Consider the following 113,111-nt stretch of genomic DNA (forward strand, 5'->3'; position numbering starts at 1 on the left):
TGGTGCAACGACTGCATCTCGCCGTGCCCCACCGGCTCCATCGACAACTACCGCACCATGCCGCGCATCAAGGCCTATTCGCTGGCCGAGCAGTTCAGCTGGGACAGCCTGCCGGCCGAACTCACGGCGGCCGAGCGCGCCGCACTCGTGGGTGATGCAGTGGCCGATGTGGCCGAACCCGCCACCACCGAGACCGAAGCCGCCGCCGAAACACCCTCCACCGACCCCAGCGGCCAGGAAAGCTTCAAGTCCGCCGCCTACGGATCGATCATCCCGCCCTGGAGCGCCGCCCACGCCTACACCAACCTCTACGGCCCCAAGGCCGCGCAGAAGACCGTCACGGCCACCGTCACCGGCAACGTGCGCGTGACCGAAGTGGGCAAACAGGCCGGCCACGACTACGACACCCACCACATCGTGCTCGACTTCGGCGCCATGCCCTTCCCCGTGCTCGAAGGCCAGTCCATCGGCATCGTGCCGCCCGGCACCGACGCCCAGGGCAGGCCGCACCACCCGCGCCAATACTCCATCGCCAGCCCGCGCAACGGCGAGCGCCCGGGCTACAACAACCTGTCGCTCACCATCAAGCGCGTGCTCGAAGACCACCAGGGCCAGCCCGTGCGCGGTGTGGCCAGCAACTTCATGTGCGACCTGCAGGTGGGGGACACGGTCGAGGTGATCGGGCCCTTCGGCACCAGCTTCCTGATGCCCAATCACCCCAAATCCAACATCGTGATGATCTGCACCGGCACGGGCAGCGCGCCCATGCGGGCGATGACGGAGTGGCGCCGGCGCCTGCGGCAAAGCGGCAAGTTCGAGGGCGGGAAATTGATGCTGTTCTTCGGTGCGCGCACGAAAGAAGAACTGCCGTACTTCGGCCCCTTGCAGAACCTGCCCAAGGACTTCATCGACACCCACTTCGCCTTCTCGCGCGAGAAGAACAAACCCAAACGCTACGTGCAGGACGCGATGCGCGAGCGCGCGGCCGACCTGGCCGTGCTGCTGCAGGACCCGAACACGTATTTCTACGTGTGTGGCTTGAAGAGCATGGAAGAGGGTGTGGTGCTGGCGCTGCGCGATGTGGCGACCCAGGCCGGGTTGAGCTGGGAGCAGATCGGCGCGGCGCTCAGGCGCGAGGGGCGGCTGCACCTGGAAACCTATTGATGAACGGACCCACGGACATGAGCATTTTTGATACCTTGGTCGTTTCGCGGCGCGCCCCTGGCGTGGCCCAGGTCACCATGTCGCGCCCGGCGGTGTTCAACGCTTTCGACGAGACCATGATCGGCGAACTCGACGCTGCGTTCACCGAGCTGGAGGCCGATCCTTCCGTGCGCGTGATCGTGCTGGCGGGCGATGGCAAACATTTCAGCGCGGGGGCCGACCTGCAGTGGATGCAGCGCGCCAGCGCCGCGAGCCATGAATGGAATCTGGCGGACGCACGCCGTTTTGCCGGCATGCTGGCGCGCATCGAAGCCTGCGCCAAGCCCACGGTGGCGCGGGTGCAGGGCGCGGCGCTCGGCGGGGGCGTCGGCCTGACCTGCGCCTGTGATGTCGCGGTGGCCGCCGACAACGCCAGTTTCTCCGTCAGCGAAGCGAAGTTCGGCATCCTGCCGGCCGTGATCGGCCCCTATGTGACCAACGCGGTGGGCAAGCGCCAGGCGAAGTGGCTGGCCCTCACCACCACACGCATCGGTGCCGCGAAAGCGCTGGCCATCGGTCTGGTGCAGCAGGTGGTGCCGCCGGAGGCGCTGGACGCTGCGGTGGATGCGACCGTCCAGGAGCTGCTCGCCGGTGGCCCCAACGCCCAGCGCGAGATCAAGCAGCTGTTTGCTCAGCTGCAGGTCGGACCGATCACGCCCGAAGCGCGCGAGCTGACCGCACAGACCATCGGCCGCGTGCGCGGCACCGACGAGGCGCGCGAGGGCTTCGCCGCCTTCCTCGCCAAACGGCCCGCCACCTGGATTCCGAGCGCCACATGACCCCTCTCCACAACGCGCCGGTGCTGGTTGTCGGCGCCGGCATTATGGGCGCGGGCATCGCGCAGGTAGCGGCCCAGGCGGGCCACCCGGTGTTTCTGTTCGACATGCGCGAGGGTGCCGCGGCGCAGGCCAAGTCGAAGCTCGCGGCGACGCTCGACGGCCTGGTGGCCAAGAGCAGGATCACCGCCGAGGCCGCGGTGGCCACACTGGCGCGCATCGAGCCCATCGGCTCGCTGGACGCGGCCGCGGGCGCCGCACTGGTGGTCGAGGCCATCGTCGAAAACCTCGATGCCAAGCGCAGCCTGTTCCGGCAACTGGAGTCGGTGGTCGGCGAGACCGCCATCCTGGCGTCCAACACCTCGTCGATTTCCGTCACCGCCATCGCCAACGGCCTGCAGCGGCCCGAGCGTTTCGTGGGCATGCATTTCTTCAACCCCGTGCCGCAAATGAAGCTGGTGGAGGTGGTGTCCGGCCTGCAGACCGATGCCGCGGTGGCACAGGCCATCGAAGCCCTGAGCGTGGCCTGGGGCAAGGTGCCGGTGCACGCGCGGAGCACGCCGGGCTTCATCGTCAACCGCATCGCGCGACCGTATTACGCCGAGACCCTGGCCCTGCTGCAGGAGCAGGTGGCCACGCCGCAGCGCCTGGACGCCTGCTTGAAGGCGGCGGGCTTTCGCATGGGGCCCTGTGAGCTGATGGACCTGATCGGCCACGACACCAACTTCGCCGTCACGAACTCGGTCTTCGAGGCCAACTTTGGCGACAAGCGCTACGTGCCTTCGCTGGTGCAGCGCGAGCTGGTGGACGGTGGCCTGCTGGGCCGCAAGAGCGGGCGCGGCTTCTACACCTACCCCGAGGGCGTGCCGGCGTTGCCCGCAACCGCGCCCGAGGTGCCGCTGGCGATGGGACCCGTCACCGTGCACGGCGACGGCGAGATCGCCGACCGGCTGGAACAGCTCGTCGCCGAGGGCCGCTTGTCCGGCGACGCAGCGCCCTCGCGCCAGCGACAGAGCGCCTGGGTGGGCCTGGCCATCGGCGCCGCCCGGCTCGTGCTGACGGATGGACGCACCGCGGGTGAGATCGCGGCGCGTGAAGGGGTTGCCGATGTGGCGGTGTTCGACCGCCCGCTGTTGTGGCCAGCGGCTCCCGGCGGCGCGCTCGCCTATGCGGTGGCACCGCAGGCCAGGGCCGACTGGCGCGAGCAGGCCCCGGCGTGGCTTACCGCACTCGGCTTTGTGCCCGTGCCCATGGCCGATGCCCCCGGGCTGGTGGTGGCGCGCACGATCGCCATGCTGATCAACGAAGCCGCAGACGCCGTGCTGCAAGGCGTGTGCACCCCCGAAGGCGCCGACGCCGCGATGAAGCTCGGCGTCAACTACCCGGCCGGGCCGTTCGAGTGGCTGGCGCGCTGGAGCGTGGCTGGCGTCACGCAGGTGCTGGAGGCGCTCGACGCGCATTACCGCGGTGAGCGCTACCGTGTCAGCCCCTGGCTCAGAAGGAAACACACATGAAGTTCGTCGAATTCCATGCGGGGCAGGTCATCGAGGCGGGGCCCTACGAGCTGGGTGAAGCCGAGCTGATCGACTTTGCGCAACGGTACGACCCCCAGTGGTTTCACACCGATCCGCAAGCGGCCGTTGCCGGCATCCACAGCGGGCTGATCGCCAGCGGGTGGCAGACCTGCGGCATCGCCATGCGGCTGGTCGCCGACGCGGCCTTGCAGGGCTCGGAGTCGTTTGCCTCGCCAGGGCTGGCCTACGTGAAATGGCCACACCCGGTGCGCGCCGGGGACCGGCTGAGCCTGCGCGCGACGGTGATCGACACACGCCGGGCCAGCAGCAAGCCCACGCTCGGCATCCTGCGCTGGCGCTGGCAACTCTTCAACGCGGCCGGCCACGAGGTGCTGGACCTCGAAGCGACCAGCCTGTTCCACCTTCCCCAACAGGACACCCCATGACCCAGGCCTACATCTGCGACGCGATCCGCACCCCCTTCGGCCGCTACGGCGGCGCCCTCAGCAGCGTGCGCACCGACGACCTCGGCGCCATCCCGCTGCGCGCCCTGATGGCGCGCAACCCGAGCGTGGACTGGGCCGCCATCACCGACGTGCTCTACGGCTGCGCCAATCAGGCCGGTGAGGACAACCGCAACGTCGCCCGCATGAGCAGCCTGCTCGCCGGCCTGCCGCTGGAGGTGCCCGGCGCCACCATCAACCGCCTGTGCGGCTCCGGCCTGGACGCCGTGGGCACGGCCGCCCGCGCCATCAAGGCCGGTGAGGCCGGCCTCATGATCGCCGGCGGCGTGGAAAGCATGAGCCGCGCCCCCTTCGTCATGCCCAAAGCCGAGAGCGCCTTCAGCCGCAACAACGCCGTCTACGACACCACCATCGGCTGGCGCTTCGTTAACAAACTCATGAAAGCCCAGTACGGCGTCGATTCCATGCCCGAAACCGCCGAAAACGTGGCGACCGAGTTCAAGATCGAGCGCGAAGCCCAGGACCGCATGGCCCTGGCCAGCCAGATGAAAGCCGTGGCCGCGATCCAGGCCGGTCACCTGGCGCGCGAGATCTGCCCGGTGAGCATCCCGCAGAAAAAGGGCGACGCCCTCGTCGTGGACACCGACGAACACCCGCGCGAAACCAGCCTCGAAGCCCTGGCCAAGCTCAAGGGCGTGGTCAAACCGGACGGCAGCGTGACGGCCGGCAACGCCAGCGGCGTGAACGACGGCGCCTGCGCGCTGCTGCTGGCCGACGAGGCCACGGCGGCGAAGAACGGCCTCACACCCAAGGCCCGCATCGTCGGCATGGCCACGGCCGGTGTGGCCCCGCGCATCATGGGCATGGGGCCGGCCCCGGCCACGCAGAAGGTGCTGGCCCTCACCGGCCTCACGCTGGACCAGCTCGACGTGATCGAACTCAACGAAGCCTTCGCCGCGCAAGGCCTGGCCGTGCTGCGCACCCTGGGTCTGAAAGACGACGATGAACGCGTGAACGCCTGGGGCGGCGCCATCGCCCTGGGCCACCCGCTGGGTGCCAGCGGCGCACGCCTGGCCACCACGGCGGTGAACCGCCTGCACGCCACGGGCGGGCGCTACGCGCTGTGCACCATGTGCATTGGCGTGGGGCAGGGGATCGCGTTGGTCATCGAACGGGTCTGAAGTCCAGGGCCGCGGCGCGGGGCAGCGCCAGGTTGAGTGGCAGGCCCACCAGCAGGTGCAGCCCGGCCCAGGCCAGGCAGGCGCCGCGCCAGCCGACCTGGGCTTCGAGCAGACCGCTCAAGGGCCAGCCCACGGTGCTGGCGAAGCCGGCCAGCAGCGTGATGCCGGTGATGGATGTCCGTGCCTGGGTGCCCTGCAGCCGGACCAGGGCGGAAAAAGCCGCTTCGTAGAGCCCGCCCCCATGGCGATGCCCAGCACCAGTCAGGCCAGCATCAGGCCCACCGTGCCCTGCGCCTGGGACAGGCCCGCCAGTCCGGCGGCGAACAGCAGGCTGCTGCCGGTGAGCACCGGGCGGGCGGCCCAGCGGTCGATGGCGCGACCGGTCAAGCCCATCGGTGCGAACGCCATGGGCTCAGCCGCTGCGCTCAGGCGATGTCGAAGGCGTGAAAACCGAAACGGCCCGCGCGCCGGTCGGCGAAATAGTGTTCCAGCGTTTCCTTGACGGTGCGAAAGGCGATCTCGTCCCAGGGAATCTGGTCTTCGGTGAACAGCCGGGCTTCGATGGTTTCGGTGCCGGGGTTGAACTGCGTGCTGAGCAGGCGCGCGCGGTAGTACATGTGGACCTGGCCCACGCGCGCGACGTTCATGAGGGTGAAGATGTCGCCCATCTCGAACTGTGCGCCGGCTTCTTCGTCGGTCTCGCGGGCCGCGCCCTGCGCGGTGGTTTCGCCCAGCTCCATGAAGCCCGCGGGCAGTGTCCACTTGCCCCGGCGGGGTTCGATGTTGCGCAGGCAGAGCAGCACGTATTCGCCGGTCTCGCCCCACACGGGCACGGTGCCGACCACGTTGAGCGGGTTTTCGTAGTGGATGGTGTGGCAGGCGGGGCAGACCGCGCGGGGCTTGGTGTCGCCGTCGTCGGGGATGCGGTAGCTGACGGCGGCGCCGCATTGTCTGCAGTGCTGGATGGGGCTGCGGTGCATGCCGCAAAGTGTAGGGGGAAATGAAAAAGGGCCCCTTGCGGAGCCCTTCAAGACGCGTGGGGCGCGGGCCCCGGCGCGGGTGGCGCTCAGCCTTTGGTGGTCTTGCCGTGCTTTTCGATCAGGGCCTTGGCGGTGTCGAGCAGCTGCTTGCCGTTGAAGCCGCGCTTGTCCATGTCCTGCACCCACTCCACCTCCACCAGGCGGGCCTTGCGCTTGAATTCCTGCGCCTCGGCCGCGGGGATGGTGTGGATCGTGTTGCCGAGTTTCACGGCGGACTCGCGGCCCGGCTTGTCGCCGCTTTGCTGCACCTTGCCCAGCCAGGCCGAGGTTTCCAGGCCCGAGTTCTTGTCGATGACGGCCTTGAGGTCGGGCGGCAGCGAGAAGTACTTGGCCTTGTTCATCGCCAGGATGAAGGTGGTGGTGTAGAGCGCGCCGCCCGAGGGGTCGAACTCGCTGTGGAACTTGGCCAGTTCCTGGACCTTCACCGCGGGCACCACTTCCCAGGGGATCACGCAGCCGTCGATCACGCCCTTGGAGAGCGCGTCGGGGATCTGCGGCAGCGGCATGCCCACGGGCGTGGCGCCCAGGTAGCCGAGCATCTTGGTGATCTGGCGGGTCGGGCCGCGCACCTTGGAGCCCTTGAGGTCTTCGGCGGTCTTGACCTGCTTGTTGCGCATGTGGAACATGCCCGGGCCATGCACCTGCAGGGCGATCGGCTGCACTTCCTTGAACTCGTCCTTGGCGACGGTCTGCACGTATTCCCAGTAGGCCTTGGAGGTGGCTTCGGCGTTGTTCATCATGAACGGCAGCTCGAACACCTCGATGCGCGGGAAGCGACCCGGGGTGTTGCCCGGCAGGGTCCAGACGATGTCCACCACGCCGTCCTTGGCCTGGTCGTAGAGCTGCACCGGCGAGCCACCCAGCTGCATGGCGGGATAGGCCTCGAACTTGATGCGGCCGTCGGAGTCCTTGGTGACCTTGTCCATCCAGGCCTTGTGCATGTTGAGCCACACGTTGGACTGCGGCGACATGAAGGTGTGGAACTTGAGGGTGACGGTCTGCTGGGCGAAGCCGACGAGGGCGGGCGCGCCAAAGGCCACGGCGGCACCGGATTGAAGCAGGGTTCTGCGCTGGATCATGGGGAGGTCTCCTGGGGTCGGTCGAAAAATGAGGGAAGGCAAGACCCGGCAACGGTAAGGGTTTCGCACCGCGTCGGGCAGGGGTCAAACCCGCAAACGGGATCGCGGGTGAGGTTTGCGTGATTTATTTTTGTAAAACCAATTCACCCCTGCGGAATTATAGGAAGGAGCCCCCGGGGGTAAACCCGGGGCCGGCGGGCCGGGGTTCAGGCCACCTGGACGGTGATGCCGCTCAACCCGTCGATGCCGCCGGTCATGGTGTCGCCGCGCACCACCGCGCCCACGCCCGCGGGGGTGCCGGTGTAGATCAGGTCACCGGCCTGCAGCTCCCAGGCGTTGGAGAGGTGCTCGATGGTTTCGGCGACGTTCCAGATGAGTTGGCTGACCGCGCTGCGCTGGCGGTCGCTGCCGTTGACCTGCAGCCAGATGGCCGCGTGGTGGATGTCGCCCGCGTCCGCCGCGGGGGTGATCGGGCCGATGGGGGCGGACTGGTCGTAGCCCTTGCCGATGCACCACGGCCGGCCCTGCTTCTTCATCTCGGTCTGCAGGTCGCGGCGCGTCATGTCCAGGCCGACCGCGTAGCCGTAGATGTGGCTGGCGGCGTCTTCGGCCTTGATGCCGCGCCCGCCCCGGCCGATCGCCACGACCAGTTCAATCTCGTGGTGCAGGTTGGCCGTGAGGCTGGGATAAGGGATGGTGGCCACGTGGCCCGGCTCGGCGACAACGATGGCGTCGGCCGGCTTGAGAAAGAAGAACGGCGGCTCGCGGCCGGTGAAGCCCATCTCTTTGGCGTGTTCTTCGTAATTGCGGCCCACGCAGTAGATGCGGTGGACCGGAAAGCGCTCGGCACGGCCGACCACGGGCACGGACACGACGGGGGGCGGGGTGAAGGTGTAGGAGGTCATAAGAGGGAGGGAAAGAGGTTAAAGAAAACTCGCGGCAGCACAGTGTGCCTCCGGCGCACGTGCCTGTGCCCAGGATGCCGCGGAACTGGCTTTGCCAGGCCGCAGGGCATCGCCCCCTGGGGGGTGGCGCGAAGCGCCGCGGGGGGGGGGGTCAATGCTGCTTCGCCGGCAACCGCACCACCAGGCCGTCGAGCTCGGGCGTGAGCACGATCTGGCAGCTCAGGCGGCTGTCGGGCTGGGCCGGGCAGGCGGCGAAGTCCAGCATGTCGCCCTCGTCGGCCACCGGGGGCGGCAGCTGGTGAATCCAGGGCGCGTTGACCATGACGTGGCAGGTGGCGCAGGTCAGGGTACCGCCGCAGTCGGCTTCGATGCCGCGCACGTTGGCGTCCACGGCGGCCTTCATGAGGCTCTGGCCGGGTTCGGCCTGGATGTCTTGCACCGACTGGTCGGCGGCGATGAATCGGATGTGGATCATGGTGGTGGAAGGGTTCAGATGCGGCTGAAGTATTCGCGCCGTTCGAAATCGGCCTTGTCGTCGGCCTGGGCGTGGCGGTCGATTTCGCTGCGCTTGATGCGGCGGAAATAGCGCACGACGTCGGAGCCCAGGCCCTGGCTGAGCGCGGCGTCGTCGCGCAGGGCGTCCAGCGCATCGCCCAGTGTGCCGGGGATTTTCTCGAAACCGTCGGCGTAGGGGGTTTCGCAGGCGGGCGGGGGCGTGAGGCCGCGCTCCAGGCCGTCGAGCCCGGCGTGGATCTGCGCGGCGATGTAGAGGTAGGGGTTGGCCGCCGGTTCGCCCACGCGGTTTTCGATGCGGGTGGCGGCGTCGCCCGCCGCCCCCACCACGCGCAGCATGGCGCCGCGGTTGTCCTGGCCCCAGATCACGCTCTGAGGTGCCAGCGCGTTGGGGCGGAAGCGGGCAAAGCCGTTGATGGTGGGCGTGCACAGCGCCGTCATGCCGGGGGCGTGGGCCAGCAGGCCGGCGAGCCAGTGGGCGCCGGCGTCCGACAGCGTGTGGCGCGCGTCGGCGCGGCTGCTGCCCGCTGCGGGCGCTTCGCGCACGCAGGCGTTGGCCCCGGTTTTCAGGTCCACCAGCGACTGGTGCAGGTGCCAGCCGCTGGACATGATGTTCGGAAACGGCGGGCGGCACATGAAGGTGGCGTGGTAGCCCGCGCGGCGCAGCGCCTGGCGCACGCCGTTGCGAAACAGCACCATCTGGTCGGCCGCGGTGAGGGCGTCGGTGGCGTCGAACACGGCTTCGACCTGGCTCGGGCCGAGCTCGATTTCCAGCGACTGCAGCGGCAGGCCCAGCGCCTGCGCGGTGCGCATGACGATGGCCAGCGGCTCATCGGCCAGGTCGATCAGGGCCTCGGACTGCAGGTTGTAGCCGGGGTGGATCATTTCCACCTGCGGCGGCAGGCCGGGCCAGGCGGCGCGCTCGGGGTCGAGCTGGGGCGCGGTGTCGGTGATGCGGTAGATGTGGAATTCCACTTCGAGCCCGGTCTTGAGCCCATAGCCCGCCTGGGCCAGCCGCGCCAGCGCCCGCTGCAGCACGCGCCGCGTGTCCAGCGGCACGGGCGTGCCGTCGGGAAACCAGGGCTGGCAGCGCAGCCAGCCGGTGTGGGCCTGCCAGGGCAGGGGGGTGAAGCTGGCCGGGTCGGGCAGCAGCATCAGGTTGGCCGCGCCGGCAAACCCGGGCAGGTCGTCCGCGCCACCGGGCTCGAACACCTTCCACGCGGTGCGGTCGGCCGTGTCCTTGAGCATCAGCGTGCCGACCATGCCCACGCCGTCGCGCAGCGCCTTGATCGCGGCGTGCGCCATCAACGTCTTGCCGCGCAGCATGCCGTGCGCGTCGCACCAGCCCAGGCGCACGCGCTGGACGCCGCTGGCTTCGATGAGCTGGGCGGTCTGCAGGCAGGCGGCTTCGCGGGCCGCGTCGTGGATGCCGCAGCGTTGGGCGAAAGGGCTCATTTCGCGCCGGCCGTTTCGGTGGCGGGCTGCGCGGCGGCGTTCTGCCAGGGCGCGCCCGCGCGCTTGGCGCGCACGGCGTCTTGCCACCAGGCCTGCCAACCCTCGGCGGGGGCGATGCCGTCCACCGTGTCGGGGCCGTGGATGCTGGCGTGTTGTGCCGGGTCGGCGATGCCGGGCGGTGTGCCCCCTGCGGCCACGGTGTCCATGGCCTGCAACAACATGCGCCGGTTCGCCATGATCACTTTGTCGGTGGTGCCCAGGTGTTCGCGCGTGCGGTCCTGGATGGCGCCCATGCTCTCGCAGGCCCACTGGTCGTGCACGTTGATGTCGTCCTCGCCCATGCCGAGGTAGGTGCGGTTCTGCTGCTCTTCGGCGTTGAAGCCCCACTGGTTGTGGCGGCCGGACTTCGGGATGTAGTCGGGCAGGGTGACGGCGTCCAGGCGCTGGTTGCGCATGGTGTTCTTGTCCACGGGATCGGCGAAGCTGGTGAAGAAGGCGAACCAGTAGTTGTGCGTGTCGTCCACCGGCACGTGCATCTGCGTGATCGTCATGGTTTCGGACAGCGGGATCACGAAGGTCTGCGGGAACACCGCGTTGGTGATGCGCACGTGGGTGAGCGCCTCGGTCATGGGGCGCAGGGCGGTCAGCTGGATGCCGTAGGGCTGCTGCGTGAAGCTGATCTGTGGCTGGCCGAATTCGCGCATCACCTTGGTCATGGGCCAGCGCTCGCCGCCCACCTCGCCCACGCTGGCGCCGCGGAACTGCTTGCCGTAGCTGTCTTCGAGCGAAGCGTCGTTGAAGAAGCGGTGCAGGTACGAGGCGTGCGCCGGGTCGATGCCGACCTCGAAGGCCTGCAGCCAGTTGCAGTGCCACAGGCCCTTGAACACGAAGCTGTGCGTGGCGGGCGCCTCGAAGCAGTCCAGCGCGGGGAAGGGCGGTGGCGTGCTGCCCTCGGGGCCGAACCAGCCGAACAGCGCGCCCGCTTTTTCCACCAGCGGGTAGCTGCGCTGCCGGATGCGGGTGCACAGCGTGCTGCCGGCGGGCTCGGCCGGGGTTTCGGTGCACTGGCCTGACACGTCGAACTTCCAGCCGTGGAAGGGGCAGCGCAGGCCGTCGCCCTCGTTGCGGCCGTAGGCCAGGTCGGCGCCGCGGTGCGGGCAGTCGCGGTCGAGCAGGCCGAAGGCGCTTTGTGCGTTCCTGAACAGCACGAAGTCCTGCCCCAGCACCCGCACCGCCTTCACCGGGCGCACGCCCATGGCCGGGTCCAGCGCCGGGTTGAACTCGTCGAGCAGGGCCACCGGCTGCCAGTAGCGGCGCAGCAGCTCACCGCCCGGTGTGCCGGGCCCGACCTGGGTGATGCGCTGGTTCAGTTCGGCTTTCATGCGGGGGCTCCTGTAGGCGGGCGAGAGAGGGTTGTTAAACGGTATCCCATTTTGTCGATTCAGTGTACAGTTTGCGGCATGAGCCTGCAAGAAACCGTTTTGATGCAACTGCGCGACCTGATCCTGAGCGGCGAGTTCGCGCCCGGCCAGCGGCTGGCCGAGCAGCAACTGGCCGAGCGGCTGGGGGCCTCGCGCACGCCGGTGCGCGCCGCGCTGGTCACGCTGGAGCAGGAGGGGCTGGTCGAGGCCAACGACACCGGCAAATACCTGGTGCGCCAGTTCACTGCCCAGGAGGTGACCGACGCGATCGCGGTGCGCGGCCATCTGGAAGGCATGGCTGCGCGGCTGGTGGCCGAACACGGCGTGTCGCGCCAGCTCCAGGGTGGTCTGCGGGCCTGTCTGGACGAGGGCGACCGCCTGCTCCAGGCCCAGCCGCTGACGATGGAGAGCTACGCCGCCTACGCGGCCATGAACGACCGCTTCCATGCGCTGATCCTGGAGGCCTGCGGCAACCGGGCGCTGCAGCGCGCTGTGGCGCTCAACGACAAGCTGCCGTTCGCTCCCGCCTCGGCCATGTTGCCCATGCAGGGCACGGTGGCGCTGGACCGCGACTGGATGCTCTACGCCCATCGCCAGCACCACATGCTGTGCGACGCGTTGCAGCGCGGCGAGGGCGCGCGTGCACAGGCCCTCGCGGTGGAGCACACCGAGGTGGCGCAGATGAACATGCGGCTGGCGCTGGAGCGGCGCGCGGAGTCCGAGCGCTTCATGCCGGGGATGCGGCTGGTCGTGGGCTGAGGACGGGGCCCCCCTGCGCCGGCCCTGCGGGCCGTCACCCCCCAGGGGGCGATGCGAGTGGCCCGGCGAAGCCGGTTCCACCGCATCCTGGGTGGAAGACATGTCGCGCCGGAGAGGGAGTGGGTCCCAGGGCACGGTTTCGTGCCTCGGGGTGGTGCTGCGGGGCCATGGAAAACCGAAGTGGGCGTGCCTTGCCGGTCGCTCGGGTCTTTCGGGGGTGTATCGTGCCGACATGAGCGCCCAACCGGAACAAGACACCCCCTGCCGTGGCAGCCTCGTGCTGCGCCGCGTGGCCATCGACACCTACCACGAGAACGTGGCCTACCTGCACCGCGATTGCGCGGTCTACCGGGCCGAGGGTTTCCAGGCCCTGTCCAAGGTGGAGGTGCGCGCCAACGGCAAACGCATCCTGGCCACGCTCAACGTGGTGGACGACGCCAGCATCGTCGGGCGCCACCAGCTGGGCGTATCGGAAGACGCCTTCAGGCAGCTCGAAGTGCTCGACGGCCACCCGGCTTCGGTCTCGCAGGCCGAGCCGCCCGAGTCCATTCCCGCGCTGTTTCGCAAGATCAACGGCGAGCGCCTGGGCCGAGACGACTTTCACGCCATCGTGCGCGACATCGCCGAGCTGCGCTACTCCAAGATCGAACTGACCGCCTTCGTGGTCGCCAGCAACCGCAGCGAGCTCGACCGCGAGGAGGTGTACTTCCTCTCCGAAGCCATGGTGGCCGCGGGCCGCCGGCTCGACTGGCACGAGCCGCTGGTGGTGGACAAGCACTGCATCGGCGGCATCCCGGGCAACCGCACCTCCATGCTGGTGGTGCCCATCGTCGCGGCCTACGGCCTGGTGTTCCCCAAGACCTCGTCGCGCGCCATCACCTCGCCCGCGGGCACGGCCGACACCATGGAAGTGCTGGCCAATGTGCAGTTGCCGTTCGACCGCCTCACCGAGATCGTGCGCGCGCACAAAGGCTGCCTGGCCTGGGGCGGCACGGCCCACCTCTCGCCAGCCGACGACGTGCTGATCTCGGTCGAGCGGCCGCTGTCCATCGATTCGCCGGGGCAGATGGTGGCCTCCATCCTGTCAAAGAAGATCGCCGCCGGCGCCACCCACCTGGTGCTCGACATTCCCATCGGCCCCACGGCCAAGGTGCGCTCCATGCCCGAGGCGCAGCGCCTGCGCCGCCTGTTCGAGTATGTGGCGCAGCGCCTGCACCTCTCGCTGGACGTGGTGATCACCGACGGCCGGCAGCCCGTGGGCCGTGGTGTGGGACCGGTGCTGGAGGCGCGCGATGTGATGCAGGTGCTGGAAAACGACCCGCAGGCCCCGAACGACCTGCGGCAGAAGTCGCTGCGGCTGGCGGGCCGCATCATCGAATGCAGCCCCGACGTGCGCGGTGGCGACGGCTTTCGCATCGCACGGGACATCCTCGACTCGGGCCGCGCGCTGGCGCAGATGCGCGCCATCATCGAGGCCCAGGGCTCGCACGGTTTCGACCACCACCACCCGCCGCTGGGGACGCTCACGCTGGACGTCGTGGCGCCCGAGTCGGGCCTGGTGGCGGGCATCGACAACCTGCAGATCGCGCTCATCGCACGGCTGGCCGGCGCGCCCAAGGTGCAGGGCGCGGGCGTGGACCTGCTGCGCAAGCTGGGCGAGCCGGTGGTCGCGGGCGAGGTGCTCTACCGCGTGTACGCCAGCTACGCCGCTGACCTCGAATTCGCGCGCCAGGCCAGCGCGCGCGCCAGCGGCTACAGCATCGGCAGCGCGGAGCAGCTGCCCCACGTGTTTGTGGAGTTCTGATGAGCACACCCCTGAACGATCTGGCCGGCTGCCTGTTGTGTTTTGAGAACGAGCGGGTCATCGCGGCCAGCGCCGCCCACGCGGCCGGGCTGAAGCTGGCCGTGATTGCGCGCCACCGCTTTCCCGACGGCGAGCTGCGCCTGCGCCTGCCCGAAGCCCTGCCGGCCCGCGTGGTGCTCTGGCGCGGCCTGCACCAGCCAAACGAAAAACTGGTCGAGCTGTTGCTGGCCGCGCAGACGGCGCGCCAGCTCGGCGCGCAGCACCTCACGCTGGTGGCGCCCTACCTGGCCTACATGCGCCAGGACATCGCCTTCAACCCCGGCGAGGTGGTCAGCCAGCGCGTGATCGGCGGTTTTCTCGCCAGCCTGTTCGACGCGGTCATCACCGTGGACCCGCACCTGCACCGCGTGACCATGCTGAGCGAGGCCGTGCCGGTGCGCGACGCCATCGTGCTCAGCGGCGCGCCGCTGCTGGCCGACCACATCGCGCGCAACCGGGTGCGGCCGGTGCTGATCGGGCCCGACGAGGAGTCGCTGCAATGGGTGTCCAGCGCCGCGCAGCGCTTTGGCTGGGACCACGCGGTGTGTCGCAAGACCCGCCACGGCGACCACGAGGTGGAGATCGAGCTGCCCGCCATGCCCGTGGCCGGGCGCCAGGTGGTGCTGATGGACGACGTGGCCAGCTCGGGCCACACGGTGGCGCAGGCCACGCGGCTGCTGTGCGCGGCGGGCGCGGCCTCGGTGGACGTGGCCGTGACGCACGCGCTGTTCGCCGCCGACGCGGTGCGGCTCATCCGCGAAGCGGGCGCGGGCCAGATCTGGAGCACCGACTGCATCCCCCACCCGAGCAACACGGTGAGCATCGTGCCGGTGGTGGCCGAGGTGTTGCGCGAGCTCGTTGCGGTCGGCCGCTCCGCGGCTTGAACGCCTCGCGGCGGGGCGTGGGGCACGCCGGGTAGGGCGGTGACGCCGCCACCCCGGCGGCGATGAAGCATGCCCGCCATGCCAGCGCCGTCCCCGGGCGGTTGGCTTGCAGGATGCCCCTCAGGCTCTTACAGTGGGCTCGTTGTCCTTCCTGCAGGAGGTGCGATGCGGTTCGATCGGGTCGTGCATGCCGCGGTGTCTGGCGGGCGAGCCTTCGGCGCTGCGGGGCGCTGTGCACTGCTGGCGCTGCTGCTGGGCCTGGCGGGGTTCGCCGCGCATGCCGCTGCTCCGGCCACCGTGCTCACGGTGCACGACGCCATCGGGCCGGCCAGCGCCGACTACATCGTTCGCGGCCTGCAGCGCGCCCAGCGGCAGGGCGCCCCCCTGGTGGTGCTGGAGCTCGACACCCCGGGCGGGCTGGACAGCTCCATGCGCCAGATCATCCAGGCCGTGCTGGCTTCGCCGGTGCCCGTGGTCACCTATGTGAGCCCGCCGGGCTCGCGCGCGGCCAGCGCCGGCACCTACATCCTCTACGCCAGCCACGTCGCCGCCATGGCGCCGGCCACCACATTGGGCGCGGCCACGCCTGTGGCCATTGGCATGCCCGGCGCGCCGCAGCCCCCCAGGGAGCGGCCCGACGCCGACCCGGCTCCCAAAGGGGAGCCCGGCAAACCCGGCGCACCCGCCCCCGCGTCGCCGGCGGACGCCATGACCGCCAAGCAGGTCAACGACGCGGCCGCCTTCATCCGCGGCCTGGCCATCCGGCACGGGCGCAACGTGGCGTGGGCCGAGCGCGCGGTGCGCGAAGCGGTGAGCCTGAGCGCGACCGAGGCCCTGCGCGAGAAGGTGGTCGACGTGGTGGCCAGCGACCTCCCGGACCTGCTGCGCCAGATCGACGGGCGCACCGTGCGCATGGCCAGTGGCGAACTGCGCCTGCAGACCCGTGGCCTGGGCACCGTCGCCCAGCCCCCCGACTGGCGCCACCGCCTGCTGGGCGTGATCGCCAACCCCAGCCTGGCGCTGATCCTGCTGATGATCGGGGTCTACGGCCTGATGTTCGAGTTTTCCTCGCCCAGCTTCGGCCTGGCCGGCACGGTGGGCGCGGTCTGCCTGCTGCTCGCGATGTTCGCGCTGCAGTTGCTGCCCGTGAACTACGCGGCCCTGGCCCTGATCCTGCTCGGTTTTGCGCTGCTCGCCGCCGAGCTGCTGTCGCCGTCGTTTGGCGTGCTGGGCGTGGGCGGTGTCGTGGCGTTCATCACCGGCGGCCTGCTGCTGTTCGACCGCGACGTGCCCGGCATGGGCGTGCCGCTGCCGCTGCTCTTCGGCATCGCCGTCACCGCCGGGGCCGCGGTGCTGCTGGGTGGTGGCATGGCGCTGCGGGCGCGCCGCGCCCCCGTGGTCAGCGGAGGCGAAGACATGATCGGCGCCCTGGGCGAGGTGGTCCAGGTGCAGGACGGTCAGGCCTGGGCCGAGGTCCGTGGCGAGCGCTGGCAGGTGCGCGCTGACACTGCGCTGCGACCCGGGCAGCGCGTGCGCGTGGAGGCCCTGCACGACCTGTCGCTGCAGGTGCGGCCGGAGGCCGCCACACCGCCCCCATCTCCCCACCCATCGGAAGGAGGCACCCACGATGTTTGATTTCAACCTGGGGCTGGGCACGGTTCTCGTGCCCGTCGTGCTGATCCTGCTGGCGTCGTCGTTTCGCATCCTGCGCGAGTACGAGCGCGGCGTGGTGTTCCAGCTGGGCCGGTTCTGGAGGGTCAAGGGCCCGGGCCTGGTGCTCGTGATTCCCGGCCTGCAGCAGATGGTGCGGGTCGATCTGCGCGTGGTGACCATGGACGTGGAGCCGCAGGACGTGATCTCGCGCGATAACGTGTCGGTCAAGGTCAACGCGGTGGTGTTCTTTCGCGTGGTGGCGGCCGACAAGGCCATCATCCAGGTGGAAAACTACCTCATGGCCACCAGCCAGCTCGCGCAGACCACCTTGCGTGTGGTGCTGGGCAAACACGAGCTTGACGAAATGTTGGCCGAGCGCGAGCGGCTGAACCTCGACGTGCAGCAGATCCTGGACGCGCAGACCGGCGCCTGGGGCATCAAGGTGACCAACGTCGAGATCAAGCACATCGACCTGAACGAGTCCATGGTGCGCGCCATTGCGCGCCAGGCCGAGGCCGAGCGCGAACGGCGCGCCAAGGTGATCCACGCCGAAGGCGAAAAACAGGCGGCGGTTTCCCTGCTGGAAGCGGCGCGGATGCTCGCGCAACAGCCCGAGGCCATGCAGCTGCGCTACCTGCAGACCATGACCCAGGTGGCCGGCGACCGCGCCTCGACCATCGTATTCCCGCTCCCGATGGACCTGCTGGGGCGTATGCTGCAGACACCCCAGCCGACGTCGCCGCCGGCCCAACGCGAGTGAATCCAGGAGACCGTCCATGGCACATGCACCCATTCACAAGCCCGAGGTTCATGCGTCACCGCCCAACCTGACCGACTACGACGCCACGGTCGCCCGGTTCAGCTGGCCCGAGGCACTGGGGCAGCTTGATGGTCTGCCCGGTGGCGGCGGGCTGAACATCGCCCACGAGGCGGTGGACCGCCACGTGCTGCACGGCCGGGGCCACAAGACCGCGATCCGCTGGCTGGGCAAGAACGGCGAGCGGCGCGAGTTCAGTTACGCGGACCTGGCGCGGGCCACCAACCAGTTCGCCAATGCGCTCGAACACCTGGGAGTACAGCCCGGCGAGCGCGTGTTCATCCTGATGGGGCGCCTGCCCGAGTTGTACGTGGCGCTGCTGGGCGCGCTCAAGGCGCGCTGTGTCGTGACGCCGCTGTTTTCGGCGTTCGGGCCCGAGCCCATCGTCACGCGGGCCGAATTGGGCGACGCGCGCGTGCTGGTCACGACGCCGGAGCTGTACCAACGCAAGGTGCAGGATCTGCGCGAGCGCCTGCCCGGCCTGCGGCACGTGATCGTGGTGGGTGCGGTGCCGTCGGACGAGGGTGGGGTGCACCCTTGGGGAGCGCTGGTGTCACCCGCCCCCACCGCCTACACCATCGCCCCGACCGATCCGGAGTCCATGGCCCTGCTGCATTTCACCAGCGGCACCACCGGCCGGCCCAAGGGGGCGGTGCACGTGCACGCCGCCGTGCTGGCGCACATGGTCACCGGCCGCTACGCGCTCGATCTGCACGACGACGATGTGTTCTGGTGCACGGCGGACCCGGGCTGGGTCACGGGCACGAGCTATGGCGTCATCGCGCCGCTGGTCTGCGGCGTGACCAATGTGGTGGTCGAGGCCGAGTTCGATGCGCAGACCTGGTACGGCGTGCTCGAGCGCGAGCGCGTGAGCGTCTGGTACACCGCGCCCACCGCCATCCGCATGATGATGAAGCTCGGCGCCGAGGCCTTGAAGGGTGTCGATCTGTCGGCGTTGCGATTCATGGCCAGTGTGGGTGAGCCGCTGAATCCGGAGGCCGTGGTCTGGGGGCTGGAGGCGTTTGGCCTGCCGTTCCACGACAACTGGTGGCAGACCGAAACGGGCGGCATCATGGTGTCGAACTACGCGGCGATGGACATCCGCCCCGGCTCCATGGGCAAGCCCTTGCCGGGCATCGTCGCCGCGGTCGTGCGCCGGACCGAGGGCGGGCATGTCGAACCGATCGCGACGCCCGACGTGGATGGCGAACTGGCACTGCGAACGCCCTGGCCGTCCATGATGCGCGGCTACCTGCACGAGGACGAGCGCTACCGCAAGTGCTTCGTGGACGGCTGGTACCTCACGGGCGATCTGGTGCGCCGGGACGCCGATGGCTACTACTGGTTCGTCGGCCGTGCCGACGACGTGATCAAGTCGTCCGGCCACCTGATCGGGCCCTTCGAGGTGGAGAGCGCCTTGATGGAACATCCGGCCGTGGCCGAGGCTGGCGTCATCGGCATTCCCGACCCGATGGCGGGCGAGGTGGTGAAGGCCTTCGTGGCCCTCAAGCCGGGCCACGAGGCGAGCGAGGCGCTGCGGCGCGAGCTGCTGGGCCATGCCCGCAAGCGCCTGGGCGCGGCGGTGGCGCCCAAGCAGATCGATTTCCGCGACAACCTGCCCAAGACGCGCAGCGGCAAGATCATGCGCCGCCTGCTCAAGGCGCGCGAGCTCGGTCTGCCCGAGGGCGATCTGTCCACGCTGGAAAGCGACGAAAAGAAATGAGAGCCCCCACGCTCCGCCGCTCCGCGGGTCGCTGCCCCCCCCCCGGGGGGCTGGTCCTGCCTTGGGGCGGCCCGGCGGCAGGCCCGCTGATGACTGAGGCCACGACATGACCGACAAGCTCCATCTGGACCGCGCGCACCTGCACCACCTGTACCGGGAGATGTTGCGCATCCGCCGCTTCGAGGCCAAGTGCGTCGAGCTCTACCAGGCGCAGAAGATCCGGGGTTTCCTGCACCTGTACGACGGCGAGGAGCCGGTGGCCGTGGGCGTGATGGCCGCGCTGGAGGCGCGCGACGCGGTGGTGGCCACCTACCGTGAACACGGCCAGGCGCTGGCGCGCGGCGTGCCCATGCGGGCGCTGATGGCCGAAATGCTGGGCAAGCTCGAAGGCTGTTGCCGCGGGCGTGGTGGCTCCATGCACATCTTCGACCGCGAACGGCGGTTCTTCGGCGGCAACGCCATCGTGGGTGGTAGCCTGCCGCTGGCCGTGGGCATCGCCATGGCCGACAAGCAGCTGCGCCCCGGCGCGCTCACCGCCTGCTTCTTCGGCGAAGGGGCGGTGGCCGAGGGGGCGTTTCACGAAAGCATGAACCTGGCCGCCCTCTGGCAACTGCCGGTGCTGTTCGTCTGCGAAAACAACTTGTACGCCATGGGCGTGCCCCTGAAGGACGCGGAGTCGCAGACCGACGTGTACCGCAAGGCCGAGGCCTACCGCATGGCCAGCGCGCAGGTCGACGCCATGGAACCGGTGCAGATGGCCGCGGCTGCCCGCCGGGCGGTGGATCACGTCCGCGCCGGCCTGGGGCCTTTCTTTCTGGAATGCCGCACCTACCGCTACCGCGCGCATTCGATGTTCGATACCCAGGCCTATCGCACGCGCGAGGAGGTTGAGGGCTGGAAACGCCGCGACCCGATCGAGCGCCTGCGCCGCTGGATGGAGGACAACCACTTGCTGAGCCCCGACGAGGCGGCCGCGATCGACGCAGGCATCGCCGCCGAGATCGACACCGCCGTGGCTTTTGCCGAGGCGGGCACGCTGGAGCCGGTGGCCGAACTGGAACGCTTCGTCCTGATGGACAGCGTCGTGCAGGAGCAGGCGGCATGACCCACCGCGCTTGCATCCCTTGGGTGGCGACTCGGCAGGAGGTGCGATGAACACGACCCCCATGAAGATGACCTACCGCGAAGCCTGTCGGCAGGCGATCCGCGAGGCACTGTTGTCGGACCCCCGCTGTTTCGTGATGGGCGAGGACGTGGGCAAGTACGGCGGTTGTTATGCGGTGACCAAGGGCTTGCTGGAGGAATTCGGCCCCGCCCGCATTCGCGACACGCCACTGGCGGAGAACGGCTTTGTGGGCGCGGGCATCGGCGCGGCGCTCACCGGTCTGCGGCCCATCGTGGAGATCATGACCTGCAATTTCAGCATGCTCGCGCTGGACCAGATCATGAACAACGCGGCCACCTTGTCGCACATGTCGGGCGGGCAGTTTGCCGTGCCCGTGGTCATCCGCATGGCCACGGGCGGCGGTCGGCAGCTGGCGGCCCAGCACTCGCACAGCCTGGAGGGCTGGTATGCGCACATACCGGGGCTCAAGGTGCTGGCGCCCGCCACGGTGGAAGACGCCCGCCACATGCTGGCGGCGGCGCTGGCCGACCCCAACCCGGTGCTGCTGTTCGAGCACGTGGTGCTCTACAACGCCGAAGACGAGATCGATCCGGCCGTCACGGCGGTGGACATCGCGCACGCCAGACGGCGGCGCTCCGGTTCGGACGTGAGCCTGATCACCTATGGCAACAGCCTGCCGAAGTGCCTGGCCGCGGCCGACGCGCTGGCGGGCGAGGGCATCAGCGCCGACGTGATCGACCTGCGCGTGCTGCGTCCGCTGGACATTGCCGCGGTCATCGAATCCGTGGCCCGCACCCACCGCTGCGTGATCGTGGACGAGGGCTGGAAAAGCGGCTCGATCTCGGCGGAGATCTCCGCCCGACTGGCCGAAGACGCGCTGCACGAGCTCGATGCCCCGGTGCGCCGCGTCTGCAGCCGCGAGGTGCCGGTGCCCTATGCGGCACAGATGGAAGAGGCCTCGCTGCCACAGGTGAGCGACATCGTGGCGGCCGCACGCGGCCTGGTGAACCCGGGGTAGCACAGCGTGGCCGATTTCCTCATGCCCTCGCTGGGCGCCGACATGGAAACGGGCAAGGTGGTCCAGTGGCTGGTGAAGCCGGGCGACCGCGTGAAATCGGGCGACGTCGTGGCCGTGGTGGAAACCCACAAGGGCGCGATCGACGTGGAAGTCTTTCTCGACGGCGTGATCGATCAACTGGCGGCGCTGGATCAGGACATGCCGGTGGGCGCGGTGCTGGCGCAGGTGAGGCCACAGGGTGCGCCAGGGGCTCCCGCGCCGGCCGGCAGGCTTGTGACACAGCGGCCTGGACCCACGTCACCCAGGGCCGACGCGGGCGGGCGGGATGCCGCTGTGGCGCCACCGGCGTTCGCGGCGCCACCGCCACCGCCGGTCGGGCCCACGGCGCGCGCGCGGGTCAGTCCGGCGGCGCGGCAGCGTGCGCGGGCGCTGGGCCTGAACCCCGATGCCTTGCCAGGCAGTGGGGTGGGCGGCATGGTCACGCTGTCCGACGTGGCCCGAGCAGCGGCCCAGGCGCCGTCTGCGCCCGATCAGGCGCCCGGCGCGGCGGCTGCACCACACACGCGTGCCAGCGGGTTCGACGCCGTCCAGATGCGCCAGGCCATCGCGGCCGCCATGAGCCGTTCCAAGCGCGAGATTCCGCACTACTACCTCAGCGACAACATCGACTTCATGGCCGCCTCGGACTGGCTGGAAGCCTGGAACCGCGAGCGCCCGCCCGAGCAGCGCCTGCTCGGCGCGGTGCTGCTGCTCAAGGCCACGGCGCGGGCGCTGCGCGAGGTGCCCCAACTCAACGGTTTCTACGAAAACGGCGCCTTCCGGGCCGCTACGGGCATTCACGTCGGCTGGGCGATTGCCCTGCGCGGCGGGGGGCTGGTGGCCCCCGCCATCCACGACGCCGACCGGGCCTCCCTGACCGAGCTGATGGCGGCCCTGAGCGACCTGGTGCAGCGCGCCCGCAGCGGTCGCCTGCGCAGCTCCGAGCTGACCGACCCCACCATCACCGTCACCAGCCTGGGCGAGCGTGGCGCGCAGAGTGTGCTGGGCGTGATCTACCCGCCGCAGGTCGCCATCGTCGGTTTCGGCCGCGTGGTGCCGTGCCCCTGGGTGGTCGATGGCCAGGTGCAGGTGCGCCCGGTGGTGAACGTCACGCTCGCCGCGGACCACCGCGCCAGCGACGGGCACCTGGGGGGCCGGTTGCTCGCGGCCATTGAGCGGGCCCTGCAATCTCCCCAAGACCTTTGAAACCGCATGGGAGCCTCGATGAACGCATCCGACATTCGACGACTTGCCGCCGACGTGCTGGCCGGCATCGCACCCGAAGCCGACCTGTCCGGCGTGGGGGACAGCGAAGACCTGCGCGAGGCGCTGGACCTCGATTCGATGGACTTTCTCAACTTCATCATCGGCCTGAGCCAGGGCAGTGACGTCGCCATACCCGAGGCCGACTACCCGCGGCTCTTCACCCTGCGGGGGCTGGTGGCCTACCTGGCGAAGTAGGCCCTGCGTGCGTGGGGCTGGCTACGCGCAAGGGGGGATGCTTCTCGGGCGGAGGGGCTATGCGCGCCAGCGTACCGACTGCACCGCGTCATCTGCCTAAGCTTGGTCGAGACGGATGCGCGGGCCCACACGCCGCGCTTCCGCTCAAACCGTGCGATGGCCTGATCTGCCGAAGCTCAACCTCCGTGCCAGAAGCTGATCAACTCTGCAGGGCCTCTCTTCATGTGGGGGCGGTCCTTGTAAGCGACCAAGGAACCACCATGCACTCCATCAAACTCATCGCCGTTGCCGCGACCACGCTGGCGTTGACCGCCTGCTTCTCGTTGCCCGCGGGCCCGACCGGCGCCACCGGAGCGACCGGCGCCACCGGTGCAACGGGTTATACCGGTGCCACAGGCGACACGGGGGGCACGGGCGCCACCGGTGCCAAGGGAACCACCGGCTACACCGGCGCCACGGGCGGCGCGGGTGCCACCGGTGCCACAGGCGATACGGGTGCGACCGGTTATACCGGCGCCACGGGCAGCACCGGAGCAACCGGCTATACCGGTGCAACGGGCGCCACCGGCAGCACAGGCAGCACCGGTGCCCGGGGCGCGACCACGCAGGGCGATACGCTGGTCATCGTTCCGGCGCGCTGAGTCACGGGAAGAACACCAACCCGCTCTGAAAACGGGTGGGTTGGTGTGTCGGGACAGGGCACGCCAACCGGTTTATCCTTGGCGGCCATGAAGCTCTACAACTACTTCCGATCCTCGGCCTCGTTCCGTGTGCGCATCGCGCTCGCGCTCAAGGGTCTGGCCTACGAATACGTGCCGGTGCACCTGGCCAAGGGCGAGCACAAGCAGCCCGCGTTCGGCGACATCGCCGTCGAAGGCCTGGTGCCGGTGCTGGAGCTGGACGACGGCACGCGCCTGTCGCAGTCGATGGCGATCATCGAATACCTCGACGAGGTGCATCCCGTGCCCGCGCTGGTGCCGGCGGACCCGCTTGCCCGGGCCCGCGTGCGCGCGCTGGCGCAGGTGATCGCCTGCGAGATCCATCCCGTGAACAACCTGCGGGTGCTCAAGTACCTCAGCCGTGAGCTCAAGGTGGACGAGCAGGCCAAGAACACCTGGTACCGGCACTGGGTGCGCACCGGGCTGGAGGTCTTCGAGCGACAGCTGGCGCAGGGTCCTGCGTCTCCATTTTGTTTCGGTGACACGCCCACGCTGGCCGACTGCTGCCTGGTGCCGCAGATCTTCAACGCCCGGCGCTTCGACACACCGCTCGATGGCCTGCCCCGCACCATGGCGGCGTTCGACGCCTGCATGGCTTTGCCCGCGTTCCAGCAGGCACAGCCCTCGGCCTGCCCGGACAACGAAGCTTGATGCCCCTGCGCGCAGAAGACGGGATCGTCCCCGACTGGCCCGCGCCGCCGGGGGTGCGGGCCTTGTTCACCACCCGCTCGGGTGGCGTGTCCGCACCACCGTTTGACAGCTTCAACCTCGGCGACCATGTGCGCGACGCGCCCGAATGCGTGGCGACCAACCGCGCGCGGCTGGGCGGGCGCATCGCGGCACGGCCCGTGTTTCTCCAGCAGGTGCACGGGACCACCGTGGTGGTGCTCGACACGCAGACGCCCGACGGCACGGTGGCCGACGCCAGTCTGAGCACCCGCAGCGGCGTGGCCTGCACCATCATGGTCGCGGACTGTCTGCCGGTGCTGTTCACGAACAGCGCGGGCACGGTGGTGGCGGCGGCGCATGCGGGCTGGCGCGGCCTGGCCGGTGTGGATGCACAACCCGCGGGGCAGGGCGTGCTGGAGACCACCGTTGCCGCCTTTGTGAGGGCGGTTCAGCAGATGGATCCGTCGGCCGATCGGGACCGAATCGCTGCCGACATGCTCGTCTGGCTGGGGCCGTGCATCGGGCCCCAGGCGTTCGAGGTGGGGCCGGAGGTGCGTGCCGCGTTCGTGCAGAGCGATCCGGCGGCCGAGTGCGCTTTCGTGGCGCAGACAGCAGGGGGCGGGAAGTTCCTGGCGGACCTGTCGGCACTGGCTCGGCTGCGGCTGCGGGCCATGGGCATCACCCGCATCCACGGCAACGACGGCACCGAGGCCTGGTGCACCGCGACACAGTCCTTACGTTTCTTTTCGCATCGTCGGGACGCTGTCCGTCTGGGCAGCACCGGGCGCATGGCCGTCTGCATCTGGAGAGTCTGATACCGGCGCTGCGCCCGATGGGGCGAGCGTCTTGCGCGCCAGGTCTTCGGTCGCTTCACGCGCCTTCAGTTCCTTTCGGCGTTGCGGGGTGCGCATCAGGTAAACCACCAATGCCACCGGCAGCAAACCGTAAAGAAAGAAGGTCACAATGGCTCCGAGGACGGTGCCCGTCGTGTTGGATGCTTCGGCCACCGCCATCATGAGCACCACGTAAATCCAACCAATGACCACCAGATACACAACACGCCTTGCAGCCCGGGAGGGTTTGTCAAGCTGCACAAAGCAGTCCGACAAAACCTAGGGAAAACCCGGAAATCTCCCCCAGAGAATTCGATAATAAACCGCTGCCAAAAACCATTGGACCATTGGAGACCTGCATGACATCTGGGAATAACGCCCAACCACCCTGGCTGGAGGCTGCGCAGCAGTTTCAGCAAAACCTCATCTCCCAATGGACGCAGGTGGCTCAGGCTTTTCCTGGCGCGGCCACACAGCAGGCACCTGAGGCCGCCGCCGACCCGTTTGCCGCATTCAAGGCCTTCATGCCGCAAAGCGGCGCGGCCAACCCCTTCGGCATGGCCATGCCGGGTATGGGCGGCGGGCTGCCGGGCGTGAGCGACCTGTTCAACCAGGCCGCCGGTCAGAAGGTCTGCTTCGAGCCGGCCAAGCTGATGGAGATCCAGGCCAGCTACCTCAAGGACGTGGCCGGTCTGTGGAACCAGGGCCTGGATGCCAAGCCGGTGGGCGACCGCCGTTTTGCTTCCGAGGCCTGGAGCAGCAACCCCGTGGCCGCCTTCTCGGCCGCCGCCTATCTGCTCAACGCCCGCACCCTGATGGCCCTGGCCGACGCGGTGCAGGGCGACGCCAAGACCCGCACGCGCGTGCGTTTCGCGGTGCAGCAGTGGATCGCCGCCAGCGCGCCGAGCAACTTTCTGGCCTTCAACGCCGAAGCGCAGAAGAAAGCGCTCGACACCCAGGGCGAGAGCATCGCCAAAGGCATGGCCAACCTGCTGCACGATATGAAGCAGGGCCATGTGTCCATGACGGACGAAAGCGTGTTCGAGGTGGGCAAGAACGTGGCCACCACCGAAGGCGCGGTGGTGTTCGAGAACGAGCTGTTCCAGCTGATCGAATACAAATCCCTCACGGCCAAGGTGTACGAGCGGCCGTTCCTGCTGGTGCCGCCCTGCATCAACAAGTTCTACATCCTCGACCTGCAGCCCGAGAACTCGCTGATCCGCTACTGCGTGGAGCAGGGCCACCGCACCTTCGTGGTGAGCTGGCGCAATCCGGACGAGTCGCTTTCGCACAAGACCTGGGACGACTACATCGAAGACGCGGTGATCAAGGCCATTGGCGTCACGCAGGACATCACCGGCGCCGAGACCATCAACGCGCTGGGTTTCTGCGTCGGCGGCACCATGCTGGGCACGGCGCTGGCCGTGCTGGCCGCGCGCGGTGAAGAGCCGGTGAACTGCGCCACCTTCCTCACCACGCTGATCGACTTCACCGACACCGGCATCCTCGACGTGTTCATCGACGAGCCCTTCGTGAAGATGCGCGAGATGCAGTTTGCCCAGGGTGGCCTCATGCCCGGGCGCGACCTGGCCACCACCTTCAGCTTCCTGCGGCCGAACGATCTGGTGTGGAACTACGTGGTGGGCAACTACCTCAAGGGCGAGACGCCGCCGCCGTTCGACCTGCTGTACTGGAACTCCGACAGCACCAACCTTCCCGGCCCGTACTACGCCTGGTACCTGCGCCAGATGTACCTGGAAAACAACCTGGTCAAACCCGGCAAGGCCACGGTCTGCGGCGAGAAGATCGACCTGGGCCAGGTCAAGCTGCCGGTCTACATCTATGGCTCGCGCGAAGATCACATCGTGCCCATCGGCGGCGCCTATGCCAGCACGCAGGTGTTCCCCGGCAAGAAGCGCTTCGTGATGGGGGCCTCGGGCCACATCGCCGGTGTGATCAACCCGGCGAGCAAGAACAAGCGCAGCCACTGGACCGGCCCGGCGGGCAAGTTCCCGGCCGACGTCAACGACTGGATCGCCAGCGCCACCGAGCACACTGGCAGCTGGTGGGGCGACTGGGCCGCCTGGCTCAAGCCACAGGCTGGCAAGCAAATTGCTGCTCCCAAAACCTATGGCAGGGGCAAGACCTATGCCGCCATCGAACCGGCGCCGGGCCGTTACGTCAAGGCGAAAACATGAACATGGCCCCGGGTTCTCGATGAGGACTCTTCGCGCCGGACAGGATTTGATTTTTTTAGCTCACTTAGGAGACACACATGGAAGACATCGTCATCGTTTCAGCCGCCCGCACCGCCGTGGGCAAGTTCGGCGGCTCGCTCGCCAAGACACCCGCCACCGAGCTGGGCAGCATCGTCATCAAGGAACTGCTGGCTCGCACCGGCCTGCCGGTGGATGCCGTGGGTGAAGTGATCATGGGCCAGGTGCTGGCCGCTGGTTGTGGCCAGAACCCGGCCCGCCAGGCCATGATGAAGGCCGGTGTGGCCAAGGAAACGCCGGCGCTGACCATCAACGCCGTCTGCGGCTCGGGCCTCAAGGCCGTGATGCTGGCCGCGCAGGCCGTGGCCTGGGGCGACAGCGAGATCGTGATCGCCGGTGGCCAGGAGAACATGAGCGCCAGCCCGCACGTGCTCAATGGCAGCCGCGATGGCCAGCGCATGGGCGACTGGAAAATGACCGACACCATGATCGTGGACGGCCTGTGGGACGTGTACAACCAGTACCACATGGGTATCACGGCCGAGAACGTGGCCAAGGCCCACGGCATCACCCGCGAAATGCAGGACGCCCTGGCCGCTGGCAGCCAGCAGAAAGCCGCCGCCGCCCAGGCCGCTGGCAAGTTCAAGGACGAGATCGTTGGCGTGAGCATTCCGCAGCGCAAGGGCGACCCCGTCGTGTTCAACAGCGACGAATTCATCAACGCCAAGACCACCGCCGAAGTGCTGGCCGGCCTGCGTCCCGCCTTTGACAAGGCCGGCTCGGTGACCGCCGGCAATGCCTCGGGCATCAACGATGGCGCCGCCGCCGTGATGGTGATGACGGCGAAGAAGGCCGCCGCCCTGGGCCTCACGCCGCTGGCTCGCATCGCCGCCTTTGGCACCAGCGGTCTGGACCCGGCCACCATGGGCATGGGCCCGGTGCCTGCCTCGCAGAAGGCCCTGGCCCGCGCGGGCTGGAAAGCGTCCGACGTGGACGTTTTCGAACTCAACGAAGCCTTTGCCGCCCAGGCCTGCGCCGTCAACCTGGCGCTGGACATCGATCCGGCCAAGGTCAACGTCAACGGCGGCGCGATCGCCATCGGCCACCCCATCGGTGCGTCGGGTTGCCGCATCCTGGTGACGCTGCTGCACGAAATGCAGCGCAGCGGCGCCAAGAAGGGGCTGGCCGCGCTGTGCATTGGCGGCGGCATGGGCGTCTCGCTGGCGGTGGAGAGATGACCCACCCCCGCGCCGCCTGCGGCGTCACCCCCTCAAGGGGGCGCCAGCAGCGGCCCGGCAAAGCCGGTTCCGCGCTGGCCTGAGCTGGCGCCTCCCTTGTTCGATATGGCTTGGGTTTCAATCGTTTTTTAATGCCATAACGGCAACACCTAGAGGAGCAGACAAAATGAGTCAAAAAGTAGCGTACGTCACCGGCGGCATGGGCGGCATTGGTACAGCCATCTGCCAACGCTTGCACAAGGAGGGCTTCAAGGTCATCGCTGGTTGCGGCCCCACGCGCGACTTCACCAAATGGCTGGACGAACAGAAAGCCCTGGGCTACACCTTCTACGCCTCGGTGGGCAACGTGGGTGACTGGGACTCCACGGTGGAGGCCTTCACCAAGACCAAGGCCGAGCACGGCAGCATCGACGTGCTGGTCAACAACGCCGGCATCACCAAGGACCGCATGTTCCTGAAGATGTCGCGCGAAGACTGGTCGGCTGTGATCGAAACCAACCTGAACTCCATGTTCAACGTGACCAAGCAAGTCGTGCCCGACATGGTGGAAAAGGGCTGGGGCCGCATCATCAACATCTCGTCGGTCAACGGTGAAAAAGGCCAGGCCGGCCAGACCAACTACTCGGCCGCCAAGGCCGGCATGCACGGTTTTTCGATGGCGCTTGCGCAGGAACTGGCCACCAAGGGCGTGACGGTCAATACCGTGAGCCCGGGTTACATCGGTACCGACATGGTCAACGCCATCCGTCCGGACGTGCTGGAAAAGATCGTGGCCACGGTGCCGGTCAAGCGCCTGGGCAAGCCCAGCGAGATCGCCTCCATCATCGCCTGGCTGGCCAGCGACGAGGGCGGCTACGCCACGGGCGCGGACTTCTCGGTCAACGGTGGTTTGCACATGGGCTGACCCGGCCCACCCCTGCGACGCGCTCGCACTGGCGAGCGCGTCACCCCCTCAAGGGGGCAACACCTGCGGCCCGGCGAAGCCGGTTCCGCGGTGTTCTGGGTTCAAGGCATCTCGCGCATCGACCCCGCTTCGGCGGGGTTTTTTATGGGCGCTGGGATAATTGGCGCATGTCTGTTTCTTCCCTCGCTCCCTCGCCTTGGCGTTTGTCCGTCGCCCCCATGATGGGCTGGACGGATCGCCATTGCCGTTTTTTTCACCGGCTGCTGACCCGCAACACCTTGCTGTACACCGAAATGGTGACGACCGGCGCGCTGATCCATGGCAACGCGGCGCAGCATCTGGATTTCAATGAAGAAGAGCACCCGGTGGCGCTGCAGCTGGGCGGCAGCGAGCCGGCCGACCTGGCGCGGTGCGCGAAGCTGGGGGAGGAGCGCGGTTACGACGAGATCAATCTCAACTGCGGATGCCCCAGCGAGCGTGTGTTGCGCGGTGCCTTTGGCGCCTGCCTGATGGCCGACGCGGCGCTGGTGGCCGACGGCGTCAAGGCCATGGTGGACGCGGTGGATATTCCCGTGACGGTGAAACACCGCATCGGCATCGACCGGATCGAAAGCTACGACTTCGTTCGTGATTTTGTGGGCACGGTGGCCGACGCGGGTTGCCGTGTTTTCATCGTGCACGCGCGCAACGCCTGGCTCCAGGGCCTGTCGCCCAAAGAGAACCGCGAGATTCCTCCGCTGCGCTACGAGCTGGTGTACCAGCTCAAGCGTGACTTTCCGCACATGACCATCGCAGTCAACGGTGGCATTACCACCAACGAACAGATCGCCAGCCACCTGACACAGCTCGACGGCGTGATGATCGGCCGTGAGGCTTATCACAACCCCTGGGTGATGACCGAATGGGATGCCCGGTTCTACGGCCAGGCATCCCGCGGACCGGCCTTGACGCGTGAAGCGGTCGAGTTGGCCATGGTGGACTACATGGAACGCGCTGCGGCGCAAGACGGCGCGCCCTGGTATTCGATCGCCAGCCACATGTTGGGCCTGCGCCACGGCCTGCACGGTGCCCGCAAGTGGCGCCAGGTGTGGAGCGACCACCGCCTCAAACCCTTGCCCGCGCGCGATGTCTGGGCGATGGCGCAGGCCCATGTGGTGAAAGAGATCACACCCGCGCACATGGTTGCGTGATTACGCGCGTGACGCCTGAACTTTTGAGCGCTACTATCGTCACAAGCACAGGGTCTGCCCAGCGCACCAGTTTCGGACGGAGCAGACCCGGGTCGGGCGGATAAAAATTCCGACTGGCGCCGACGTCGGTGGGGAGCGGGCCTTGACGTTGGTGACGCATCGATAGCGACCGCTTCAATAGGAGGTCGTATGGATGTTGTCCGTCATTTCCTGTCACGCTACGAACAGACGCGTGAAGACGAGCTGTCGATCGAGGAGTACCTCGATGCCTGCAAGAAAGATCCGCTCGTTTACGCCACGGCGGCCGAGCGCATGCTCGTGGCCATCGGCGAGCCGGAGTTGCTGGACACCCGGCACGACCAGCGCCTCTCGCGCATCTTCGGCAACAAGGTCATCAAGATCTACCCGGCCTTCCGGGACTTCTATGGCCTGGAGGAACCGATCGAACAGGTGGTGTCCTACTTCCGCCATGCCGCGCAGGGCCTGGAGGAAAAGAAACAGATTCTTTACCTGCTGGGGCCGGTGGGCGGGGGCAAGTCCTCCATCGCCGAGCGCCTCAAGCAGCTCATGCAGCAGGTGCCGTTCTATGCGTTGAAGGACTCACCGGTCAACGAGTCTCCGCTGGGGCTGTTCAACGCGACCGAAGATGGGCAGGTGCTCGAATCGCAGTACGGCATTGCGCCGCGTTATCTGGAGCGCGTCATGTCGCCCTGGGCCGTCAAGCGGCTCGAAGAGTACGGGGGGGACATCCGGCGCTTCCGCGTGGTCCGGCGTTTTCCTTCGGTGCTCAAACAGTGCGCCATCGCCAAGACCGAACCCGGCGACGAAAACAACCAGGACATTTCTTCGCTGGTGGGCAAGATCGACATCCGCAAGCTCGAGACCTTTGCCCAGGACGACCCGGACGCCTACAGCTACTCGGGTGGCCTGTGCCTGGCCAACCAGGGCCTGCTGGAGTTCGTGGAAATGTTCAAGGCGCCGATCAAGGTGCTGCACCCGCTGCTCACCGCCACCCAGGAAAGCAACTTCAAGGGCACCGAAGGCTTCGGCGCCATACCGTTCGACGGCATCGTGATGGCGCACTCCAACGAGAGCGAGTGGAAGGCGTTTCGCAACAACAAGAACAACGAAGCCTTCCTGGACCGCATCTACATCGTGAAGGTGCCGTATTGCCTGCGCGTGTCGGAAGAGATCAAGATCTACGAAAAGTTGATCCGCAACTCGTCGCTGGCCACGGCCGTGTGCGCGCCCGGCACGCTCAAGATGCTGGCGCAGTTCGCCGTGTACACGCGGCTGAAGGAGCCCGAGAACTCCAGCATCTTCAGCAAGCTGCTGGTGTACGACGGCGAGAACCTCAAGGACACCGATCCCAAGGCCAAGAGCTACCAGGAATACCGCGACTACGCCGGGGTGGACGAAGGCATGAGCGGCATCTCCACGCGATTTGCGTTCAAGATCCTGTCGCGGGTGTTCAACTTCGACAGCACCGAGGTGGCGGCCAACCCGGTGCACCTGATGTACGTGCTGGAGCAACAGATCGAGCGCGAGCAGTTCCCCGCCGAGACCGAACAGAAGTACCTGGCCTTCATCAAGGAAACGCTGGCGGTGCGCTACGCCGAGTTCATCGGCAAGGAAATCCAGACCGCCTACCTGGAGTCGTATTCCGAGTACGGCCAGAACATCTTCGACCGTTACGTGACCTACGCCGACTTCTGGATCCAGGACCAGGAGTACCGCGACACCGACACCGGCGAAATCTTCGACCGCTCTTCGCTCAACGCCGAGCTGGAAAAGATCGAGAAGCCCGCCGGCATCAGCAACCCCAAGGACTTCCGCAACGAAATCGTCAACTTCGTGCTGCGCGCGCGCGCCAACAACGCGGGCAAGAACCCGCTGTGGACGAGCTACGAGAAGCTGCGCGCGGTGATCGAGAAGAAGATGTTCTCGAACACCGAGGACCTGCTGCCGGTGATCTCTTTCAACGCCAAGGCCAGCGTGGACGAGCAGAAGAAGCACGAAGACTTCGTCAACCGCATGGTCGACAAGGGCTACACCACGCGCCAGGTGCGCCTGCTTTGCGATTGGTACCTGCGCGTGCGCAAGAGTTCTTGAGCGCGTCAGGCTTCTTGGCCCATGAACCGCTGAAAGCAGGCCACCATGCTGCAGCAAATCGTAGACCGCCGGCTCGCGGGCAAGAACAAGTCCATCGGCAACCGCGAGCGCTTCCTGCGTCGCTACCGCGAGCAGATTCGCGATGCGGTGCGCAAGGCCGTCTCGGGCCGCAGCATCCGCGACATCGAGCAGGGCGAAGACGTCACACTGCCGCGCCGCGATGTCTCCGAGCCGGTGTTTGGCCATGGGCAAGGGGGTATGCGCGAGTCGGTTCACCCGGGCAACCGCGACTACGTGCGCGGCGACCACATCGGCCGCCCGCCCAGTGGGGGCGGCGGCGGCCGGGGCAACCAGGGCAGCGAAGACGGGGTGGGTGAAGACGATTTCGTGTTCCGCCTCACGCGCGAAGAGTTCATGCAGGTGTTTTTTGACGACCTGGCCTTGCCGCGCCTGGTGCGTACACAGCTCCTGCCCGACGCGCCCGAATGGAAGTCGCAGCGCGCGGGTTTCGTCTCGGCGGGCAACCCCGCCAGCTTGCATGTGGTGCGTTCGATGCGCACCGCGCTGGGCCGGCGCATCGCCATGGGGGCCGAGCTGCGGCGCCTGCTGCGCGAGCTCGAGGCCGAGCTGGCGCTGGCCGAACGCAGCGAGGCGAACACGCCGCCGGGCAGCCTGCGCGTGCTCAAGGAACGGGTCGAGGTGCTGCGGCGCCGGGTGCGCCAGATCCCGTTCCTCGACCCGCTGGACCTGCGTTTTCGCAACCGGGTGCGCATCCCGCAACCCACGGCCAAGGCCGTGATGTTCTGTCTGATGGACGTGTCCGGTTCGATGGACGAAGAGCGCAAGGACATCGCCAAGCGCTTCTTCATCCTGCTCTACCTGTTTCTCATGCGGCACTACGAGCGGACCGACGTGGTCTTCATTCGCCACCACACGCAGGCGGCCGAGGTGAGCGAGCCCGAGTTCTTCCAGGCCACGGAGAGCGGCGGCACGGTGGTGTCCAGCGCCCTCACGCTGATGCACGAGATCATCCTGGCGCGCTACCCGCCGGGCGACTGGAACATCTACGGCGCCCAGGCCTCCGACGGCGAGAACTGGTACAAGGATTCGGCCCGCTGCAGCGAGCTGCTGCAGCAGAAGCTGCTCCCGCTGTCGCGCTACTTCGCCTACGTGCAGGTGGCCGGTGACGAGCAGAACCTCTGGGAGGAATACGCGCGGGTGCGAGAGACCGAGCCGAACTTCGCGATGCGCAAGATCACCGATGCGGCCGACATCTACCCGGTGTTCCGGGAGCTGTTCAGGAAGGCAGGTACTTCATGACACACGACACCGATGTTGAGCCGCCTCGGGAGGACGCGCCCCCCGCGTTGGTGGGCCCGCCGCGCAAGCGCGAGCCGCTGCCTTGCCCGTCGGACTGGACCTTCGAGCTGATCGAGCTCTACCACGCGCAGATCGCCCGCGTGGCGGGCGAATATGGCCTGGACACCTACCCGGTGCAACTGGAGGTGATCACCGCCGAGCAGATGATCGACGCCTACGCCTCGATCGGTATGCCGGTGAACTACCGGCACTGGTCGTTTGGCAAGCAGTTCATCGCGACCGAGAAAAACTACCGGCGCGGCCAGATGGGGCTGGCCTACGAGATCGTGATCAACTCCGACCCCTGCATCGCCTACCTCATGGAAGAGAACACCCTGACCATGCAGGCGCTGGTGATGGCGCACGCCTGTTATGGGCACAACTCGTTCTTCAAGGGCAACTACCTGTTCCGCATGTGGACCGACGCCTCGTCCATCGTCGACTACCTGGTCTACGCGCGCAACTACATCAACGAATGCGAGGAACTGCATGGCGTGGATGCGGTGGAGCAGCTGCTCGACGCCTGCCACGCGCTGATGAGCCAGGGGGTGGACCGCTACCGGCGTTCGCAAAAACCTTCGCTGGCCGAGGAGGAAGCGCGCCGCAAGGACCGCGAAGCCTATCTGCAGCAGCAGGTGAACGACCTCTGGCGCACCTTGCCCCGGGCCGCCGACAAGCGGGAGGAAAAGTCCAGCCGGCGCTTCCCCGTCGAGCCCGAAGAGAACCTGCTGTACTTCATCGAGAAACACGCGCCGCTGCTGGAGCCCTGGCAGCGCGAGGTCGTGCGCATCGTGCGCAAGGTGGCGCAGTATTTCTATCCGCAGCGCCAGACCCAGGTCATGAACGAGGGCTGGGCCACGTTCTGGCACTACACCTTGCTCAACACCTTGTACGACGAGGGCTTGCTGTGCGACGGTTTCATGATCGAATTTTTGCGCTCGCACACCAATGTGATTCACCAGTGGCCGGTGGGGCACCCGGCCTACAGCGGCATCAATCCGTATGCGCTGGGCTTTGCCATGTTCAGCGATCTGCGGCGCATCTGCGAGAACCCGACCGACGAGGACCGGCAGTGGTTTCCCGACATCGCGGGTTCGGACTGGAAGGTCACGCTGGACCATGCCATGCGGCACTACCGCGACGAGAGTTTCATCGGGCAGTTCCTTTCACCCCGGCTGATGCGCGAGATGCGCTTGTTCTCCATCGTTGACGATGCCCTGCAGCCCGAGCTGGAGGTGGCCGCGATCCACGACGAGGCGGGCTACCGGCGCGTGCGCGAGGCCCTGGCGCGCCAGCACGATCTGAACGAACGCGAGCCCAACATCCAGGTCTGGAACGTCAATGTCCGCGGAGACCGCTCCCTGACCCTGCGGCACACGCGCCAGCACGACCGACCGCTCAGCGACGATGCACTGGAAGTGCTCAAGCACGTGGGGCGCCTGTGGGGCTTCACGGTGCGCCTCGAAAGCGTGGACCGCCATGGCAAGGTGGTGCAGCACTGGGAGGTGGAGCCCGCTCGCCAGTGACGCGGCCGCCGGCCCGCCGCGGGCCAGCGAGGCGGGCGGATGAGGCGGGCGGATCACTGGCCCTGTTTGCCCTTGAGCTTGGTGATGCCGATGAAGTCCATGATGAGCTTTTCGTAGATGGGCTCGGACGTGCCCTTCTGCATCTTGCGCATGAAATACTTCTCGAACGCCACCTTGGCCAGGTGCACCCACTTGCCTTCGCTGAACCAGCTCACGTTGCGCGGCGGGATCTGCGGCAGGGCCACGAAGGCCGCGCCGGTGTCGCCGAAGTCGGCCAGGCAGACCGTGTTCCAGGTGGCGTGGTGCGTGGGCTCCTGGCCGTCGAGCAGCTCGCGGATGTTGTGCGCCGTGGCCGTGACCATGGACTCGATCATGTAGCCGGTTTTGGGCGTGCCGCAGGGAATGGGCGTCACTTCCACCGGCGGGATCGCCACGCACACGCCCACACTGAAGATGTTCTTGAACTTGGCGTTGCGCTGGTGCTCGTCGATGGTGATGAAGCCGCGCGGGTTGGTCAGGCCTTCGATGCCGAACACCGCGTCCACGCCCTTGAAGGCGGGCAGCATCATGCTGTGCTTGAAGGGCAGCACGTGGTCCTTGATGGGCCGGCCCTGGTCGTCGTGCTCGGTGACGTGCATCTGGCCCGCTTCCACCTTGGTGGTCTTGGCGTTGCAGATCCACTTGATGTGGCGCTGCCTGAACGCCGATTCGAGCATGCCCTTGGAGTCGCCCACACCGCCCAGGCCCAGGTGGCCGATGTAGGGCTCGGAGGTCACGAAGGTCATGGGCACCTTGTCGCGGATCTTGCGCTTGCGCAGGTCGGTGTCCATGATCATCGCGAACTCGTAGGCCGGGCCGAAGCACGAGGCGCCTTGCACGGCACCGACCACGATCGGGCCGGGTGCTTTCACGAATTCGTCCCAGGCCGTCTTGGTGGTCTCGGCGTGGCTCACGTGGCAGATCGACTGCGTGTGGCCGCCGTAGGGGCCCAGGCCTTCGACTTCGTCAAACGCGAGCTTGGGGCCGGTGGCGATGACCAGGTAGTCGTAGTCCACCCGGCTGCCGTCCTCCAGCTCGATCTGGTTGGCTTCAGGGTGGACCCGTTTGGCGCGCTGGATGATGGATTCAATGCCTTTTCGCGCCAGCGCCGGGGCGATGTCGACCTCGATGTCCTTGCGGGTGCGCCAGTTCACCGCGACCCAGGGGTTCGAGGGCACGAAGTGGAACTTGGGTGCTTCGCTGATCACCGTGACCGTGTCGCCGGGGCGGGCCAGTGCCTTCATTTCGTAGGCCATGGGCATGCCACCGAGACCGGCGCCGAGAATGACGATTCGAGCCATGGAAGTATCTCCGTCGAAAGGGATGAGGGGGATAAGAATTACTAAATTCGCAAGTGCTTATATTGAGCGCACATGTGGCACAAGTGTCTTGGTATATACCCTATGGTGTATGCAGTCGGGGTGCAGAGGGCCTCACTTCTCCTGTCCCCGGTCTAGTGGTTATACGCCCAACGCGCGTAAATCGAGCTGTCCGTCGCGCACCGGCGGGCACCAGAAATAGGCGCCGGTCTCGGGTTCGGTGAAGGTGTACAGGGCGTCGGTGATGCCATCCTCGGCGCCCGACATGCGCCGCAGCTGGGCCTCGAAGGCGTCAAACGAATGCCCGAAGGCCGTGAACACGAGCCCGCCTTCGTTGCCCTCGGCCCAGGGCATGGAGCGGCGCAGCACGAAAGCCTCGGGCTCAAAGCTCTCCTGGGCCGTGCGTTTCACATGGGCCGAATCGGGCGCGTCGTGGATCTCTTCGTTGCTGTCGCGCTCGCGGCCGATGGTGTGGTCCTGCTGCTGGCGCGGCATGGCCTCGAAGCGGCTCATGTGGTGGCGCCAGCGCTGCACCGCCGCGAAGCTGCTGCCGGCCAGCGCGCCGGCGCTCTCGGGCAGCAGGGCCGCCGCCAGCGCCGCGTCGCCCTTGGGGTTTTCGGTGCCGTCTTCGTAGCCGGTCAGGTCGCGGCCGTTGTCGTGGCTGAAGGCGTCGGTGATGTCGGTCACGTCGAAGGCGGGCGCGAGCAGGGCCTCAAGATGGCGGCTGCGGATCAGCAGATCGCCCCGGTCGGTGCCGCGCAGCCAGACCAGCAGATCGGTCGGGGTGGCGGGCAGCTTGGTGCGCGCGCCCTCGATGCCGCGGAACGTGCGCAGGCCGGGCAGTTCAACCCCCAGTTCGCGCACCAGCGATTGGCCCAGACCGACCACGGTGGCGCGGCCGTCGGCCTCTTGCGCCAGCGCGCGCAGCACGGCCCGTGGCTGGGCGCCCATTCTCAGCTGGCAGGTGAGGTAGCGGCCCTGGGCCGGAATGGGTTCGAGAATGCCGGGCTGAGCCAGACGGGCGAGAGACATGGGTGGGGCTCCTGATCGGTATGCCGTTCGTGGCCACGGCGCAGCGGCGAACGGCACAAGCCCGGAATTTACCAGCGCCCAGCCGCCGGGCCGGGTGCCGCCGGCTGGGCTTCTCAGATGGCCGCTTCCAGCCCGTTCTGGAAGTGCGCTTGCATGCGCTGGCGGGTGAGCGCGGCGTCGCGCGCGAGCAGGGCGGCCATGACGGCACGGTGTTCGGCCAGCGATTCGTCGATGCGCCCGCTCTTGAGCAGCGAGTTGTGGCGGTTGAGCTTCATGACCTTGCGCAGGTCGGCCACCATCTGTTCGCGCCAGCGGTTGTCGGCGAGTTCGAGCAGCCGCATGTGAAACCGCTCGTTGATCGCGAAGAAGCGGTCGCGCTGGCCCAGCGCAGCTTCCAGTTCGGCGTGCAGGGCCTTCAGTTCGGCCAGATCGCTGTCGGTGGCGCGTTCCGCCACCACGCCGGCGGCGTCCGATTCGAGCAGGGCCAGCAGGTGATAGACATCGGCCAGGTCTTTCTCGGACACTTCGGTCACATAGGCGCCACGCCGCACCTTCATGGTCACCAAGCCCTCGGCGGCCAGCACCTTGAGCGCTTCGCGCAGTGGCGTGCGGCTGATGCCGTATTCCTCGGCGAGTTTGAGCTCGTCGATCCAGCTGCCGGGCTCCAGCTCACGGCTGAAGATGCGCTGGCGCAGCAGTTCGGCGACTTCTTCGTACAGGGCGCGGGGGGCAAGCGACAAGGCGGACATGGGCAGGCGAGTGACGGGAGGCTGTGTGACAGGCGCTGATTGTAAGGCAGCGGGAATATTTTGCATCAATAATTATGAATGATATAAAATCAACACTGCTTTTCCCCAATCCCCCGACGCCCGGTTTGCCGCCGTTCCTGTTGCTTACCCCTACCGCCCCGCCATGAGCCAGAGCCAAAACCCGCCCGAATTCAACCCCGCCACCCTCGAAGCCTGGGCCAAGGCGGCCCAGAAATCCGCGCCCGGTGGCGACGTGAACGCGCTGAACTGGCTCACGCCCGACGGCATCAGCGTCAAGCCGCTGTACACGGCGGCCGACACGGCGAACCTGCCGTACACCAACACGCTGCCCGGTTTCGAGCCCTTCATCCGCGGCCCGCAGGCCACGATGTACGCGGTGCGGCCATGGACGATCCGCCAGTACGCCGGCTTTTCCACCGCCGAAGAATCCAACGCCTTCTACCGCAAGGCCCTGGCCGCCGGCGGGCAGGGCGTGTCGGTCGCGTTTGACCTGGCCACCCACCGCGGCTACGACTCCGACCACCCGCGCGTGACCGGCGACGTGGGCAAGGCCGGCGTGGCGATCGACTCGGTGGAGGACATGAAGGTCCTGTTCGACCAGATCCCGCTGGACAAGGTGTCGGTTTCGATGACCATGAACGGCGCCGTGCTGCCGGTGCTGGCCGGCTACGTGGTGGCGGCGGAGGAGCAGGGCGTCTCGCAAGACCAACTGAGCGGCACCATCCAGAACGACATCCTCAAGGAGTTCATGGTCCGCAACACTTATATCTACCCGCCCGAGCCGTCAATGAAGATCATTGGCGACATCATCGAGTACACGGCCCAGCACATGCCGAAGTTCAACTCGATCTCGATCTCGGGTTACCACATGCAGGAGGCGGGCGCCAACCAGGCGCTGGAGCTGGCCTTCACCCTGGCCGACGGCAAGGAGTATGTGAAGACCGCCATCGCCAAGGGCATGGACGTGGACGACTTCGCGGGGCGCCTCTCCTTCTTTTGGGCGATCGGCATGAACTTCTACCTGGAGATCGCCAAGATGCGCGCCGCGCGCCTGCTGTGGACGCGCATCATGAAGGGCTTCAACGCGAAGAAACCCAAGAGTCTGATGCTGCGCACCCACTGCCAGACCTCGGGCTGGAGCCTGACCGAGCAGGACCCGTACAACAACGTGGTGCGCACCGCCATCGAAGCCATGGCCGCGGTGTTCGGCGGCACGCAGTCGCTGCACACCAACAGCTTCGACGAAGCCATCGCCCTGCCGACCGAGTTCAGCGCCCGCATCGCCCGCAACACGCAGCTCATCATCCAGGAAGAGACCCACATCACCAACGTGGTGGACCCCTGGGCCGGCAGCTACATGATGGAAAGCCTGACGCAGGAAATGGCCGACAAGGCCTGGGCCATCATCGAAGAGGTCGAGGCCATGGGTGGCATGACCAAGGCCGTGGACAGCGGCTGGGCCAAGCTGAAGATCGAAGCGGCCGCGGCTGAGAAGCAGGCGCGCATCGACAGCGGCAAGGACGTGATCGTTGGCGTCAACAAGTACAAGCTCAAGACCGAAGACGCCATCGAGGCGCGGGACATCGACAACGTGGCGGTGCGCGACGGGCAGATCGCCCGTCTGAAGGCCATCCGCGCCAGCCGCGATGCGGGTAAGGTGGAGGCTGCGCTGAACGCGCTCACCGCTGCCGCCGAGTCCGGTCAGGGCAACCTGCTGGAACTGTGCATCCAGGCCATGCGCCTGCGCGCCACCGTGGGCGAAGTGAGCGACGCGCTGGAAAAAGTTTTTGGGCGCCACCGCGCCGATACACAAAAGGTGACCGGTGTGTACGCTGCTGCCTACGACTCCGCCGAAGGCTGGGATGCTCTGAAGGGCGAGATCAACGACTTCGCCGTGGCGCAGGGGCGCCGCCCGCGCGTGATGATCAGCAAGCTCGGCCAGGACGGCCACGACCGCGGTGCCAAGGTGGTGGCCACGGCCTTTGCCGACCTGGGCTTCGACGTGGACATGGGCCCGCTGTTCCAGACGCCGGAGGAGTGCGCCCGCCAGGCGATCGAGAACGACGTGCACGCCGTGGGCGTCAGCACCCTGGCCGCCGGTCACAAGACCCTGGTGCCGGCCATCATCGCCGAGCTGAAGAAGCAGGGCGCCGACGACATCATCGTGTTCGTGGGTGGGGTGATCCCGCGCCAGGACTACGAGATGCTGTACGAGGCCGGCGTGAAGGGCATCTACGGCCCGGGCACCCCGATCCCGGCCAGCGCCAAGGATGTGCTGGAGCAGATCAAGAAGGCGGTGGGATGACCCCTGCCGAATTGCAGGCCGGCGTGCTGACCGGCGTTGGTGCTGCCCAGCGCCGCGCCATGGCCAAGGCCATCACCTTGCTCGAATCGACCCGCGCCGACCACCGCGCGCAGGGCGATGAGCTGCTGACCGCGCTGCTGCCGCACACTGGAAAGTCCTTCCGGCTCGGCATCAGTGGCGTGCCCGGCGTGGGCAAGAGCACCTTCATCGAAGCCCTGGGTCTGTACCTGATCGGCCTGGGCCACCGCGTGGCGGTGCTCACCATCGATCCGTCATCCACCGTGTCCGGCGGCTCCATCCTGGGCGACAAGACGCGCATGGAGAAGCTCTCCGTCCACGAGAAGGCCTACATCCGCCCCAGCCCGAGCAGTGGCACGCTGGGCGGCGTGGCCGAGAAGACGCGCGAGGCCATGCTGGTCTGCGAGGCCGCGGGCTATGACGTGGTGATCGTCGAAACCGTGGGCGTGGGCCAGAGCGAGACGGCGGTGGCCAACATGACCGACATGTTCTGCCTGCTGCAGCTGCCCAACGCGGGCGACGACCTGCAGGCGATCAAGAAGGGCGTGATGGAGCTGGCCGACCTGGTGGTCATCAACAAGGCCGACATCGACCCCGACGCCGCCACCCGCGCGCGCGCGCAGATCACGTCTTCGCTGCGCCTGCTCGGCTTGCATGGGCATCCTGAGCGTTCGCCGGGCCGCCCCAAGGACGCGAGCGCCCCCTCGGGGGGCAGCGAGCAAAGCGAGCGTGGGGGCTCCAGCTCTCATGCCCACCACGACAGCCGCATCTGGCACCCCCAGGTGATCCAGATCAGCGCGCTGCATGGCCAGGGCGTGGACGGCTTCTGGGAGGCGGTGACGCAATTCCGCGAGCTGCAGGCCGCCCAGGGCCGACTCGTCGCGCGCCGCCAGCAGCAGGCCCGGGCCTGGATGTGGGAACGCATCGAGGCCGGCTTGAAACAGCACTTCCGCGAGCACCCGGCGGTGCGCGCCGCCCTGGACGAAACCACCCGCCGCGTGCTGGACGGCACGCTGCCCGCCAGCAGCGCCGCGCGCCAACTGCTTTCCTTGTACGAACCCCAACCCGCTCGGGCCGAACCTGTCCAAGCCCCTGCGAACCATCACCCCCGCCCTTCGACAGGCGCGGGCCCCTCGGAGAACTGAGAACACGACCATGCAAGACATCCTGGAACAACTCGAAGAAAAGCGCGCTGCGGCGCGGCTGGGCGGCGGGCAGAAGCGCATCGATGCGCAGCACGCCAAGGGCAAGCTGACCGCGCGTGAGCGGCTGGAAGTGCTGCTCGACGAGGGCACGTTTGAAGAGTGGGACATGTTCGTCGAGCACCGCTGCACCGACTTCGGCATGCAGGACCAGAAGATCCCCGGCGACGGCGTGGTCACCGGCTACGGCATGATCAACGGCCGCCTGGTGTTCGTGTTCAGTCAGGACTTCACCGTGTTCGGCGGCGCGCTCTCCGAAGCCCACGCCGAAAAGATCTGCAAGGTGATGGACCAGGCCATGAAGGTCGGCGCGCCGGTGATCGGCCTGAACGATTCGGGCGGTGCCCGCATCCAGGAAGGCGTGGCCTCCCTCGGTGGTTATGCCGACGTGTTCCAGCGCAACGTGATGGCCAGCGGCGTGGTGCCGCAGATCAGCATGATCATGGGCCCCTCGGCCGGCGGCGCGGTGTATTCGCCGGCCATGACCGACTTCATCTTCATGGTGAAGGATTCGAGCTACATGTTCGTCACCGGCCCCGAGGTGGTGAAGACCGTGACGCACGAGGAAGTGACCGCCGAAGAACTCGGCGGCGCCGTGACGCACACCACCAAGAGCGGCGTGGCCGACCTGGCGTTCGAGAACGATGTGGAAGCGCTGCTGATGCTGCGCCGGCTCTACAACTACCTGCCGCTCAACAACCGCGAGAAGGCGCCGGTGCGCCCCAGCGGCGATCCGATCGACCGCATGGAACTGAGTCTGGACACGCTGGTGCCGGACAACCCGAACAAGCCCTACGACATGAAGGAGCTGATCGTCAAGACGGTGGACGACGGCGACTTCTTCGAGCTGCAGCCCGAGTACGCGAAGAACATCCTGATCGGCTTCGCGCGCATGGACGGCCAGACGGTCGGCATCGTGGCCAACCAGCCGCTGGTGCTGGCCGGTTGCCTGGACATCAAATCGAGCATCAAGGCCGCGCGTTTCGTGCGTTTCTGCGACGCGTTCAACATCCCGGTGGTGACGTTTGTGGATGTGCCCGGCTTCATGCCCGGCACCAGCCAGGAGTTCGGCGGCATCATCAAACACGGCGCCAAGCTGCTCTACGCGTACGCCGAGTGCACGGTGCCGAAGATCACCGTGATCACGCGCAAGGCCTACGGCGGCGCCTACGACGTGATGGCCTCCAAGCACCTGCGCGGCGACGTGAACTTTGCCTGGCCCAACGCCGAGATCGCGGTGATGGGCGCCAAGGGCGCGGTGGAGATCATCTTCCGCGAGGAGAAGAAGGACCCGGCCAAGCTGGCGGGGCGCGAGGCCGAATACAAGGCCCGCTTCGCCAACCCTTTCGTGGCCGGCGCGCGGGGCTTCATCGACGACGTGATCCTGCCGCACGAGACGCGCAAGCGCATCTGCCGTTCGCTGGTGATGCTCAAGGACAAGAAGCTGGAAAACCCGTGGCGCAAGCACGGGAACATTCCTCTTTGAGCCGCATGGTGCCTGTCGTGACATGGGGTGGCGCTGGATCGGACTGTGCGGGCGTTTTGCTCCGTGTCCCCCGGCCTTCGGCCTCCTCCTTTACCTGCGCAAAACGCCCACACAGTCCGATCCTGGTGAGTGGGTATTCCACTGTCCTGCATTCAACCTCCTTCGCAGCCATGGGCACGGTGTGCCTGTCGCAGCGAAGTGAAGGAGGAGCCGACCGCAGGTCGGCGGGGGACATGAGCGGAGGCAGGCACACCGTGCCCATGGCGGGCTCAGCACCAACCCACCGAACAAACAACACACTTGCTCTCGTCTAGGAGACTGACATGTTCACCAAAATTCTCATTGCGAACCGTGGCGAAATTGCCTGCCGCGTGATCGCCACCGCCAAGAAGATGGGCATCGCCACCGTGGCGGTGTATTCCGAAGCCGACAAGGAAGCGCGCCACGTGCAGTTGGCCGACGAGGCCGTGTTGCTGGGCCCGGCGCCCTCGCGCGAGTCCTACCTGGTCGCGGACAAGATCATCGAGGCCGCCAAGAAGACCGGCGCCCAGGCCATCCACCCCGGTTACGGCTTCCTGTCGGAAAACGAGGCCTTCGCCAAGCGCTGCGAAGACGAGGGCATCGCCTTCATCGGCCCGCGCCATTTCTCCATCGCCGCCATGGGCGACAAGATCGCGTCCAAGAAGCTGGCCAATGAGGCCAAGGTCAACACCATCCCGGGCTGGAACGACGCCATCGAAACCGCAGAACGTGCCGTGGAAATCGCCAAGGACATCGGCTACCCCGTGATGATCAAGGCCTCGGCCGGTGGCGGTGGCAAGGGCCTGCGCGTGGCCTTCAACGACAAGGAAGCCTTCGAAGGTTTCACCAGCTGCCGCAACGAGGCGCGCAACAGTTTCGGCGACGACCGGGTGTTCATCGAAAAATACGTGCTGGAGCCGCGCCACATCGAGATCCAGGTGCTGGGCGATGCGCACGGCAACGTGGTCTATTTGAACGAGCGCGAGTGTTCCATTCAGCGCCGACACCAGAAGGTGATCGAGGAGGCGCCGTCGCCCTTCATCTCCGACGCCACGCGCAAGGCCATGGGCGAGCAGGCGGTGGCGCTGGCCAAGGCCGTGAAGTACCAGAGCGCGGGCACGGTGGAGTTCGTGGTCGGCAAGGACCAGGACTTCTACTTCCTGGAGATGAACACCCGCCTGCAGGTGGAACACCCGGTGACGGAGTGCATCACCGGGCTCGATCTGGTGGAACTGATGATCCGTGTGGCGGCGGGCGAAAAGCTGCCGATCACCCAGGCCGACGTGAAACGCGAGGGTTGGGCCATCGAGTGCCGCATCAACGCCGAGGACCCGTTCCGCAACTTCCTGCCCAGCACCGGCCGCCTGGTGCGCTTTCAGCCGCCCGCGCAGAGCATGCACCAGGCCAACACCGACGCCTTGTACGGTGTGCGCGTGGACACGGGCGTGGTCGATGGCGGCGAGATTCCGATGTACTACGACTCGATGATCGCCAAGCTCATCGTGCACGGCAAGGACCGCTTTGATGCGATTGCCAAGATGCGCGAGGCGCTCAACGGCTTCGTGATCCGCGGCATCAGCAGCAACATCCCGTTCCAGGCGGCGCTGCTGGCGCACCCGAAGTTCGTGAGCGGTGAGTTCAACACCGGTTTCATTGCCGAGCACTACGCGCACGGCTTTCGCGCCGAAGACGTGCCGCACGACGACGCCGACTTCCTGGTCGCGCTGGCCGCTTTCGTGCGCCGCAAGTCGCGCGAGCGCGCAGCCGGCCTGACCGGCCAGTTGCCGGGTTACGGCGTCAAGGTCGGGCACGATTTCAGCGTGATTACCCTGGGCGCGGGCGGCCAGAACCGCTACACCCCGGTGCACGTGGACGAGGTGGTGGGGCAGGTCGGCTCGGCGGTGGTCACGGTGGAGGGCAAGCGCTTTGCCATCAGCAGCCCTTCGCGCCTGAACGACGTCTGCATCACCGGCGAGTGCAATGGCCAGGCCTTCACCGCCCAGGTGGAGCGCGGCACGCTGCGCAACCCGCTGGCCCTGGTGGTGCAGCACAACGGCACGCGCATCGAGACCGTGGTGGTGTCGCGCCGCATGGCCGAGCTGCACCGGCTCATGCCGTTCAAGGCGCCACCCGACATGAGCCGGTACGTGCTCTCGCCCATGCCCGGCCTGCTGGTCGACGTGGCGGTGCAGGTGGGCCAGAAAGTGCAGGCGGGTGAACGCGTGGCCGTGATCGAGGCCATGAAGATGGAGAACGTGCTGTTCGCCGCGGCCGACGGCGTGGTGGCCAAGGTGCTGGCGGGCAAGGGCGAGTCGCTGGTGGTGGACCAGGCCATCGTCGAGTTCGAGTGAGCCGGGCCGGTTGCAGCTTGACACGCCACGTGCGCAGGGAAATGGGATACGCTCCAAAACGCTGCAACTTCCAGGGGTCCCGCATGGAGCACGGTTTGGCATTCGCACTGGGTTGTCTGCGCCATCCGCGGCGCATGGGCGCCATCGCGCCCGCGTCCCGGGCCCTGGCCCGGGCCATCCGCGACGAGGTGCTGCGCAGCGAGCCGGGCGTGCTGATCGAGGTCGGGGCCGGCACCGGCGCCATCACCCGGGCGCTTGCGCCGGCCCTGGTGGCGCAGGACCGTTTTGTGGTCTTTGAGCGCGACCCCGAATTCGCCGACCTGCTGCGCGCCTCGTTCCCGCAGCTGGAGGTGCTCAACCACTGCGCGTCCCGCGTCGACCTGCTCACGTTGGCGGCGGACACGCCGGTCACGCTGGTGTCGTCGTTGCCCCTGCTGTCCATGCCGGGCGACGAAGCGCGACAGTGCATCGAGGCCATGCTGGCGCTGATCGCGCGCCAGCCCCGTTCCCGCCTCATTCAATACACCTACGCGGCGCGCCATCTGCGCCCGTTCAACGGCATCCCCGCGGGCTGGCACTGGCGGCGTTCGGCCTCGGTCTGGGCCAACCTGCCGCCCGCCACGGTCTGGGCGCTGGAGCAGGTGCCCGCTTCACACAACGGAATTCACTGATTCATGAACGCAACGCAACGTCCCTTCAAGGTGCTGGGCATCCAGCAGATTGCCATCGGAGGCCCCGACAAACACCGCTTGCAGACGCTCTGGGTGGACATGCTCGGGCTGGAGAAAACCGGCAGCTTCCAGAGCGAGCGCGAAAACGTGGATGAAGACATCTGCGCCATCGGCAGCGGCCCGTTCAAGGTCGAGGTCGATCTGATGCAGCCGATGGACCCGGACAAAAAGCCGGCGGTGCACACCACGCCGCTCAACCACGTAGGCCTGTGGATCGACGACCTGCCGGTGGCGGTGCAATGGCTCAGCGCCAATGGCGTGCGTTTTGCCCCGGGCGGCATTCGCAAAGGCGCGGCCGGTTTCGACATCACCTTCCTGCACCCCAAGGCGAACGACGAGTTCCCGATCGCGGGCGAGGGCGTGCTGATCGAGCTGGTGCAGGCGCCGCCCGAGGTGGTGGCGGCCTTCGCCAGGCTGGCGGGCAGCCCGGCCTGAAGTGCGCCGTCCTGGCGCCAGGCCCTGCCGTGCTCACCCCGGCAGGGCTTTTTTGCGTCCTCGCGCCGCCGGCCAGCGCAATGAACGGATTTGGCCCCGTTTCCCCCGTTTTTTCGCGGCAACGGCGACGGCCGCCGTCGGTACCCTCGGTGCATTGATCGGCCATCCGCGCGCTTTCCGTGACCGGGGGCCGGTTTCACCACCGCAGGAGTGCGCCATGAGCCCGGCTTCCAACCCGCCAACCACCCACCCCGTGTCCGTCCAGGCCAGTGCGCTGCTGGCGCAGGGCGACGAACGATGGGCGCAACGCCGCCCGGTGTGGCGCGAACGTGAACTGGCGCTGGCCTGGCCGCAGGACCTGCTCGATGTGTTCAGCCGGCGCATGGAGAGCCATGGCATGGCGATCCACCAGGCCCAGATGCTGTGCGACCGGCGGTATGCCCTGCAGCAGTTGCGGCTGGCCCACAACACGGCCGACGACACCTTGCGGTGGATGGCGACCCAGCTGTTCCGGCATTTCGAAAGCCGGCAGTCGGGGGTTGCTTCCGTGCATTGACGTGCCGCCCGCCTTCTCCTTCTGTCTGGCCGGCTGCTGTGGCGTCTCAAGCTGGTTGGAAATGCACCGATAACGCTAACAGAGACATAACTCACCGAGGCCTACGCGCATGATGATGACCAAACCTTTTCTGCCCGGCATCTGGCTGATGCGGCGCATGCGGCTGCCCGCCAAACTGGCGCTGCTGGGGTCGGTGTTGTTGGTGCCGCTGCTGGTGATCTGCGTCTTGCTGGTGCAACGCCTGGGGGCCGAGTTGCAGGCCGCCAGGAACGAAGCCGACGGTGTCCGGATCGTCGCCCGTCTGGCCGATGTGGCCGCCGCGGTGCAGGCGCGCCGTGGGCACAGCCAGGTGCTGCTGTCCGGCGGGGACGCGGCCCGCGGCCCGCTGCAGGCTGCGCAAGCGCAGTTGGCCCAGACCGTGACGGCGGCGGGCGAAGCGCTGGCTCGCCGACCCGATTTCGAGTTGTCGCGGGACTGGAGCGAGGTGAAGTCGGGTCTGGAGGGGTTGGCCACCTCGGGCGCATCCACCCCAGGGGATGCCTTTTCGCGGCACACGGCCGCGCTCGACGCGCTTCACCGCTTCACCTACACGGTGGGGGAGCGCTCGGGCCTTCTGTTCGACCCCGAACCCACCAGCTATTTCCTGATGGACATGGCGGTTTCCCGCACCCTGGCCTGGGGCGACGCCTTGAGCCAGATCCAGGGACTGGGCGCCGGGCAGCTCAGCCTGGCGCAACCCGAGCCCGATGGTTTGAGCGGCCTGCGTCTGCGGACCGAAGCGCTGAAAGCCCAGGTGCTGGACATGCGCCTGGCGATGGATTTCGCCACCCGCCACGGGCAGAGCGGCCTGCCGGGTGAGTCGGTGATCGCGGCCAGCGATGCCTTTGCCCAGTTCGCGCGCCAGGCCTTGGGTGCACCCGGCAGCGTGCAGGGCGCTGCCTACTTCACAGCCGGCGATCAGGCCCTTTCGGCGCTGCGGGCCTATGAAAGCACCGTGTTGACCCGTCTGGACGCACTGCTGGCCCAGCGCGTCGACCGGCTGGCGTGGACGCGGTGGGCCGTGTTGGGGGCCTCCTTGATGGGCGTGGCGCTGCTGGTGTACCTGATGCAGGCGTTCTATCTGAGCTTTGTCACCGATTTCCGCCACGTTTTCGACGTCATGAAGCAGACCGCCGACGGCAATCTGCGTGCGCACGTGAGCATTCGGGGCAACGACGAACTGGCCCAGCTGGCCCGGCTGGTGGAGCGCATGAATGGCAACCTCTCGGCCATGGTGGCCGAGGTGCGCAGCAACTCGGCGCTGGTGGCGCACGCGGGCAAGAGCCTGGCGATGGGCAACCGCCACCTGGCCGACCGCACCGAACAGCAGGCCGCGAACCTGGAGCAGACGGCGGCCAGCGTGCAACAGCTCTCGAGCACCGTGCACCAGAACGCCGAAACCGCGGGCGACTCGGACACCCAGGCCGCGCAGGTCCGGGACGTGGCCGAGTCGGGCGCGCAATCCATGGTCAAGGCGGTGGACTCGGTCGAGCTCATCCAGAAGAGCGCCCAGCAGATGAACGAGATCATCGGCGTGATCGACAGCCTGGCCTTCCAGACCAACATCCTGGCCCTGAACGCGGCGGTGGAGGCAGCGCGGGCCGGTGAACAGGGGCGCGGTTTCGCCGTGGTGGCCAACGAAGTGCGTACGCTGGCACAGCGCTCGGCCGCGTCGGCCAAGGAGATCCGCCAGCTCATCCAGACATCGGCCACCCAGGTCTCCAGCAGCGTGACGCAGATCCGTGCCGCCGGCAGCAACATGACGCAGATCGTCAATGGGGTGCGTGGCGTGGCGTCCAACATGTCACTGATTTCGGCCGCCAGCGCCGAACAGAGCACCGGTCTGGTCGAGATCTCATCGGCCGTGAACCAGCTCGACCAGATCACCCAGCGCAACGCGCAGATGGTGGAGCTGGCGGTGATCCAGGCGAACAAGCTGGAGGAGCGTGCGGCCCATCTGTCCAGGGCGGTGTCGTCCTTCATGCTGCAGCAGGGCACGGCTGAAGAGGCGGTGCTGCTGGTGCAGCAAGCCTTGGAGCTCCGCGCCACGGCCGATCCACAGCGTTTCGTGCGCGATCTGAGCGATCCGGCCAAAGGATTCCATGACCGCGACATGTATGTGTTCGCGCTGGACCGGCAGGGGGGTTACCGCGCGTTCGGCGGCAAGCCCGAGAAGGTGGGCAGCCGGGTGCAGGACATCGCCGGGGTGGACGGTCAGGCGCTGCTGGAGTCCATCGTGGCCCAGGCGGAGCAGGAGCCGGGCTGGGTCGAATACGACATCGTCAACCCGCAGAGCGGCGTCATTCAGACCAAGATGTCGTACGTGACCAAGGTGGACGAGCTCTACGTGGGTTGCGGGGTGTACAAGACCGCGATCGTGGCCGCCTGAACGGGGCCCTGTGGGCCGCGTGTGTGCCGGGCCTCAGTCGGACGCGGCCAGGCGTTTGGCCCGCGCCCGTTCGAGCGCGGCGGCGATGACGGCGCGTTTCTTGTCCAGCACGGCCGGGTCGGTGTGCTGCGAGTGGGCTTCGAGATCGGCGTATTTCATGCGCGCCTTGGCTTCCAGCACACGGTCGTGCTCCACCTGCTCACGCGCGAGCCGCACGGTGCGCGCCTCGTAGCGCGTGCGGGCAAGCGTGGCCTGCGCGTCGCTCCAGGCCTGCCAGCCGGTGCGCTCGCCGCTGACGATCTCCAGCGAGATGCAGTCGACCGGGCAGACCGGAATACACAGCTCACAACCCGTGCAATAGGGCTCGATCACGGTGTGCATGAGCTTGTTGCTGCCGACGATGGCGTCGGTGGGGCAGGCCTTGATGCACAGCGTGCAGCCGATGCACCAGTCTTCGTCGATCACCGCCACGGTCAGCGGCCCTTCCACGCCGTTGACGGGGTTCAGTGGCTGGGTCGGCTGGCCGGTGATGGCCGCCAGACGCGCCACACCTTCGGTGCCCCCGGGCGGGCACTGGTTGATGCCCGCCTCGCCGCTGGCGATGGCTTGCGCGTAGCGCGCGCAGTCCGGGTAGCCGCAGCGCGTGCACTGCGTTTGCGGCAGGGCGGCGTCGATGCGCCGGGCGAGTTCGTTCATGCCGGGAAATATACCCCCGGGGCACCGCCGCCGGGGCGCGGCCCGGTCAGACCGGCTGGCGGGCCTTGCGGGGCGCTGTCGTGGATGGGGCCTTTGCCGCGCTGGAGGCGGGGACCGGTTTCGCCGCGGCCTTGACCGTTGCTTTGACCGTTGTCTTGGTGGCCCGTTTCGCGACCGGTTTCGTGACGGCGGTTGAGGTCGCCGCCGCTTTCACACCTTGCGGCGCCGGCGCGGTGGATGCCACGGCCAGGGCCTCCGGGGTTGGCTGGTGCGCCCGGATGAAGGACTTCACCACTGGGTACACCATTTCGCGCCAGCGCCGGCCACTGAAGATGCCGTAGTGGCCCGCGCCCTTGGCTTCGTAGTGCATCTGGTGTGTCTTGGGGATGCCCGTGCACAGATCGTGCGCCGCGGCGGTCTGGCCCGAGCCGGAGATGTCGTCGAGCTCGCCTTCCACCGTCAGCAGAGCGGTGTGGGCAATGTCCTGCGGGCGCACGCGCTCAAGCTGACCCTTTTCGTTCTTCACGTCCCAGGTGCCGTTGACCAGCTTGAAGTCCTGAAACACCGTGTCGATGGTTTCCAGGTAGTAGTGGGCGTCCATGTCCAGCACCGCGTTGTACTCGTCGTAGAACTGGCGGTGGATTTCGGCGCTGGAGTTGTCGCCCTTGATCAGGTCCTGGAAGTAGTCGTAGTGGCTGGTGGCGTGGTGGCCGGGGTTCATGGCCACGAAACCGGAGTGCTGCAGGAAACCGGGGTAGACCCGGCGGCCGGCGCCGGGGAAGTTGTCGGGCACGCGGTAGATGACGTTGTTCTCGAACCAGCTGTGGCTGCGCTCGGTGGCGAGGTTGTTCACCGAGGTCGGCGACTTGCTCGCGTCGATCGGGCCACCCATCATGGTCATGGACAAGGGCGTGGTCTCCCCACGGCTGGCCATCAGCGACACCGCCGCCAGCACCGGCACTGTGGGCTGGCACACGCTCATGACGTGGCAGTTGCCATAGCCCTTTTGCAGGTAGCGGATGAACTCCTGGATGTAGAGCACATAGTCGTCGAGGTGGAAGTCGCCCTCGGACAGCGGCACCAGACGGGCGTTTTTCCAGTCGGTGATGTAGACCTTGTGGTCCTTGAGCATGGCGCGCACGGTGTCGCGCAGCAGCGTGGCGTAGTGGCCCGACAGCGGCGCCACGATCAGCACCACCGGCTGGCCTTTGAGCGTGGCCAGCGTGTCGGTGTTGTCCGAGAAGCGCTTGAAGCGCCGCAGCTCGCAGAAGGGTTTGTCGATCTCGACCCGCTCGTGGATCGCGATGTCCACCCCGTCCACGTCCACCTTGTGGATGCCGAACACCGGTTTTTCGTAGTCCTTGCCGAGCCGGTGCATCAGGTCGTAGCCGGCGGAGATGCGCTGCGCCAGTGGAAACTGCGCCAGCGGCAGCATGGGGTTCAGGTAGAGCCTGGAGGCGACTTCGGCCAGGTCAGCGAAAGGCTCCATCACTGAGCGCTGCGTTTCGTAAATCTGGTAGAGCATGGTGGGTGGGACCTGAATGGTTATGTTGCAGTGCAATATAGCAGCATGACGGGGCAGGTGTGAGAGTGGAAACACTTAAAACCCCAAGCGTTTTGTCACCTTCGTGAAAGAATGCAGTCTGGAACTTTTCGCACGCCGCCGGGCTCAGCGGAAACCTCCCTTTACCCATCGCACATGCAACGTCGCAACTTCTACCTGGGCGCCGGTGCCGTGCTCGCCGCCGCCCTGGGAACCCACATGAGCCTTTCTTCCGCCCAAGCTCCCGCTGCTTCCGTGGCGAGCGTTTCCCGTCTGGACGCCTTGCAGAGCCTCCCGGCCAGTGAGCGTTTGCCGGTGCTGTTCGTGGGCCATGGCAGCCCCATGAACGCCATCGAGGACAACGCATACCGGCGCAGCTGGCAGGCCCTGGGCCGCGAATTGCTCGCGCGGGGCATCCGGCCAAGGCTGATCCTGTGCGTGTCGGCGCACTGGCTCACCCAGGGCTGGCAGCTCACCGCCATGGACGATCCGCGCACCATTCACGATTTCGGGGGCTTTCCCCAGGCACTGTTCGACCAGCGGTACCCGGCCCCCGGTTCACCCGCCATGGCCCGCGCCATCAGCCAGGCGGTGCGGCAGCCGGGCTCGGACGCCCCGTTGGGGCTGGACGCCCAGGCGTGGGGGTTGGACCATGGCGCCTGGTCGGTGCTCAAGCCCATGTTCCCGGACGCCAGCATTCCCGTGATCCAGCTCGGCATGGACTACGGCCGCCCGCCCGCCGAGCACCACGCCCTGGGGCAGCAACTCCAGGCCTTGCGGGACCGCGGGGTGTTGATCGTGGGCAGCGGCAACATCGTGCACAACCTGCGCGCCATTCGCCGGGAGGTGGCGGACAACCAGGCCTACGACTGGGCGATCGAATTCGACCGCATCACAGGGGAGCACATCGCGCAGGGCCGCCTGGATGCGCTGAGCGAATTCCGTGCGCTGGGCGCCCTGGCCCAGCTCGCGCACCCCACCTGGGACCACTACCTGCCGCTGCTGTACGCGGCCGGTGCCGTGCACGAGGGCGAAGCACCGCGCTTCTTCAACGACAGCTTCCAGGCGGCCTCGATCTCCATGCGCTCCGTGATCTGGGGGTGACCGGTTCCGAGCGGTCCCGGAAACAGAAAAGCCGCTCAACGAGCGGCTTTTCTTCGAGGGGCGACCCGATCAGATGACCTTGGCGATCGCCTGGCAGACGTAGTCGATGTTCTTGCTGTTCAGCGCGGCCACGCACATGCGGCCGGTGTCGGTGCCGTAGACGCCGAACTCGCTGCGCAGGCGCACCATCTGGTCCTTGGACAGGCCCGAGTAGCTGAACATGCCGATCTGGGTGGTGATGAAGCTCATGTCCTTTTGCACGCCGGCGGCCTTGAGGCCATCCACCAGCTTCTGGCGCATGGCCTTGATGCGCACGCGCATTTCACCCAGCTCTTGTTCCCACAGCGCGCGCAGCTCGGGGTTGTTCAGCACCGCGGCCACGATGGCGCCACCGTGGGTGGGCGGGTTGGAGTAGTTGGTGCGGATCGCGATCTTGAGCTGGCTCAGCACACGGTCGGTCTCTTCCTTGCTGCTGCCCACCACGCTCAGGGCGCCCACGCGCTCGCCGTACAGGCTGAAGCTCTTGGAGAAGCTGGTGGAGACGAAGATGTTCAGGCCGGCGGCCACGAACTTGCCGATCACGGCGCCGTCTTCGGCGATGCCGTAGCCAAAGCCCTGGTAGGCCATGTCGAGGAAGGCGGTGAGGTTGCGGGCCTGCACCACGGCGATTACCTGGTCCCACTGGGCGGGGGTGATGTCGTAGCCGGTGGGGTTGTGGCAGCAGGCGTGCAGCAGCACGATGGTGCCGGGGGCGGCGGCGTTCAGCGCGGCCAGCATGCCGTCGAAGTTGATGCCGCCCAGGCCGCCGTTGGCGCTCTGGTCGAAGTAGGGGTAGCTTTCCACCGTGAAGCCGGCGTTGGTGAACAGCGCGCGGTGGTTTTCCCAGCTCGGGTCGGAAATCAGCACCTTGGCGCTGGGGCTGATCTTTTTCAGGAAGTCGGCGCCGATCTTCAGGCCACCGGTGCCGCCGATGGCCTGCACCGTGGCCACGCGGCCGCTTTTCACGACGTCGGAGTCGGCACCAAACACCAGGCCCTTGACGGCGGCGTCGTAGGCCGCGATGCCGTCGATGGGCAGGTAGCCGCGTGCGGTGGGCTTTTCCATCATGGTCTTTTCAGCAGCTTGCACGCACTGCAGCAGCGGCAGTTTGCCGTTGTCGTCGAAATACACGCCAACGCCCAGGTTGACCTTGTTGGGGTTGGTGTCGGCGGCGAACTGTTCGTTCAGACCCAGGATCGGGTCGCGCGGGGCCATTTCGACGGCGGTGAACAAAGACATGAATATCCTTTGGAAGTTGTCAGTAGCGGGATTTTCGGGGCTCGGTTAGCCTTGCGGGTTATCCATGATTTTACCCGGCCCCTACCCGGGCCTGCCGAGCGCGCCATGCCAAAAATTGCAGAAGTCATACCGGAAACACAGCAGGGTGAATTCATCCGTTTTCCCGGTTCGCCGTTCGAACTCTTCATGCCGTACCCGCCAGCGGGCGACCAGCCCACCGCCATCGAGCAACTGGTGGAGGGCATCAACGACGGTGAGGTGTTCCAGACCCTGCTGGGCGTGACCGGCTCGGGCAAGACCTTCACCATGGCCAACGTGATCGCCCGTCTGGGGCGTCCGGCCATCGTGTTCGCGCCCAACAAGACCCTGGCCGCGCAGCTCTACAGCGAGTTCCGCGAGTTCTTTCCGAAAAACGCGGTCGAGTACTTTGTCAGCTACTACGACTATTACCAGCCCGAGGCCTATGTGCCGCAGCGCGACCTGTTCATCGAAAAGGACAGCGCGATCAACGAGCACATCGAACAGATGCGCCTGAGCTGCACCAAGAGCATCCTGGAGCGGCGCGACGTGGTGATCGTGGCCACCGTCTCCGCCATCTACGGCATCGGCAAGCCCGAGAGCTACCACCAGATGGTGATGACGCTGCGCACCGGCGACAAGATCGGCCAGCGCGACCTGATCGCCCAGCTCGTGCGCATGCAGTACGCGCGCAACGAGGCCGACTTCTCGCGTGGCAAGTTCCGCGTGCGCGGTGACACCATCGACGTGTTCCCGGCCGAACACAGCGAGATGGCGATCCGCATCGAGCTGTTCGACGACGAGGTCGAGACCCTGCAACTCTTCGACCCGCTCACCGGCAAGGTGCGGCAGAAGATCCCGCGCTTCACCGTCTACCCCAGCAGCCACTACGTGACGCCGCGCGAGCAGGTGCTCAACGCGGTGGAACTGATCAAGGAGGAACTGCGCGTGCGCCTGGCGCAACTGGTTGGCATGGGTAAGCTGGTGGAGGCCCAGCGGCTGGAACAGCGCACCCGGTTTGACCTGGAAATGCTCAGCGAGGTGGGCCACTGCAAGGGCATCGAGAACTACTCGCGCCACCTGGCCGGAACGGCCGAGGGCGAGCCCCCGTCCACTTTGACCGACTACCTGCCCAAAGACGCGGTGATGTTTCTGGACGAGAGCCACGTGCTCATGGGGCAGTTCGGTGGCATGTACAACGGCGACCGGGCGCGCAAGACCACGCTGGTGGAGTACGGTTTCCGTCTGCCCAGCGCGCTGGACAACCGGCCGCTCAAGCTCGAAGAGTTCGAGCAGCGCATGCGCCAGGTGGTGTTTGTCTCGGCCACGCCGGCCGACTACGAAAAGACGCATTCGGGCCAGGTGGTGGAACAGGTGGTGCGTCCCACCGGCCTGGTGGATCCGGAGGTGGAGGTGCGCCCGGCCACGCACCAGGTGGACGACGTGCTGCAGGAAATCCGCATCCGGGTGGAGAAGAACGAGCGCGTGCTCATCACCACGCTGACCAAGCGCATGGCCGAGCAACTGACCGATTACCTGACGGAAAACGGGGTCAAGGTGCGCTACCTGCACAGCGACGTGGACACCGTGGAGCGGGTGGAGATCATCCGCGACCTGCGGCTGGGTGCTTTCGACGTGCTGGTGGGCATCAACCTGCTGCGCGAAGGGCTGGACATTCCCGAGGTCTCGCTGGTGGCGATCCTGGACGCCGACAAGGAAGGCTTCCTGCGCTCCGAGCGCAGCCTGATCCAGACCATTGGCCGCGCGGCGCGCAACCTGCAGGGCCGTGCCATCCTGTACGCCGACCGCGTGACCGACTCAATGGCCCGGGCCATGGGCGAAACCGAGCGCCGCCGCACCAAACAGGTGGCGCACAACCTGGCGCAGGGCATCGAGCCGCGCAGCATCAACAAGCGCATCAAGGACCTGATCGACGGTGTCTACAGTGAAAAGGCCGGCAAGGAAGCCGACCGCCTGGCCGCCGAGAGCGCGCAGCGCGCCAGCGTGGAAGACATGAGCGAGAAGGACGTGGCGCGCGAGATCAAGCGGCTGGAAAAACTCATGCTGGAACACGCGCGCAACCTCGAATTCGAGAAGGCGGCCGGGGTGCGGGACCAGTTGCACCACCTGAAGGCCCAGGTGTTTGGCGCCCCCGGGGTGGACAACCTGGCCTGACGCACAATCGGTGCACAAGCACCCGCGCAGGGGCCGGCCAGAACGGCCGGGACGCGGGGCACACCAGCACCAGATTCGCACATGCAAGCTCAGGATGAACCGCGCAGCGGCGACGGACCGGCGGACAACACACGCATCTACCTGATCGAGGACGATCCCACGGTTCTGCAGTTCGTGCGGCAGGCGCTGCTGTCCCGGCCGCACTGGCGCCTGCTCGGTCATTCGGACAGCATGGCCCACGCCCGCGTGCACGCCTTGCGCGCCGACGCCAACGTCTTTCTGGTGGATCTGGGCCTGCCCGATGGCCGGGGGGAAGACCTTCTGCACCTGCTGGCACGGGAGAAGCCTGGCGCCGAACTGCTGGTCTTCACCGTGTTTGGTGAGGAGTCCCGACTGGTGGGTGCGCTGGAGGCCGGCGCCACGGGTTATGTGCTCAAGGGCTGCACGGGCGAGGACCTGACGGCCGCGATTGAGCAGATCCGCGAGGGCGGGGCGCCCATCTCGCCCCTGCTTGCCCGCATGTTGCTCAAGCAGTTTCGCCTGGTGCAGGAGGCGCTGCCGGTGATCCCGGTGGTTGCGCTGCGCGAAGAGGTGCTGCTGTCCGAGCGGGAAACCGATGTACTCAAGCTGGTCGCCCAGGGGTATGTGAACAAGGAGATCGCCAGCAAGCTGGCGATCTCCCCGACCACCGTCGGCACCCACATCAAGAACCTCTACCGCAAGCTCGCGGTGCACAGCCGAGTGCAGGTGGTGCGCGCGGCGCAGGAGCGTGGCCTGCTGTGAGTCCCAGGGCCCGAGTGCGCCAGACCCTCAGCCGCGTTCCGGCCTACCTTTGGGCTGGGGTCCTGTTGGTGATCCTGCTCGTGTTGCTCGCCATGGTCACCCAGGGCAGCGCTCCGAAGGGCGCAGCACAGGTGACCCGGGCCGATCGGGTCACGGTCAGGAACGGGGTCGAGACGGTTCAGGCCGTGGCCCTGCCGCACCTCTGGGACGACGGAACGCAAACCTGGGGGAATGAGGTCCAGTACCGTCTTCGTCTGCCCGCGACGCCGCCTGAAGCCACCCCCGGCGATCCGCAACTGGCACTGCTGCTGCCCCGGGTCGGTGTGCGGTTTCGTGTGCTCTTCAATGGGCAGGAGGTCGAGTCCCAGGCCTGGCGACGCGGCCCTGGCTATTTCGATACGGGCACCCACGCGCACCTGGTGCCGCTGCCGCAAAGCCTGCGCAAGCCGCTGTGGGAAGACAACCGCGTCGAGATCCAGCTGCAACCCCAGGCCCTGCGCATCAGCGGGCTCGCGCCGGTGTGGATCGGCGCCAGGGACGCCTTGCAGGAGCGGCACCAGCGGCTCATCTGGTGGCAGGTTCACCTGACCTGGATGGTGGCGGCCTCGGCGCTGATGATGGGGCTGCTCTCGCTGCTGATCTGGATGATGTCGGAGGAGCGGCTGCTGGGCCTGCTTGCCGCAGGCCTGCTGGTGCTGACCCTGCGCCTGTACCTGTCGACGCCGCTGTTCCTGCCGGGGCCGTTCCTGGCCTGGGACTACCTGCACAAGCTGACGTTCACCCTCTACTGCGGCTTCCTGTACCTGTTCATCTCCGAGCTGTTCGACTTTCGCCAGAGCGTGGTCCGCAAGCTGGTCAAGGTCATGATGGTGATCGGCCCGGTCTGGCTGGGCGTGCTGGTCTGGACGCAGAACTACAACCTCTACCGCCTGTGGACCGGGGTGATCGTGCTGGTGTGCGTGCTGGCCCTGCTCAAGGTGATCCACCGCGCGCGATGGGGCATGGACGTGAACCAGCGGCTGATGGTCGTGGTCGGGCTGGCCACCATGGTCACGGGTCTGCGCGACTTCCTGGTCGTCCAGGTGGGCTTGCCCGGTGACGTGGATATCCGCTGGATGACCGCGGGCAGCCTGGTGCTGATGTTCGCCATGGGGTGGGTGCTGGTGCAGCGCACCTCGCAGTCGATGGAGCAGGTGGAGCGGCTCAATGCCGAACTGGCCCACAAGGTGAGCGAGCGCGAGGAAGAACTGCACGCCATGTTCAGCCGGCTGCGTGCGGTGGAAAGCCAGCGTGTGCTGGAGACCGAGCGTCGGCGGCTCACACGGGACATGCACGATGGCCTGGGCAGCCAGTTGGTCCAGACGCTCAACCTGGTGCACAGCAGCGGTGAGCGTGTCGAGAGCGCGGCCATCGCTTTCATGCTCAACCATGCGCTCGAAGAACTGCGCATGACGCTGGATTCGCTCGAACCCATGGGGGGCGACCTGCCCACCATCCTGGGCACCTTGCGCCAACGCATCGCGCCCGCACTGAAAGCCGCCAGCATCGAGCTCGACTGGCAGGTGCAGGAGGTGCCGGCGGTTCCGGGCTTGGAAGCGCGGGGCGTGATGCACCTGTTTCGCTGTCTGCAGGAGGTGTTTGCCAATGTGGTCAAGCATGCGCATGCCAGCCGGGTTGCGGTGCGCACCTGGCAACACGGGGAACGCATCTGCCTGAGCGTGACCGACAACGGCGTCGGGCTGGGTGATGCACCGGATTCGGGATACCGCGAAGGGGGTCGCGGTATCAGCAACATCCGTTTGCGCGCGGCTGAAATCGGTGCCGAGGTGTGGTTTTCCGGCGCGCTCCCCGGCACCCGGGTGACCTTCAGCTTTGCCCATGAAGGTCCCATGGTCGGAGTGGCCGAGGCCTGATCGCCGTGCACGGACGGCGTCCGGCGCATGGGATCGGTGGGCGTCCGGAAGGGCCGTTCTTTCCCGGGCCACGAGTCGTGAGCGCCGTACAATGTCGATCAAATCGCTCGGCTTTGCGGTATACTCGACAAAAATAGTCGGGAAAGCCTTCAACGCATCGACCCGGAAGTCGGGCGGGGTGGGCGGAGCTGGGATTTGTGGGCTTTCGGGCCTGCGAATCGTCCAACGACGGTCAAGCCAACACTTCAAGGAGCTTGAAAATGCGCCTCACGACCAAAGGCCGCTTCGCGGTCACTGCCATGATCGATCTGGCCCTGCGCCAGAACAATGGCCCCGTCACGCTCGCGGCCATCAGCCAACGCCAGCAGATTTCGCTGTCTTACCTGGAGCAGCTCTTTGGCAAGCTGCGCCGTCACGAACTGGTCGAGTCCACCCGTGGGCCCGGCGGTGGTTACACCCTGGGCCGCAAGGCTGCGGAAATCACCGTGGCCGACATCATTGTCTCGGTCGACGAACCCATCGATGCCACCCAGTGCGGCGGCAAGGAAAACTGCCTTGGCGAAGGCCACCGCTGCATGACGCACGAACTGTGGGCGGCCCTGAACGCCAAGATGGTCGATTTTCTCGACTCGGTGTCCCTGCAGTCGCTGGTGGACGATCAGCTCGCCAAAGGCGTGGTGGTGGAGAATGCCCCCATGATCAAGCGGGCCATTTCCAGCGCACCGGTGGTCAAGCCGATCCGGGTGAATGCGCCCAACTCGGTGTTTGCTCTGGGAGCGACCGCATACTCGAAATGATGCGGGTGACCCGCCTGGAGCTCGGCTCCGAGGCCGGTCGTGCCGGCCCACGGTGCCGCTTTCAGGCGTCTGTCAGCCGTTGCCCACAGCATTCCATCTCCCATCCATTCAGCCAGCCCACGCATCGCCAGCCATGAGCACACCACACTTTCCCATCTACATGGACTACAGCGCCACCAATCCCTGCGACCCGCGGGTGGTGGACGCCATGATTCCCTGGTTGCGCGAGCATTTCGGCAACCCGGCGTCGCGCAGCCATGCCTGGGGTTGGGAAGCCGAAAAAGCGGTGGAAACCGCCCGTGAGCAGGTGGCCGCGCTGATCAACGCCGACCCACGCGAAATCGTCTGGACCAGCGGCGCCACCGAGTCCAACAACCTGGCTCTCAAGGGGGCCGCCCACTTCTACAAGACCAAGGGCAAACACCTGATCACGGTGAAGACCGAGCACAAGGCCGTGCTCGACACCATGCGCGAACTGGAGCGCCAGGGTTTCGAGGTTACTTATCTTGACGTGCAGGCAGACGGCCTGCTTGATCTGGAGTCCTTCAAGGCTGCGATCCGCCCGGACACCATCCTGGCCTCGGTCATGTTCGTGAACAACGAAATCGGCGTCATTCAGGACATCGCGGCCATCGGCGCAATCTGCCGCGAAAAGGGCGTGATCTTCCACGTGGACGCCGCCCAGGCCACGGGCCGGGTCGACATCGACCTGCAGACCCTGCCGGTCGATCTGATGAGTCTGACCAGCCACAAGACCTACGGCCCCAAGGGCATTGGCGCGCTGTATGTGCGCCGCAAGCCCCGCATCCGCATCGAGGCGCAAATGCACGGTGGCGGCCACGAGCGCGGCATGCGCTCGGGCACGCTGCCCACGCACCAGTGCGTGGGCATGGGCGAGGCCTACCGCATCGCCAAGGAAGAGATGCACGCCGAGAACGTGCGCATCCGCGCGTTGCACGACCGCATGGTCGCCGGCCTGAAGGACATCGAAGAGGTGTTCATCAACGGCCACGAGACGCAGCGCGTGCCGCACAACCTCAACATGAGCTTCAACTACGTCGAGGGCGAGTCACTGATCATGGGCATCAAGGGCCTGGCGGTGTCGTCGGGCTCGGCCTGTACTTCGGCCAGTCTGGAGCCCAGTTATGTGCTGCGCGCCCTGGGCCGCAGCGATGAGCTGGCCCACAGCAGCCTGCGCATGACCATCGGCCGCTGGACCACCGAAGAGGAGATCGATTACGCGATCGGCACCATCAAGGAAAACGTGGCGAAGCTGCGCGAGTTGTCCCCCTTGTGGGAAATGTTCAAAGACGGCATTGATATCTCCACGATTCAATGGGCCGCACACTGAAGGAGAAAGACCATGGCTTATTCTGAAAAAGTGGTTGACCACTACGAAAACCCCCGCAACGTCGGCTCCTTTGACAAGGGCGACGAATCGGTCGGCACCGGTATGGTGGGTGCGCCTGCCTGCGGCGATGTGATGAAGCTGCAGATCAAGGTGAATCCGAGCACCGGCGTGATCGAAGACGCGCGCTTCAAGACCTACGGTTGCGGCTCTGCCATTGCCTCGTCGTCGCTGGTGACCGAATGGGTCAAGGGCAAGACGCTGGATCAGGCCGCCGCGCTGAAAAACAGCGAGATCGCCGAAGAACTGGCCTTGCCGCCTGTGAAGATCCACTGCTCCATCCTGGCCGAAGACGCCATCAAGGCCGCGGTGGACGACTACCGCAAGAAGCACCTGAACTGATTTCCAGCAACCGTTCCAGCACCATGGCCATCTCGATTTCCGAAGCCGCCGCACGGCACGTCACCCGCTACATCGCCAAGCGCGGCAAGGGCGTGGGCGTGCGCCTGGGGGTCAAAACCACAGGTTGCTCCGGTCTGGCCTACAAGCTGGAATACGCCGATGAAATCGCACCCGAAGACGTGGTGTTCGAGGACAACGGTGTGAAAGTGCTGGTGGACCCGAAAAGCCTGGCCTACATCGATGGCACGCAGCTCGATTTCGTGCGCGAAGGCTTGAACGAAGGCTTCCGCTTCAACAACCCCAACGAACGCGACCGTTGTGGTTGCGGCGAGAGTTTCAGGATATAGGTTCTCCCCCCCCTGCGCCACCTTCGGCGCAACGCCCTCAAGGGGCGTCGGCGGCGGCCCGGCGAAGCCGGTTCCGCGCTGAGCTTGACCGGACTTTTCCCTCCCGGCCCCGTTGTTCCTATGATCCGGTGATGAACCTGCAATCCACCGACTTTGAAATCTTCGGCATCACGCCGGCTTTCGCCCTGGACCGCGACGCGCTCGATGCGCGCTGGAAAGACCTGCAGCGCGAGGCCCACCCAGACCGCTTTGCCGCATCGGACGCGCAGGCTCAGCGCTTGGCCATGCAATGGTCGGTGCGCATCAACGAGGCGTATCAACGCCTCAAAGATCCGCTGCGGCGCGCGGCCTATCTGTGTGAACTCAACGGCGTGCCAGTCGAAGCCGAGAACAACACCGCCATGCCCACGGCGTTCCTGATGCAGCAGATGCAATGGCGCGAAGAGCTTGAAGATGCCCACGGCAGCGAAGCGCTCGAGCGCATGGCCGACGAGGTGGCCGCCGCGCACCGGGAGAAACTGCAGGCCTTGCAGCACACGGCCGACGAATTGCGTGACTACGCCGCGCTGGCCCAGCAGGTCAGAGCCCTTATGTTTGTTGAGCGCTTTGCACGCGACGTCGAGAACCGGCTCGATCAGCTGGGACAATAGACCCTGCTCCAGGCCCGACCGATGTCGGGCGCTGATCCTTCTTCCCCATCACTCGTTTCCATGGCGCTCCTGCAGATATCCGAACCCGGCCAGTCCCTCGACCCGCATCAACGCCGGGTGGCGGTCGGCATTGACCTGGGCACCACGCACTCGCTGGTGGCCGCGGTGCGCCATGGCGTCTCCGAATGCCTGCCTGCGGTGGATGGCCGCGTGATCCTGCCCAGTGTGGTGCGTTACCTGGATCCGCAGCAGGGCGGGGCGGGTCGTCAGATCGGCTTCGAGGCCCTCGCAGCCCAGGTGCAGGACCCGGCCAACACCATCAGTTCGGTCAAGCGCCTGATGGGCCGCACCCGTGCCCAGGTGGCCGACGTGGACAAGCTGTCCTATTCTGTGGTCGAAGACAACGGCATGGCGGTGATCGAGACCGTGGCGGGTCGCAAGACGCCGATGGAAGTGAGCGCCGAGATCCTGGCCACCCTGCGTTTCCGGGCCGAAGACAGTTTTGACGACGAGCTTTTCGGCGCGGTCATCACTGTGCCGGCCTATTTCGATGACGCACAGCGCCAGGCCACCAAGGACGCGGCCCAGCTCGCGGGCATCAACGTGCTGCGCCTGATCAACGAGCCCACCGCGGCGGCGATCGCCTACGGCCTGGACAACGGCTCCGAAGGCATCTATGCCATCTACGATCTGGGCGGTGGCACCTTCGACATCTCCATCCTGCGCCTGACGCGCGGCGTGTTCGAGGTCATGGCCACCGGCGGTGACTCTGCGCTGGGCGGCGACGACTACGACCAGGCACTGGCCGCCTGGGTGCTCTCCCAGCAGGGTGTGACCGCAGAGGACCTGACCCCTTCCGAACGTGCCGCGCTGCACGCGCAAGCGCGTCGCTGCAAAGAATCGCTCTCCAGCCAGGATGTTGTGCGGTTCGACGCGCAGATCGGTGGGCGCACGCTGACGCAGTCCATCACCCCGGCCCAGTTTGAAGCCTGTACCACCGCGCTTACCGTGCGCACCATGACGGCGGTGCGCAAAGTGCTGCGCGACGCCCGCATCACCAAGGAAGACGTCAAGGGCGTGGTGATGGTGGGTGGCTCCACCCGCATGCCGGTGATCCGCCGCACGGTGGGTGAGTTCTTCGGCCAGGAGCCGCTGACCAACCTGAATCCGGACGAGGTGGTGGCGCTGGGCGCTGCCATCCAGGCCAATGCTCTGGCCGGCAACAGCCGCGATGGTGATCTGCTGCTGCTCGACGTGATCCCGCTTTCGCTCGGCATCGAAACCATGGGGGGACTGGTCGAGCGCATCGTGCCGCGCAACAGCCCCATTCCGACCGCGCTGGCGCAGGACTTCACCACCTACCAGGACGGCCAGACCGCGCTGGCGTTGCACGTGGTGCAGGGCGAGCGCGATCTGGTGGCCGACTGCCGCAGCCTGGCCCGGTTCACGCTGCGTGGCATTCCGCCCATGGCCGCGGGTGCCGCGCGCATCCGCGTGAGCTTCACGGTCGACGCCGACGGCCTGCTGTCGGTCAGCGCCAAGGAGCAGGGCAGCGGCGTGCAGGCCAGCATCGACGTCAAGCCCGCCTACGGCCTGTCGGACGAGCAGATCGCCGCCATGCTGAAAGACAGTTTTGCCACCGCCCAGCAGGACATGCAAGCGCGCGCGCTGGTCGAAGCCCGGGTGGACGCCGAGCGCATGATCGCCGCCACCCGCAGCGCACTCAGCGCCGACGCCTACCTGCTGGAGCCCGCCGAACTCGCGGCCATCGAGGCCCTGATCACCGATCTGGCCCAGACCCTGGCGAGCACCGACGCCGCCACGGTGGAGGCCGCCACCCAGGCGCTGGCCAAGGGGACCGAAGCCTTCGCCGCACTGCGCATGAACCGGGGCATTCAGCAAGCCCTGGCTGGCAAAAAACTCGAAGAAGTCTGAAACCGCCCACACCTTTCGGGGCCCGTCCATCCAACCCCGATGCATCACACGCCATGCCCACGATCAAAATCCTGCCCCATCCCGAATACTGTCCGCAAGGGGCCTCCATCACGGCGCCTGCCGGCACCTCGATCTGTGAGGCGCTGCTGGACAACCACATCCCCATCGAGCATGCCTGCGACATGAGTTGCGCCTGCACCACCTGCCATGTGATCGTGCGCGAGGGCTTCAACAGCCTCAACGAACTCGACGAAAACGAGGAAGACCTGCTGGATCGCGCCTGGGGTCTGGAACCCAACTCCCGCCTGTCGTGCCAGGCCATCCTGGCGCAGCAGGATGTGACGGTGGAAATTCCCAAGTACTCGATCAACCACGCCAAAGAGAATCATTGACCCGCTGCGTGGGTCAAGGGGGCCGATCCGGCCTGGGTGCCGCGACCCGGCATCGCACCGCCGCTGATGTCACAGCACAGATTTGAGGGAAGAACATGCGCCAGATCGTCCTCGACACCGAAACCACCGGCCTGTCCGCCGACAGTGGCGACCGGATCATTGAAATCGGCTGCGTGGAGCTGCTTAACCGCAAGCTCACCGGCAACAACCTGCACTTCTACGTCAATCCCGAGCGCGACAGCCACGAAGACGCGCTCAAGGTGCACGGCATCAGCAACGAGTTTCTGCGCGACAAACCCAAGTTCGGGCAGATCGCCGACGAGTTGCTGGACTACCTGCGCGACGCCGAGCTGATCATCCACAACGCGCCCTTCGACATCAGCTTCCTCAACAAGGAGCTGGACCGCCTGGGGCGCCCGCCGCTCAAGACGGTGATCGGTTCGGTGATCGACAGCCTGGTGATGGCCAAGGAAATGTTCCCGGGCAAGCGCAATGGCCTGGACGCGTTGTGCGACCGGCTGGGCGTGGACAACTCGGGCCGCACGCTGCACGGCGCCTTGCTCGACGCCGAGCTGCTGGCCGATGTGTACATCAACATGACGCGCGGCCAGGACGCGTTGATCATGGACCTGGAAACCCCCAGCGGAGAGGGTGGCGAGGTGGTGCTGGTGGATCTGAGCGGTATCGAGCTGCCGGTGCTGCGCGCCAACGACCAGGAAGCGCTGGCCCACGAGACCGTGCTTGCCGAGATCGACAAGGCTTGCAAAGGCCAGGCGGTGTGGCGTCAACTGCAGTTGGCCTGAGTACACAAAATTCCGATCGCTTGCGAAAAGAGTGAGAAAAAGCAGGCTATAATTTGAGGCTTCCGAGTGATCGGTCAGATCAATCGGGCGGTTAGCTCAGTGGTAGAGCACTGCCTTCACACGGCAGGGGTCGCAGGTTCGAACCCTGCACCGCCCACCAGACAAAGCCCCAAGCGTTTCGCTTGGGGCTTTTTCATTGGCCCAGCGCTCTCGGGCCGCGTCTTTGGCTGGAGATAACGGCATGGAATCCGTGGATGTGGTGGTGATCGGTGCGGGCGTGGTCGGACTGGCCGTGGCCCGTTCGCTGGCGCTGGCGGGGCGCGAGGTGATGGTGCTGGAACGCGAGGCGGCCATCGGCACGGGCACCAGCTCGCGCAACAGCGAAGTCATCCACGCCGGCATCTACTATCCGCAGGGCTCCCTCAAGGCCCGTTTGTGTGTGCGGGGCCGGGCACTGCTGTATACCTACTGCGCCGAACGCGGGATCGCACACCGGCGTTGCGGCAAACTGATCGTGGCCAACACCGCCTCGCAGGTGCAAGGGCTGCCCGGCATTCTGGCCCGGGCCGTGGCCAATGGCGTGACCGATCTGAAGCCACTCACGCGGACCGAAGCCCGGGCACTCGAACCTCAACTGGAGTGTCTGGCCGCGCTGCATTCGCCGTCGACCGGCATCGTGGACAGCCATGGCCTGATGTTGAGTCTGCAGGGCGACCTGGAACATGCGGCGGGTCTGGTGGCTTGTCACAGCGGGGTGGAGCGCCTGCGAGCGACGGGGGCCGGGGTCGAGGTCCTGATGCTGGATGGCACCACCCTGTTGGCGCGCGCTGTGGTCAATGCCGCCGGGTTGCACGCCTGCGAGCTCGCACGGAACACCCAAGGCCTGGACCCCGCCCACGTGCCCCGGGCGTGGTACGCCAAGGGCAGCTATTTCACCCTGAGCGGGCGTTCGCCGTTCGGGCAACTCATCTACCCCGCGCCCGATCCTGCGGCACATCTGGCCGGGCTGGGCGTGCACCTGACCATCGATCTTGGCGGACAAGCCAAGTTCGGGCCGGATGTGCAATGGACCGACGATCCCGATGACCTGAACGTGAACCCGGCCAGCGCCGATGGCTTCTACGCCGCCGTGCGCCAGTACTGGCCGGGCCTGCCCGATGCGGCCTTGGTTCCCGGTTATGCGGGCATGCGCCCCAAGATCAGCGGGCCTCATGAGGCGGCGGCCGACTTCCGCATCGATGGCCCGGCCGTGCACGGCGTACCGGGGCTGGTCAATCTGCTGGGCATCGAATCCCCGGGCCTGACCAGTTGCCTGGCCATCGGCGAGCACGTCGCGGCGCTGCTGTGAGCGCAACGGTTGCTCAGCTGGCCGCTTGTGCAGCAGCGGCCTTGATCGCCTCGGCCGCTTCCCGAACGAGGGCGGGGCCCTTGTAGATCAACCCGGTGTAGATCTGGACCACGTTGGCGCCCGACTGGATCTTGCTCACCGCGTCTTTACCGCTGAGGATGCCGCCCACGCCGATGATGGGAAAGTCCTTGCCCAGGCAGGCCCGCAGACGTCGGATGACCCGGTTGCTGGCGGCAAGCACCGGCGCTCCCGACAGGCCACCGGCCTCGCTGGCGTGTTCCATGCCGGCCACGGCTTCGCGGCTCAGGGTGGTGTTGGTGGCGATCACGCCAAAAGCGTTGTTGGCCCGTCCCTGGCTGTCGGTGCCGTAGCGCATGAGCGTGGTCGCGATGACCTCGATCTGGGTGTCGTCCAGATCGGGTGCGATCTTCACGAAGATCGGGATGCGCCGGCCTGTCTGTTGCGCGAGTTGTTCACGCCGCTCGGCCACCGCCCCCAGCAGGGCGTCCAGCGCGGTATCGCTTTGCAGGCTGCGCAGGTTCTGGGTGTTGGGGCTGGAAATGTTGACGGTGACGTAGTCGGCGTGCGGGTACACGCCTTCCAGGCAGGTCAGGTAGTCGTCGGTGGCGCGCTCGATCGGCGTGCTGGCGTTCTTGCCGATGTTCAGGCCCAGCAACATGGGGCTGGCGCCGGCCTTGCGACGGAACTGGGCACGTTGCACGTTGGCAATGAACGCATCCAGCCCCTCGTTGTTGAAGCCCAACCGGTTGATCAGGGCGTTGGCCTGGGGCAGGCGGAACATGCGCGGCTTGGGGTTGCCGGGCTGTGCCCTGGGCGTCACGGTGCCCACTTCCACGAAACCGAATCCCATGGCGGCCAGACCATCAATGCAACTGGCGTTCTTGTCCAGCCCGGCGGCCAGGCCAACCCGGTTCGGAAACCGCAGGCCAGCGAGCGTGACGGGGTCGTTCACCCGGGGTTCGCTGTAGAGACAGGTCAGTGGCGAGCGCTGCAGTTTTGCGATGCTGTGCAGGGTCAGTTCGTGCGCGGCTTCGGGGTCGAGGCCAAACAGGAAGGGGCGGGCGAGCGCGTAGGGCAAGAGGGACATTGGATAATCTGCGGATTCTTTGTAACCAGTGATTGTCGCAAATGACCCAAGACGAACTCAAAGCCCTGGTGGGGCAGGCCGCCCTGCAGTATGTGACCCCCGGCGAAATCGTGGGCGTGGGCACAGGATCGACCGTCAACAAGTTCATCGATGCGCTGGCCTCGATGAAGGACAAGATCCCCGGGGCCGTGTCGAGCTCGGAAGCCTCCACCGCGCGTCTGAAGGCGCTGGGCATTCCCGTGTTTGAGGCCAACGACGTGGCTGAGCTGTCGGTCTACATCGACGGCGCCGACGAAATCGACGCGCAGGGGCACATGGTCAAGGGCGGGGGCGCGGCGCTCACGCGTGAAAAGATCGTGGCGGCCCAATCGCGCCGCTTCGTCTGCATCGCCGACGAATCCAAGCTGGTCACGACGCTGGGCGCCTTCCCGTTGCCGGTCGAGATCATCCCCATGGCCACGGCCCGATTGGTGAGGCAGTTTGCGGCACTGGGTGGCCAGGCCCGGGTCCGGCAGAAGGATGGCGCACCGCTGGTGACGGACAACGGGCAACACATCCTAGATGTGACCGGTCTGCGGATCGCCGATCCGCTGGCTTTTGAAAGCACGGTCAGTCAGTGGCCGGGGGTGGTGACTGTGGGGGTGTTCGCCCACCAGAAAGCCAGCGTGTGCTTGTTGGGCACATCGGATGGCGTCAAAACCCTGACGTTCTAATCGTCGGGCGCGGTGGAAGCCCGGAGCTGGGTACTCCGGGCCCGGGCATCAGAACCGGATGCCCGCTGGCGGCGTGACGGAGGGTTCCGCCGGGGCCGCTGGCTCGCGGCTGGCATTCTCGGGTGAGGCCGGTCGCGGGGCTGGAGCGGGCTTCACCGCAACCAGCGGGCTGGCGGCCGGGCGGCGGTAGGTCGTCGGCAAGGCCGATTGTTTGGGGTAACCGGCCGCGTCCAGGTATTGGGTCCATTCCGCATCGGAATAGCCCTTGATCTGCTGGCCTCCGATGGTGATGAAGGGCAGCGAGGTGTCTCCGCTCAGGCGTTTGAGCGCTTCCACGTCCTCCTTGCTGTCCACGGTTTTTTCGCTGTACGGAATGCCGCGGGCATTGAGCAGATTGCGCCCGCTGTTGCAGGGCGCGCAGTCTTTGCCGGTGTAGACCGTGACCGGGTAGCGGCTTGCCACCTGGCGCAGCTCAAACGGCAACGGGGCGTTTGCGCTGGCGGCAGAACCGCCGCTGCTCACCGGTTTGACCTCGGCGTTCGCGGGTGGCGGCTGGTCCGAATAGCTCACACGACCGTCCGGCCCCACGATGCGGTAGACACCCTGGGCCAGCGCGGAGGAGGCTGCCAGTGCGCACAGCAGGCCAAGCAAGAGGGGGATGGGGGACCGACTGGCGGCGCGGGAAAAGGTGGCGGTCATGACAACTCCTATCGACAAATACAGGAACAAAACTCAGGCCATGCCCTGGTGGCGCAGCAGGGCGTCGATGCTGGGTTCCCGGCCCCGGAAGGCCTTGAACGACTCCATGGCCGGGCGGCTGCCGCCGGCTTCGAGGATGGCCTGACGGTAGCGCCGCCCGGTGTCCACATCCAGCGTGCTGTGGCCAGTGCGCTGCGCGGCTTCTTCGAAGGCGGCATACGCGTCGGCCGAGAGCACTTCGGCCCATTTGTAGCTGTAGTAGCCGGCCGAATAACCGCCAGCGAAGATGTGGCTGAAGGTGTGTGGCGTGCGGCTGTAGGCCGGTGGCTGAAGCACGGCCACTTCGTCGCGCACCCGTTGCTGCAGGGCCAGGATGGACTCGCCGCTGGTGACGGGTTCGGATTGGCTGTGCAGCAACATGTCAAACAGCGAGAACTCCACCTGGCGCAGCGTCTGCAGGCCACTCTGGTAGTTCTTCGCCGCCAGCATTTTGTCGAACAGCGCGCGCGGCAGCGGCTCGCCGGTGTCCACGTGGGCGGTCATGTGCTTGAGCACCTCCCATTCCCAGCAGAAGTTCTCCATGAACTGGCTGGGCAGTTCCACCGCGTCCCACTCCACACCGCTGATGCCCGAGACATCGCGCTCGTTCACCTGGGTGAGCATATGGTGCAGGCCGTGACCAAACTCGTGGAACAGGGTGATCACATCGTCGTGTGTGAGCAGTGGGGGCTTTTTCACGCCGTCCACTTCCACCCCCTCGGCGAAGTTGCACACGAGGTGCGCCACCGGTGTCTGCAGGCTGCCGCTGTCCGGGCGCAGCCAGCGGGCGCGCACATCGTCCATCCAGGCGCCACCCCGTTTGCCGGTGCGCGCCGCAGGGTCGAGGTAGAACTGGCCCACCAGTTGCGTACCCTCGGGCGTGCGGCGTTCGATGCGGTAGAACTCAACGTTCGGGTGCCACACCGGCGCGGTGTCGCGGCGAATCGCCACCTCAAACAAGGTCTCGACAATCTGGAACAGGCCGGCGAGCACCTTGGGCGCGGTGAAGTAGGGCTTGACCTCCTGCTCGCTGAACGCATAGCGCGCCTCTTTGAGCTTCTCGCCGATGTAGGGCCAGTCCCAGGCCTGTGGCTCGCTCAGACCCAGCTCGGTCGCGGCAAAGGCGCGCATGTCGGCCAGATCCTTTTCCGCATAGGGCCGCGCCTTGCTGGCGAGGTCGTGCAGGAAGGAGATCACCTGTTCGGGGGATTCGGCCATCTTGGGCACCAGCGAAACGTCGGCGTAATGGCGGTGGCCCAGCAACCGCGCTTCCTCGTGGCGCAACGCCAGCAGCTCGCCCATGATGGCGGCGTTGTCAAACTTCGCGGCGTCGCCGTCGGCCTGGTCGCTGGCGCGGGTGACATACGCCCGGTAGAGCTTTTCGCGCAAGGCACTGCTGTGGGCGAACTGCATCACAGGCAGGTAGCAGGGCATCTTCAGCGTGAGCTTGTGGCCAGGCTTGTTGTCGGCCTGGGCGGCCGCGGCCGTGGCTTGCTGCACGTCTTCGGGGACCCCGGTCAGTTCTTCGGTGGGTACAAAAAGGGCAAACGCGTCCGTGGCATCGAGTGCGTTTTCGCTGAATTTCTGGCCCAGTTCGGCCTGGCGTTCCTGCAGCCAGGCAAACCGGGTTTTGGCTTCGCCTTGCAGCTCCGCGCCACCCAGCACAAAACTCCGCATGGCATTTTTGTGGGCCTGGGTCTGCTCGGGCGTCAGGCTGGCCGGGTCCATCGCCTTGTATTTCGCGTACAGCCGCTCGTCGGCCCCCAGGCGGGTCCAGAACTCGGTGACCTTGGGCAGGGCCTCGTTGTAGGCGGCGCGCAGCTCGGGGGTGTCGGCCACGCTGTTGAGGTGACTCACCGCCCCCCAGGCCCGCGACAACCGCTCGGTGGGCACATCCAGAGCCAATGAAATCTGTGTCCAGTGGGCGGGGAAGTCGCTCGCGGTAACCCGCTCCAGTGCGGCACTGGCGTCCTGCAGCAGGCTGTCAATGGCGGGCGACACCAGCGCAGGCTGGATCGCGTCAAAGACTGGCAGGTCGGTGAAGTCCAGCAACGGGTTGTGTGCGATGGTGTCGGTGCGGTCGTTCATGCGTTCTCAGATGCGGCGCGGTTCGCCAAGTTCAAGCTGGGAAGATCCAGCGGGCACACCGAGTGCCCGCGCCTCGGGGGGGTCAACGGGCGCTTTTCTTGATGCTCTTCTTCATGACCTTGGCGCGCTTGACCTGACCACCGGTGGTCAGCCGCTGGTTGCCCAGCACGCGCACGACCTTGACCTCGGGGCGCTGACCGCCGCGTTTGCTGAATTTGAGCACTTTCACGTCGCGTGGTCCGGGCAGGCGGTCTTCATCGGCGGCCTTGACCTTCTCTGGTACCGGGCGCCAAAGCACCAGCAGCTTGCCAATGTGTTGAATCGGTGCGGCATCCAGTTCGTCGGCCAGGGTCTGCAGCATGGCCTCGCGTGCGGCGCGGTCATCGCTGAAGACGCGGACCTTGATCAGGCCATGGGCCTTGAGCGCGGCGTCAATCTCTTTTTTAACCGAGGCGCTCAGGCCATCGCCGCCGACGAGGACGACGGGATCAAGGTGGTGGGCGTCAGCGCGGTGGACTTTGCGCTGGGCGGGTGTGAGTGTGATCTGGGGCATGGGACAATTATCGTTTACACAGACGGCGGGCGTCCCTCATGGGCATGAAAGTCAAAACCAAGAGCAAGAAGGTCAACAAGGCGTGGTTGAACGACCACGTCAACGACCCTTATGTGAAGCTCGCGACCCGCGAGGGGTATCGCGCGCGCGCCGCCTACAAACTCAAGGAAATCGACGAAACGCTGGGGCTGATCCGCCCGGGCGACTGCGTGGTGGACCTGGGCTCGTCGCCGGGTGCCTGGAGCCAGTACACGCGCCGCCGCCTGAGTCCTCAGGGCGCGGCCGTCGGGGCGTTGCAGGGCACCATCATCGCGCTGGACCTGTTGCCCATGGAGCCGGTCGAGGGTGTCCACTTCATCCAGGGCGATTTTCGCGAACCGGCGGTGCTGGCCGAGCTGGAGCAGGCGCTGGTCGACCGCGGCATCCAGACCGTGGATGTGGTGGTGTCCGATATGGCGCCCAATCTCTCAGGCATTGGCTCCGCCGACGCAGCCCGCATCATCGACCTGGTGGAGCTGGCGGTGGAATTTGCGGTCAACCACCTCAAACCCGATGGTGCGCTGGTGGTCAAGCTCTTTCATGGCGGGGCGTACGACCCGATGGTGGCGCTGTTTCGCCAGACGTTCCGGGTGGTCAAGCCGTTCAAGCCCAAAGCCTCACGGGACAAGTCTTCTGAAACCTTTCTGGTGGGCATGGGTCTGAAAGACAGATCCCGCGCGTGAGTCACACGTCGGGTTACAAAATTTTGCCTACCCCCTTGATTGACATTGCCAAGTCATTAATCAAGGCGGGGGTGCTTGAAAGTCCTAAAATGGGCTCAACATGTCCAATTCAGTCATTGTTCTAGCCAGGAGCTGCATTTGAACAACCAGTGGTTCTCGAAAATCGCCGTGTGGATGGTCATCGCCATGGTGCTTTTCACCGTCTTCAAGCAGTTCGACGGCCGTGCCTCTGCTGGCGCAGGCTACATGGGGTACTCTGAATTCCTCGACGAGGTCAAGGCGCAACGCATCAAGAGCGCCACCATTCAGGAGGGCCAGGGTGGCACGGAGATCGTGGCCGTAACCCAGGACGACCGTCGCATTCGCACCACGGCCACCTACCTCGACCGTGGCCTGGTGGGCGACCTGATCAACAACAACGTCAAGTTCGATGTGCGTCCGCGCGAGGAAAGCTCCTTGCTCATGACGCTGCTGGTCAGCTGGGGCCCGATGCTGCTGCTCATTGGTGTATGGATATATTTCATGCGACAGATGCAAGGCGGTGGCAAGGGTGGTGCGTTCAGTTTTGGCAAGAGCAAGGCGCGCATGCTGGACGAGAACAACAACACCGTGACTTTTGCCGATGTTGCCGGCTGTGACGAGGCCAAGGAAGAGGTCAAGGAAGTTGTGGACTTCCTGAAGGATCCGGCCAAATTTCAGAAGCTGGGCGGTCGCATTCCGCGTGGCTTGTTGCTGGTCGGCCCTCCGGGAACTGGCAAAACGTTGCTGGCCAAGGGCATTGCTGGTGAAGCCAAGGTGCCGTTTTTCAGCATTTCGGGCTCCGACTTCGTGGAGATGTTTGTCGGCGTGGGCGCGGCCCGCGTGCGCGACATGTTCGAAAACGCCAAGAAAAATGCCCCTTGCATCATCTTCATCGATGAAATCGACGCAGTGGGTCGTCAGCGCGGCGCGGGTCTGGGTGGTGGCAACGACGAGCGCGAACAGACCTTGAACCAGATGCTGGTGGAGATGGACGGCTTTGAGACCAATCTGGGGGTGATCGTGGTCGCGGCCACGAACCGACCTGATATTCTGGACGCCGCGCTGCTGCGTCCAGGCCGTTTCGACCGTCAGGTCTATGTGACGCTGCCCGACATCCGTGGCCGCGAGCAGATCCTGAATGTGCACATGCGAAAAGTGCCTTTGGGCACGGACGTGAATCCGAGCGTGATCGCCCGTGGCACGCCAGGCATGAGTGGTGCCGATCTGGCCAACCTGTGCAATGAGGCCGCCCTGATGGCCGCGCGTCGCAATGCGCGTGTGGTCGAAATGCAGGACTTCGAGAAGGCCAAGGACAAGATCTTCATGGGCCCAGAGCGCAAGAGCATGGTGATGCCCGAAGAAGAGCGTCGCAACACCGCCTATCACGAGTCGGGCCACGCGCTGATCGGCAAATTGCTGCCCAAGTGCGATCCGGTGCACAAGGTCACCATCATTCCCCGTGGTCGTGCGTTGGGCGTGACCATGAGCCTGCCGGCGCAGGACCGTTACAGCTACGACAAGGACTACATGCTGAACCAGATCAGCATGCTGTTCGGTGGTCGCATCGCTGAAGAAGTCTTCATGCACCAGATGACCACCGGGGCATCCAACGACTTCGAACGTGCGACAACCATTGCCCGCGACATGGTGATGCGTTATGGCATGACAGATGCCCTGGGTCCCATGGTGTATGCCGAAAACGAAGGTGAGGTTTTCCTCGGTCGTTCGGTCACCAAGACCACCAACATGAGCGAGTCCACCATGCAAAAGGTCGACTCTGAGGTGCGTCGCATCATTGACCAGCAGTACAAGCTGGCGCGCGAGCTGATCGAAGAGCACAGCGACAAGATGCATGCCATGGCCAACGCATTGCTGGAATGGGAAACGATCGATGCCGACCAGATCGATGACATCATGGCCGGCAAGCCACCCCGTCCGCCCAAGGACTGGACGCCGCGCAATCCCTCGGTGGGGGGCGGCGGCAGTGGGGGGACGCCCGCTGTCAGCACCGATCCTGCGCCAACCGCAGCTTGAATCTTCTGCAGGTGGGTGCCTGCTTTGACCACACGGGGCCTTTGGGCCCCGTTGTTTTTTTCGGGTCTTCCTTATGCATTGGCAAACCTCCCGTTTTGATATCGATCTGACCCAACCCAAGGTGATGGGCATTGTCAACGTGACGCCCGACTCGTTTTCGGACGGTGGGCACTTTGCCGCCACCTCGGCAGCTCTCGCGCACTGCGAGCAACTGATCAAGGATGGCGCCCACATTCTGGACATAGGTGGTGAGTCCACCCGACCGGGCAGCCCGGCTGTTCCGCTGGACGAGGAACTGGCGCGCGTGTTGCCAGTGGTGCGCGAGGCGGTCAAGCTGGGGGTGCCGGTGTCGGTCGACACCTACAAGCCCGACGTCATGCGGGCGGTGCTCGACGAAGGCGCCGATATCGTGAACGACATCTGGGCCCTGCGCCAGCGTGGGGCGCTGCAGGCGGTGGCTTCACACCCTCGCTGCGGTGTGTGCCTGATGCACATGCACCGTGACCCTCAGACCATGCAGACTGCACCCATGGACGGCGACGTGTTGCCACAGGTGATCCATTTCCTTGAGCAACGGATCGATGCAATGCATGCAGTGGGCGTGGCCCGCGCACGGATCGTGCTGGATCCTGGTATCGGGTTTGGCAAGACGGTGGCGCAGAACTTCAGCTTGCTCGCGCGCCAAGCTGAATTGCTCGCCCTGGGATTCCCGCTGCTGGCTGGCTGGTCCCGCAAGTCCTCGCTCGGTAGCGTGACCGGTCGCGAGGTGCCCGCAGAACGTGTCTCGGCCAGCGTGGCTGCGGCGTTGCTGGCGGTTGAGCGTGGTGCACGCGTGGTACGGGTGCATGACGTGCGCGAAACGGTGGATGCGCTGACCGTTCTCGCTGCTCTGGGATAGGTGCCCTCTGGGGTGCCCGGCGATCATCGGTCCGCTGGGATGCAAAGGCCCGTCATCCCGCTCTTTCCCGTCCGGAAGGCATAAGACGAACGGGCGAAATGTGTATCAAAATGCTTCACTCCTGAATGATGTTGCAATGCTTGTAGTGCCTAAGTTACAATAACCTGCGCTATCAAAAAAACATTCAAGGAGGGATAGCCAGCATGTCAGTGCCTGACCAGGACGTTCGGCGCGCGCGCTCGTCGCGCCCGTATCGCTTCGGCACGATTTGCTGACTTTCATGGATATGCAGGACTGCCAGGATCTCGCCGTTCCCAAAGAGGTGATTCAGCACGTCGTGCACGTGGAATCCTCGCGCAATCCCTTTGCCATCGGTGTGGTCGGTGGCTATCTGGCCCGGCAGCCACGCAGTCTGGAAGAAGCGCTCGCCGCAGTGCAGCAGCTCAAACGGGAGGGCTACAACTTCTCCGTTGGCATTGCACAGGTCAACCGTTACAACCTCGCCAAATATGGCTTGGCCACCTATGCCGAGGCGTTCGATGTCTGTGCCAACCTGAAGGCCGGTTCCCGCATTCTCCGTGAGTGCTACGACCGCGCCCAGGACTGGGGCAAAGCCTTCAGCTGTTACTACTCCGGCAATTTTGTCACCGGGTTCAATCACGGCTATGTGCAGAAGATATTTGCTTCCATGCGCAAGGCTCAATTCGGTCTGACCGGTGAGCCAGAGCCGGTCAAGGTCATTCCTTACAACAACACACCTCGGAAGCTCGCGCGTGAAGACGGCCTGCCTTTGCGGCAGGCACACGCGGCCGTGACTGGACTGGCCGAGCAGGCTACTTCATCTGCCTATCCTGAGCCCTACGCCATTCGCAAGTACCAGCCATCAACACCCTTGTCCGTGACGGCTGCGGCGATGGCCAATGCTCAGGTACCAACAGGCCATTCCGTGGATGCCGCAGTCGAAACGGCTGAGCGCCGACCGGCGATTCCCGTTCCGGGGCCCGGTGCTGTGATGCCTGTGTCAAGCAAGCCTTCTTCGGGCGGTTTGAGCCACATTCCGACCCAAGTCATTGGCATCAATGGCGATCCCTATCAAACGCGCGTCTTGCCACCCGCGACAGCGGGTCTGCCGGCCGATCGGTTGCCTTTGCCCGATCCGTTTTCACCCAGCTCCGCAGCGGAAACCAATCCGCGCAAGCCGCAGGCCATCCCCGTCCGCAAGGGTGGGAGCTTGTTGCAGGTCCGTGAGTCGTCTGGGAAATCCGAAAGCGCTGCTGCGGCTGGGCCGAACAGCAATGACTCAACACCTGAACAGGGTAAATCCGAAATATCGGACAAATCATTTGTGTTTTAACCACTTGTGTAGAAAAGGGACTTCATCGTGCGTAAATCGGTTTTTTGTTTTTCAATGGTTGATCTGAAAATACTGGCAATTGGATTTTGTGCATTTTCCCTTTGTGCAACTTCACCTGACTTGTTCGCTGCAGAGGCGTTTGCTGAAGCCTGTGAGAATGTGAATACATTCGTCACCACGCTGCTGACTTTGTTGCGCGTTATTTCGGTCGGTGTGGTGACGATAGCCATTATTTTTGCTGGATACCAGATTGCATTTGCTCATAAGAGATTTACGGACATTGCTCCGGTGTTGATTGGCGGTCTTTTGATTGGTGGCGCTGCGGAAATTGCAAAATGGTTTGTGGGAAACACTGCGGCGGCTGGTTGTTGAATTGGGTTGCCTGATTCTGAAGTCGTTGAGATGGCATTTGGTGCGTTCAATGGCTTCGGTGTGTAGTCGCTATCTCGGGGGGTGTTTGTGAAGAAGGATGTTCTTTTTCGTGGTTGTACCCGTCCACCAATGATTGTGGGTGTGCCTTACCTGCCTTTTGTGGTCGGCACCGGTGTTCCACTCATGATGGCCATGTATTTTTCGTTGTATTTTTTGCTTTTGATTCCGGTATCTGTCTTTGTGATGAGAGTCATGGCCAAGAAGGATGAAATGATATTTCGTTTGATCGGTTTGAATCTTGTCTTTCGATTTTTGCCTAGGAATCGCCAGCAATATGGCGGTGCCTGGGTGTTTGGATCGTCCAGGTACAAGAAAAATTCGATAAAAAAGTCTGGTTATGAGATCTGATTTGTATTTGCCTTTGTCTGATTCTTTTTGATGACTAGGATATTTTCTTATGTTTTCGCCAGATGCTGATTACAGCAATTTCATCCCATTCAGTACCCACGTGGACACGCATGTGGTGAAGTCGAGGGAGGGTGATTACACCATTACATGGTTGCTCAGTGGATTCCCGTTTGTGGGGCGCGAAGATTGGGAACTGGAACATCGCCACAAGACATTCAACAGCCTGCTCCAAAGTCTTCGTGCGCCGGACTTTGAAAATGTTGCTTTTTGGGCGCACGACGTGCGCCGGCGCCGTCCGGTTCGGGCCGAAGCCAGATTTCAACACCGCTTCTGCCAAGCATTGCACGACACATACATTGAACGTCTTTCCAGCAAACGGCTGATGCAGAACGAGCTGTACCTGACGATGATTTATCGGCCCATGGTCAGCGGAAAGAAGTTCGCTGCACTCTCCAGGGATACTGAGGTCCTGCGTCGTGAGGAAAAAGCCTATCTCGAAAAGATCTACGAACTGGTTGGAAACGTCGAGGCCTTGCTGCAAGACTATGCTCCGTATCGTCTCGGCCTCTACGAAAGCATTCACAAGCAAGTCTTTTCCGAGAACCTCGAGTTCTTTGGCTACGTGGTCAATCATGTGGATGAACCCGTGCCGGTGTTGTCAGCACCCATTTACAACTATCTTCCCACCAGTAAACACATGTTTTCAACTGGGAGCGGTGACTTTGCGATTCGAACCGCCAATGGCGATAACTTTTATGGCGCGATCCTGAATATCAAGGAATACTCGGACAGCTCTTGGCCTGGCATTCTGAACGGTCTGAAATATTTGGAATTTGAGTATATTGTCACGCATTCGTTCACGCCCATGAGTCGCTACGACTCCATGAAGGCCCTGGAACGAACCAAGGGGGCGATGCTTTCTTCGGAGGATAAGGCTGTCAGTCAAATCGTGGAGCTTGATTTTGCGATGGATCAACTGGCATCGGGTAATTTTGTTTTGGGCCAATACCATTTCAATATGGCTGTCTTTGCCTCCAATCAGGAGGAGCTGTACAACAATGTGTCGCAAGCTCGGGCGCAGTTGTCGGGTGCCAGTTTTGTTACGGTCAAAGAAGACGTGGCCATCCCTGCAGCTTTTTATGCGCAACTGCCCTGTAATTGGCGTTTCCGTCCCCGCATCGCCAATCTGAGTTCGCTCAATTTTCTTGGTTTGAGCCCTCTGCACAATTTTGCCACCGGAAAGCCTAACTTCAATCCATGGGGCCCATCGGTCAGCATCTTGCAGACCCTGAACAATCAAGCGTACCATTTTAATTTTCATGCGACCAAGTCGCACGAGTATTCGCTGGGTGAAAAAGCCATTGCCAATACCATGGTGATTGGAAAATCGGGTACTGGTAAAACGGCATTGATCAATTTTTTGCTGGCTCAAGTGCAAAAAATTCAACCCGAACCCACAATCTTCTTTTTTGACAAGGACCGCGGTGCCGAGATCTTTATCCGAGCTTGTGGCGGGAGGTACTTTACGCTGGAGAAAGGGCGCCCCACAGGGTTCAACCCGCTGCAATGCGATAACACGCCAGAGAATGAGCAGTTTCTGGTGGAATTGATGCAGACGCTTTGTGGAAAAGACAAATACAGCGCGTCAGAGCAGGAGGATTTGATTCGTGCCGTGCGCGCCATTCTCGACACTCCGCTGCACCTGAGGACCATGACCAACCTTCAAAAGAGCCTGCCCAACATGGGTGAAGGCAGTCTCTTTGAATGCATTTCGGTCTGGTGCAAGGGCGGGCCAGCTGCCTGGGTGTTCGACAATGCCAAGGACAGGATCGATTTCTCCGGTTCCAATATCATTGGTTTCGATTACACGGAAATCATCGAGGACAGCAGGACCCGCGAACCCATCATCCAATACCTTCTGCACCGGATGGAGAGCCTGATCGACGGCAGGCCATTCATCTACGTCATGGACGAGTTCTGGAAAGTTCTTGAGGGCAAGGGTGGCCTCAAGGACTTCGCTAAAAATAAACAGAAGACCATCCGGAAGCAAAATGGTCTGGGAATCTTTGCTACCCAGAGCCCGCAGGATGCGCTTAATAGCGATATTTCGGCCGCGCTCGTTGAGCAGACCGCGACGCTGATCCTGTTGCCCAATCCGAACGCAGATGCCAAGGACTATCTCGACGGACTCAAACTCACCCAGGCCGAGTTCGAACTGGTGGTTGGACTGGACGAGCGCAGCCGCTGTTTCTTGGTCAAGCAAGGGCACAACGCCGTGTTGTGTCAACTCAATCTCAACGGCATGGACGACGAACTGGCGGTGCTGTCAGGCTCCAGCGACAACGTCGAAATCCTCAGCGAACTGCTTCGGGAGCATCCGACACCTGAGCAACCTGATACATGGTTGTCGGAATTCCATGCGCGACGCAAAGGTCTTCGCACCCAACGCAAAGCCGTGATGGCCAACAGCAACGAGTTCTTGCGTCATGCGCCAACTTCGTTGGAAGAGATTAATTGATATAGACACTCTGCACGGGGAGAACATAAAGTGAATATTGCATCTCGGAATTCTTTGATTGCGTTTCTGACGATTCTTTTCGCCTTTGGGAGTCAAGCAGCATGGGCGTCCAAATGCGGAGGTGTGGCGCAGGGCGGCAGCACCGGTGGTGCCTATTTCAGTCAAGGCGTTCCTTACGAGGAAGACGTTTTTTCGTTTTGCGCTATCGGTGTTCCGGCGCATTGTTGGGCGCCCACCGGACCGGGAACCTGGACCCAGACCTGCTATTACCTCAACAAAAAATGGATTCCAAAGTTCGAAGAGGTGTGCGTTCATGGAAAGACCATGGGGGCCTGGAAAGCGACCAGCAGTCATCAACCATTGAGCACAAAAGGCGACCCAAAAAGCCAGGATGGCATGTCCACTTGTGAGCATGGAGATGACTTCTGAGCACGCTGCTACTTGGATAGGAAATCCATTTTTAAACGAGCCATACAAAGAATGATTTCAAAAGAAACACCGTCTGTCACACCCCGTTTGTCTTTACTCGCCCTTTTGGTCGTTCTCCAGGCCTGTACCACGCCTCAGGCGGTGGATATGGCGGACAACTGGAAACCGGTGAACACGCTCAGCGGCGTTCCTCAGGAGATTCCGCTCAAGGAGGAAGCCGAGTTGCCCAAGTTTCAGATGCTGCCGACCGACCCGACCCTGCGTCACATGCTGGAGCGCTGGGCGAAGGAGTACGGCGGTTCGCTGGATTGGCAGTACCCCAGCGACCTGACGCTGGTGAGTGGTCTGGAGTCCGTCAAGGACAACAACTTGCAGCGGGCGCTCAACACGGTTCGCCGCATTTACGCGGCGCAGAAGCTGCGGGTTCAGGTGACGGCCAACAAGTCGATGCTGGTGACCAAGATGCCCTGAGCGCGGCATCGAGCGAAACATGACGGTTACGGATCAACAAGGTTTTCAGGGCTGATATGGCATTTTTCAAGCGCGAGTTGTCGCCGGCTTCGCAGGAGATTCTCAAGAAGTCGATGGATTTCGAATCGAACGTAATCACCATGGTCAAGCGCAGTGAGCGTCGGGCCTGGATCGTGGCGTTTTGCTCGATGGCCGTCACGGTGTGTCTGGTGGTCAGCATCGCGTACATGTTGCCCCTCAAGGAGAAGGTGCCCTATCTGGTGACGGTGGATTTGAAGCGCAGCACGAGCACGGTGTCGCACCTGCGTGACAACGTGGCTGCGACCGGCATTTATGCCAGCGAAGCGCTGAACCGAAGCCATGTGGCGCGCTTTGTGCAGGCGCGCGAGGGCTACGACTACGACACGATCAACGAACACGACTGGGAGTACGTGGCGGCGATGTCGAACGATCAGGTCAAGGGTTTGTTCGTGAAGCAGTTTGACGGCACCGACAACAGCCCGGAGAAGAAATGGGGCCGCAATTTTGCGATCCGTATCAAGGTCAACAGCATTGTGTTCAATGGCCTGGACGAGGAGCGCGGTGCGCGTCCGACGGCTGCGACGGTGCGGTTCGAGAAGTGGAAATTCGACAAGAGCACGGGCAAGAGCGAATACCTGAGCAGCCATGTTGGCACGTTGCGCTATGAGTACAAGGCCAATTTGCGCATGGAGGACAACCTGCGCTTGCGCAACCCATTGGGCTTTCAGGTCACGGCCTTCAAGGTGGACGACGAGTTCAATGCGCCGGTTTTCAAGGCCGCAGAACAGGATGTGGGCATGCCCTTGCTCACGGAAGAAGAAGGCGTGTTGCATCGGGGGGCTGAGGCGGCACAGACCTCGCAACCGACCCCCGCGGTAGACGCTAGGACCAGCCTGCCAGGTGCACCTGCCACGCCAACCCAGGGGCAATGATGTCGACACAACCAGGCAAATACTTTCGAACAGACAGGGACCGCCAAAAGATGATCAAAAACACTCGCTTTCGATGGCTTTGGGCCGCAATGGCCGCTTTCAGCGCAACGGGGCCGGGCGTGGCCCTGGCGCAAGAAGTGCGCGATGTGGTCTATCGACCCGACCAGGTGGTCCGCGTCAACACCGGTCTGGGCATTGCCACTCAGATCGAAATCAGCGCCCAGGAACAGATCAAGGACTTCGGCACGGGTTTCAGCGACGGCTGGGAGCTGGTGCGGCGCGACAACATCTTCTACATCCGGCCGAAGAATGTGGACGTCGACACCAACATGTACATCCGCACGAACATGCGTTCGTACCTGCTGGATCTGCGGGTGTCGGCTACCAAGTGGCGCACGCTGGAGGAAGCGAAGAGCGCGGGGGTCTTCTACAAGGTGCGTTTTGTCTATGGCAGCGATGAGCCCGACAAGGCGAGCAGCATGGCGGCGGTGAATGCGGTGCTGTCGCCGTCGCCGGGTGCGCTGAACTCGCAGAACAACTACCACCTGAATTACGACTATTCGGCGGTTCGCGAGGACTCCACCATCGTGCCGACGCGGGTCTATGACAACCAGCAGTTCACCTACATCCATCTGCCACCCATGGCGAACTTCCCAGCGGTTTTTGGCCGCCACGAGCGTGCCGGTGAGGAGTTTCTGGTGAACACCAAAAGCGAAAAGAACGTGATGGTGGTCCTGGGCGTCTACCCGTACCTGGTGATGCGCCTGGGCAACGATGTGGTTGGATTGAGGAGGAACAAATGAGCATGCAATTTCCCAATGGGAGTGCCCCGGGCCCGGCGCTGTCGGACAACATGCCCAAGCTGTCGGCGGGCCTTACGCGCGGCGTGAACAAGACGGCGGTGGCCTACATCGTCCTGGTGTCGCTGGCCACCATCGGCATGACGCTGTGGGTGGCCAGCAATGCGTTCTCCGCCGATGGCGACGACAAGAAGCGGGTCACCTTTGAAGAGGTGACGGTGCCAGAGAAACCGGTGTTGAAGCTGCCGCCCCCTCCGGTGGCGCAGGCTGCGCCGACCGTGGCGCCCCCATTGCCAGAATCGGCGGCCATGGCCGACGCGCCCGCAACCCGGGACGATCTGCTGGAGCGGCGCATGGCCAGTCGGGACAACCTGACCGCGGCGACCGACAAGGGCAAAAAGAACCCGTTCTTCGAAGACGAGTTCTCCGCCGTGAAGCGGGGCGCCGTGGAGGTTCTGGCCAACGCCGACTTCACCCTGACGCGTGGCACCTTCATCCGTTGCTCGCTGGAAACGAAGGTGGTGTCCACCCTGCCCGGCATGACCTCGTGCATCGTCACCGAGCCGATCTATTCGGTGAACGGTCGACGCCTGTTGATCGACAAGGGCTCCAAGGTCACGGGTGAATACAAATACGCCGATGAGCACTACGACCGTGTCGGTATCGTCTGGACCCGTGTGCTGACCACGACCGGTCTGGACGTGCGGATCGACAGCGCCGGCACGGACGCGCTGGGCGGTACCGGGGTTCCTGGCCACTACGACGGTCACTGGGGGGAGCGCATTGGCTCGGCTCTGCTGGTCAGTCTGCTCGCGGACGGCATTGATGCTGGCGCGCAGAAGTTCGCGGACCGCAACGACATTCGCGGGCGTGAGACGTCTCAATACGACAGCGATGGTCGTCTGGCCAGTACGCGGGTCGACCCCTGGGAGTCCCAGACCGCCACCACGGTGAAGAAGGCGGCTTCGGACATGCTGGCCCGATCGGCCAACCGCAAGGCCACGGTGACCGTGCTAAACGGCACGGTGATCAACATCTTTGCGGCCCGCGACGTCGACTTCTCCAGCGTGATGCGGTGATCGCGGGCGTTTGCACAACATGACGGAACAGCCGAACGACGAACCGATTGCGAACATTTCAACGGAGTTTCTGGAGTACCAGTACCACGTGCTGGGGATTTCCGGCTACCTGAGCGACCCCAACGTCACCGAAATCTGCATCAACCGCCCAGGCGAGGTGTTCCTGGAAACGGCGGCGGGCTGGCAACGGATGGACGTGCCCGGTCTCACGTTCGACCGGGCGCGCCAGTTCTGCACCACGGTGGTCAACGAGAGCAAGACGGGGCAGCGCATCACCAACGTGGACCCGGTGGTATCGCTGACGTTTCCGACCGGGCAGCGCGCCCAGTTCGTGCTGCCGCCCGCAGTACCGGCTGATCACGTTTCCATCACCATCCGCCTGCCTTCGCGCTACACCAAGACGCTGAACCAGTACCAGAGCGACGGCTTCTTCGACCGGATCCTCGAAGAAGATGGAAGCATCAGCGCGATGGATCAGGAGCTTCTGGAGCTCAAGAGAGCCCGCGACTACCATGGTTTTTTCAGCCAGGCCGTGCACTACAAGAAGAACATCGTGGTGTCGGGCGCCACCGGCAGTGGCAAGACCACGTTCATGAAATCGCTGGTGACGCACATCCCCGACGACGAACGCCTGATCACGATCGAAGACGCCCGCGAGCTGTTCATCGAGCAGCCCAACGCGGTGCACCTGATCTATTCGCGGGGCGGGCAGGGCACGGCCAACGTGTCGGCCAAGGGCTGCATGGAGGCCTGCCTGCGCATGAAGCCCGACCGCATCATCCTGGCGGAAATCCGGGGGGACGAGTCGTTCTACTACATCCGCAACTGTGCCTCGGGCCATCCGGGCTCCATCACCAGTTGCCACGCTGGCAGCACCAGCCAGACCTGGGACCAGATGGCCTTGATGATCAAGGCCTCGCCCGAAGGTTCGGGCCTGGCGTTCGCCGAGATCAAGCGACTCCTGATGTTGACCATTGATGTGGTGGTGCACATCAAGGCCCACGCGGGGCGGCGCTACATCACGGGCATTGACTTCGACCCACAACGCCGATTGGCCATGGACTGACCCATGTTGAACAAGTTTTTTGCTTCGTGTGTTTTGGCGCTGGGCATGGCCGTGGTGTTGCCAGGTGGTGCCCAGGCCGCGTCGCCACGGGCGCGCTCCGATCTGACACCGGTCGGAATGCGTGGCATCTGGTACCCGAAGACCGAAGCCGGCGCACAGCAGTGCGCACGGTATGTCCGGCGGCGCCCGGTGGAGCTGGACCCCGGCGCATTGCAGATCGGCGACCAGAACATCATGGAGTGGGGCCCTGTGGGTCAGCACAAGGTGGTTTTTGTGGTTGATGTCCGGGCGAAGCGGCGTTCGACCTGGCGTCTCCAGGGACTCCTGGACACGTATCCGTACGAGGCGCCCAAGGTGCTGGAGACCTATGTTTTCGAGGTCCGCAAGGACGAGTTGCGCTGGTCCAGAAGAGTCGTTGACTTGGTGACGGAGCGGGTTGAAACCTCGGTGTATGTCCGTTGCGTCTAGGGATGGCGTCTGCCGGGCAATGGATCGATGTCGCGTGAATGTGCAATGAGGGAGCAGGAGTGATGATGAAAAAGAAGGGCTGGTGGACGGTATGCCGCTGGGTCGGCGCGGGTCTGGTGGGCGGTTTGCTGACCGCGTGCGCCGGGCTGGAGAACATGGTTGATCGGGGTCTGGAGCCCATGCTGGTTCAACTGGCGCCAGACGGCGAGGCCTACCGGTTCGACTTCGTGTTTGACGACAGCGCCGACGATGACGATCAGGTCTATGGCGCGGGCTTTGTGGTGGTGAGCCAGGGCGACAAGGAGCTGCAGGCCATACCGCATGCGTTTGAGCTGCCACGCGACAACATCGATGGCCGGCAGTGGTTGAAATTCTGGGACGCCAACGGCGATGGCTGGCAGGATTTTGCGGTGGTGCGCTTGCTGGCCCCCGAGAGCCGGCTGCCCGTGTCGGTGCTGTACCAGTACGAGCCGCAGACCCGCACCTTCGTGGCGGTCGAGCCGCTGTCGCATCTGGGTGAACTGATGCCGGCCGGCCGGGGTTGCCTGCAGTTGCGCTTCGCCGTCGAGGCCGGACACACCGCCCAGGAGACCCATTGTTATTCCACCCAGGCGGCCCGATGGGTCCGCCAGCTGGGGCAGGGCACGGGGTGGGCGCAGGCACCGGCCGATCAGGCCTGCCAGGGGCCCACCCCCGAGTTGCTGGGTTGCCGCAAGTCGAGGCTGGAAGCGGACAAGGAAATGCAGGACGTGGTGCGCGAATACCGCAGCGCCCAGCGCCAGCTGTTGCAGCAGAACCAGAGTCGCGACTACGTGCAGGCCTTCTCGCGCAACCTGGCCATCTCGCACGCCACCTGGCTGCGCTACCGCAACGCGCGCTGCGCCTTGTTCGTGCGCGAGCAGGCCCTGCCCGCGGCCTTGTTCAACTCGGCCATCGAGGCCTGTCGTTACGACCTGTCGCGCTCGCAGATCCAGCAGTACAAGGTGCGGTTGGCGCGGCTGTCGAGTCAGAAGGAGTGAGCGGGCCATGCGCCAGACCCGGTTGATGTTCCTGGTGGCCGTGCTGCTGGTGGCCTGTCTTGGTGGTGCTTACCTCAGTGGCCTGATCCTGTTCTGGCGCCTGGGTTTGCCGTTGGAGGAGCTGGGCCTGACCAGCTACCCGGCGTACTGGTGGGCCCATTCGGCGCACCCCCAGTTCGGGAAAACCGTGCAGACCAGCGGTCTGATGGGCTTTGCCCTGCCGTTGTTGGCGCTCCTGGGCGCGCTGGTGCTGGTGCTGAAGAAACAGCGCCCGAACCTGTACGGTGAGGCCCGTTTTGCCCAGATGGCCGATCTTCGCCAGCGCAAGATGCTTGCACCCTCGGACACCGCGCTGGTGGTGGGCAAGAAAGACGGCAAGTACCTGTACTTCAACGGGCAGCAGTTCGCCATACTGGCCGCGCCGACCCGCTCGGGCAAGGGCGTGGGCCTCGTGATTCCGAACCTGCTGAGCTACCAGGGCTCGGTGGTGGTGCTGGACATCAAGCAGGAAAACTTCGATCTGACCAGTGGTTTTCGCGCCCGCTACGGACAGGAGGTCTACCTGTTCAACCCCTTCGCGGAAGACCTGCGGACCCACCGCTGGAACCCGCTGGGCTATGTGTCCGATGACCCGAACTTCCGGGTCAGCGATGTGCAGAGCATCGCGGCCATGCTGTACCCGGCCACGGATCTGCACAAGGACCCGTTCTGGGCCAACCAGGCCCAGAACGCTTTTGTCGCGTTCGCGCTCTACGCGTTCGAGCAGGCCGCCTACCTGGCCCGCTTCTTCGGCTCGGGCGAGGACCGTCCCCAAGCGCCCACCATGGGGGCGCTCTACCGCCTGGCGTCCGGCCGCGCGGGCCAGGACATCAAGACCTATCTGGCCGACCTGGCCAGTTGGCCCCACCTGAGCCCGAGCGCGAAAGCGGCGTTCGCCACCTTGCTGGGGCAGGCGAACGAAACCTTTGCCAGCATCATGGGCACGTTCAAGGAGCCGCTGAACCCCTGGCTCAACCCCGTGGTGGACGCCGCCACCAGCGCCAACGACTTCGACATCCGCGACGTGCGCAAGAAGAAGATGAGCATCTACGTGGCGATCCAGCCCAACAAGCTGGCCGAAAGCCGCTTGATGCTCAACCTGTTCTTCAGCCAGCTGATCAACCAGAACACCCGGGAACTGCCCCAGGCCAACCCGGCGCTGAGGCACCAGTGCCTGCTGCTGATGGACGAGTTCACCAGCATCGGTCGGGTGGACATCATCGCCAGCGCGGTCAGTTTCATGGCCGGCTACAACCTGCGCCTGATGCCCATCGTCCAGAGCCTGTCTCAACTGGAATCGACCTACGGCAAGGAACAGGCGCGCACCATCATGACCAACCACGCGCTGCAGATCATCTTTGCACCGCGCGAACAGCACGACGCCAACGAGTACAGCGACATGCTGGGCTACACCAGCATGCGCAAGGACAGCGTGAGCCGCAGCAGGTCGCGCGACAGCAGCTACACGCGCAGCGAGAGCGACGAGCGTCGCGCGCTGATGCTGCCGCAGGAGCTCAAGGCCATGGGCGACGACAAGGAAATTCTCCTCGTCGAGGGCATGGCCCACCCGGTGATGGCGGACAAGATCCGCTACTACCAGGACCCGGCCTTCAAGGAGCGGCTGTTGCCCAAGGTGCCGGTGCCGTTGCTGACCCTGCCGGGCAGCGAGCCCCTGGTTCCAGGCACCCGGGCCGACCCCGCGCTGGCCCGCGATCCGATGCCGCAGACCCCGCCGCCGGTGGTGCAGGAGAGCGTTGAGTCCTCATTGGCGCAGCAGTACGAGGCGCATCGCCAGCGCATGCCCGCGACCCCCAGCGAATACACCGGGCTGGCGGGGATTCAACACGAGGTGGACGGGTTGCTGCACCAACTGGAACGGTAGGGCACACCGTGGAGACGGGCCGGGGTGCCAACGGGCGTCGTTGCGGTTGGTCAACCCAACGGACCCGCACCCACCTTCGCGCCACCGAGCCGCCCCCGGGGCCTTTGAGGGCGATACAGGCAAGTCCTAAAATGCCGACCAGGCCGCCCGGAGCGGCCCCTGCCCCTTGCGGTCGAGTCCGCCCATCTTTCTTTCCCCTATGACACGACAATACTTTGGCACCGACGGCATACGTGGCACGGTTGGCCAGCCCCCCATCACGCCCGACTTCGTGCTGCGCCTGGCCCACGCCGTGGGGCGGGTGCTCAAGCAGCACGAAAGCCGGCCCACGGTGCTGATCGGCAAGGACACGCGCATTTCCGGCTACATGCTGGAAAGCGCGCTGGAATCGGGTTTCAACTCGGCGGGCGTCGACGTGGTGCTGCTCGGTCCGGTGCCCACGCCGGCCGTGGCCTACCTCACGCGTGCCCAGCGTGCCAGCCTGGGCGTGGTGATCTCCGCCAGCCACAATCCGTTCGACGACAACGGCATCAAGTTCTTCAGCGCCCAGGGCACCAAGCTGCCCGACGAATGGGAGCTCGCGGTCGAGGCCGTGCTGGCGCAGCCGCCGGCCTGGGCCGATTCGGCCAGCCTGGGCAAATCGCGCCGGCTCGATGACGCGGCGGGGCGCTACATCGAGTTCTGCAAGAGCACCTGTTCCCACCTGTTCACGCTCAAGGGCCTCAAGATCGTGGTGGACGGCGCGAACGGTGCGGCGTACCACATCGCGCCCGATGTGTTCCACGAACTCGGCGCCGAGGTGGTCCGGATCGGATGCGCGCCCAACGGGCTGAACATCAACCAGGACGTGGGTGCCACCCACCCACAGGCGCTGGTGGAGGCGGTGAAGGCGCACGGTGCCGACTACGGCATTGCGCTCGATGGCGACGCCGATCGGCTGCAGATGGTGGACACCACCGGGCGCCTCTTCAATGGCGACGAGCTGCTGTACCTGATCGCGGCCGACCGCATCGCCCGCGACATCGACGTGCCCGGCGTGGTGGGCACGCTCATGACCAACATGGCGGTGGAGGTGGCCTTCAAGCGCAAGGGTGTGAAATTCGTGCGCGCCCGCGTGGGCGACCGCTATGTGCTCGAAGAACTGGAGCGGCACGGCTGGAGCCTGGGCGGCGAAGGCTCGGGCCACCTGCTGGTGCTCGACCGCCACACCACCGGCGACGGCCTGGTGTCGGCCCTGCAGGTGCTGGCCGCCTGCATGGACAGCGGCCAGACCATGGCACAGTTGCTGTCCGAGGTGACGCTGTTTCCGCAGACGCTCATCAACGTGCGCTTGCAACCCGGCCAGGACTGGAAGACCAACACCCGCCTGGACGAGGAGATTCGCGCCGTCGAGGCGGAGCTGGGCGAGACCGGCCGGGTGCTGATCCGGCCCAGCGGCACCGAGCCGCTGCTGCGCGTCATGGTCGAAGCGCGCGATGCGCAGCAGGCTCGGTCGTGCGCCGAGCGGCTGGTCGAGGCCGTGAAGTCGCAGGTGCCGGTATGACCGCTGCGCCGGACCGTCCTCCAGAAATCCCGCACCGCAGCCCGCGGGGCGAAAACACGCCAATGAACCCGCAACCGGGATTGGCCATCACGGCGCAGCGCGCCGACTACACCGACCCCCAGCACCAGGCCGCGCTGGTGATGCTGCTCGACGCCTATGCCAGCGACCCGGCCGGCGGTGGCGAGCCACTGTCCGACTTTGCCAAGGCGCATCTGGTGCCCGAGCTCGCCGCCCGTCCGCAGGCCTACAGCGTGCTGGCGTTCGAAGGCGATGCACCGGTGGGGCTGGTCAACTGCATCGAGGGTTTTTCCACCTTCGCTTGCCGGCCGTTGGTGAACGTGCACGATGTGGCGGTGCTGGCCAGCCACCGCGGGCGTGGCATCGCCGAGCTGATGCTGGCACTGGCCGAAATCATCGCGCGCGAGCGCGGTGCGGTGAAGATGACGCTGGAGGTGCTCTCGGGCAACGCGCCTGCGATCAAGCTCTACCAGCGCATTGGCTACGCCGGTTACCAGCTCGATCCTGCGATGGGCACGGCGCAGTTTTTTCAGAAACTGTTACCCCCCGCGCCGGGCTCTGAATGAGCCCGTCACCCCCCAGGGGGCGATGCGAGCGGCCCGGCGAAGCCGGTTCCGCCGCATCCTACAACTTTGATCCTCGTTGCTCAGTAGAGCAAGTGGGGTTCGCGCTCCTTTTCCCAGGCCGCCTCGTCCGGCTTGGTGATCGCTTCGAGGTCTTCGGGCTTTGATTTCGGATCGTCCACCCACTCACGCAATGCCGGCCCACCGTTGATGAGGTCGATCGCCAGGCGGTCGTGTTCGTATTCGTAGGCGAAATCGCGCCACAGCGGGTAGCCGGGCGCCTGCACACGCAACGCTTTGAACGCCAGTGCCTGGAGGCGCCAGGGTTGGAACGCGGTGGGGTCGTAGTGCGTCGGGTCTTCCACGTGGATCTGCACGCCGGCGCAGAGCTGGCCGGCGTGTTTGTGGAAGGTGGGTTCGAAGAAGCATTCGCGCAGCACGCAGCCGCGCAGCCATTGCGGCGCGATGCGGCGCATGTCGGCAATCAGGCGCCGCGCGTCGATGCCGGGCGCGCCGAACAGCTCCAGCGGGCGCGTGGTGCCGCGGCCTTCGCTGAGCGTGGTGCCTTCGAGCATCACGGTGCCCGCATAGGCACGCGCCATCCAGAGATTGGCCGCGTTCGGGCTGGGGTTGACCCAGGTGCGTTCGGTGGGCCAGCCAAAACCAGGCGCCGCGTCGGGCGCCCAGCCGTCCATGGTGATCACGCGGTAGTCGACCGCCAGCCCCAGCGTGGCGATGAACCAGAGGCCGAGTTCGCCCATGGTCATGCCGTGGCGCATGGGCATGGGGCCGGCGCCGACGAAGCTTTCCCAGCCGGGGCGCAGCGTCAGGCCTTCCACCGGGCGGCCGGCCGGGTTGGGGCGGTCCAGCACCCAGACCGCTTTGCTGTGTTGCGCCGCGGCTTCGAGCACGTAGCGCAGCGTGGTGATGAAGGTGTAGATGCGGCAGCCCAGGTCCTGCAGGTCGACCAGCAACACATCAAAGCTGTCCATCATCGCGTCGGTGGGGCGGCGCACCTCGCCGTAGAGGCTGAACACGGGGATGCCCAGACGCGGATCGAGGTAGTCGGGCGATTCGACCATGTTGTCCTGCTTGTCCCCACGCAGGCCATGCTGCGGGCCGAAGGCGGCCGTGAGCTTCAGGTCGGGCAGGGCCGCCAGGGCGTCGAGCGAATGTGTGAGATCGCGCGTGACCGAGGCCGGATGGGCGAGCAGGGCCACGCGCCGGCCGGCCAGCGGTGCGCGCAGGGTGGGGTCTTCGATCAAGCGTTCGATGCCGAATTTCATGCGGTGTCTCGGGAGGCGGTGGGTGGGTCGAAGAGGGGCTGCGTCAGCGTCAGCGCGAAGCCGTCGCGGTGGTGGAAGTCGGGGCGCGCGCCCGGGTGCCGCAGGGCCCAGTAGCTGAGCCGGCCCTCGGTGTCCTCGATCACCGCGGACAGGCCAAGTTGCAGAGGCTGCCCCGCCGCTGGCGCGGGCAGGGCGTGGCGGGGCAGCCAGGCCAGCAGGGTCAGGGTGTGCTCGGTGGTTTCCAGTTGCAGATCGGGCACGACGGGCGCCTCCGCGGCTTCGGCCGGCAGGTCGCGCGCACGCTCGGCGCTGAAGCGGTAGGCCGCCCACTGGCCCGAGGGCGAGAAGTTGAATTCGCGGTAGGCCGCTTCACCGGCGCGGGCCACAAAGGCCTCGAAGCAGGTGTGTTGCCACAGGCCGTCGGCCGGGCCCGGCAACGCCGGCTCCGGGAGGCGCAAGCGGCCCACCTCGCCGCGCAGCTGGTAGCTCAGCAGCCAGCCGGGGCCCTGTTCGGAGCCGGCCGCCGCCAGCGACACGCTCACCCGCAGATCCAGCGCGCAAGGGGTGGCCGGATGGCACAGCAGGGGCTGCGCCGCGGCAGGCCGTTGCAGGCGGGAAGGGGTTGGCGTGGGGGCGTCGGGCGTCACAGCCCCGTATTCTGGCAGGGGCGTGGACTCAAGCCGGCTGGGCCACGAACCAGTGCCGCGTGCGGTTGATCAGTGCCACCAGCGACAGCATGACCGGCACTTCGACCAGCACGCCCACCACCGTGGCCAGCGCAGCGCCCGAGTGCAGGCCGAAGAGCGAGATCGCCACCGCCACCGCCAGCTCGAAGAAGTTCGAGGTGCCGATCAGGCAGGCCGGCGCCGCGATGTCGTGCGGCAGCTTGAGCCAGCGCGCGCCCACGTAGCCGATGGCAAAGATGCCGTAGGTCTGGATCAGCAGCGGCACGGCGATGAGCCCGATCACCAGCGGCTGGGCCACGATGGTTTCGGCCTGGAAGCCGAACAGCAGCACCACGGTGGCGATCAGGCCCACCACCGACCAGGGCTTGAGCACCTTCACGAACGCGCCCACCGCCGCCTCGCCGCCGCGCGAGCGCAGCCCTTGCCGCGTGAGCACGCCGGCCACCAGCGGCAACACCACGTAGAGCGCGGTGGAGAGCAACAGCGTCTGCCAGGGCACGGCCAGGTCGGTCACGCCGAGCAGGAAAGCGGCGATGGGTGCGAAGGCGAAGACCATGATGAGGTCGTTCACCGACACCTGCACCAGCGTGTAGTTCGGGTCGCCCTTGGTGAGCTGGCTCCAGACGAAGACCATGGCGGTGCAGGGCGCCACGCCCAGCAGGATCATGCCGGCGATGTATTCGTTGGCCGACTGCGGGTCCACAAAGGGCGCAAACAAATACTTGAAGAACAGCACGCCCAGCGCGGCCATGGTGAAGGGCTTGATGAGCCAGTTGATCACCACCGTGAGCATCAGGCCCTGCGGCTTCTTGCCGACGTCGCGCACGGCCGCGAAGTCGATCTGGATCATCATCGGGTAGATCATGATCCAGATCAGCACGGCCACGATCAGGTTGACGTGCGCCACTTCGATCGCCGCGATGGTGGCGAAGCTGGCGGGGGTGAGCAGGCCCAGGCCGACACCCGCAAGGATGCCCAGGCCGACCCAGACGGTGAGGTAGCGTTCAAAGAGTCCCATGGTGTTCAGTCTTTCTGCGCCAGATCGCGGGCCTGTTGTTGCAGCAGCAGGCGGTCCACGCTCGCCAGGGGCAGGTTGATCAGCAGCTCCAGCCGGCGGTGGATGGCGAGCAGCGTCTGCTTGAAGGCCGCGAGTTTGTCCGCTTCACTGCCCGGCGCGTTCGACGGGTCGGCATAGCCCCAGTGCGCGGTGGCCGGCTGGCCGGGCCAGTACGGGCAGACCTCGCCAGCGGCGTTGTCGCAGACCGTGATCACCAGGTCCATGTGGGGCGCATCGGCCAGGGCGAACACGTCCCAGCTCTTGCTGCTCAGGCCCTCGGTGGCGATGCCGGCGTCCTGCAGGGCGCGCAGCGCGAGCGGGTTGGGTTGCTGGTTGTCGCGTGGGCTGCTGCCGGCGGAGAAGCCGCGGAATCGCTGCACGCCTTTGACCTTTCCCAGGTGGTTCAGGGCGGCCTCGGCCAGGATGCTGCGGGCCGAGTTGTGGGTGCAGAGAAAAAGGACGTTCAGGGTCTGGTTCGGGGTGGTCATGGCGAAAGTGGGTTCGTTGAGGTGGGCGCTCAGCAGCAGCCGGAGGGTTGGGCGGACGACGAAGGGCCGCAGCACGGCGCGGCCGCCACCGGGATGGACACGGACCGGGCCGCCGAGGCCTGGGGGACGCAGCAGGCCGAGGCCGCCGCCTCGGGCGCACACGCCTCGCTGAACACGGGAATGTTGTCCAGCGTGTGGAACTGTTCCCAGACGTGAAAGCGTTTCATCGGTAGCTCCAGTCAGGCTTGGAAAGGAAAGGGGTTGGGGAGCGAGGCGGCGGGCGGCAGCACCACCACCGGCGAGAAGCCGCCGCCTTCGGTGCGGAAATTGGTGGTCTGGCCCGACCAGGTGCGCGCGGCCAGAAGCTGCACCTGGCCGCGGTAGGTGTAGGCGCGCAGATCCAGCTTGAGCAGCGTGGTCTGGCCATCGACGGACACCAGCCGCTCGCTGGGCGGCACGGTGGTCTGGGCCACGTAGTCGCCCGCGAGGATCTCGCCCCACACGCGCCGGGTGAGCTTGTCGCCGCGGTAGGCGGCGCGCGCGCCGAAACCGGCGGCGGGTTTGAAGAACAGTGTGCGCCGCTGGGCCCAGAGCGCGTCGGCGTTGGCGGCGGTGACGCGCTGCGTGGCGGGTACCACCTGGCGCAGCACGGCGCGATCGGCTTCGCTCACGCCCCAGGTTTCGAGCAGTGCGGGGTCGGACAAGGCGATCAGGTTGCGTTTGTCGGCGTACAGCGCATGCGTGCGTGGGTGCGGCGTGACCACGGCCGCACCCGCGCGGTAGGCCTGTTGCAGCGCTTCGTGGCCGTTGTCTTGCAGGTAGAAATCCGTCAGGCGGTTGTAGACCAGGTCCACCGGCATGCCATCCGGCAGGGCCGGGTGCCAGAGCGCGCCGTCGCGCCATTGCAGCTCGTGCGCATCGGCCACCACGGCGATCAGGCCCTGGGCGGCGAACAGCGCGCGCGCCATTTCGAACTCGGGTGCGAGGTACTGCTGGCCGGGCGCGTCGTCCACGATCAGCACGTTGCGCAGCGGTGCGTCGCCGCGCTGCGATTGCCATTCGGCGCGGAACATGGCGACGAACACTTCGTCGAGCCGCAGCAGCGTGTCCTCCGGGTCGAACAGCGGTTCGAAGCCGGCGCAGCAGGCGCGGTGGGCCCTGGCCAGCGCGGCGTTGAGCAGGGCGCCGCCGGCGTTGCTGTTGATCTCGATCAGCTTGGGGCCGTTGGTGGCGAGGTGGAAGTCGTAGCCCATGAAGACGCCGGCCGGGCCCCAGTCCAAAGCCGCGATCGGGTTCGCGCGCGCCAGAGCCTGCTCGCGCCAGACGGGCAGGGCGATGACGCGTTCCATCGCCTCCACGGCTTGCGCGATCTGCTGCCGCACCCCGGGGTCGAGGAACACGGCGCTGGCCGAAAACAGGTGCGGGTGGCTCTCAGCCAGCCGCGCGGTCAGGCCGCCGAGCGCCGGGCTGGTTTCCAGCTGCTCGCGCAGGCGTGAGGGCCGCAGGGTCTGGCAGGCGCAGCCCAGGTTGATGGCGTCGGCCAGGTTCATGGTGCGGTCCCGCAATCGCTGCAGCCGGCGTCCGCCGGCACTTCGCAGGCCTGACCGGCGCAGCAGTGTTCGGTGAGGTAGCCGAGCAGGGCGTTCATGCGGTCGAAGCTGGCGCGGTAGATCAGGTGGCGGCCCTGCGGCTCGGCGCTCACCAGGTCGGCGTGGGCCAGTTCCTTGAGGTGGAACGAGAGCGCGCTGGGCGACACCCCCAGCTGTTCGGCCAACACGCCGGGCGTGAGGCCGTCGGGGCCGGCCACGACCAGCGCACGGAAGGCGCGCAGGCGCTGCACCTGGGCGAGCGCGGCCAGCGCGCTCAAGGCCTGGGATTCCTGGGGGGTGGTGATTTCCATGTTTCAATAATACTTGAAATATGGAATCGTGCAATGGCCAGGGGCTGTCGGCGCTGGGTTTTTGTGGTGTGCCGGCCCTGTCACGAAAGCTTCACGCAAGTGCCACAGACGGGTCACGCCCGGTTCCCAGAATGCAGGTTCATGAACAACAGCCCAATCAACACCGCGCCTCTGGCAGGCGCAACGAACCTGGAGCCGAACATGAAAGAACTGCCCACCCCGACGCTGGACTTCTCGCCGGTCACCCGGCCACGGAGGTCACTTCATCCCCGCACCGATTTCCAGCCACAAGCCCTGGTGGCGCCTGCGCTGGGGACGCCTGCCGCAGGGAGCGGCATCGATGTCTCGTGGGCCCGGCATCTGGACGAGGTTCGTGAAGCCCAACGGCTGAGGCACGCCGTGTTCGCCGGCGAGATGGGGGCCATCCTGTCCAACGCCGTGCCCGGCCACGATGTGGACCTGTTCGACGACTTCTGTGAACACCTGCTGGTGCGCGACGCCGCCAGTGGTCGGGTGATCGGCACCTACCGCGTGCTCACGCCGGCCCAGGCCCGCCGCGTGGGCAGCACCTACAGCGACACCGAGTTCGACCTGACCCGCCTGCGCGGCGTGCGCGAGCGCATGGTGGAGCTGGGCCGCAGCTGCGTGCACAAGGACCACCGCCACGGCGGCGTGATCATGGCCCTGTGGGGCGCGCTGGCCGAGTTCATGGTGCGCAACCAGCTCGACACCATGATCGGTTGCGCCAGCATCCCCATGCAATACGAGGGCCCGCACGGCGTGGTGGGCGGTGGCCATGCGGCGGCCAGCATCTGGCGCCAGGTGAAAGAGAAGCACCTGGCCCCGATCGACTGCCATGTGCGCCCGCGCCTGCCGCTGCCCATCGAGCAACTGGACGACACGCTGGACGTGGAGCCGCCCGCGCTGATCAAGGGCTACCTGCGCCTGGGCGCCAAGGTGCTGGGCCCACCGGCCTGGGACCCGGACTTCAACGCCGCCGACCTGCCCATGCTGATGCGCATCACCGACCTGCCGGCGCGTTATCGCAAGCACTTCTTGAAGGATTGACCCCCCCGCCGCGCTACGCGCGACCCCCCAGGGGGCGGCACTGGCCGTCCGGCAAAGCCGGCCCGGCGGTGCCCTTGGGGGGAGTCACTTCTGCTCTGCTGGGTTTGCTGTGATCCAAAGGAACAAAGATGAGAACGACCTTTGAAGCATTGGGCGGTTGGGGTTTGGTGGCGGGTTTGCCGCCGACCCAGGACGTTGGCGATGACCACCCGGGTGGCAGTGAAGCGCCCCGCTACCGGGCCGTTTTCATTTCCGATCTGCACCTGGGCACGGCGGGCTGCCAGGCGGGGGCCTTGTTGGCGTTCCTGAAACACCACCCGAGCCAGACGCTGTACCTGGTGGGCGACATCATCGACGGCTGGCAGTTGCGCCGCAAATGGTTCTGGCCGCAGGCGCACAACGACGTGGTGCAGAAACTGCTGCGCCGTGCCCGCAAGGGCTGCCGCGTGGTGTTCGTGCCGGGCAACCACGACGAGTTCGCGCGCCAGTTCCACGGCCACAATTTCGGCGGCATCGAGGTCAGCAACGAGGCTGTTCACACCACGGCCGACGGGCAGCGCCTGTGGGTGGTGCACGGCGACCATTTCGACGGCGTGATCCAGTGCGCCAAGTGGCTGGCCTACGTGGGCGACAACCTCTACGAGTTCACGCTGCGGCTGAACCGCCACCTGAACTCGCTGCGCGCTCGCCTGGGCCTGCCGTACTGGTCGCTCTCGCAGTATCTGAAACACAAGGTCAAGAGCGCGCTGAACTACGTGACCGATTTCGAGCGCGCCGTGGCGGCCGAGGCGCGGCAGCGGGGCTACCAGGGCGTGGTCTGCGGCCACATCCACCGGCCCGAAATGCGCACCATCGACGGCACGCTCTACTGCAACGACGGCGACTGGGTCGAGAGCCTGTCGGCCCTGGTGGAACACATGAATGGCCGGCTGGAGCTGGTGCACTGGCGCCCGAGCGCCAGCCCGGCGGCGACCGCATCCGCGGAGCAGCCGGCGCCGGCCGCGGCCCGGGCCATGGATGAGGCATGGCGCGAACGCAGCAGCGCCTGAACGGCCGCGCGCGCCACCGAATTTGGAGAACAGGGGAGACACAGATATGAAGATCGTGCTGGTGACGGATGCCTGGCAACCCCAGGTCAATGGCGTGGTGACCACGCTGGTGGAGCTGGTGCGCGAGTTGCAGGCCCGCGGCCACGAGGTGGTGGTGATCCAGCCCGGCCAGTTCCGCACCCGGCCCTGCCCGGGGTACGCGGGCATTGACCTGGCCCTGTTTCCCGGGCGCCAGCTGTCGCAGCTGATCGACGCGGCCCAGGCCGACGCCATCCACATCGCCACCGAGGGCCCGCTGGGCTGGGCGGCCCGGCGCCATTGCCTGCGCCGCCGCCTCGCGTTCACCACCGCGTTTCACACCAAGTTCCCGGAGATCCTGCACGCCGCCCTGGGGGTGCCGCTGTCCTGGGGCTACGCGCTGTTTCGCCACTTTCACCGCCCCAGCAGCGGTGTGATGGTGCCCACCGTGGGGGTGCTGCAGATGCTGCGCCAGCGCGGGTTCGGCCAGCTGCGCGAGTGGACGCACGGGGTGGACACCCGCCTCTTTGCCCTGGCCGACGAAGCGCAGGTGTATCCACCGCTGGGCCAACTGGCCCGGCCGGTGAGTCTGTTCGTGGGGCGCCTGTCCTATGAAAAGAACATCGGGGATTTCCTCGACCTGGACGTGCCGGGCAGCAAGGTGGTGTGTGGCGTCGGCCCGCTGGAGACGGCCCTGCGCGAGCGCTACCCCAACGTGCACTGGCTCGGCGTGCTGCCGCGCCACGAGCTGGCGCAGGTGTACGCGGCCGCCGACGTGTTCGTGTTTCCCAGCCGCAGCGAGACCTTTGGCCTGGTGATGCTCGAAGCCATGGCCTGCGGGGTGCCGGTGGCGGCCTACCCGGTGGACGGGCCGCTGCAGGTGGTGGCCGACAGCGGCGCTGGCGCGCTGCGCGACGACCTGCACGAGGCCTGGGTGGACGCCCTCAAGGTCAAGCGCCACGAGGCCCGCGACCGCGCGCTGCTGTTTGGCTGGGGCCGGGCGGCCGAGCTGTTCGTGTCGTTTCTGGCGGTGGCACCCGCCAGGACCACGACGCCGCGCAGTACCCGCCCGGGTGCGCCAGCGTCGCAGGGGCCGGTGCTCAAGCGTGTCAAACTGTCACACAAACGTCATCCCGCCGTTGAATAATCGTCAAACAGGCGTGCCCTTGCCGTTCGTCGGGGGAGGCGAGGCGGGCATGGCCGCACACCTTGACGGAACCCATGAGCGCCAACATCAACAACAACCGCCTGCAATTCCTGGACCGGGACCACAGCATCCTGGCTTTCAATGAGCGGGTCATGGACTGGGCCCGCCGCCCCGACGTGCCGCTGCTGGAGCGGCTGCGCTACCTGAGCATCGTGTCGAGCAACCTCGACGAGTTCTTCGAAGTGCGCATGGCGCCGCACCTGAGCGCGTACAAGGCCAACGAGCAGCGCGGTCTGTACACCGCCGCCACGCACGATCAGGTGTCGGCCAAGGTGCACGAGCTGGTGTCCCAGCAGTACGCGATCTACAACGACGAGCTGTTGCCCCTGCTGGAGAAAAAAGGCATCAAGCTGGTGGCCCACGGCGAGCGCAACCCACGCCAGCGCCGCTGGGTGAAGGACTTCTTCGCGCGCGAGGTGCAGCCGCTGTTGCTGCCCGTGGGGCTGGACCCGGCGCACCCGTTTCCCCAGGTGGCCAACAAGTCGCTCAACTTCATCGTGCGGCTCACCGGCAAGGACGCCTTTGGCCGCGAAAACGAGATCGCCATCGTCAAGGTGCCGCGCATCCTGCCGCGCTTTTTCCGCATGCCCCCGGTCAAGGGCTCCAAGCAGACCCACTTCGTCTCCATCTCCAGCCTGATCCGCTCGCACCTGACCGACCTGTTTCCGGGCCGCCAGGTGACCGAGTTTTCCCAGTTCCGCGTCACCCGCCACTCCGATCTGGCGGTGGACGAGGAAGAGGTGAAAAACCTGCGCACCGCGCTGCGCAAGGGGTTGCAGCAGCGCAACTATGGCGAGGCCCTGCGGCTGGAGGTGTCGGCCGGCTGCTCGGAATACCTGTCTACGTTCCTGCTGGCGCAGTTCGCGCTGCCCGTGCAGTCGCTCTACCGCGTGCCCGGTCCGGTCAACCTGGTGCGGCTGAACCAACTGATCGACCAGGTGGACGCGCCCGCGCTGCGCTTCGAGCGCTACAACGCCGGCTGGCCGATGCAGCTCAACCCGGGGCAGTCGTATTTCGAGCGGCTGCAGCAGGGCGACGTGCTGATCCACCAGCCCTACGAGAGTTTTGACGCCGTGCTGGCCTTCTTGCGCGAGGCGGTGGAAGACCCGAACGTGCTCGCCATCAAGCAGACGATCTACCGCACCGGCGCCAAATCCGAGCTGATGGACCTGCTGCGCGAGGCCGTGCGCCGGGGCAAGGAAGTCACCGCCGTGGTGGAGCTCAAGGCGCGCTTCGACGAAGAGGCCAACATCAACTACGCCGAGCGGCTGGAGTCGGTGGGGGCCCAGGTGGTCTACGGCGTGGTGGGCCTCAAGACCCACGCCAAGATGCTGCTGATCACCCGCCGCGAAGACGGCCGGCTGCGCCGTTACGGCCACCTGTCCACCGGCAACTACAACCCCGGCACCGCGCGCCTCTACACCGACCTGAGCTACCTCACGGCCGACGACGCGCTCACCGCCGATCTGGAACAGATCTTTCTGCACCTGGCGAGCCAGAACCGCCTGCCGCGGCTGAACAAGGCGCTGATCGCGCCGTTTCATCTGCACAAGGCGATGCTGGAGAAGGTCGAGGCCGCGGGAGCGGCCGCCAAGGCCGGCAAAGAGGCTCGCATCATCCTCAAGATGAACGCGCTGACCGACGAGCCGCTGGCGCGCGCGCTGGCACTGGCGTCGCAGCAGGGTGTGAAGATCGACCTCATCGTGCGCGGCGCCTGCATCCTGCCGGCCCAGGTGCCCGGGGTGACGGACAACGTGAACATCCGCTCGGTGATCGGGCGCCTGCTGGAGCACTCCCGGGTGTTCTATTTCCGGGTCGATGGCACGGACGAACTCTGGCTTGCCAGCGCCGACTGGATGAACCGCAACATGCTGCGCCGCGTGGAGCTGGCCTGGCCCGTGACGGACGCGGCCCTGCGCAGCCGCATCATGGACGAATGCCTCTCGGCCTACCTGCACGACACCAAGGACGCCTGGCTGCTCCAGCCCGACGGCCGGTACGTGCCCGCGGCCATCACCGGCACGGGCAAGACGCGCGCCGTGCTGCATTCGGCCCAGGCGAGCCTGATGGCGCGCTACGGCAGCAAAGGCTAGGAGCCACGGTATGGACCTGATTCTGTGGCGCCACGCCGAAGCCCAGGACCACCCCGATCTGCTTGGGGGGCAGCAGGGCGATGCGCAGGACCTGGCCCGCCGGCTCACGCCGCGCGGTGAAAAGCAGGCCGCCCGCATGGCCGCCTGGCTCGACCGGCAACTGCCCAACGGCGCGCGCATCTACGCCAGCCCGGCGCACCGCTGCGAGCAGACGGCGCTGGCGCTGGGGCGCAAGTTCAAGCTGCGCGACGAACTCGCGCCCGAGGGCGACCCGCTGGCCCTGCTGGAGCTGGTGCAGTGGCCCCATGGCAAATCCACCGTGGTGGTGATCGGCCACCAACCCACGCTCGGCCGCGTGATCGCGCGCCTGCTCGGTCTGGCCGAGGAAGATTGCCCGATGAAAAAGGGCGCGCTCTGGTGGTTGCGCCAGCGCGAACGCAACGGAACCCTGCAGACCCTGCTGCTCACCGTGCAGACGCCCGAGCTGCTCTGAGGGGCCCTTTCAAGGGCCCGGCTCCATGGCCCAGGGTGGGCTCGACGTGGTCGGGCCGCCGCACGATTTTTCATCGGTGGTTGCGCGGGTGCGCAGTTCGACGATGCCGTAGCTTCGGGCTATCAAGCCCACCTCTTCCAGGTACTTCAGTGCGCGGTTGGCGCTCTGACGGCTCACGCCCAACATCTGGGCGATCACCTCTTGCGGGATTCGGACCCGCTTCTTGGGTGTGACCCGACTGCCGTAACCGGAAGCGATGCGTTCGAGGCGCCTGAAGACGCGTTGCTCCAGCGGGAGAAAGGCCTGTTCCTGGATAACGTCCAGGGCCACACGGAGCTTGCCGCTGGCCAGCACGCCAAGGTCCCGCCAACACAGCGGGTGTGCATTGAGCCAGGGTTCCAGCACGGCGCCATCGACACACAGAACCTTGGTGTCGCCATTGGCATGGGCAGAGAAGTGCCGCGGCCTGCGATCCAGGGTGGAGATCTCTCCAAACCATTGAACGGGTTCCACCTGCGACAACACGGCCACCTTGCCATCCCTGTCCACATTGCTGACCAGCAGCGCACCGTCCAGGACGCAGAACAGCCCCTGACTGGGTTCCCCTTGAAGGAACAGATCCTCCCCATGGGCCAGCCGCACGGGTCGGGCCATGGACACCAGGGCCATTTGCAGCTCGCTGTGGCAGGAGCGGTACCAACGGTCCGAACTGAGGGCGCGACGAAGTGTGACGTTTTTCATAAAAAAACAAACGATTGCAGTAGTCGATGTAAGCATAGTTGTTACATGTCAACACACTGTAAAAAGTTTGACACTCGCACGAAGTGCGTTCTCCCAGAATCGCGCTCCTCATTCACCGCCCTCAGCTTGGTGACCGATACGCGGTCCACCAGATGCGTTCACCAACGCAAACCCTGAGAGGCTGCAGTTCACATGGTTTGCTCATGAACCGATCACCGTTGAAGTGTTTTTCCGATGGCCCATCGTGGGTCGGCCCGCCCGCGTCAATCGGGGCTGGGTCCTCAGGATGGACGCATGAAACCGCGTTGATGTCCCGGACTGGCCGGTGCCTTCCCCATGGTCAGGGAAGGCACCAGGGCTTCACCTTGATCGAATTGATGATCACGGTGGCCGTGGTCGCCATCCTGACCGCGCTGGCCTTGCCTTCCTACCAGGACTATGTCTTGCGGGGCCGTCTGGTCGATGCCACGACGGCGTTGTCGTCGCTGCGAGCACGCATGGAGCAGTACTACCAGGACAACCGCACCTACAAAAGCGTGAGCAAAACCATTGTCAGTCCATGTGCCAACAGCAGCATGGCGGGCACATTCACCGTGAGCTGCCCCACGCTGGAGGACACCAGCTACCTGCTGGAGGCCAAGGGAGCGGGGTCGACCGTTGGCTTTGTCTTCACGATGGACAACAACGGAACCCAGGCCACGACCGGTTTGCCCAAGGCCTGGGGTGAAGTTCCCAAGGCCGGCTACGCCTGCTGGATCGCCAAGAAGGGTGGAACGTGCTGATGCTCCGCGCCCGGCGTTCCTCCCAGTGGGGGTTTACGCTCATCGAGCTGATGGTCGTGATCGTGATCGTCGCCGTGTTGGTGCTGCTTTCCGTGCCTTCGTTGGGGACCTGGGTGGCGGATGCCAGCATTCGCAACACCTCGGAATCACTGATGGGGGCGTTGCGGGTGGCGCAGTCCACCGCCGTTACCCGGGGCAAGACCACCATGCTGGTGCGCACGGCTGCTGCACCCGCCTGGAATGCCCCCGCCAGTTCCGCGGGAAGCAACTGGTACGTGCGTGCGCTCCCGCTGGCCGACTCGGACGAGAAGGCCAGCGCAGGTGATCTTGTTCAAGCCACCAGTCTCGGTACCCAAAACGGCGTGAGCATCGCGGGCCCTTCGGTGCTCTGCTTTGGTGCGCAAGGTCATCTGGTCAGCCGCACAAAAGATGAAACCGGTGTTGATGCGGCCTGTGACGTGGCGAACCCCGCCGAGTTTGACGTGACACGGGGTGCGGGCAGGGCCTTGCGGCTGCGTGTCTATTTGGGCGGTCGGGTACGCATGTGCGACCCGGCCAAGGAACTGTCCGACAAAGATCCGGACGGATGCTGACGATGACAACACAACGAAATCTGCCAAGGGGCGGCCGCACTGCCCGGCGAAGCGCAGCACTTGGCATGAGCCTGATCGAGGTCATGGTGTCGCTCGTGATCTTTTCGGTCGGTGTGCTCGGGCTGGTCAGGCTTCAGGCGCACGCGATCCAAGTGGATACACAAGCCGGCGACAGAAACCGCGCGGCGGATCTGGCCAACGAGGTCGTGACGCTGATGTGGACCAACCAGACCAGCGATCTTTCAAAGGATGCGCTGAAGGCATGGAACGCTCGCGTGGCAGACACCGCGCACGGGGGATTGCCCAGCGGCAAGGGCGTGGTGAGTGCGAAGGAGGGGGTGGCGACGGTCACGATCACCTGGCACCCCCCATGGCGCGCGGCGACCGAACCCGATCAAACATACCTGACACAGGTGGCGATCCCATGAACTTTGCCCATTCCTTGCGTCATCGCCAGCGGGGCGTCACGCTGATCGAGTTGATGGTTGCCTTGTTGGTGGGCCTGTTCCTGACGCTGGCGGTCTACATGGTGATGAGCAACTTCGAGTCGAGGCGACGCACCAACACCGCGGGCTCGGAACTCGACAAGGCAGGGGCACTGGCCATGGCGCAGATCGATCGCCAGCTGCGCAGCGCCGGCAGCGGGTTTGCGCAGGCGGCCAGCTTTGCCTATGGTTGTGCGCTGCACGCGTCGAAGTCTGACCAACAGATTCTTCCGGCCAAAGATGCCCTCGCTGCACCGTTTGCCAGCGTGGATCCCGGAACCTCAGGCGTTTTTCGGCTGGCGCCGGCACTGATCCTTCCCGGGCAGACCACGCCCGGAGCCAGCGGCAAAGCGTCCGACGTGCTGGTGATCATGGCATCGGCGGCGGCCTGGGGCGGTGTTCCCGCGCCGTTCACCGAGGCCGCGCAAGCCGCTGCATTGACACTGGCCAACACCTTGCCGTTCTCTCGCAACGATCTGATGTTGCTCAGTGATGAGCAGCCCGCCGAAGCCGGTGGCGTGGCGCCTTGCCTGGTGACGCAGGTCAGCTCGTCGGCCACGACGGGCTCGGCCACCAACGCCCTGGCGTTGGCCGGCACCTGGTATTCCGCAACGGTGGACAAAACGGCTGTGACCGGTTATTCGGAAACCGGGACGGCGACCGTGCTGGGCAACGCCGGGTTGGGTCGACTGCCCGAGTTTGTGCTCGTGGGCGTGGGTGACAACAACACGCTCTATACGCACGACCTGCTCCAGACGACGGACACGCCCCTGCAGGCCACGGCCGAAGGCGTGTTCGAGCTGCACGCGCTCTATGGCATCGATACCAATACCGACAAGAAGGTTGACCTGTGGGTTTCGCCCACAGACAGCAAGTCGGGGTACGGGCTGTCCGATCTGTCGGACGGCAGCCTGGCGGCGGCGGGCAAGCTGCGAAACATCAAGGCGATCCGGGTCGGTTTGATTCTGCGAACGGCTCTGCCAGAGCGCGACGAAGTGTCCTCCGCAACGGTGACGTTGTTCAACGACATCAATGGCCTGACCCACACGCGTGACTTGACGTCCAGCGAGCGGCACTACCGCTACAGAACGCTGGAATCCACCATCCCTTTGCGCAACAACTTCCTGTGATGAAAACCGTGTTCTTTCGTCGCCAGGAGCAAGGCGTTGTACTCATCGGTACCTTGTTTGCCCTGGTCTTGTTGATGCTGGCCGCCGCCGCGATGCTGAGGTCGTCGGACATCTCGGCCATGTTGGCGGGCAACCTGTCGTTCCAGCGCGACCTCACCAACCAGGCCGAGCGAGGCTTCGCCGCGGCACGAAAACTCATGGGTTCTGGCGCATTGGCGACCGAGTCGGCACGGGAGTCGAGCCTGGCCTCGGGCAATTACGCGGCCGCGAGACTGACCACCAATGCCAGCGGAATACCCAAGGTCCTCACCAGCGAGAGCACCTACAAGGATGCGAAATATTCCGTCGCCGACATCAGCGAAAACGGCGTGACCGTGCGCTTCGTTATCGATCGTCAGTGCCTCGCCGCGGGCGCGTTCAACGAGGCCAATTGCGAGACCTCCGCCGGTTCATCAGACGCTTCCGGCTCCAGCTGGTTGCGCAAGCCCGGGAGCGAGAGGCGACCTTTGTACCGCGTCAGTGTCCGTGTGACGGGGCCGCGCAACACCCAAGCCTTCTTTCAATCGACGTTCGCGCTTTGAACGTTCAGCACAGCATCTCTGCCATGGAACAGCCACGCCTTTTTTCCTTTCGTATCGGCCGACACGCCAAGGCACTGCTGTGTGCCAGCCTGAGCGTTCTGTCATTGCTCGGGCCGGGCACGAGCCAGGCCGTGGACCTGGCCGACCAGCCCATGCTGTCCACCGTCAACGTGCCGGGCAACCTGATTCTGGCCCTGTCGGTGGAATGGCCGACGGCGACAACGCCTGCCTATAACAGCATCGACGGTAAAAAGATCATTCCCTACAACGCTTCCAACACCTACCTGGGGTACTTCGACCCGGAAAAATGCTACGTGTACGAAGCCGTCAACACGGGGGGGAAGGACTCGCCAGACTATTCGACCAGCTATTTCTCTCCGAGCTCGTTCGCGTCGAAACACAGCTGCAGTGGCAAGTGGAGCGGCAACTACCTCAACTGGGCGGCGATGCAGACCCTGGACGCGTTTCGATGGGTCATGACCGGGGGCTACCGCAGCACCGACACGAAAGACACCACGATTCTCACCAAGACCTACGCTGCGCAGAACAGCAGTTCGACGATTCCGAACAAGACCATTTCTGGATTGTCTTCGGTTTCTGGTGCGACACCATTGGCTTGGGACGCGGCTACCACCCGGCTGCGCGCCCTGGGAACGGCAATGCACATCACCAAGAGCGGGAGCATCGACGGCGAAACGACGGTTCCGGTCGACTACACCAACCCGGAGAAGGTGAGTGATAGCACCGTCTACCGCGTCTACATCAATGTCAAGGTGTGTGATGCGGGCCTTGGGCTGGAGAGCAATTGCACCAGTTACCCTTCGAAATATGCGAAACCGGAAGGGCTGATGCAGCAATACGCATCAAAGCTGCGCTACTCCGCCTTTGGTTACTACAACCACAATGGTTCAGCAAGCCATCAGCGCGATGGAGGGGTGATGCGGGCGGGGATGAAATTCATCGGCCCGAAGGCACCGGTTCCTGGCAAGCCTGCCATCACCAACGATGCGACGGAGTGGGACGCACAGACCGGCGTCATGCTCACCAACCCGGACAGCAGCGCTGCCACTCAAACCGAGGCTGATGCCAAGAAGGCGAATTACACCGTCTCCATCCCCAACAGCGGGGTCATGAATTACCTCAACAAGTTCGGCTATTCGGCCAAATCGTACAAGTCGCACGATCCGGTCAGCGAGCTTTACTATGCCGCGTTGCGTTACTTCAAGAAGCAGGGGAACCTGAATCAGTACACCGACTTGAAGGGGGCAGATTCCGCGGCAACGGCCAACACTTGGCTGGATGGGTTTCCTGCCATCACCGATTGGAAAGACCCGATTGCCTATACCTGTCAGAAGAACTTTGTCCTGGGCATCGGTGATGTCAACACACACCGGGACGCCAACCTCCCCGGCAGCACACTGCGCAGCAAAAGCACGTTGGATAGCACCAACCCGGCCGTTACGGACGATCCTGTCGACGTGGCGGCGGCCACCAACATGGTGGGGCAACTCGAGGGGCTCGACAAGCTCGGGGACAGGTTCGTTGACCTCGGCGGGCGTAGCTGCCTTACGACTGAATCGAAAGACGACGATCGCAGTTTGAATCGGTGCAACAGCTATTACCTGGCTGGCTTGGCCTATGACGCCCATACCAAAGACATACGGCCCGACCTGATCGGGTCGCAGACGGTCAACAGCTACTTCATGGATGTCCTTGAGAAGCAGAAATACGCTTCCAAGAACCAGTACTGGCTGGCTGCCAAGTACGGGGGCTTCAACGTTCCATCCGATTTCTCTCCCTACGCCTCCAGCAACGGGACCAGCACCATTGCCGAAAAGGACTGGTACACGTCTTCCGACACGATGGTGATCAGCGAGGACGAAACGGACAAGCGGCCGGACAATTATTTCCCCGGCAATCGCCCAGAGCTGATGAAGTCGGGTCTGACGGCGGCGTTCGCCAAGATTGTCAATGAGACCGAATCGGCCACCGGCACGGCGTTGTCCACGGTGTCGCCCAATGTGTCCAGTGCCGGGACCGCGAGCTATGCCGCATCCTACGACCCCACCAACTGGACGGGCGAACTGGTCGCCTATCAGCTCACCTACGACAGCAAGGGGAATCCGACCAGTGCCGAAAAATGGAATGCGAGGGCCTTGCTGAGCGCATCCACGATGACCGAATCGAAGCGCAAGATCGTGACGTGTTGCAAGAAGAGCGGGGACGCGTTGCCTTTCACGTACGACGCCATGAAGGATGCGTCACTGATCAGCAGGACCGATCTCTCAAGCTTTGCCAAGGTACCGGGCGTTTCTGGGGACGCGCAGTCGACCGAGAACTACATCAAGTACCTGCGTGGCGACACGAAACAGGAAGTGGCCAACGGTGGCGCCTACCGCACGCGGCCGTACCGGCTTGGCGACATCGTCAACGCCAAGCCCAATGCCGTGGGCAAGCCCGATTTCCCTTATTTCGACGTCTACAACCCGGGTTACAGCGCGTTCAAGACGACCCATGCCAAGCGTTCGACCGTGGTGTATGTCGGCGCCAATGACGGCATGCTGCATGCCTTTGACGGAAGCATCGACAAAACCGATTCCGGGAAGGAGCTGTTTGCCTACGTGCCCAGCTTTGTCTATGGCGACAAGAACACCGCCGCCACGTCCGGCCTGGCGGCCCTGGGCAACCCCAGCTACAGCCACCGCTACTATGTGGACGCGACCGCGGCCCACTTTGATCTCGACTTCTCAAAAACGCACGGTGCGGCCGACGCAAAAACGCGCGACTGGCGCACAGTGCTTATCGGCGGCTTGGGAAAGGGGGGCAAAGGCTACTTTGCGATCGATGTGACCGATCCCTCGGAATGGACCGATGAGTCGAAGGTGGCGAGCAAGGTTCTCTGGGAATTCACCGACGAGCGCATGGGTTACACCTACGGGCGACCCAGCGTGGTCAAGACCGCCAAATACGGTTGGGTGGTGCTGTTCACCTCGGGCTACAACAACAGCGACGGGAAGGGCTATTTCTTCATCGTCAATCCCGCCAACGGAGAGCTGCTCGAGGCAGTGGAAGCCCCAGGGGGATCAAGCTCCGATCCTCTGAACATCGGCGAGCACACCGCCTACGTGTCCAACTACAACGACATGACGGCGGACGCTGTGTACGCTGGCGACCTGGCGGGCAATGTCTGGCGGCTGGATCTCACAGGCAAGATTGGAACCTACGATGCACCGAAGCTGATCGCCACCTTGGCCAATGCCAAGGACGTCGCGCAGCCGGTCAGTACCCGCCCATTGATCGAGGTGGAGCCCAACTCCGGCAAGCGCTATGTTCTCCTGGGTACCGGCAAGTTGCTGGCCGACAGTGATATCGCCAACGGCGACGTGCAGAGCCTCTACGCCATCGTCGACGGCACCGGCAAACATGGGGACTTCTACACCGGCTCGACCTTGCCCACTGGTGTCATTTTTCCCGTCACGCGCTCGAAACTGGAAGAGAACAAAGACTTGCTGGTGGGCATTGGCAGTAAGCCGACCTCCAGCATGGGGTGGTACTTTGACTTGCCAGTCACCAAAGGCATTGCGCAGCGCGTGAACGTGAATCCGACCGCCAACCAGGGCGTGGTCGCGTTCGTGGCGAACCTTCCCAATGGGCAGGCATGCTCGCCAGGCGGCGTCGGTGCCCTCTACGCCACGGCCTTTGCGGATGGCAAGACCGTGCTGACGGGCACGGATGGCAAGGCCGTTGCCTGGTTGTCGCCCACCAATGGGGTGCTGACGGATGTCGCGATTCAGCGTGTGGACGATAACCTGCGGCTCATCGTCGGCGGCAACGATGCCAATGGGGACCCGACCGTTGCGAAGGCTCCTGCCAAGCTGACGACCGCATCTGGCCTGAAACAAATGAACTGGCGCGGTGTGACTTCGTCGAAGTGACATGGGTCTCGGTGCCCGCATTTGCATCACGGCCCTGGTATTGGCGCTTCACGTTGCCGCCATCGCCTGGTGGGGGGGGCAGCGCGTCGTCCGGCCATTGGCTCCGAACGGGCCCCTGTTCGTGCAGGCCCGTATGTTGCCGGAGGGGGGTGGTCGGTCGGCTGCGGTTCCAGCTCCGGCCATGGCCTCACCCAGATCCAACCCCAAGAGCGAGGCATTGGCAGGAGGGCAGGCCACCGTTTCAGCGGCTTCTTCATTGCCCAAGGCCGACAATGTGACCCAGGAAGTTGCCGGGGAGGGACTGCGAGCCCCCATGCCACGGTCGGCCCCAGACCTGGAGCAGCTTCAAGGCCTGACGTTCTCCGGCCTGCCGATCCGCCTGCGGCTGGTCATCGACGACCTTGGTCAGGTCCGTGACGTGATCGTGCTCTCTTCGTCGGAAGCGCCCGAGGTGATGGAGGCTATCAGCCGGGTGCTTTCACACACAGCGTTTGTTCCTGCGCGCCGGGACGCGGTCGATGTGGCGACCGAAATGGACATTGAGCTGTTCTTCGGCCCCGGGGCCTGAAAAGGGTGGTTCAAGGCGCCGGTTGGGCGGCGACCTTCCTGGTGGCCGCTTTTGCCGGGGTCTTCAAGGCGGGTTGGGCCGGCTTGCGGGGAGCGGCTTTTGCGGCGGGTTTTGGTGCGGTCTTCGTGGCAGCTTTGGGTGCGGCCTTGGGCGCCGCGGCCTTCACGGCGGTTTTTTTCGCCACCAGCGTTGCCTTGGGGGTCGTGGGTCTGGCCGCCGCGGGCACCGAAGGGATCGCGGTCGTCGGAGCGGGCGGTGCGGCTTTGGCGGATGCCTTGGCGGGGCCCTTGCCCTTGGCGCTGGGGCGGCCCGTCTTGAGGGTGGGCACGGCGGCCAGGGCAGACTTGAAGGCGCCGTCGTTCAGGCCCTTGAGCACGGTGAGGCCGGCGCGCAGCAATTCACTTTTCTTCACCGAGGTGCCCAGCGCGATGGCGCGGGTCTTGAGCAGGTCGATGACGGCGTATTCGGCCTTGGGGATGGTGAAACTGTCGCGCACGAGTTTGGGGGTCTTGGCGGTGTTCTTGCTGGCCATGGGGAAGCTCCATAAAGGTATAAACGGTATATACAGTTTATAACAATATCGGAACCACCTCTCGGCGCGGTCCGGGCGGGCAGGGCGACCATGTCGCAGGCCCCGGCATCACCGGATATCCGCAGTGAACTTCCAGGCCGTCTTTTGCCAGGCCAGCACCTCTTCTCCCAGCAGCCAGGCCGACTGTGGGTAGCGCTTGGCCCAGCCCGGGTTGGTGGCGAGTCTGAACGCGCCCGGCTTGAAGCTGAGCTTCACCGACTCGTGTTCGGGCATCTGGCGCGCATGGCACAGCAGCACCGCCAGGCGCAGGCTCATGAGCTGCTTGGCGAACAGCTCGTCGCCCAGCGCCTGCTCCAGCTTGCGCAGCTTGCCGCGCTGGCCCAGCACCAGCTGGCTCATGCGGTGCAGCTCGGGGAAGGAAAACCCGGGCGCGTCCACGTTGTCCAGAATGTAGGCGCCGTGGTGGTACGAGCGGTCGTGCGAGATGTGGGTGCCGATCTCGTGCAGGCGCGCGGCCCAGGCCAGCTTCTGCGAATAACGTTCGTTCTGCGCGTCCACCGCGGCGATCTGGGAGAACAGGGCGGTGCTCACCGTGCTGACCCGCTGCGCCTGGGCTTCGTCAACGGAAAAGCGCTCGGCCAGCCAGCGCACGGTGCGCTCGCGCACGTCGCCGCCGTGGGTGTCGCGGTCGATCAGG

104 protein-coding genes, 1 tRNA gene and 1 pseudogene (1 of these 106 running past the window's edge) are annotated in these 113,111 nt (G+C 65.5%); 78 read left to right on the forward strand and 28 right to left on the reverse strand.

What is annotated here, in order from left to right; all coding sequences use genetic code 11:
* From boxA to pcaF, 5 genes are all read left to right on the forward strand, one after another.
* A partial coding sequence (gene boxA / locus AC07YZ_RS00005; protein WP_494793231.1) for a benzoyl-CoA 2,3-epoxidase subunit BoxA occupies positions 1–1,164 on the forward strand: 1,164 nt, incomplete at its 5' end.
* Positions 1,164–1,982, forward strand: coding sequence for an enoyl-CoA hydratase-related protein (locus AC07YZ_RS00010; RefSeq protein ID WP_413465771.1), 819 nt, complete (start codon positions 1,164–1,166; stop codon positions 1,980–1,982). The genes boxA and AC07YZ_RS00010, both read left to right, overlap by 1 nt.
* The gene (locus AC07YZ_RS00015; protein WP_226493422.1) at positions 1,979–3,493 is read left to right on the forward strand and encodes a 3-hydroxyacyl-CoA dehydrogenase; all 1,515 of its coding nucleotides are present in this window, start codon (positions 1,979–1,981) and stop codon (positions 3,491–3,493) included. The genes AC07YZ_RS00010 and AC07YZ_RS00015 overlap by 4 nt, the downstream gene beginning before the upstream one ends.
* Positions 3,490–3,939: a MaoC family dehydratase gene (locus tag AC07YZ_RS00020; protein ID WP_226493421.1), complete on the forward strand. Its 450-nt coding sequence runs from the start codon at positions 3,490–3,492 to the stop codon at positions 3,937–3,939. The genes AC07YZ_RS00015 and AC07YZ_RS00020 overlap by 4 nt, the downstream gene beginning before the upstream one ends.
* Positions 3,936–5,138 carry a 3-oxoadipyl-CoA thiolase gene (pcaF, locus tag AC07YZ_RS00025; protein WP_494793232.1) on the forward strand — a complete coding sequence of 401 codons (1,203 nt, stop codon included), beginning with the start codon at positions 3,936–3,938 and terminating at the stop codon, positions 5,136–5,138. The genes AC07YZ_RS00020 and pcaF overlap by 4 nt, the downstream gene beginning before the upstream one ends.
* A gap of 1 nt (position 5,139) precedes the next feature.
* Here the strand turns inward: pcaF and AC07YZ_RS00030 are convergent.
* From AC07YZ_RS00030 to AC07YZ_RS00060, 7 genes and pseudogenes are all read right to left on the reverse strand, one after another.
* Positions 5,140–5,522, reverse strand: a pseudogene (locus AC07YZ_RS00030) (MFS transporter); the annotation flags it as partial.
* 41 nt (positions 5,523–5,563) lie between these two features.
* A complete protein-coding gene (locus AC07YZ_RS00035; protein WP_494793233.1) occupies positions 5,564–6,118 on the reverse strand; it encodes an NUDIX hydrolase in 555 nt (184 codons plus the stop codon).
* An 86-nt stretch (positions 6,119–6,204) separates the two neighbouring features.
* Positions 6,205–7,257: a TRAP transporter substrate-binding protein gene (locus tag AC07YZ_RS00040; protein ID WP_226493418.1), complete on the reverse strand. Its 1,053-nt coding sequence runs from the start codon at positions 7,255–7,257 to the stop codon at positions 6,205–6,207.
* A gap of 206 nt (positions 7,258–7,463) precedes the next feature.
* Positions 7,464–8,162, reverse strand: a complete 699-nt coding sequence (locus tag AC07YZ_RS00045; protein ID WP_494793234.1) for a fumarylacetoacetate hydrolase family protein — start codon at positions 8,160–8,162, stop codon at positions 7,464–7,466.
* Between the two features lie 151 nt (positions 8,163–8,313).
* Complete coding sequence (locus tag AC07YZ_RS00050; RefSeq protein WP_494793235.1) at positions 8,314–8,637, reverse strand: 2Fe-2S iron-sulfur cluster-binding protein; 324 nt, start codon at positions 8,635–8,637, stop codon at positions 8,314–8,316.
* A 14-nt stretch (positions 8,638–8,651) separates the two neighbouring features.
* Positions 8,652–10,130, reverse strand: coding sequence for a glutamine synthetase family protein (locus AC07YZ_RS00055; protein ID WP_494793236.1), 1,479 nt, complete (start codon positions 10,128–10,130; stop codon positions 8,652–8,654).
* Positions 10,127–11,512 (reverse strand): Rieske 2Fe-2S domain-containing protein, encoded by a 1,386-nt coding sequence (locus AC07YZ_RS00060; RefSeq protein ID WP_494793237.1) that lies wholly within the window; start codon positions 11,510–11,512, stop codon positions 10,127–10,129. Before AC07YZ_RS00060 ends, AC07YZ_RS00055 begins: the two co-directional genes overlap by 4 nt.
* A gap of 78 nt (positions 11,513–11,590) precedes the next feature.
* On the opposite strand from AC07YZ_RS00060, the gene AC07YZ_RS00065 reads away from it, so the two are divergent.
* The 13 genes from AC07YZ_RS00065 to pgeF all read left to right on the forward strand — a co-directional run bounded on the left by AC07YZ_RS00065 (position 11,591) and on the right by pgeF (position 25,077).
* Entirely contained in the window at positions 11,591–12,310 is a 720-nt protein-coding gene (locus AC07YZ_RS00065) for a GntR family transcriptional regulator (protein WP_494793238.1), read from the forward strand.
* 232 nt (positions 12,311–12,542) lie between these two features.
* Positions 12,543–14,114: a thymidine phosphorylase family protein gene (locus tag AC07YZ_RS00070; protein WP_494793239.1), complete on the forward strand. Its 1,572-nt coding sequence runs from the start codon at positions 12,543–12,545 to the stop codon at positions 14,112–14,114.
* Positions 14,114–15,037 carry a ribose-phosphate diphosphokinase gene (locus AC07YZ_RS00075; protein WP_494793240.1) on the forward strand — a complete coding sequence of 308 codons (924 nt, stop codon included), beginning with the start codon at positions 14,114–14,116 and terminating at the stop codon, positions 15,035–15,037. The genes AC07YZ_RS00070 and AC07YZ_RS00075 overlap by 1 nt, the downstream gene beginning before the upstream one ends.
* Before the next feature lie 165 nt (positions 15,038–15,202).
* Positions 15,203–16,672, forward strand: a complete 1,470-nt coding sequence (locus tag AC07YZ_RS00080) for an NfeD family protein (RefSeq protein WP_494793241.1) — start codon at positions 15,203–15,205, stop codon at positions 16,670–16,672.
* Positions 16,665–17,450, forward strand: a complete 786-nt coding sequence (locus tag AC07YZ_RS00085; RefSeq protein ID WP_226493409.1) for a slipin family protein — start codon at positions 16,665–16,667, stop codon at positions 17,448–17,450. The genes AC07YZ_RS00080 and AC07YZ_RS00085 overlap by 8 nt, the downstream gene beginning before the upstream one ends.
* A gap of 16 nt (positions 17,451–17,466) precedes the next feature.
* Positions 17,467–19,230 (forward strand): acetate--CoA ligase, encoded by a 1,764-nt coding sequence (gene acsA / locus AC07YZ_RS00090; RefSeq protein WP_494793242.1) that lies wholly within the window; start codon positions 17,467–17,469, stop codon positions 19,228–19,230.
* A gap of 106 nt (positions 19,231–19,336) precedes the next feature.
* Entirely contained in the window at positions 19,337–20,335 is a 999-nt protein-coding gene (gene pdhA / locus AC07YZ_RS00095) for a pyruvate dehydrogenase (acetyl-transferring) E1 component subunit alpha (RefSeq protein ID WP_494793243.1), read from the forward strand.
* Between the two features lie 46 nt (positions 20,336–20,381).
* Positions 20,382–21,374: an alpha-ketoacid dehydrogenase subunit beta gene (locus AC07YZ_RS00100; RefSeq protein ID WP_494793244.1), complete on the forward strand. Its 993-nt coding sequence runs from the start codon at positions 20,382–20,384 to the stop codon at positions 21,372–21,374.
* 6 nt (positions 21,375–21,380) lie between these two features.
* Complete coding sequence (locus AC07YZ_RS00105) at positions 21,381–22,619, forward strand: dihydrolipoamide acetyltransferase family protein (protein ID WP_494793245.1); 1,239 nt, start codon at positions 21,381–21,383, stop codon at positions 22,617–22,619.
* Between the two features lie 18 nt (positions 22,620–22,637).
* Positions 22,638–22,874, forward strand: a complete 237-nt coding sequence (locus AC07YZ_RS00110) for an acyl carrier protein (protein ID WP_494793246.1) — start codon at positions 22,638–22,640, stop codon at positions 22,872–22,874.
* A gap of 260 nt (positions 22,875–23,134) precedes the next feature.
* Positions 23,135–23,515: a hypothetical protein gene (locus tag AC07YZ_RS00115; protein ID WP_226493403.1), complete on the forward strand. Its 381-nt coding sequence runs from the start codon at positions 23,135–23,137 to the stop codon at positions 23,513–23,515.
* Positions 23,516–23,602: 87 nt separating this feature from the next.
* The gene (gene maiA, locus AC07YZ_RS00120) at positions 23,603–24,244 is read left to right on the forward strand and encodes a maleylacetoacetate isomerase (protein ID WP_226493402.1); all 642 of its coding nucleotides are present in this window, start codon (positions 23,603–23,605) and stop codon (positions 24,242–24,244) included.
* Positions 24,244–25,077: a peptidoglycan editing factor PgeF gene (gene pgeF, locus AC07YZ_RS00125; protein ID WP_494793247.1), complete on the forward strand. Its 834-nt coding sequence runs from the start codon at positions 24,244–24,246 to the stop codon at positions 25,075–25,077. Before maiA ends, pgeF begins: the two co-directional genes overlap by 1 nt.
* Here the strand turns inward: pgeF and AC07YZ_RS00130 are convergent.
* Complete coding sequence (locus tag AC07YZ_RS00130) at positions 24,997–25,317, reverse strand: hypothetical protein (RefSeq protein ID WP_494794020.1); 321 nt, start codon at positions 25,315–25,317, stop codon at positions 24,997–24,999. The two genes, pgeF and AC07YZ_RS00130, sit on opposite strands and share 81 nt — an antisense overlap.
* A 137-nt stretch (positions 25,318–25,454) precedes the next feature.
* Between AC07YZ_RS00130 and phaC the strand changes: the two genes are divergently transcribed.
* From phaC to AC07YZ_RS00165, 7 genes are all read left to right on the forward strand, one after another.
* Positions 25,455–27,293, forward strand: a complete 1,839-nt coding sequence (gene phaC, locus AC07YZ_RS00135; RefSeq protein ID WP_494793248.1) for a class I poly(R)-hydroxyalkanoic acid synthase — start codon at positions 25,455–25,457, stop codon at positions 27,291–27,293.
* 77 nt (positions 27,294–27,370) lie between these two features.
* Positions 27,371–28,549 carry an acetyl-CoA C-acetyltransferase gene (locus AC07YZ_RS00140; RefSeq protein ID WP_494793249.1) on the forward strand — a complete coding sequence of 393 codons (1,179 nt, stop codon included), beginning with the start codon at positions 27,371–27,373 and terminating at the stop codon, positions 28,547–28,549.
* A 166-nt stretch (positions 28,550–28,715) separates the two neighbouring features.
* Entirely contained in the window at positions 28,716–29,453 is a 738-nt protein-coding gene (gene phbB / locus AC07YZ_RS00145) for an acetoacetyl-CoA reductase (protein ID WP_226493398.1), read from the forward strand.
* Positions 29,454–29,620: 167 nt separating this feature from the next.
* Positions 29,621–30,643, forward strand: a complete 1,023-nt coding sequence (gene dusA / locus AC07YZ_RS00150; RefSeq protein WP_494793250.1) for a tRNA dihydrouridine(20/20a) synthase DusA — start codon at positions 29,621–29,623, stop codon at positions 30,641–30,643.
* Between the two features lie 189 nt (positions 30,644–30,832).
* Complete coding sequence (locus tag AC07YZ_RS00155; RefSeq protein ID WP_226493381.1) at positions 30,833–32,755, forward strand: PrkA family serine protein kinase; 1,923 nt, start codon at positions 30,833–30,835, stop codon at positions 32,753–32,755.
* Between the two features lie 45 nt (positions 32,756–32,800).
* Positions 32,801–34,075 (forward strand): YeaH/YhbH family protein, encoded by a 1,275-nt coding sequence (locus AC07YZ_RS00160; RefSeq protein WP_494793251.1) that lies wholly within the window; start codon positions 32,801–32,803, stop codon positions 34,073–34,075.
* Positions 34,072–35,640 (forward strand): SpoVR family protein, encoded by a 1,569-nt coding sequence (locus AC07YZ_RS00165; RefSeq protein WP_494793252.1) that lies wholly within the window; start codon positions 34,072–34,074, stop codon positions 35,638–35,640. Before AC07YZ_RS00160 ends, AC07YZ_RS00165 begins: the two co-directional genes overlap by 4 nt.
* Positions 35,641–35,693: 53 nt before the next feature.
* Here AC07YZ_RS00165 and AC07YZ_RS00170 read toward each other — a convergent pair whose 3' ends face one another.
* The 3 genes from AC07YZ_RS00170 to AC07YZ_RS00180 all read right to left on the reverse strand — a co-directional run bounded on the left by AC07YZ_RS00170 (position 35,694) and on the right by AC07YZ_RS00180 (position 38,779).
* On the reverse strand, positions 35,694–36,980 hold the full coding sequence (locus AC07YZ_RS00170; RefSeq protein ID WP_494793253.1) for an NAD(P)/FAD-dependent oxidoreductase: 1,287 nt from the start codon (positions 36,978–36,980) through the stop codon (positions 35,694–35,696).
* A 159-nt stretch (positions 36,981–37,139) separates the two neighbouring features.
* Positions 37,140–38,030 carry a Dyp-type peroxidase gene (locus AC07YZ_RS00175; protein WP_494793254.1) on the reverse strand — a complete coding sequence of 297 codons (891 nt, stop codon included), beginning with the start codon at positions 38,028–38,030 and terminating at the stop codon, positions 37,140–37,142.
* 113 nt (positions 38,031–38,143) lie between these two features.
* Positions 38,144–38,779, reverse strand: coding sequence for a GntR family transcriptional regulator (locus tag AC07YZ_RS00180; protein ID WP_226493376.1), 636 nt, complete (start codon positions 38,777–38,779; stop codon positions 38,144–38,146).
* A 163-nt stretch (positions 38,780–38,942) separates the two neighbouring features.
* On the opposite strand from AC07YZ_RS00180, the gene scpA reads away from it, so the two are divergent.
* The 8 genes from scpA to AC07YZ_RS00220 all read left to right on the forward strand — a co-directional run bounded on the left by scpA (position 38,943) and on the right by AC07YZ_RS00220 (position 50,333).
* Positions 38,943–41,105, forward strand: coding sequence for a methylmalonyl-CoA mutase (gene scpA / locus AC07YZ_RS00185; RefSeq protein ID WP_494793255.1), 2,163 nt, complete (start codon positions 38,943–38,945; stop codon positions 41,103–41,105).
* Positions 41,102–42,268, forward strand: a complete 1,167-nt coding sequence (gene meaB, locus AC07YZ_RS00190; protein ID WP_494793256.1) for a methylmalonyl Co-A mutase-associated GTPase MeaB — start codon at positions 41,102–41,104, stop codon at positions 42,266–42,268. The genes scpA and meaB overlap by 4 nt, the downstream gene beginning before the upstream one ends.
* A 10-nt stretch (positions 42,269–42,278) precedes the next feature.
* A complete protein-coding gene (locus tag AC07YZ_RS00195) occupies positions 42,279–43,811 on the forward strand; it encodes an acyl-CoA carboxylase subunit beta (protein ID WP_226493373.1) in 1,533 nt (510 codons plus the stop codon).
* 323 nt (positions 43,812–44,134) lie between these two features.
* Complete coding sequence (locus AC07YZ_RS00200) at positions 44,135–46,183, forward strand: acetyl-CoA carboxylase biotin carboxylase subunit (RefSeq protein WP_494793257.1); 2,049 nt, start codon at positions 44,135–44,137, stop codon at positions 46,181–46,183.
* Positions 46,184–46,278: 95 nt separating this feature from the next.
* The gene (locus AC07YZ_RS00205) at positions 46,279–46,854 is read left to right on the forward strand and encodes a class I SAM-dependent methyltransferase (protein WP_226493371.1); all 576 of its coding nucleotides are present in this window, start codon (positions 46,279–46,281) and stop codon (positions 46,852–46,854) included.
* Positions 46,855–46,857: 3 nt separating this feature from the next.
* Positions 46,858–47,349: a VOC family protein gene (locus tag AC07YZ_RS00210; protein ID WP_494793258.1), complete on the forward strand. Its 492-nt coding sequence runs from the start codon at positions 46,858–46,860 to the stop codon at positions 47,347–47,349.
* Positions 47,350–47,566: 217 nt separating this feature from the next.
* On the forward strand, positions 47,567–47,905 hold the full coding sequence (locus AC07YZ_RS00215; RefSeq protein ID WP_494793259.1) for a hypothetical protein: 339 nt from the start codon (positions 47,567–47,569) through the stop codon (positions 47,903–47,905).
* Between the two features lie 109 nt (positions 47,906–48,014).
* Positions 48,015–50,333 (forward strand): methyl-accepting chemotaxis protein, encoded by a 2,319-nt coding sequence (locus tag AC07YZ_RS00220; protein WP_494793260.1) that lies wholly within the window; start codon positions 48,015–48,017, stop codon positions 50,331–50,333.
* Between the two features lie 33 nt (positions 50,334–50,366).
* On the opposite strand, the gene rsxB is transcribed toward AC07YZ_RS00220, so the two are convergent.
* Together rsxB and AC07YZ_RS00230 are read right to left on the reverse strand one after the other, a co-directional pair.
* On the reverse strand, positions 50,367–51,029 hold the full coding sequence (gene rsxB / locus AC07YZ_RS00225) for an electron transport complex subunit RsxB (RefSeq protein ID WP_494793261.1): 663 nt from the start codon (positions 51,027–51,029) through the stop codon (positions 50,367–50,369).
* Positions 51,030–51,075: 46 nt separating this feature from the next.
* A complete protein-coding gene (locus AC07YZ_RS00230) occupies positions 51,076–52,554 on the reverse strand; it encodes a polyhydroxyalkanoate depolymerase (protein ID WP_226493367.1) in 1,479 nt (492 codons plus the stop codon).
* A 174-nt stretch (positions 52,555–52,728) separates the two neighbouring features.
* Here AC07YZ_RS00230 and ygiD point away from each other — a divergent pair, with 174 nt between their 5' ends.
* Positions 52,729–53,676 (forward strand): 4,5-DOPA-extradiol-dioxygenase, encoded by a 948-nt coding sequence (ygiD, locus tag AC07YZ_RS00235; protein ID WP_494793262.1) that lies wholly within the window; start codon positions 52,729–52,731, stop codon positions 53,674–53,676.
* 69 nt (positions 53,677–53,745) lie between these two features.
* On the opposite strand, the gene AC07YZ_RS00240 is transcribed toward ygiD, so the two are convergent.
* Positions 53,746–54,954, reverse strand: a complete 1,209-nt coding sequence (locus tag AC07YZ_RS00240; RefSeq protein ID WP_494793263.1) for an amino acid aminotransferase — start codon at positions 54,952–54,954, stop codon at positions 53,746–53,748.
* Between the two features lie 105 nt (positions 54,955–55,059).
* Here AC07YZ_RS00240 and uvrB point away from each other — a divergent pair, with 105 nt between their 5' ends.
* From uvrB to AC07YZ_RS00305, 13 genes are all read left to right on the forward strand, one after another.
* Positions 55,060–57,147: an excinuclease ABC subunit UvrB gene (gene uvrB / locus AC07YZ_RS00245; RefSeq protein ID WP_226493365.1), complete on the forward strand. Its 2,088-nt coding sequence runs from the start codon at positions 55,060–55,062 to the stop codon at positions 57,145–57,147.
* An 81-nt stretch (positions 57,148–57,228) separates the two neighbouring features.
* Complete coding sequence (locus AC07YZ_RS00250) at positions 57,229–57,930, forward strand: LuxR C-terminal-related transcriptional regulator (RefSeq protein WP_226493364.1); 702 nt, start codon at positions 57,229–57,231, stop codon at positions 57,928–57,930.
* A 68-nt stretch (positions 57,931–57,998) separates the two neighbouring features.
* On the forward strand, positions 57,999–59,843 hold the full coding sequence (locus AC07YZ_RS00255) for a sensor histidine kinase (protein ID WP_494794021.1): 1,845 nt from the start codon (positions 57,999–58,001) through the stop codon (positions 59,841–59,843).
* A 260-nt stretch (positions 59,844–60,103) separates the two neighbouring features.
* On the forward strand, positions 60,104–60,640 hold the full coding sequence (gene iscR / locus AC07YZ_RS00260) for a Fe-S cluster assembly transcriptional regulator IscR (protein WP_226493362.1): 537 nt from the start codon (positions 60,104–60,106) through the stop codon (positions 60,638–60,640).
* Between the two features lie 133 nt (positions 60,641–60,773).
* The gene (locus AC07YZ_RS00265) at positions 60,774–61,991 is read left to right on the forward strand and encodes an IscS subfamily cysteine desulfurase (RefSeq protein ID WP_494793264.1); all 1,218 of its coding nucleotides are present in this window, start codon (positions 60,774–60,776) and stop codon (positions 61,989–61,991) included.
* A gap of 12 nt (positions 61,992–62,003) precedes the next feature.
* Positions 62,004–62,390 carry a Fe-S cluster assembly scaffold IscU gene (gene iscU, locus AC07YZ_RS00270; RefSeq protein WP_305362529.1) on the forward strand — a complete coding sequence of 129 codons (387 nt, stop codon included), beginning with the start codon at positions 62,004–62,006 and terminating at the stop codon, positions 62,388–62,390.
* A gap of 23 nt (positions 62,391–62,413) precedes the next feature.
* Positions 62,414–62,737, forward strand: coding sequence for an iron-sulfur cluster assembly protein IscA (gene iscA / locus AC07YZ_RS00275; protein WP_177133880.1), 324 nt, complete (start codon positions 62,414–62,416; stop codon positions 62,735–62,737).
* Positions 62,738–62,868: 131 nt separating this feature from the next.
* Positions 62,869–63,387, forward strand: coding sequence for a Fe-S protein assembly co-chaperone HscB (hscB, locus tag AC07YZ_RS00280; RefSeq protein WP_494793265.1), 519 nt, complete (start codon positions 62,869–62,871; stop codon positions 63,385–63,387).
* Positions 63,388–63,447: 60 nt separating this feature from the next.
* Entirely contained in the window at positions 63,448–65,322 is a 1,875-nt protein-coding gene (gene hscA / locus AC07YZ_RS00285; RefSeq protein ID WP_494793266.1) for a Fe-S protein assembly chaperone HscA, read from the forward strand.
* Between the two features lie 53 nt (positions 65,323–65,375).
* The gene (gene fdx / locus AC07YZ_RS00290) at positions 65,376–65,714 is read left to right on the forward strand and encodes an ISC system 2Fe-2S type ferredoxin (protein WP_226493358.1); all 339 of its coding nucleotides are present in this window, start codon (positions 65,376–65,378) and stop codon (positions 65,712–65,714) included.
* Between the two features lie 95 nt (positions 65,715–65,809).
* Complete coding sequence (gene dnaQ, locus AC07YZ_RS00295) at positions 65,810–66,517, forward strand: DNA polymerase III subunit epsilon (protein ID WP_226493357.1); 708 nt, start codon at positions 65,810–65,812, stop codon at positions 66,515–66,517.
* Positions 66,518–66,602: 85 nt separating this feature from the next.
* Positions 66,603–66,677, forward strand: a tRNA-Val gene (locus AC07YZ_RS00300).
* 81 nt (positions 66,678–66,758) lie between these two features.
* Positions 66,759–67,865 carry an NAD(P)/FAD-dependent oxidoreductase gene (locus tag AC07YZ_RS00305; protein WP_494793267.1) on the forward strand — a complete coding sequence of 369 codons (1,107 nt, stop codon included), beginning with the start codon at positions 66,759–66,761 and terminating at the stop codon, positions 67,863–67,865.
* Positions 67,866–67,878: 13 nt separating this feature from the next.
* Here the strand turns inward: AC07YZ_RS00305 and AC07YZ_RS00310 are convergent, their stop codons facing one another.
* On the reverse strand, positions 67,879–68,973 hold the full coding sequence (locus AC07YZ_RS00310) for a quinone-dependent dihydroorotate dehydrogenase (protein ID WP_494793268.1): 1,095 nt from the start codon (positions 68,971–68,973) through the stop codon (positions 67,879–67,881).
* Positions 68,974–69,014: 41 nt separating this feature from the next.
* Here AC07YZ_RS00310 and rpiA point away from each other — a divergent pair, with 41 nt between their 5' ends.
* The gene (rpiA, locus tag AC07YZ_RS00315; RefSeq protein WP_494793269.1) at positions 69,015–69,686 is read left to right on the forward strand and encodes a ribose-5-phosphate isomerase RpiA; all 672 of its coding nucleotides are present in this window, start codon (positions 69,015–69,017) and stop codon (positions 69,684–69,686) included.
* A gap of 48 nt (positions 69,687–69,734) precedes the next feature.
* Here rpiA and AC07YZ_RS00320 read toward each other — a convergent pair whose 3' ends face one another.
* The 3 genes from AC07YZ_RS00320 to AC07YZ_RS00330 all read right to left on the reverse strand — a co-directional run bounded on the left by AC07YZ_RS00320 (position 69,735) and on the right by AC07YZ_RS00330 (position 73,065).
* Positions 69,735–70,385: a DUF4124 domain-containing protein gene (locus tag AC07YZ_RS00320; protein WP_494793270.1), complete on the reverse strand. Its 651-nt coding sequence runs from the start codon at positions 70,383–70,385 to the stop codon at positions 69,735–69,737.
* Between the two features lie 33 nt (positions 70,386–70,418).
* Entirely contained in the window at positions 70,419–72,512 is a 2,094-nt protein-coding gene (locus tag AC07YZ_RS00325) for a M3 family metallopeptidase (protein WP_494793271.1), read from the reverse strand.
* Positions 72,513–72,594: 82 nt separating this feature from the next.
* The gene (locus tag AC07YZ_RS00330; RefSeq protein ID WP_226493351.1) at positions 72,595–73,065 is read right to left on the reverse strand and encodes a YhbY family RNA-binding protein; all 471 of its coding nucleotides are present in this window, start codon (positions 73,063–73,065) and stop codon (positions 72,595–72,597) included.
* Positions 73,066–73,109: 44 nt separating this feature from the next.
* On the opposite strand from AC07YZ_RS00330, the gene AC07YZ_RS00335 reads away from it, so the two are divergent.
* The 18 genes from AC07YZ_RS00335 to AC07YZ_RS00420 all read left to right on the forward strand — a co-directional run bounded on the left by AC07YZ_RS00335 (position 73,110) and on the right by AC07YZ_RS00420 (position 91,725).
* A complete protein-coding gene (locus tag AC07YZ_RS00335; protein WP_226493350.1) occupies positions 73,110–73,787 on the forward strand; it encodes an RlmE family RNA methyltransferase in 678 nt (225 codons plus the stop codon).
* 138 nt (positions 73,788–73,925) lie between these two features.
* Positions 73,926–75,842, forward strand: a complete 1,917-nt coding sequence (gene ftsH, locus AC07YZ_RS00340; RefSeq protein WP_226493349.1) for an ATP-dependent zinc metalloprotease FtsH — start codon at positions 73,926–73,928, stop codon at positions 75,840–75,842.
* Between the two features lie 73 nt (positions 75,843–75,915).
* Positions 75,916–76,740 carry a dihydropteroate synthase gene (gene folP / locus AC07YZ_RS00345; RefSeq protein ID WP_494793272.1) on the forward strand — a complete coding sequence of 275 codons (825 nt, stop codon included), beginning with the start codon at positions 75,916–75,918 and terminating at the stop codon, positions 76,738–76,740.
* A 280-nt stretch (positions 76,741–77,020) separates the two neighbouring features.
* Positions 77,021–78,094, forward strand: coding sequence for a lytic transglycosylase domain-containing protein (locus AC07YZ_RS00350; protein WP_494793273.1), 1,074 nt, complete (start codon positions 77,021–77,023; stop codon positions 78,092–78,094).
* A gap of 27 nt (positions 78,095–78,121) precedes the next feature.
* Positions 78,122–78,466: a TrbC/VirB2 family protein gene (locus AC07YZ_RS00355; protein WP_494793274.1), complete on the forward strand. Its 345-nt coding sequence runs from the start codon at positions 78,122–78,124 to the stop codon at positions 78,464–78,466.
* Between the two features lie 87 nt (positions 78,467–78,553).
* Positions 78,554–78,874 carry a VirB3 family type IV secretion system protein gene (locus AC07YZ_RS00360; protein WP_494793275.1) on the forward strand — a complete coding sequence of 107 codons (321 nt, stop codon included), beginning with the start codon at positions 78,554–78,556 and terminating at the stop codon, positions 78,872–78,874.
* Positions 78,875–78,923: 49 nt separating this feature from the next.
* Positions 78,924–81,392 carry a VirB4 family type IV secretion/conjugal transfer ATPase gene (locus AC07YZ_RS00365; RefSeq protein WP_494793276.1) on the forward strand — a complete coding sequence of 823 codons (2,469 nt, stop codon included), beginning with the start codon at positions 78,924–78,926 and terminating at the stop codon, positions 81,390–81,392.
* Between the two features lie 30 nt (positions 81,393–81,422).
* Positions 81,423–81,821, forward strand: coding sequence for a hypothetical protein (locus AC07YZ_RS00370; protein WP_494793277.1), 399 nt, complete (start codon positions 81,423–81,425; stop codon positions 81,819–81,821).
* A 147-nt stretch (positions 81,822–81,968) separates the two neighbouring features.
* On the forward strand, positions 81,969–82,292 hold the full coding sequence (locus AC07YZ_RS00375) for a TcpQ domain-containing protein (protein ID WP_226493342.1): 324 nt from the start codon (positions 81,969–81,971) through the stop codon (positions 82,290–82,292).
* Between the two features lie 56 nt (positions 82,293–82,348).
* Complete coding sequence (locus tag AC07YZ_RS00380) at positions 82,349–83,245, forward strand: VirB8 family type IV secretion system protein (protein WP_494793278.1); 897 nt, start codon at positions 82,349–82,351, stop codon at positions 83,243–83,245.
* A gap of 89 nt (positions 83,246–83,334) precedes the next feature.
* Positions 83,335–84,048 carry a TrbG/VirB9 family P-type conjugative transfer protein gene (locus AC07YZ_RS00385; RefSeq protein ID WP_226493340.1) on the forward strand — a complete coding sequence of 238 codons (714 nt, stop codon included), beginning with the start codon at positions 83,335–83,337 and terminating at the stop codon, positions 84,046–84,048.
* Positions 84,045–85,124 carry a TrbI/VirB10 family protein gene (locus tag AC07YZ_RS00390; RefSeq protein ID WP_226493339.1) on the forward strand — a complete coding sequence of 360 codons (1,080 nt, stop codon included), beginning with the start codon at positions 84,045–84,047 and terminating at the stop codon, positions 85,122–85,124. Before AC07YZ_RS00385 ends, AC07YZ_RS00390 begins: the two co-directional genes overlap by 4 nt.
* A gap of 19 nt (positions 85,125–85,143) precedes the next feature.
* On the forward strand, positions 85,144–86,190 hold the full coding sequence (gene virB11, locus AC07YZ_RS00395; RefSeq protein ID WP_494793279.1) for a P-type DNA transfer ATPase VirB11: 1,047 nt from the start codon (positions 85,144–85,146) through the stop codon (positions 86,188–86,190).
* A gap of 3 nt (positions 86,191–86,193) precedes the next feature.
* A complete protein-coding gene (locus AC07YZ_RS00400; RefSeq protein WP_494793280.1) occupies positions 86,194–86,658 on the forward strand; it encodes a hypothetical protein in 465 nt (154 codons plus the stop codon).
* Positions 86,659–86,720: 62 nt separating this feature from the next.
* Positions 86,721–87,677, forward strand: coding sequence for a lysozyme inhibitor LprI family protein (locus AC07YZ_RS00405; RefSeq protein WP_494793281.1), 957 nt, complete (start codon positions 86,721–86,723; stop codon positions 87,675–87,677).
* Positions 87,678–87,684: 7 nt separating this feature from the next.
* Entirely contained in the window at positions 87,685–89,598 is a 1,914-nt protein-coding gene (locus AC07YZ_RS00410; RefSeq protein WP_494793282.1) for a type IV secretory system conjugative DNA transfer family protein, read from the forward strand.
* Positions 89,599–89,797: 199 nt separating this feature from the next.
* Positions 89,798–91,141, forward strand: coding sequence for a phosphoglucosamine mutase (gene glmM / locus AC07YZ_RS00415; RefSeq protein ID WP_226493334.1), 1,344 nt, complete (start codon positions 89,798–89,800; stop codon positions 91,139–91,141).
* Positions 91,142–91,203: 62 nt separating this feature from the next.
* Positions 91,204–91,725, forward strand: coding sequence for a GNAT family N-acetyltransferase (locus tag AC07YZ_RS00420; RefSeq protein WP_494793283.1), 522 nt, complete (start codon positions 91,204–91,206; stop codon positions 91,723–91,725).
* A gap of 80 nt (positions 91,726–91,805) precedes the next feature.
* Here AC07YZ_RS00420 and AC07YZ_RS00425 read toward each other — a convergent pair whose 3' ends face one another.
* Genes AC07YZ_RS00425 through AC07YZ_RS00455 form a run of 7 tightly spaced genes read right to left on the reverse strand, consistent with a single transcriptional unit; the run spans position 91,806 to position 97,139 of the window.
* Complete coding sequence (locus AC07YZ_RS00425; RefSeq protein ID WP_494793284.1) at positions 91,806–93,008, reverse strand: exo-beta-N-acetylmuramidase NamZ family protein; 1,203 nt, start codon at positions 93,006–93,008, stop codon at positions 91,806–91,808.
* Positions 93,005–93,655 carry a DOMON-like domain-containing protein gene (locus tag AC07YZ_RS00430; RefSeq protein ID WP_494793285.1) on the reverse strand — a complete coding sequence of 217 codons (651 nt, stop codon included), beginning with the start codon at positions 93,653–93,655 and terminating at the stop codon, positions 93,005–93,007. Before AC07YZ_RS00430 ends, AC07YZ_RS00425 begins: the two co-directional genes overlap by 4 nt.
* Positions 93,656–93,683: 28 nt before the next feature.
* Positions 93,684–94,712, reverse strand: a complete 1,029-nt coding sequence (gene arsB, locus AC07YZ_RS00435; RefSeq protein WP_494793286.1) for an ACR3 family arsenite efflux transporter — start codon at positions 94,710–94,712, stop codon at positions 93,684–93,686.
* A 5-nt stretch (positions 94,713–94,717) separates the two neighbouring features.
* Positions 94,718–95,239: an arsenate reductase ArsC gene (locus AC07YZ_RS00440; protein ID WP_494793287.1), complete on the reverse strand. Its 522-nt coding sequence runs from the start codon at positions 95,237–95,239 to the stop codon at positions 94,718–94,720.
* A gap of 29 nt (positions 95,240–95,268) precedes the next feature.
* The gene (locus AC07YZ_RS00445) at positions 95,269–95,466 is read right to left on the reverse strand and encodes a hypothetical protein (RefSeq protein WP_494793288.1); all 198 of its coding nucleotides are present in this window, start codon (positions 95,464–95,466) and stop codon (positions 95,269–95,271) included.
* Positions 95,467–95,478: 12 nt separating this feature from the next.
* A complete protein-coding gene (locus tag AC07YZ_RS00450) occupies positions 95,479–96,789 on the reverse strand; it encodes a vWA domain-containing protein (RefSeq protein ID WP_494793289.1) in 1,311 nt (436 codons plus the stop codon).
* Complete coding sequence (locus tag AC07YZ_RS00455) at positions 96,786–97,139, reverse strand: ArsR/SmtB family transcription factor (RefSeq protein WP_494793290.1); 354 nt, start codon at positions 97,137–97,139, stop codon at positions 96,786–96,788. The genes AC07YZ_RS00450 and AC07YZ_RS00455 overlap by 4 nt, the downstream gene beginning before the upstream one ends.
* 201 nt (positions 97,140–97,340) lie before the next feature.
* Between AC07YZ_RS00455 and AC07YZ_RS00460 the strand changes: the two genes are divergently transcribed.
* From AC07YZ_RS00460 to AC07YZ_RS00480, 5 genes are all read left to right on the forward strand, one after another.
* Complete coding sequence (locus AC07YZ_RS00460) at positions 97,341–98,207, forward strand: GNAT family N-acetyltransferase (protein ID WP_494793291.1); 867 nt, start codon at positions 97,341–97,343, stop codon at positions 98,205–98,207.
* 128 nt (positions 98,208–98,335) lie between these two features.
* The gene (locus tag AC07YZ_RS00465) at positions 98,336–99,256 is read left to right on the forward strand and encodes a UDP-2,3-diacylglucosamine diphosphatase (RefSeq protein WP_494793292.1); all 921 of its coding nucleotides are present in this window, start codon (positions 98,336–98,338) and stop codon (positions 99,254–99,256) included.
* Between the two features lie 46 nt (positions 99,257–99,302).
* Positions 99,303–100,421, forward strand: a complete 1,119-nt coding sequence (locus AC07YZ_RS00470) for a glycosyltransferase family 4 protein (protein WP_494793293.1) — start codon at positions 99,303–99,305, stop codon at positions 100,419–100,421.
* 74 nt (positions 100,422–100,495) lie between these two features.
* Positions 100,496–102,574 carry a polyphosphate kinase 1 gene (gene ppk1, locus AC07YZ_RS00475; protein ID WP_494793294.1) on the forward strand — a complete coding sequence of 693 codons (2,079 nt, stop codon included), beginning with the start codon at positions 100,496–100,498 and terminating at the stop codon, positions 102,572–102,574.
* A gap of 10 nt (positions 102,575–102,584) precedes the next feature.
* The gene (locus tag AC07YZ_RS00480; protein WP_494793295.1) at positions 102,585–103,067 is read left to right on the forward strand and encodes a SixA phosphatase family protein; all 483 of its coding nucleotides are present in this window, start codon (positions 102,585–102,587) and stop codon (positions 103,065–103,067) included.
* A gap of 9 nt (positions 103,068–103,076) precedes the next feature.
* Here the strand turns inward: AC07YZ_RS00480 and AC07YZ_RS00485 are convergent, their stop codons facing one another.
* Entirely contained in the window at positions 103,077–103,808 is a 732-nt protein-coding gene (locus AC07YZ_RS00485; protein WP_494793296.1) for a Crp/Fnr family transcriptional regulator, read from the reverse strand.
* 308 nt (positions 103,809–104,116) lie between these two features.
* Here AC07YZ_RS00485 and AC07YZ_RS00490 point away from each other — a divergent pair, with 308 nt between their 5' ends.
* From AC07YZ_RS00490 to AC07YZ_RS00520, 7 genes are all read left to right on the forward strand, one after another.
* Positions 104,117–104,590 carry a type IV pilin protein gene (locus tag AC07YZ_RS00490; protein WP_494793297.1) on the forward strand — a complete coding sequence of 158 codons (474 nt, stop codon included), beginning with the start codon at positions 104,117–104,119 and terminating at the stop codon, positions 104,588–104,590.
* Positions 104,590–105,183, forward strand: coding sequence for a pilus assembly FimT family protein (locus AC07YZ_RS00495; protein ID WP_226494749.1), 594 nt, complete (start codon positions 104,590–104,592; stop codon positions 105,181–105,183). Before AC07YZ_RS00490 ends, AC07YZ_RS00495 begins: the two co-directional genes overlap by 1 nt.
* Before the next feature lie 2 nt (positions 105,184–105,185).
* Positions 105,186–105,611, forward strand: a complete 426-nt coding sequence (locus tag AC07YZ_RS00500) for a prepilin-type N-terminal cleavage/methylation domain-containing protein (protein ID WP_226494748.1) — start codon at positions 105,186–105,188, stop codon at positions 105,609–105,611.
* A complete protein-coding gene (locus AC07YZ_RS00505; protein ID WP_494793298.1) occupies positions 105,608–106,798 on the forward strand; it encodes a PilW family protein in 1,191 nt (396 codons plus the stop codon). The genes AC07YZ_RS00500 and AC07YZ_RS00505 overlap by 4 nt, the downstream gene beginning before the upstream one ends.
* A complete protein-coding gene (locus AC07YZ_RS00510) occupies positions 106,798–107,379 on the forward strand; it encodes a hypothetical protein (RefSeq protein WP_226493318.1) in 582 nt (193 codons plus the stop codon). The genes AC07YZ_RS00505 and AC07YZ_RS00510 overlap by 1 nt, the downstream gene beginning before the upstream one ends.
* 23 nt (positions 107,380–107,402) lie before the next feature.
* Positions 107,403–111,314: a pilus assembly protein gene (locus AC07YZ_RS00515; RefSeq protein ID WP_494793299.1), complete on the forward strand. Its 3,912-nt coding sequence runs from the start codon at positions 107,403–107,405 to the stop codon at positions 111,312–111,314.
* A 313-nt stretch (positions 111,315–111,627) separates the two neighbouring features.
* A complete protein-coding gene (locus AC07YZ_RS00520) occupies positions 111,628–111,882 on the forward strand; it encodes an energy transducer TonB (protein WP_494793300.1) in 255 nt (84 codons plus the stop codon).
* A 10-nt stretch (positions 111,883–111,892) separates the two neighbouring features.
* Here AC07YZ_RS00520 and AC07YZ_RS00525 read toward each other — a convergent pair whose 3' ends face one another.
* Both AC07YZ_RS00525 and ppx read right to left on the reverse strand, forming a co-directional pair.
* A complete protein-coding gene (locus AC07YZ_RS00525) occupies positions 111,893–112,414 on the reverse strand; it encodes a hypothetical protein (protein ID WP_494793301.1) in 522 nt (173 codons plus the stop codon).
* Positions 112,415–112,522: 108 nt separating this feature from the next.
* Positions 112,523–113,111: the final stretch of an exopolyphosphatase gene (gene ppx, locus AC07YZ_RS00530; RefSeq protein WP_494793302.1), read on the reverse strand. 896 nt of this gene lie beyond the right edge of the window; the window shows 589 of its 1,485 coding nt (coding positions 897–1,485); its start codon lies beyond the right edge, outside the window — the gene reads right to left on this strand; it ends in the stop codon at positions 112,523–112,525.

The organism is Hydrogenophaga sp. GW101-3F08, assembly GCF_059424585.1.

Excerpts from the sequence above, each read along its gene's own strand:
- AC07YZ_RS00505 (WP_494793298.1), top strand. The coding sequence starts at position 105,608 with ATGAACTTTGCCCATTCCTTGCGTCATCGCCAGCGGGGCGTCACGCTG.
- AC07YZ_RS00015 (WP_226493422.1), top strand. The coding sequence starts at position 1,979 with ATGACCCCTCTCCACAACGCGCCGGTGCTGGTTGTCGGCGCCGGCATT.
- AC07YZ_RS00405 (WP_494793281.1), top strand. The coding sequence starts at position 86,721 with ATGATGAAAAAGAAGGGCTGGTGGACGGTATGCCGCTGGGTCGGCGCG.
- AC07YZ_RS00110 (WP_494793246.1), top strand. The coding sequence starts at position 22,638 with ATGAACGCATCCGACATTCGACGACTTGCCGCCGACGTGCTGGCCGGC.
- AC07YZ_RS00465 (WP_494793292.1), top strand. The coding sequence starts at position 98,336 with ATGAGAACGACCTTTGAAGCATTGGGCGGTTGGGGTTTGGTGGCGGGT.
- pgeF (WP_494793247.1), top strand. The coding sequence starts at position 24,244 with ATGCCCCTGCGCGCAGAAGACGGGATCGTCCCCGACTGGCCCGCGCCG.
- arsB (WP_494793286.1), bottom strand. The coding sequence starts at position 94,712 with ATGGGACTCTTTGAACGCTACCTCACCGTCTGGGTCGGCCTGGGCATC.
- fdx (WP_226493358.1), top strand. The coding sequence starts at position 65,376 with ATGCCCACGATCAAAATCCTGCCCCATCCCGAATACTGTCCGCAAGGG.
- AC07YZ_RS00375 (WP_226493342.1), top strand. The coding sequence starts at position 81,969 with ATGGCGGACAACTGGAAACCGGTGAACACGCTCAGCGGCGTTCCTCAG.
- pcaF (WP_494793232.1), top strand. The coding sequence starts at position 3,936 with ATGACCCAGGCCTACATCTGCGACGCGATCCGCACCCCCTTCGGCCGC.
- AC07YZ_RS00440 (WP_494793287.1), bottom strand. The coding sequence starts at position 95,239 with ATGACCACCCCGAACCAGACCCTGAACGTCCTTTTTCTCTGCACCCAC.
- AC07YZ_RS00010 (WP_413465771.1), top strand. The coding sequence starts at position 1,164 with ATGAACGGACCCACGGACATGAGCATTTTTGATACCTTGGTCGTTTCG.
- AC07YZ_RS00160 (WP_494793251.1), top strand. The coding sequence starts at position 32,801 with ATGCTGCAGCAAATCGTAGACCGCCGGCTCGCGGGCAAGAACAAGTCC.
- iscU (WP_305362529.1), top strand. The coding sequence starts at position 62,004 with ATGGCTTATTCTGAAAAAGTGGTTGACCACTACGAAAACCCCCGCAAC.
- AC07YZ_RS00265 (WP_494793264.1), top strand. The coding sequence starts at position 60,774 with ATGAGCACACCACACTTTCCCATCTACATGGACTACAGCGCCACCAAT.
- iscR (WP_226493362.1), top strand. The coding sequence starts at position 60,104 with ATGCGCCTCACGACCAAAGGCCGCTTCGCGGTCACTGCCATGATCGAT.
- AC07YZ_RS00380 (WP_494793278.1), top strand. The coding sequence starts at position 82,349 with ATGGCATTTTTCAAGCGCGAGTTGTCGCCGGCTTCGCAGGAGATTCTC.
- phaC (WP_494793248.1), top strand. The coding sequence starts at position 25,455 with ATGACATCTGGGAATAACGCCCAACCACCCTGGCTGGAGGCTGCGCAG.
- AC07YZ_RS00035 (WP_494793233.1), bottom strand. The coding sequence starts at position 6,118 with ATGCACCGCAGCCCCATCCAGCACTGCAGACAATGCGGCGCCGCCGTC.
- AC07YZ_RS00410 (WP_494793282.1), top strand. The coding sequence starts at position 87,685 with ATGCGCCAGACCCGGTTGATGTTCCTGGTGGCCGTGCTGCTGGTGGCC.
- AC07YZ_RS00080 (WP_494793241.1), top strand. The coding sequence starts at position 15,203 with ATGCGGTTCGATCGGGTCGTGCATGCCGCGGTGTCTGGCGGGCGAGCC.
- AC07YZ_RS00220 (WP_494793260.1), top strand. The coding sequence starts at position 48,015 with ATGATGATGACCAAACCTTTTCTGCCCGGCATCTGGCTGATGCGGCGC.
- AC07YZ_RS00070 (WP_494793239.1), top strand. The coding sequence starts at position 12,543 with ATGAGCGCCCAACCGGAACAAGACACCCCCTGCCGTGGCAGCCTCGTG.
- AC07YZ_RS00155 (WP_226493381.1), top strand. The coding sequence starts at position 30,833 with ATGGATGTTGTCCGTCATTTCCTGTCACGCTACGAACAGACGCGTGAA.
- AC07YZ_RS00230 (WP_226493367.1), bottom strand. The coding sequence starts at position 52,554 with ATGCTCTACCAGATTTACGAAACGCAGCGCTCAGTGATGGAGCCTTTC.
- AC07YZ_RS00400 (WP_494793280.1), top strand. The coding sequence starts at position 86,194 with ATGTTGAACAAGTTTTTTGCTTCGTGTGTTTTGGCGCTGGGCATGGCC.
- rsxB (WP_494793261.1), bottom strand. The coding sequence starts at position 51,029 with ATGAACGAACTCGCCCGGCGCATCGACGCCGCCCTGCCGCAAACGCAG.
- ppk1 (WP_494793294.1), top strand. The coding sequence starts at position 100,496 with ATGAGCGCCAACATCAACAACAACCGCCTGCAATTCCTGGACCGGGAC.
- AC07YZ_RS00445 (WP_494793288.1), bottom strand. The coding sequence starts at position 95,466 with ATGAAACGCTTTCACGTCTGGGAACAGTTCCACACGCTGGACAACATT.
- AC07YZ_RS00425 (WP_494793284.1), bottom strand. The coding sequence starts at position 93,008 with ATGAAATTCGGCATCGAACGCTTGATCGAAGACCCCACCCTGCGCGCA.
- AC07YZ_RS00045 (WP_494793234.1), bottom strand. The coding sequence starts at position 8,162 with ATGACCTCCTACACCTTCACCCCGCCCCCCGTCGTGTCCGTGCCCGTG.
- AC07YZ_RS00520 (WP_494793300.1), top strand. The coding sequence starts at position 111,628 with ATGCCACGGTCGGCCCCAGACCTGGAGCAGCTTCAAGGCCTGACGTTC.
- AC07YZ_RS00200 (WP_494793257.1), top strand. The coding sequence starts at position 44,135 with ATGTTCACCAAAATTCTCATTGCGAACCGTGGCGAAATTGCCTGCCGC.
- AC07YZ_RS00215 (WP_494793259.1), top strand. The coding sequence starts at position 47,567 with ATGAGCCCGGCTTCCAACCCGCCAACCACCCACCCCGTGTCCGTCCAG.
- AC07YZ_RS00175 (WP_494793254.1), bottom strand. The coding sequence starts at position 38,030 with ATGTCTCTCGCCCGTCTGGCTCAGCCCGGCATTCTCGAACCCATTCCG.
- AC07YZ_RS00020 (WP_226493421.1), top strand. The coding sequence starts at position 3,490 with ATGAAGTTCGTCGAATTCCATGCGGGGCAGGTCATCGAGGCGGGGCCC.
- phbB (WP_226493398.1), top strand. The coding sequence starts at position 28,716 with ATGAGTCAAAAAGTAGCGTACGTCACCGGCGGCATGGGCGGCATTGGT.
- AC07YZ_RS00310 (WP_494793268.1), bottom strand. The coding sequence starts at position 68,973 with ATGTCCCTCTTGCCCTACGCGCTCGCCCGCCCCTTCCTGTTTGGCCTC.
- AC07YZ_RS00065 (WP_494793238.1), top strand. The coding sequence starts at position 11,591 with ATGAGCCTGCAAGAAACCGTTTTGATGCAACTGCGCGACCTGATCCTG.
- hscB (WP_494793265.1), top strand. The coding sequence starts at position 62,869 with ATGAACCTGCAATCCACCGACTTTGAAATCTTCGGCATCACGCCGGCT.
- AC07YZ_RS00240 (WP_494793263.1), bottom strand. The coding sequence starts at position 54,954 with ATGTCTTTGTTCACCGCCGTCGAAATGGCCCCGCGCGACCCGATCCTG.
- AC07YZ_RS00365 (WP_494793276.1), top strand. The coding sequence starts at position 78,924 with ATGTTTTCGCCAGATGCTGATTACAGCAATTTCATCCCATTCAGTACC.
- AC07YZ_RS00165 (WP_494793252.1), top strand. The coding sequence starts at position 34,072 with ATGACACACGACACCGATGTTGAGCCGCCTCGGGAGGACGCGCCCCCC.
- glmM (WP_226493334.1), top strand. The coding sequence starts at position 89,798 with ATGACACGACAATACTTTGGCACCGACGGCATACGTGGCACGGTTGGC.
- AC07YZ_RS00490 (WP_494793297.1), top strand. The coding sequence starts at position 104,117 with ATGTCCCGGACTGGCCGGTGCCTTCCCCATGGTCAGGGAAGGCACCAG.
- pdhA (WP_494793243.1), top strand. The coding sequence starts at position 19,337 with ATGACCGACAAGCTCCATCTGGACCGCGCGCACCTGCACCACCTGTAC.
- AC07YZ_RS00455 (WP_494793290.1), bottom strand. The coding sequence starts at position 97,139 with ATGGAAATCACCACCCCCCAGGAATCCCAGGCCTTGAGCGCGCTGGCC.
- AC07YZ_RS00485 (WP_494793296.1), bottom strand. The coding sequence starts at position 103,808 with ATGAAAAACGTCACACTTCGTCGCGCCCTCAGTTCGGACCGTTGGTAC.
- AC07YZ_RS00210 (WP_494793258.1), top strand. The coding sequence starts at position 46,858 with ATGAACGCAACGCAACGTCCCTTCAAGGTGCTGGGCATCCAGCAGATT.
- uvrB (WP_226493365.1), top strand. The coding sequence starts at position 55,060 with ATGCCAAAAATTGCAGAAGTCATACCGGAAACACAGCAGGGTGAATTC.
- folP (WP_494793272.1), top strand. The coding sequence starts at position 75,916 with ATGCATTGGCAAACCTCCCGTTTTGATATCGATCTGACCCAACCCAAG.
- AC07YZ_RS00350 (WP_494793273.1), top strand. The coding sequence starts at position 77,021 with ATGGATATGCAGGACTGCCAGGATCTCGCCGTTCCCAAAGAGGTGATT.
- dusA (WP_494793250.1), top strand. The coding sequence starts at position 29,621 with ATGTCTGTTTCTTCCCTCGCTCCCTCGCCTTGGCGTTTGTCCGTCGCC.
- AC07YZ_RS00450 (WP_494793289.1), bottom strand. The coding sequence starts at position 96,789 with ATGAACCTGGCCGACGCCATCAACCTGGGCTGCGCCTGCCAGACCCTG.
- maiA (WP_226493402.1), top strand. The coding sequence starts at position 23,603 with ATGAAGCTCTACAACTACTTCCGATCCTCGGCCTCGTTCCGTGTGCGC.
- hscA (WP_494793266.1), top strand. The coding sequence starts at position 63,448 with ATGGCGCTCCTGCAGATATCCGAACCCGGCCAGTCCCTCGACCCGCAT.
- AC07YZ_RS00390 (WP_226493339.1), top strand. The coding sequence starts at position 84,045 with ATGAGCATGCAATTTCCCAATGGGAGTGCCCCGGGCCCGGCGCTGTCG.
- dnaQ (WP_226493357.1), top strand. The coding sequence starts at position 65,810 with ATGCGCCAGATCGTCCTCGACACCGAAACCACCGGCCTGTCCGCCGAC.
- rpiA (WP_494793269.1), top strand. The coding sequence starts at position 69,015 with ATGACCCAAGACGAACTCAAAGCCCTGGTGGGGCAGGCCGCCCTGCAG.
- AC07YZ_RS00180 (WP_226493376.1), bottom strand. The coding sequence starts at position 38,779 with ATGTCCGCCTTGTCGCTTGCCCCCCGCGCCCTGTACGAAGAAGTCGCC.
- virB11 (WP_494793279.1), top strand. The coding sequence starts at position 85,144 with ATGACGGAACAGCCGAACGACGAACCGATTGCGAACATTTCAACGGAG.
- AC07YZ_RS00325 (WP_494793271.1), bottom strand. The coding sequence starts at position 72,512 with ATGAACGACCGCACCGACACCATCGCACACAACCCGTTGCTGGACTTC.
- AC07YZ_RS00115 (WP_226493403.1), top strand. The coding sequence starts at position 23,135 with ATGCACTCCATCAAACTCATCGCCGTTGCCGCGACCACGCTGGCGTTG.
- AC07YZ_RS00510 (WP_226493318.1), top strand. The coding sequence starts at position 106,798 with ATGAAAACCGTGTTCTTTCGTCGCCAGGAGCAAGGCGTTGTACTCATC.
- AC07YZ_RS00385 (WP_226493340.1), top strand. The coding sequence starts at position 83,335 with ATGGCCGCTTTCAGCGCAACGGGGCCGGGCGTGGCCCTGGCGCAAGAA.
- AC07YZ_RS00140 (WP_494793249.1), top strand. The coding sequence starts at position 27,371 with ATGGAAGACATCGTCATCGTTTCAGCCGCCCGCACCGCCGTGGGCAAG.
- meaB (WP_494793256.1), top strand. The coding sequence starts at position 41,102 with ATGACCCCTGCCGAATTGCAGGCCGGCGTGCTGACCGGCGTTGGTGCT.
- AC07YZ_RS00420 (WP_494793283.1), top strand. The coding sequence starts at position 91,204 with ATGAACCCGCAACCGGGATTGGCCATCACGGCGCAGCGCGCCGACTAC.
- AC07YZ_RS00085 (WP_226493409.1), top strand. The coding sequence starts at position 16,665 with ATGTTTGATTTCAACCTGGGGCTGGGCACGGTTCTCGTGCCCGTCGTG.
- AC07YZ_RS00335 (WP_226493350.1), top strand. The coding sequence starts at position 73,110 with ATGAAAGTCAAAACCAAGAGCAAGAAGGTCAACAAGGCGTGGTTGAAC.
- AC07YZ_RS00050 (WP_494793235.1), bottom strand. The coding sequence starts at position 8,637 with ATGATCCACATCCGATTCATCGCCGCCGACCAGTCGGTGCAAGACATC.
- AC07YZ_RS00480 (WP_494793295.1), top strand. The coding sequence starts at position 102,585 with ATGGACCTGATTCTGTGGCGCCACGCCGAAGCCCAGGACCACCCCGAT.
- AC07YZ_RS00060 (WP_494793237.1), bottom strand. The coding sequence starts at position 11,512 with ATGAAAGCCGAACTGAACCAGCGCATCACCCAGGTCGGGCCCGGCACA.
- AC07YZ_RS00195 (WP_226493373.1), top strand. The coding sequence starts at position 42,279 with ATGCAAGACATCCTGGAACAACTCGAAGAAAAGCGCGCTGCGGCGCGG.
- ygiD (WP_494793262.1), top strand. The coding sequence starts at position 52,729 with ATGCAACGTCGCAACTTCTACCTGGGCGCCGGTGCCGTGCTCGCCGCC.
- AC07YZ_RS00170 (WP_494793253.1), bottom strand. The coding sequence starts at position 36,980 with ATGGCTCGAATCGTCATTCTCGGCGCCGGTCTCGGTGGCATGCCCATG.
- AC07YZ_RS00100 (WP_494793244.1), top strand. The coding sequence starts at position 20,382 with ATGAACACGACCCCCATGAAGATGACCTACCGCGAAGCCTGTCGGCAG.
- iscA (WP_177133880.1), top strand. The coding sequence starts at position 62,414 with ATGGCCATCTCGATTTCCGAAGCCGCCGCACGGCACGTCACCCGCTAC.
- AC07YZ_RS00495 (WP_226494749.1), top strand. The coding sequence starts at position 104,590 with ATGCTCCGCGCCCGGCGTTCCTCCCAGTGGGGGTTTACGCTCATCGAG.
- AC07YZ_RS00075 (WP_494793240.1), top strand. The coding sequence starts at position 14,114 with ATGAGCACACCCCTGAACGATCTGGCCGGCTGCCTGTTGTGTTTTGAG.
- acsA (WP_494793242.1), top strand. The coding sequence starts at position 17,467 with ATGGCACATGCACCCATTCACAAGCCCGAGGTTCATGCGTCACCGCCC.
- AC07YZ_RS00515 (WP_494793299.1), top strand. The coding sequence starts at position 107,403 with ATGGAACAGCCACGCCTTTTTTCCTTTCGTATCGGCCGACACGCCAAG.
- AC07YZ_RS00500 (WP_226494748.1), top strand. The coding sequence starts at position 105,186 with ATGACAACACAACGAAATCTGCCAAGGGGCGGCCGCACTGCCCGGCGA.
- AC07YZ_RS00525 (WP_494793301.1), bottom strand. The coding sequence starts at position 112,414 with ATGGCCAGCAAGAACACCGCCAAGACCCCCAAACTCGTGCGCGACAGT.
- AC07YZ_RS00250 (WP_226493364.1), top strand. The coding sequence starts at position 57,229 with ATGCAAGCTCAGGATGAACCGCGCAGCGGCGACGGACCGGCGGACAAC.
- scpA (WP_494793255.1), top strand. The coding sequence starts at position 38,943 with ATGAGCCAGAGCCAAAACCCGCCCGAATTCAACCCCGCCACCCTCGAA.
- AC07YZ_RS00055 (WP_494793236.1), bottom strand. The coding sequence starts at position 10,130 with ATGAGCCCTTTCGCCCAACGCTGCGGCATCCACGACGCGGCCCGCGAA.
- AC07YZ_RS00320 (WP_494793270.1), bottom strand. The coding sequence starts at position 70,385 with ATGACCGCCACCTTTTCCCGCGCCGCCAGTCGGTCCCCCATCCCCCTC.
- AC07YZ_RS00460 (WP_494793291.1), top strand. The coding sequence starts at position 97,341 with ATGAAAGAACTGCCCACCCCGACGCTGGACTTCTCGCCGGTCACCCGG.
- AC07YZ_RS00330 (WP_226493351.1), bottom strand. The coding sequence starts at position 73,065 with ATGCCCCAGATCACACTCACACCCGCCCAGCGCAAAGTCCACCGCGCT.
- AC07YZ_RS00305 (WP_494793267.1), top strand. The coding sequence starts at position 66,759 with ATGGAATCCGTGGATGTGGTGGTGATCGGTGCGGGCGTGGTCGGACTG.
- AC07YZ_RS00470 (WP_494793293.1), top strand. The coding sequence starts at position 99,303 with ATGAAGATCGTGCTGGTGACGGATGCCTGGCAACCCCAGGTCAATGGC.
- AC07YZ_RS00040 (WP_226493418.1), bottom strand. The coding sequence starts at position 7,257 with ATGATCCAGCGCAGAACCCTGCTTCAATCCGGTGCCGCCGTGGCCTTT.